Origin of the sequence: Metamycoplasma equirhinis (genome assembly GCF_006385185.1) — a bacterium.
In the GTDB taxonomy this organism is placed as follows: Bacteria; Bacillota_I; Bacilli_A; order Mycoplasmatales; family Metamycoplasmataceae; genus Metamycoplasma; species Metamycoplasma equirhinis.
In genome coordinates this window covers 1-104,714 of sequence record NZ_VFIX01000003.1, presented here as the reverse complement: position 1 = coordinate 104,714, position 104,714 = coordinate 1, and the positions used below count along the sequence as shown (strand labels likewise).

Here is a 104,714-nt window from a genome sequence, read left to right as displayed (position 1 = left end):
TTGCCTAGATTAAAAAGAGCAAATACAATTATTTCATTTCCAATAAATGTAATGCTAAAACAAGAATATATTGACCTAGAATTTTTCCTAAACAAAATCAATTCTATAAAATGACAAAATTTTATTGATGCTTATAAAGAATCAATAAAATTTTTAGATTCCAAAAAAAATATCGTGATGGCATATTTACTGTATAAATTATTAGAAATTGAAGGTATAAATCCTAACATTGAATTTGGCTGTATTGATTGCCGGAATAAAAATAATCTTGTTGATTTTAAATTTCATCAAGGTGGTTATTTATGCATAAATCATGCAAAAGAAAAGATAGAATTTTCAATTTTGCAATCATTATATTGAATCAATAAGGCTTTTGTTACATTTAGCGATAACACTAATAGTTATGATGCTCAAATTATTCGCAAAATGATAATTCAATATTTAAATGAAGTAATTTAATAAATATCTATAATATTAATATTATGAGAAAACTAACGATTAAGGAAACTCAATTTGCAATTGATAAATTAAAAACTATCTTTTCGTCAAAGTTAGCAAAAGAACTTAATTTAGTGAGAGTTAGTGCGCCCCTTTTTGTACAATCAACAAGTGGACTAAATGATTCACTAAATGGTGACGAACCTGTTAAATTTAAGGCTAATAATATTTCATCTGATCTCGAAATTGTCCATTCACTTGCAAAATGAAAAAGACACGCTCTCAAAAAATATAATTTCAATACTTATGAGGGCATTTATACTGATATGAATGCAATTCGAAAAGAAGAAACTATTGACCAATTTCATTCATTTTATGTTGATCAATGAGATTGAGAATTAATTATTAAAAAAAACGACCGCAATGTTGAATTTCTTAAAAGCATAGTTAGAAAAATATACAATTGTTTAATTGAAACTGAAAAAGAAATCAATCAAATATATCCTCAATTAAATAATAAACTAAATCAAGATATTCATTTTATATCATCAGAAGAATTATATAATTTGTATCCTAATATTTGTGCTGAAAAAAGAGAATATGAAGCGGTAAAAAAATGAGGTTCCGTTTTTATTATTAGCATCGGCAAAAAGTTAGCCGATGGCAAACCACATTCAAATCGTGCAAAGGATTATGATGATTGAAATCTAAATGGTGATCTCATTGTATATAATAAGATAACCGATTCGACATTAGAACTAAGCAGCATGGGAATAAGAGTAAATAAAGAAGTTCTAATTAAGCAATTTAATTTACCTGAGATTGATATTTTAAACATTAGTCCATATCATCAAAATATAATTTCAGAGTATTTACCACAAACTATTGGCGGCGGCATTGGTCAAAGCAGAATTGCAATGTTTTTACTAGAAAAAGAACATATCGGCGAAGTTCAAGTAAGTGTTTGAGATAACGAAAACGATAATTTTGCCGCTGAAAAGAAAATAAATTTGTTATAAGACGCTTAATTGCGTTTTTTTAAAAAATTTTCTTTTATTGGCTAAAATTATGTTGATATGTATTTTTAATAAATTGATATCAACTTAAACTTATTTAATAATTAATTCGCCATCAGGCCTAATTAATTCATAATAAAATTTTGGGATAAAAAATATTTATAAAAATATTTCTGTTAATCATTATTAAGTTTCATATCATATAGTAAAGTTTTGGTCTATATTACGTAGATATTTTTTACTATATTAACTATATTAATATAAAGGAAAATATGGCTTTTAAAATTGATTTGCATATTCATTCTATTGATTCTAATTCAACTGGAAGCAATGTTTCAAAAGAATCCGATAAAGATAAAATATTGATTTTGAAAAAAAACTATGTGAAAGTTGCTTGTTTTTCTGACCATCAAAAATTTTTCTATACCAATTATTTAGCTCGTCTTGAAATTATCAAGAAAAATAAGATACCTATTGTTTTATTACCCGGCCTTGAAGTCAATTTGAAAAGATTTGACAATAAAATTGGTCAAGCTGTTTTTGTTTTTTCTCCTGATTTTGATGGTCGCAAATTAGAGCAATTTACTATGGAACATTTTTTATATTCCAAAAAATTATATTCATATGGTGAAGCTGTGCAATTGTTTAAAAGGAATAATTTTGACTTTATGGTTTTTCCTCATGCAGGAAAAGGCGCAGACAATTTAGACATTGAGGATATCAAAGATTATCAAGTTGACGCTTTAGACGCAACGAATATTTCAAGTTCTAATATTAAGAAAATTCAAAAAGTTCGCAAATTACCCGTTGTATACTTTAGCGACACACATTCTTGAAAAAAGTATCCCGAAAATACTAGATTCTGTACGCATGTTGACATTGATTTTGAAACTATGAATTTTAATAGTTTAAAATCTGCCATAAATGAAAATAAATTAATAAAAGGGGAAATATGTTAAAAAAAATCACTTTCAAACAAAATGATGATAATGTTGATTTATTATTTGACAAAGTCAATATTATTGTCGGCGAAAAAGGCAGCGGAAAAAGCACACTACTAAAAATTATTGCGGAAGCAATATTAAATAAAACTGTTGTAAAAAATGGTGAAAAATGGCTTGATGAAAATGCAAATCTTAAACTTGACAGTGTTGAAATAGATAATGGTGTATTTTTAGCTAATGATTTTTCTAGTTTTTTTGAAAAAGAAAGCAAAGAAAGCAAAGAAAATGGCATTAAAAAACTTCAAGATAAATTGCCAGGGTTTATTGAACAAAATGACAGCAGAAAAACTGCACTAGAATCAACTAGCGAAGTGGAAAATCAAAAAGAAAAATGCGCAGAAAAATTTTTTAATGAAATTATTAATAATAAAGAAGATAAGTTTCTTGAACAATTTGAAGAACTAAAAGAATTGATGCGTAATTATCATAATAATAATGAAAAATCAATTTCGTTTCACTTAGCTTTTGATAGCGAAATTAAAAACTTGTTAAAACAAGGCGATAAAAACTCATTAAGTGCTATTAGCATAGATAATGACGTTTTAAAATCAAAGCTAAAATTACTTAAAAATAAATTAGATGAAAAAAGTGAAAGCATTAAAAGAATGAACGATGAAATTTTGTCAATTAAAAATGATTTAAATAATTTAGAAAATGACGAAATTAATGATTTATTTGAGGAAAGCGAAATTAAAAAAATAAATGATTTGACAAAACTGATTGCTGAAAATAATCTTGAATTAAGCGAAATTTATAATTCATTTTCTAGCAAAGCCAATAAATATTTGATATTTTTAAAAACATTTGAATATGCGTTTGAGCAGTCAATTAAAAGGGAACGTGAAAACAAAGATAAACAAACAAACAAAATAAATGACATCAACAAAATAAATGACTATTTCAAAAATATGGCAATTGTCATGACGAAAATTAGGGATAAATATGATGAAATCTCTAAAAATGAGATTTTTGTTGATTGAAATAAAAGCTTTGTAGACAAAAATAATAAAAATCTTGAATATCGGCTTGAAGCTTTTACATTAAGTGATGAAGATAAATCAGAGATATTAAAGAAGTATTTAAAATCATCAAATAAAGCGCAAACATTTATTGATTTGTTTTCGACAGATATTTTTTCAAAAAATTTTACGCAAGATATTAAAAAAATGATACTAAAACTAATTAAAAATAATATTTCTATATACGCTGGCAATAAAAAATATGTTGATTTATCAAACGGGGAACGAACTTTATTTGGAATAACTCATACAATTGAGTCATTAAAAGATGAGAAAAATTCGGAATACTTATTGCTAGATCAACTTGAAGACAATCTTGATAATCGAACAATTTACACAAAAATTGTTCCGTTGCTTAAAAAACAAATTGATAAAAATAGGCAGATATTTATTGTTACTCATAACCCTAATATTGGTATTTTACTTAACGGTTCAACTATTTCGACAGATATATTTAATGATGAGCTAGGTAAAAAATTTATTAAAAATCAAATTATTAAAAATAATGACACTATTGATACACCTGAATCATATTACCTTGAAGGCGGATTTAAAGCGTTAAAAGAAAGAGAAAAAATAATTGAAAATAAACTTAAGGAGGATAAAAAATAATGATTACAATTGATTTTTCAAAAACCTTAGATACTTCATATATTAAAATAAAGAATACTTTAGATAATAAAGGTAATTTTAATATTGATATCGATTTAAATAAAACTGAAGATTGAAACAAACAAAGCATCAATAAATTTTTACTAAAATTGCTAGCAACAGCCGAAGATAAAATTGAAGTCAATGTGACTGAAGTGGCTCAAGAGGAAGCTTTAACAAACGATTCACTAAAATTTATAATTAATCTATTTGAAATATTTGTGACTTCATATAATAATAATTAGTAATAATGACCCGCGCATCTTGCGCGGGTTTTTATTCAATGTTAATTGGCATATTGGAAAAAATTTAAGATTAAAAATTGATAGAATTATATAAATATGAAAAACATAATTGAAGTAAAAAATTTAATAAAACATTATAAAAATAAGTTGGCAGTGGATAACATTTCATTTGATGTAAAAAGCGGTGAAATATTTGCCTTTTTAGGACTAAATGGCGCTGGTAAATCTACAACGATAAATATATTATGCCAAGTGCTAGCTCGTGATTCAGGTCAGATTAGGATCTTTGAGAAAGATATTGATAAACACTCCATTGAAATAAAACGTAACATTGGCATTGTTTTTCAAGATTCAGTTTTAGATAAAAATTTAGATGTTAAATTCAATTTAAAATTTAAGGCGTCAATTTACGGCATGAACAAAAATCAAACTGTTGAAAGACTTGAATTTTTGGATAGCGTTTTGGATCTTAAAGATATTTTAAAGCGTAAATACAATAAACTATCAGGCGGACAAAAAAGAAGAGCCGATATTGCCTATGGTTTAATGAATAAACCCAAATTACTTTTCTTAGATGAACCAACATCCGGCTTAGATCCTATTAATCGTGAAAAAGTTTGAAATGCACTCAAAACTTTAATCAAAAAAGAAGACCTAACAATCTTTTTAACGACTCATTATATGGAGGAAGCAGAATTAGCAAATCACATTGCGATATTAGATAGTGGAAAAATTATTATTGAAGGCACAGTTAACGAATTGATATCTAAATATTCAAAAACGGTTTTAAAAATTTATGTTCCTTTTAGTGAGGAAAATACCAAAATTTTAGAGAAATATTTTGAAAGTCAAGTTGAATATAATAATTCTCATTATGCTATTAAATTAAATGATGTATCAAAAATAACAAATATGCCAGAAAAAATAAAAAATATTGCTAAAGATTTTGAGGTTATCAAAGGAAATATGAATGATGTATTTTTAAATGTATCGAAAGGAAAAGACCATAATGAAAAATTCATTTAAACAAAACCTAAGCCAACTTTTTCATTTAGTTAAGCGTAATTTTTTAGTTTTCGTAACAGATAAAGTTGCTTTTGGGTTTAGCTTTCTATCGCCGGCAATTGTTTTTTTATTATTTATTGTCTTTCTAGGTAAAACACAAGTTGATTCAATAATGAGCAATTTTAAGAATTTATCTGAGGAAAATTATTTAGCGATAAATAAAATTGTAACTTCTGTAATTACCAACTGAATGACATGCTCTGTGATGGCAACTTCTGTAATAACAGTTACACTGGGCGCGGCTTCAAAGATGGTCGATGATAAAATCCAAAAAACAGAGTATGTTTTAAATGCCTCACCAATTGAAGGTCATGTATTAATTGGAAGTTATGTAATTTCAACATCGTTTTCTGCTTTATTAGTTAATACAGTCATTTATTCATTGACATTTATATATTTAGCAATTACACATGCATTTTACATAACTATTAAAATGGCATTTTTTGGTTTATTAGTTATTTTAATATCGATCTTAGCGACCTCAACAATATTTTTATTGATTGTTAATTTTCTTTCAAAACCAACAGAAGTAGCAGTGTTCTCTTCATTAATTTCTGTTGTTGGTGGCTTTATGGTTGGTGGATACTTTCCAATTACAAAAATGCCTTTATTTTTACAAAGAATTTTAACTTTTGTTCCTGGATACTATTCGTTAGGATTATTTAGAAAAGTTTTTCTAAGCAATACTTATATTAAAATAGAAGAAACAATAAAGACATTGCCTAATTCAAATCAATACAATGGATTTTTAAGGGTAATAAATAGAGATTTTGGTCCTTCATTAGATTTTTGAGGTCACGAGCTAAAAGCTTGACACATGTTTTTGGCATTAATCTTAACCGCAATAACTTTCTTTTCAATATTTTTAATCATCAAACATTTTCAATTTAAAAAGAGAAGATTTTTTGCAAAACAAATTTAAAAATGCGAGATTATATAACCCGCATTTTTTTAATCATAATTAGCCAGAATTAAGGCTTCCTTTTCTAGATCCTCAACAATTTCAGGAATAAGTTTTGAATCGTTAATTTGAGCGCCTGAGGCTCTATGGTGTCCACCGCCACCCCACTTAACTGCTACATTTCTAACACAACAACCATTTGATCTAAATTCACAACGAATTTGTCCTGGTTTTTCTTCGGTGAAAAATACTCAAGCCTTATTATCATCTATAGATGAAAGTGTGAAAGGACGATTAGCAAGTAACGGATCATCAATGCCTAATTTTTTTTGATCTTCTAATGTAAAGAAAAATGAAACAACGCCATTTTTTATTTGCATATTTTGCTGAATAAAGGCATTTACTTTGATGTCCTTCAATGATTTTTTTGCCATTTCGGAATGAAGCAAATCTTTATTGGCGCCATTTTTTCAAAGTCAAGAAACTAAAAACATAGTCTTGTCATTTGTTAAATTTGTTGTCAATCGAACAGAGTCAGTATATATGCCTAAGTATAAATATGTAGCTGCAGTACTGTTTAATTTTCAATTTAAACCGTAAGCAAGTTCAGTGACTTGTTGCGCAGCGGCTGGTGCTTCAGATTCAACCCAACGCAATGAAGCATTTAAGTCATCTTCATTAGGATGGTGGTCGATTCTAATGACTTCATCAAAACAATTGTTATCTAATAGTTCTCGGCATTCAAGACGTTCTTTGTAATTTGCGTCAACAATAATCGCAAGCGAATCATCAATTTTTTGGGATGAATTTAAATTATCCATTGAAAAATCCAAGAAAGCATAGCAACCCTTTGAATCGCCAACTGTATAAACTTTCTTATTAGGAAAATTTTCCTTGATTAAATTTTTAAGACCAAATTGTGAACCTAAACAATCACCATCTGGTCTAATATGGTGAAAAATTATTATATTTTTGTGAGCTATTATTTTAGCTTCAATTTCTTTAAAAAGTGCATTTTTTTCAGCGGAAATATTAAACATGCTTAATAACCTCTGATTTTAAGTCTTCAATTAAATTAAACATTTCCTTTTTACTATAGCAAGTCGCTCCGGCAGCAACTTCATGACCCCCACCAGGTTTATATTTAGCGCAAATGTGATTAATTCAAATTTCATTGCTACGAACTCTAGCGCGAATTGTACCATCTGGCTGGTCAATGAATAAAACTCATATTTTGCAATCACCAATATTAGCTAAAATGCCGACATCACTAGCTTCAATAGGAGTTAATTTGAATTTCTTTTGAATTTTATTAGTTGCATGAAAATATAAAACTTTCCCTTCATTTTTGTAATTTAACATTACATATGCATTAAATCGTACCTTTTTTTCTTCGCGAATTGATAACGGAAAGTTAACATCTCAAACATGAAAATCATTATTTTTATGTAAATAACTAACAACATCAAAAGTACGTTTTTGAACATAGTCAAACATAAAACGTCCTGAGTCAGTGTTAATTGCAAGATATAAATATTTTGCAGCTTTTGTTGTTACTTCTCAATTTGATTTCATAGCAATATAAGCAATTTGTTCGCCTGCAGCAGCATATGTCGCATCTTCTCAAGTATAGTCATAATTAATATCTGGATCAACAGGGTGATGGTCGATTCTTAACATGTGAGTAAAATTTTTGTCTAAAATTAAATTAACAAATTGAATTCGATTTGATGAGTTAGCATCAACTACTACGCCAAGCGAATTTTTAAAATATTTTTTATCAACTTCTTCAAATTTATCAAATTCTCATTCTAAAAATGGAAATAAGCCAACATTATCACCGAACACAAAAACATGTTTCTTTGGATAATTTGTCTTTATCAATTCGCGCAAGCCAAATTGTGAACCTAAACAATCGCCATCTGGTCTAATGTGATGAAAAATGAAAATATTATCGTATTTTTCAATCGCTTCAAGCGCGGTTTTTCATGTATTTTTTGCCATATTATTCTCCTTAATTATTTTATTAAAAGCAATTTTCTTATACTTTTAATTATATAGAATTAATAAATTAATTCTTAAGAGATTTTCAATTATGAAGTCATGAAAAACAAATTGATTATTTTAAGATTTTAAATGAAGCTATTACTAGCGAAATAATTGAACCAAAACCAAGCAAAATTATTGCTGATAGTAAATAAAATTTTCTTAATTCTCTTTTATTGTTTATATTGGCGTATTTTATTCCATAAATAGAAATAGTAATGACCAATATGTTCGCCAACAAAAATATTGCTAGGCAAACAAAAATCATTGGACTGGATTTTAAAATAAAAACTAATGAATTGTAATTAAGCTTTGAAATTAATGAAATGCTTGCCGACAATAATGCGGTAAATGAAAATATATAAAAAACAATTGAAAGCATTGAATATAATGAGATATTGGTTTCATAAGTTAATTTACGTAATTTCATATTGCCTCTCTTTAATATTATTTATTTTATTACAAAATATAATTTAAAAATCCATTAATCACTATTAATTTTAATATTTGATATTTTAGAATAAAATATAAATAAATACACTAAGGAGAAAAATGAAATTAAAAGATAAAATTTCAATTTATTTTTTCAAAACCGAAAAAATTGCTAAAAGCAAAAAAATAAATGATATCGTTACTTTACAATTTTTTCAAAGACATAATAATGTAATGCTCTGTGGAATTAATGAAGTATTGGAACTTCTAGAAAAAAACACTAACATAGATAAATACAAAATTAGATACATTCCTGAAGGAAGCATAATTAATAATCGTGAGGTTGTGCTTGAATTGGAAGGACCTTATTTTGAATTTGGTAAATGAGAAGGTATTATTGACGGAATTTTAGCAAGACAAAGTTCTATTGCTACAAATTCGTATCGCATTATTTCTGTTGCCAATAATAAATTAGTTATTAGCATGGCCGATCGAGCTGATCACTACCGTAATCAAATTAATGATGCTTATGCAATAAATTTAGGTGGAATAAAGAATCATTCTACATTAGCTGCTTCAAATCATAATTTAGAGCATACCTATGGAAGTATGCCACATGCTTTAATTCAAATGTTTCATGGCGATGTGGTAGCTGCTTGTAAGGCATATCATAAAGCTTTTCCTAATGATAAACTTTATGCATTAGTTGATTTCCATAACGATGTAATCGCTGATTCACTAGCATGTCTCAAGGAATTTGGCAAAAATTTATATGGAGTTAGAATCGACACTTCAAAAGCTTTGATTGATAAAATGTTTACTGAGGGTGAAGCAGAATTTGGTGTTACTCCAACACAAGTGAAGCGATTAAGAGAAGCGCTTGATCAAAATGGCGGTAAGCATGTTAAAATAACCGTTTCTAGTGGGTTTAATGCTGAAAAAATCAAAGATTTTGAAGATGAAAAAGCGCCGGTTGATGCATACGGTGTGGGAGCTTCACTACTAAAAGTTTGAGTAAACTTTAGTGCTGATGCCACTAAATTAAATGGTGAAAAAATCGCTAAAGCAGGAAGATTTTATTTAACAAACCCAAATCTAATCGAATGGCGCAAGGAGAAAAAATAATGAATGAAAATAAAGCGAAAAAATATAATGCGAAAAACGTTATTATAAATTTGGTCGGTTTTTTAGCTGTTTTTGCTTTTTTAGGCATAGGTATAATTTTAATTTTATTAGGCGCACATGTTATCACTGATAAAATTAATAAAGGTGGTTCTATTGCCAGTTATTTTTTTGGAGTTGTATTCTTATTAATATTTATTTTTATTGTCGCCAAAGTAATTCAAATTTTACTGATGGAAAATAAGTATGAAAAACAAGCTATTGACACAGAAAAATTATTTGCTGATTATAAATTAAATGAAGATGAAAATAAAGTTCACATGTTATTTCAAAAGGAATATGAAAAATATGCTTTTCAAAGAGATACTTATTTCGGCTTTCTAGATTGATTTGAACGTAAAACTTTTAAACGCCAAAACATAAATATTTCTTCACCACAAATACGAGCTTTAATTGAAGGAATGATTATTGAAACTGTTAGAGAATATCAAATTTTTGACGTTTATTTAGCAATTGATTTTACCAAAAGTTCAAACCGAAAACTGATTTGAAAAGGCGATGTCAAAAAATATAAAATTTATTTTGAATACATTCGTGATATCTTACATTATGCAAATAAATATGTAAAGGAAAATTTTATTTTCAAGTCAAACCCTTTAAAACAAAGCAAATAAAAAACGCGTTATTATTCGCGTTTTTTTCAAGTCTTAATCTTCGTAACTTGGAATAATATGAACATGAGTTCTAAAAATCGACTGTCCAGAAGTTTCATTATTGTTAATTACAAGTTGAAAACCGCTAGCATTCAATTTTTCAGTTTCTTCAATTGCTAATTCTTTAGCTTTTACTATTAATTCGGCTAAATCATTATTTTCGATATCATATAAATTTCTTGAAAATGTTTTGGATACTACAAGAAAATGTCCTTTTTCGTCAGGATCAATATCTAGAAAAGCAATAAATTTATCATCCTCATAAATGATTGTTGCAGGAATTTCTCTATCAATAATACGTTGAAATGTATCTTTTTCCATAAATTATATTAGTCCCTCAATCTTTAAGGTATCAATTACCTCTTTTTTAGAATTAATTAAATCAATTTTGAAGCCCATCTCGGTAAAGTATTTAAAGGCTTCTTTAAATAGCACTGCTGAGTTAGCGATAATGATGTTATTTGCAATAACTCTTTGCTGTGTTGCTTCTTTTCATGGTGTGTCTTCAAATGAAAAGATTTTTCTTTCTTCTTCTTTGCCATCGACTGTCACTTTTCTATCTTTAGCAAGTGGAGCAACTTTAACTACATATTTAGCAGTTATTTTGCCATCTTTATACATATTGACTGAACTTTGATGTTTGTCTAAGTTATAAATAGCAGTTTCTGGCTCCGTTAGAGCTTCAAATTTCTTTGCATTTTTATCATATTTAATTTTTGCTTTGAAATCATAATTGATTCTTTTTTCTAATGATTCCACTGTTAAATCAAGTGGAACAGTTAGAAATTGACTATCAAAGGTAATTGAACCTTTTTGTTCAAGTAATAATTTGTATTTTATTGAGTCAACGGTAATTTCTTTTGTGAATAGTGATTTATTAGTTGTGTCTCTAGTGAATCCATCAATTTCAAAGTCTTCGTTGTCAAAAATATTTAATGTGTCTTTTGTGGCTTTTTCATTTAGTTTGACGGTTGGTTTAACAATAGGAGTTTTCTTTTCTTGGGCTAAAATTTTTGAAAACTTGAAATTGTCTTGCGAATAAACTTTGTTTGTTCTAGGATCAATAAATCCGTATATTACTGATTTTTGATTTAATAATGAATATAATGATGATGATAAGTCATCAGCATTAATTGAATTTTTTGCAAACCCTTTGTATGCACGCAAATTTTTAAAATCAAAATGCTCTGATTCACTTATAGAAATTAAATGGTCAAATTCAGAAGCAACGGGATTAAAGCCATATTTTTCCTCGCCAGAAGGTTGATATTTGGCTAAATTATTAAAATCTTCAAATGAAGAAACATTAGCTTTACTTCAACGCAAGTTCATATCACGAGTGTCTTCAAATTCTCATGACTGTATCATTGAATTTTCAATCAAATATTTAATTAAATATAATGAATCGTTTTTTAAATCTAGAGATTTATAAATATCTTTTTGTAAAGTAGGAGTATCTTTTTTATCAATTATTTCCTTTTGTGAAACTTGGTATTTATCATCGCCAGAAGCATTATTGGCTAATTTTTTAAATTCTTCACGATCTTTTAGTAAATACAATCTAGTCAAAAGCATTTTTTGAATTTGTAATCTAACACTTGTTGGTAGAACATTTGAATGTTTAATAACAAATTTCATTTCTTCTTCATTAGGTTTTTTGTAAGGCGATGGATTATATGATGTTGTATCTATCTCGGCACTTGTGAATGTTGCTTTAAGGTTTCAAAAGAATTGTGGATCTGCTTTAAGACTTGAAGAAGCAAAATAATCAAATGCTTCTTTTGTATCATCGTATATTTTATTTCCACTTTCAATCATCAATTTTAAAAATTTATCTTTCTTTTCTTCATCAGTAAATGTTTTGGCATCAAATTCTTTTGCATAAAATACAGATAGATAGGCACTTGTTAATTCGGTAAGTATTTTGTTTTTTGATAGGATATCTTTTAAAATTTTTGATTGATATCCAGCGTTATCAGTTTGATTTGATTTTTTATTGCATGAAGCAGCGATAACAGATACAATTGGTAAAGTGGCAATTGGCGCTAAAGTATACAAAATTTCTGATATTTTTTTCATGTCTTACTCCTTATATATTTTTAATGTAATCAACAAGTACTTCAAATAAATAACTTACTATTTCTTTATCATTATGTGGTTCAAGTGTAAATTTGTTAGTTGCAGAATCGTATTTGTAATCTGAGTATAATCCTGAATTAATTTGCGCAGAAACATACTCTTTAATTTTTGAAGCTTTGCCTTGAATTAATGAGAATTTAAGAGTTTCAGCAAGATTTTTTTCATATTTCGCCGCTAAAGCAATATCTGCATCATCAAAAGTTTTATTTTTATCTTCTAATGTCTTATATTCTTGCTTTTTAAGGTGGGTTTTAAATTCTTCATTTTTAAGTAAATCTTCAACCATATAATCTTTAGTTAAAATATCTGAAAAAATTTCAGAAAGATTAAATAATTGTGAAAGTAATGTACTATTGTATTTTGCTTTAGATTGAATTGCAAGATCATTTAAAATTAGTCTTTTTACTACATCTTCGCTTGATAATTCAAATAAGTTTTTAATTTGAATTCCTTTTGGCGTAACAAGAATTTTATTTTGTTTACTTTCGATAATTGTTGCAACACGATAATTTTTAGTTGAATCACCAAATACATCTCTAAATGTTAGCCCAAATGGATCATTAAAATCTTTGTCTGTTAAATCATTGATATATTTTTCAATAGCTGCATTATAACTTGCATATAAATCAGAATCAAAAGTTTTTTCTAATTCTGTTGAGCCCACATTTAAAATTTCCTTAAATTTTTTAGAAGCGCCATTTTTGTCTTTAAATTCGTTTTCTCCAAATAATGCAACTAATTTTGTTTTCAATTCAGAAAATAAATTATCTTTCTTTTCGAATTTAAAAATCTTTTTATCTCCTGCGCTTGTTGAAGATCCTAATAGCATTGAAACTAACGGAACAAATACATCAGTTTCCTTAGATTTAATTTGTGAAGTAATATTTTCAAAACCGTTTGATCCATATTTTCCAGCTAACTCAGCACTAGACGAAACATATTCAAGCATCGCTTTATTATTTTGTGCTTCAATTTCTTCTTTTTTAGTAATTTCCGATTTTTCTAGCAGAACTGATAATCCTTTAAATTCGGTTAACATATCAATCCCCAAGGCTAATTTAACTTTGTCGTTTTCTTGTGGGTATGCCGAAAATTTTAAAAGCTTAATAATTTCAGCTTTTGTTACTGTCCAAGGTTTTTTACTATCTTTTAAATCAGGGTGTGCTGCTAAATTAAATGTTGAAACGATAGCTTGTTTTCTTTTAATTCAAGGTGCAATATATCTGCTTGGATTTCTTAATTCTTTGATAAAAGTTTTTGAAACAAACATCGGAATTTTAACTTCGTCTTTTGGATTTGTTTTAATTTCAACATCGGTTTCTTTTGGCAAAACATAGTTTTCATTTTCCTTAGCAAACTCTAAAATGATTTTGTCACCTTTTTTAGCAACTTCTACTTTTTTACCTTTATATGTATAGTAAACATCTTTGTTAGCAATAATTCCGTTTTTTAATTCTGAGTAACTAAAATCAGTGTTTACTTCAGTATTAAATCTACGGAATGCTTCGTTATTTAATCTTGAAACTACTTTGTTTTCGATTGCTTCTTTTTTTGATTTGGCGTTACCGTATTCGCTTGAAGCCAATCTTTCTAAAAATTTTTCGTTTCATTTTTTTTCTAAGCCATATTGTTCTTGATATTTCTTTTCAAGGTCATTGATTTTCTTAGTTTCATCTTCTTTAATTTCGTCTACTGATGGAAGTGATAGTTTTCTTTCATCTTCCTTAGCTTTGTCTGCATTATAAACAGCTTCATATCATAAAGAAGCCTCATATTCTTTCTCGTAAAGAAACTTTGTTAAATGTTTAGCAACACCTTCAGCAATATTTTTACCTGGGCTGGCTTTTTCGGCTTGTTTTTTAATTTCACCTCAAGTATGTTTGTAGGTTTTTCCATTTGGATCAGTAAATGAAAAAATTGAATCGTTGTCTTGTAATAATGGTGTTGGTTTTGGCAAGGCTTTTTTAGCTTGAACTAAAGGAACTGCAATACCGGTTGCAACGGTAGCAGCTAATGTTGTAGCTCAAAAAGAGCCTCATAAAACTTTCTTACGTTTTGTTTTTTGTTCGGTTGTTTCGATTTTTGCATTCTTTTTAGACATAGTATTCCTTCTAATTAAATAAATATTATTTTACCATTTTTACTATTTTCTAACGATATTATTGAAACTATTAATCTATAATTAATAAATATGAACAACATCCAAAAAGAAAAAAACGAAATTTTGAGCGAATTTTGTAGCATTTGTGAAACAAATAAGATCTGATATAGTCTAGATGAAATTAGCCTTTTGTCATGTTATAGTAATGAAAATTGAGCGGAAAATATTGATTTTCACACCGTAATGATGACTTTTGATTCATATGAAAAATTAAAAGAATTGCTGCCAAATCGAATTTTAGATAATACCAATCATTCTGATTATTTTTCTTTGCAAAATAAATTTGTTTTAGATAACAAAAATATATATGCAAAACAAGCTTTTATTAACATTAATTTAATAATTCCAACTAAGGCAAAAAATATTAAAAAATATCTTAAATTTAGAAATAAAAGAAAAATTTCAATTAATCATTATGCTACAATGTCATCTTCAAATATTCCTAAAATAAATAATAAAATTTGACTGTCTAAATTTGCTAAAAAATTTACTAGATTATTAACATATAAAGATGTAGTTAATAGTTTATATTCCGATGAATATGAAGGTTTTTTAGTTACAAATTCAATTATTAATCATTTTTCATCTAAAAAGTGAATTTCAAATTTAAGTCTTAAATTGAATAATGAAATTTGTGCCGAAAGCCCATGTAAAGTTATCGCTGAAAGCGAAATATATTTGAAAAATTTATATGGTTCTAATTTTAAAAACAAAGAGCCAGAACAATTATTATATATTCATAGAAATTGTATCGATATTGATTTATTTAATGAAGAAAAAAAATAGATATTGGTTTTGCCAATATTTTTATTTTCTGATAAAAGATGACTAAGAATAATAAAAAAAATTAAGCTAAAAGCTTGATATGTTTGATTATTTTAGATATTAATTTCTTGAATTTTTTGCCGCTATATAACGATTTGTTGCACGTAATATAGTAATAATTGTAAAAGCAACAAAGTTTGAATATGCTAAAATCATGAACATAATATAAAATGTGAATTTAGCGATTGTTGCTCCGTTTGCGCGTTTTAATTGTGACGTATAACCGTCTGCTATACCAACGCATAATATTGCTGCAGTTATTAAAAAGCCATAGATAATATAGATTGATAATCTTCATTTTTTACTAATGTTTTTAATGTAATATACAATAGTAACAGCTCATGTATATATAACTGCGAAAAATCCAAATACTAGAAGTGCCAAACATCAATTTTCAGTTAACATGTTTTTCCTCTTTTCACTTAATTAATGATAAAAAATATTATAAAAAAATTAAAGAAAAATATCAACAAATTATGTTGATATTTCCTAATTACAAAACATTTAATTGATTTTCTTTATCGATTAACCATTTTCTTTCTTGTTTTTTAATTTCCTTAATATTACCCAATTCAAGATAAATAACTTTATCAGCCATAGCAGCAACATCAGGATCATGAGAAACAATAATAATTGTTGTTCCATATTTTTGGTTAATTTGTTGAAGAATTTTTAGCACTATTAATCCAGTTTTTTCATCTAAAGCACCTGTTGGTTCATCAGCAACAATTATTTCAGCATTTTTAGCAATTGCCCGCAAAATAGATACACGTTGTTGTTGACCACCAGACATTTGTGACGGATATTTATACATACATTCTTCCAAATCAAATTCTTTAAATAATTGCTTAATATTCAAATGTTTTGATTTATCTTTTTGCAAAAAAGCACCAGTTTCAACATTATCGTAGCTGTTCAAGTTTTGCAACAAATTATAGTTTTGGAAAATAAATGAAATATTTTCGCGTCTAAATAAAGTTTGCTTAGCATCGCTTAAATACGGCAAGTTTACATTATTAACAATCACCGAACCATTTGTGGGTCTATCTAGTGCACTAATAATATTTAATAATGTTGATTTTCCCGATCCTGATTTTCCATACAATATTGCAATTTCACCACGTTCAATTTGCAAATTAATGCCTTTTAAAACATCGGTTGCAACATTACCTGAAAGGTATGTTTTTTCAACATTTTCAACTTCAACTATGAAATTTTTGGCGTTTTTTTTATGAAAATTAGCATCCTTTTTTCGCGGCTTTTCATTGGCATTACGATATTTTTTTAGTGTTGCATTATCAAGAACTTTAACGGTGATGCCTTCATCACGAATTTCAAAAGGTTCCTTATGGGCATTAATATTAATTAAATTTAAATCTTGAATACTAGTTTCTTCAATATTTTTTTTATTAGTTTTCTTTTTTAAATTATTACCTTTTTTCATTATTTTCCTTTCAATGCATCCACTGCTTTAACTTTATTTAAACTCTTTCACGTTGCGATTGATGTTGCAATAAATACTGATAAACAAATAACAGCACTTAAAATAATTGTTGAACTATGCAATACTAATGGTAAAACAACTTGGCTCGTTGCCATCATAAAAGCATTAAATAAAACAATTAATGAAAGTGTAACCGGAATCATTATTAAACAAGCTAATAAAATTGCCGGTACGAAGTTAAAGAAGAATAAAAAGATTTTTTCTTTATTTGAATATCCTAAAACAGAAAATGTTGCAATTGCTCTTTGATTTGAGGCTATCATAATGTTTGTAATAGCGATTAGTATAATAATCGAAATCAATAGAGAAATTATTATGAAGGCAACCAAAATAATATTAACTGTTTGCGAAATTCCAGCAATAAAACCAGCTTCTATATCTTTACTATTAACATCAAAAGATGCACCATACATAATATTTTTGCCGTAAATTGCATTAGGTTGTGTACCGTAGAATTTAGTTAAAATTGCCCTCGCAGTAATCTTGTGTTTTTCAGGAAGTGATTCAAATTTTTTGCTAATGTAATCTGATAAATCACTATCGCTAACATTACCAAGAATTTTCTTTAATATATCTTTATAAACAAGCTTTTGGCTCAACTCTGGGTGTGCTTCGTTATAAGCATTTATATTATGCTCGAATACTGATATATATTTTAGTCCAGAATCTGAAATAAATATTCGTTTGAAAAAGTTTCAAACTTCATGATCTGTCATGCTTGCAATGTCAACGGAACTTAATGCACCTCAGAATCCTGTTGATGAATATGTTGTTAAAGTGTCTATTGTTTGAACAGGTGTTTTATCATTAGATAAAATACCATTAAATGCTTCATATTTATTATTAAATTCTTTTTGATATTTCTCTTTATTTTTCGGATCAAAATTAATTAAATTATTGAGTTCAAATTTACGCGAATTTCTTAGACGGTTTGTTAATGTATCATATCCTAAAATATGATCTAAAATGTCTTTTCTAGTTGTAAATTCGGTATTAATGTAAGTTTGTGAAATACCAATAACTTTAAATCTATATTTAGTCTTTGGCGCAATTTGTTGCAACGCTAAATGACTAAATCTGTCAACGTGATTTAATAGATTAACTTCAAATGTTGAATTAATTTTTAGCTTGTGTTTACGTGAAGCTACTTCATTTAAAATTATAGGAATATCTTCGTTTGAATCGAATTTATAATCATAATCATAAAGTTTATGTGTTAGATTTTCACCTTTTTCATTAGTTAATTTAATAAATTTGCTATCTTTACGATATCCGTAAATACGATTTTCTTTACCATTAATTAATGTTGAAGCATAAGTATATTTTTCGTTTGTTGCTTTGTTTCAAAATACACCGCCAAATGAAACAAAGAAATCATTAGCATCAATTTTCTTATATGCATTAATTAAGAAGTTACGATATTCTTCTCTAAAGCGAGAAGTTGAAACTTTTTTAGGTTTTAGATAAATTTGATTTTCGGCATCTCATTCTACATAATTAAATTTTTCAGTAATTTTTGAATCAGCCGAAGGTGAGGTTTCTCAATAAGGTGGAGCAATAAAATAGAAAAAGCTAGTTCTATTTGTTAAATCTTCGGGTTTTCCTTGTTTTAAATCACTAACAAATTTATCAATGTTTCTAACACAAATTATCTCTTCAATATCTGCGTTTGTTAAATCATAAAAATCATTAGTTTTCAACCTTGCGGTATTAATTAAATTTTGCGTATTTTGCATTTTTAGAGATACCCTTTTGAATATTTGTGCCACTCTTGCTCTTTGGGTTTCAGGCATGTTAGCATAGGTTATATCTCATGGGCTTAATTCAACTGATAGATCTAATAAAATATCCAATGATGATTTAGTTAAAACCGTTGGAGCATATGGTTTATTAACAGTATCTGTGTTAAATGACCCACCTGGACGTAAGAAGTTAGGGTTATCATAATCTAATTGACTACCGTTTGATGATGAATTACCTGCTAAATCATTTGGTACATATAATAGCGCCGGCAGGTCGCCCTTATCATAAGTAACATAAGGTCCACCTTCAGTTGTTGGGCTTTCTAAATCTAATTTAAATTTATATAGCCGGTCTTCATATGTTTTTGAAATAGTTTTGTTGAAAACATTTGCAGAAGATAAAAAGAACATAGAGATTAGTGACGTTGTCGAAAAAGCTAAAAATAGCGAAAACATTTTTCAAAAGTTATTCAAAGCAAGAGAAGCTATATATCTCAATTTGATTGGTAATTTTCTGAACATTGACGATATTTTTTGTGCAAAGTTACCAACTGCGACTTCAGTTAATCCGTTCATTAATTCAGTCGCTTTCTTTCTAACGGATATTTGTGTGATTATATATATTAATATCGAAACGAATAATAGTGGTATTACTATCGTGCCAAGCAACGAAAATATGTCAAAAGCGATAATATTACTTTCTAGTGTTCAATATGATGCCAAAATTCCCATTGCTTGTCTTTGCAATGAAAAGCCGACTATATAGCCAAAAATTCCTCCGACCGCAGCTGGAATTCAACCAAACGCACAGAATGAAAAGGCTATTTCACTTGTTTTGTATCCTTGAGCGCGTAATATACCAACAACTTTATTTCTAGCTTCTATGTAACGTTTAATTATAAAGTAAACAATGAATGCAACCAATAAAGTTAATATTGTTATTAATCAAACTGTTGCGTTTCGAATTGAAGCAACAATTGAACGAATTGTAACAATACGAATATATCTTTCTGGGTTAATACTATCTTGTTCATCTTTTAAAAATACTTTTTTAAATGTTCCTGGTGCTACTTTATCTATAACATCATTAATTTGCTTTTGTAATTCTTTAGGTGATTTTTCAGAAAGATATTTGCCTTTTTTATCAGTTGGTGATTTTATCAACGCATAACTTTTTAAAGCAAAAGTAGGATAGGCTGAATAAATTCGATCGAAACCTTTTGCATTAACAAAAACTATTGCTTGTGTATTCACATCAACTTGAATATTTTCTTCATTAACAACTGGATATAAATAATCGGCAGTATTTTCTATTCCAATAATTAGATATTCTTGGGTATTAATCTTTATTTTATATTTTTCATCTAATTTACTAATGAATAGTTGCATTTGATATGGATTACTTAAATATTCACTAATATCACCACGATATACTTCTTTTTTATTGGCATTTAAATATCCATAATTTACTTTAGCTAAATATGAACCAGAATCGCTATATGAAATAACATTTGAAACTACAATCGGTTCAATAACTTTTCTAAGCGCTTCTCTTAATGTGCTTGTAATATTAAGACCAAAAATTATCATATCTTTGCCGTCTTTGTTTTTTAGCACATTATTGAATAGATTATTAAATTGTGCTACATCCAGGCGAACAGCTGCGTCGCTTTTTGAGTCAACTTCTCTAATGTCACGTGTAAATACCTGCGTGATTGCAAGTATTTCATTTTTGATATCCTTTATATCTACGCCATATAAGTTGTTAAATATTTTGCTTACTACATAAGATAAGTTTCCGTTATTTGCATCAGGGCTTAGCATGTAATATGCAATTATTTGAGGAAAACTCATAAATGTAAAAGGATTAAGAATATTGCGAGGTACATTTAAAAGTGATAAATGTGATGCTAATGCACTAGCATCAATAGTTTGTTTATATATTAAATCAAATACATAATCAGAAGTAATTAGTGGATTTAATATTCCTTTTGAATTACTCTTAATAAACGATTCTAAAAATGTTCTTAACGAAGTGATGTAGCGTGTTGGCATTTGTTTTGAAGATGCAATATAGCCAAAGTTATACACTAATTCATTTGAATTTGATAAAAGTATATTTTTAATTCCGCTTATAGCTTTATCAGATATACCGGCAGCCTTAAGTTCATTAAAATATTGATTAAATTTATTTCCATTAATTAATTCAATTATTTTACGATTTGCTTTTGCAGCTTGAGTGTGGGCAAATGATGCCTTTAGCAACTGTTCACCATCTTTTTCTAAACCTATATTTTGGATTTGATTAATGACCTCATCATAATTTAGCATTGCTGCCGTAATTTCTGAATCTTGTCCTAATTCAAATAGTTTTATTAAAACAGTTCTAATTTGATCGTATGATAAATATTTGTTATATTTCTTTTCGATGTATTTTTCGCCAGTTTCTTTATTTAAAATAATTTCTTCTCTTACGTCGCCTAAGTGATTTAAGTGATACCCTAATTTAATCCATAAACTATATAAAACTAATTCATTGCGAATAATATCGTTGTTTGATTTTAGCATTGCTCCGGCTAAAACATTACCCATTCCTGCGTGAAGCAATTTTAGTAAGTCTTTATTTTTGGTTTCGTTTGTTGGGTTAAATAGTGCCGAAGAATATGCTAAATCACCATATGTCTCAGGCATAACATAATTGTTAGCAAAATTATAGTTGCCAGATTCTGAAGCATATTTTTTAATTATTAATTTTTCAACATATTCCTTGTATTGTAATAGTTTTGATTTTAATTTATTTAAATCATTAAAATCAAAGTTATCTGCTAAAACGTAATTTTTAACAAAATCATATTCATTTGAGGTTAGTGAAATATTTTGTTTGGTAGTAATCGCATTTTGCGTTTTCTTTAAAAGAATATTAATATCATCAATATTGTATGGATCAATTGATACATTAGTTTTTGAATTGTCTTTCTTTTGGATTTTTGGTAATGAAAATCCAGTTAAACCAAGCAAGTCAAAAATTGAAATTTTGTTATCGTCTTTTCATGGAATTGCAATGTTTAAACCAGGAATGATTTTACTAGTTGCTTTTGAAAGATTAAACATTTTAATAAATGCGTTTTGAATTTGATTGATTTTTCCTGCTGAATTTATTGAAGAAAGAAAAGCAGCTAAATAATCTGATTGATCTAAAACTTCAGTATTATAGTTTTTATAAATTTTTCCATTAGCTGTAATTGTACTTGTAACTTTTGTTATTAATTTAGAAATTGATTCATTGAAGTTTTCAAGACTCATATTGCTAATTAATTCAAATAAACCATCATTAATATTTTTATAAGGTGTATGTGCATCACCATTTAGCTTTTTAAATAAACTAGAAATTTTAGCCTTATCTTCATCACTCACTTTTTCACCGGCAAAATCTTTAGCGGCTAATCATTTTTTATAAATACTACTATTTTTATTTGGATCTAATATAGCTTGAAAATCGATTTGCTCAATTATTAATTTAAGAGCGTTTTTAAATTCATATTCATCAATTGATTGTAAAAACATTAGTGCTATTCTACTTGGTGAAAGTGACCAATATTCTTGATCTGTTGATGTAAATGGTTTATAGGGATGATTTCTATATCATTCTTGGGCAATAGTTGAAAATTTAATAAAATCAAATGAATTAACGATGCCTTTTAATGCGGCAAATATTTTTGATTTGTCTTTTATGAAATTTAATAAATCACTCATCGTCATTCGTAATTGTGGAATTATAAACATTGTGTTAAAGTTTAAAATACTTGAAAGTTGATTAATTTGTTCAACAAGATAAGCATCACGTTTTTCAACTGTTTCACCTGATGAAATGTATTGTTTTTCTAAATAATCAATAACACCATTTAATATATTTTTAATGAATGCATTGGTATTCATGTTTGTAAATTCTAAATTTTTATTATTGCTATGATCAATTGGCTCATTTAGATATTTCAACACATCGATAATAACTTTTGTTAATATTTCGTTATTAGTTTTAGCAACAGCTAATAAGGTATGAAAATCGTTTGATTCAATACTTTTACTTATTGCATCAAATAAACGATATCAATCATCTTTGCTAATTAATTTGCCAAAATCTGATTTCAAGATAATTGACCTAACACGTTGAATTAAACCTGTAATAGTTTTCTTTTGAATAATTTCTTGTGATAATTCACTAGAGATAGAGCCAAAACTAATTGGTAAACTAATTGAGTTTTTAAATATTGGATTAACCTGCGCTCAACCATTAGGCCCTATTTCGCCTCGAATAGTGTAATCTTGCAATATTAAATAATTGTAAAGTTCATCGAGCGTCATTGTTTCTTTATTATCAACAATAGCCTTATTTCAAACTTTTTCATTTGTAAAACCTTCAATTTGAGAGTGTTTTAATAAAATATATTTGCCAGGTTGAGGCATGGCGATGGCACCAATTATTTGCGCTCCATTTGGATTTTTTGGTTCGCTTTTAGCTGTAGTGATTACCAAAATTTTTCCATTAATTAAATATGGAATTTTGGTTTTTGGTAGAAAATCATAGTAATTAGTAAAGCGAATATCAGCATTAAAATAATTTACATCGGGTGTAAATGATTTAAAAATATTATCAATTAATGGTCTTGTATAAACCGAAGGTATTTTTTGTATATTAGGATCCCCAAGTTTAGGTTTTAAAATAAAGTTTTCAACGTTTTGATCTTGAATTGATTTATTTAAATAACCAGGGTTTAAAGTTTCATTATATAACTTTCCAACATTTTGTTCGATTCCTCAAATTTTTCTATCTTTATCGCCGGAGTTTACGAAGTGAAAGACATTTTTCTTTGAAGTTTCTTCATTAACTGTTTCAACGGTTAGAGTTTGTCTTAAACCAAGGTTTTCCTCGCCAACTAATTTTTTAAGATCATTAATTATTGCGGTTCTTGCATAATTAATTGAATTTGTCCGAATAAAATCTTGATGCAATTTTAATTTACTCAAATCGGAAATTTGCGCAAATTCATTATCAGTAATATCATCAGCACCGGTTCTTGAAAATTCAACTTGTTTAATGTTATTTTTATTATCGTGAGACAAGTTGCTTTTATCGTTCGGAATTTTTTTGTTTGCATTTCCGCCTGTTCAAGGATTTGAAAATGGAGTGATTGCATCTTGCTTTTCAATTGCTAAAATTTGGCTATGAACTTCTTGCTTTCCTTCGCCAATTTGGTATTTTGTTGTAACTGTTTTATTTCAATATGAAAAATATGAGATTTCTTTATATTTTTCTGGATTTGTTTGTTTTAAATGTGCAATAAACTTGTAATATGAACCTTTTCAATTAGATTTTTTTTCGTCTGCTATTTCATCTCAATTTAATATAAAACGATATCAATTATAAGTCGTTAAAATTTCAACTTTTCTAATTCAATCTTTAGGCAATTTATATGTTTTGTTTGCTTCAAATTCTACAAATTTAGGGGTTGAAACTTTAATTTGATTTGTGCTCAGATAATGTGTTAATTTAAAATTGTTTTCTAGTTTTGTAGTTGAGTCAATTTTTTCATTTGTTGTTTGATGTCCTGAAGCAAAATTAATATCTTTTGTGGCTGATGTCGAATTATAGTATCATTTGTTTCCGTTAGCATCTTTTTCAAAGCCGAGAATTTTTAAAACATCTTCAGCAGAAATAATGGCTAATTTGCCCGCTTGTTTTCATTGATTATAGTCAACATTTGAAAAAGAAGCTTCTTTAGTTTCTATATTTAAATAAAGTGGAGAACTTGCATAAACAAAATCTTTCTTGCCATTTATTAAAAGCCCATGTGAATCCCTTGGCGCAAAACCAATATTTAAAATGGTATTTAATGTAACGGTTTTTTTGAAAGTAAAACTATCACTAACATTAGCGGCTTTTTCCTCTGTTATTTGTTGAAATTTGTCACCAATTTTTTGATATAACTTAAAATGGCGATTGTTGCCAGAAAATTTAAAATCTCTAATATTTGCAAAATTAGGGTTTTCTTTCAACAATTCAAATTCAGCACTAGAAGTATTGTTGAATTTTTTTTCATAAAAAAAGTTCATAAAATCTTCGGTGCTAATATAGTAATTATCATCGCTAATATTTCAATTTTCAAATTTATTTTTTAATTTAATAAATTGTCGATCTTTTTCTAATAAGCTAAGTGAATATGAAATATCAGAACCATTTTTTGATGATTCAAATTTAATAGGCTCTTTTAATTCTTTTTGATTATCTTTATCAATTTGATTAAATCCTCCCTTAGGAACAATTCCTGAAGGATTTATATCTAAATCTGCAGTTAAATCATGTAATCTCGATACCTTATCATATGAGTTGATTGTTCTTGAATAAGTTGTTTTAACATCATTTAACAAAGTAAATAAAAAAGTAGTCAAAAATATTAATATGGTCAAACAAATTAAAGTAACTTTATTTTTAGCTAGAGATTTAAAAACTTCTTTAAATAATCTACGCATATTTGCTCCTTAGCCTTTATTATAAAATAATAAAATTATATACTTTTGTATATTTTTTATAATAAATGTATTTTAATATGGCTTTTTAGCAATAGAAAATGAAGCGTTTTCAAAATAAAATGCAAAAAAATTGAAAACTATTCCTATCTAATGAATTTAGTTTAATATTGTTAATTCGGTTTTATTTTTTCAAATTATCTTTTATTATTGTTGCTCATTTTCGTGGAATATCATGCGGCGTTTTTGATTTTTTTTGATAATAAACAAGAGTATTATTTATATTAAAAAAAACCGGTAAATTTACAATTTTAAAATCAATATTTAACTTATTTTTTATTCAATTTGCATTGTTAATTTCTTGATAATAATTTTGTGACTTCAAAAAGCAAAATGTTGCATTATTTTTTCCGAGTTTATGTGAAATTTCAATTAAATTTTTCAGTTCGCTAACTGCTCTAGCACTAATAAAATCAAATTTTTCAAATTCACTAGAATCTTCGGCGCGAATTTGCTTTACGATTATATTTTTTAAGTTTAAGTTTTGAATTACTTTATTTAAAAAATTAACACGTTTAGTCATTGGTTCATAAATTGTTAAATTAAAATTAGGATTAATAATAAAATAAGGCAAAATTGGAAAGCCGGCACCAGATCCTATATCTAAGATTTCGCTAGAACGGTTAAAATCAAAAATGGAATTTTGAATCTCCTTAAATATTAAAATTGATTCAATAATTCCTTCTTTTAAAAGATTTTCATTATAAAAACCTGTTAGATTATATTTTTGGTTTTCGGTTTCTATTAGTGAATAATATTTATAAATTTCTTCCTTATTTTTAGGTGTTAATTCATAAAAATATTCATCAAGAATGTTAAATGTTTCCTTGGCTATAAGCATCGTATATTTCCGCTATTGAACTATTATTGATATTCGCTTGTATAACAAGACCCAAAAATTTTGCCATTGATAATTCTTTAATTTTAGAAAATTTCGATAAATATGAGTGATCAATAGAATTTGTAATGATCACTTCATCAATAATTGGATTATTTTCAAACATTTCAAACCCTCTTGAAAATAGTCCGTGAGTTGCGGCAATGATAACTTTTTTAGCGCCTTGTTTTTTCAAAGTTTCAGCTGCATGGATTATTGTGCCACCGGTATCGATAATGTCATCATAAATTACAACATTTTTATTTTCGACATTGCCTAAAACACCCATAATTTCAGATACATTTGGTCCTGTTCTACGTTTATCGATAATCGCGATTTGCTCGTCGTTTTTTAGCAACTCTGAAAGTTGTCTAGCTCTAACTGCACCGCCGTGATCAGGTGAAACAATAACAAATTTATCAGTGCGATTTCTTAATTCATTAGAAAATATAAATTGACCCCTTAAATCATCAACCGGTATATCAAAAAAACCTTGAATTGAAGGATTATGTAAGTCGATAGTGATCACTTTATTAACCCCAGCAGTTTCTAATAAATCAGCAACTAATTTTGCAGTTATTGGTTGCCTGCCACTAGCTTTTCGATCTTGCCGTGCATAACCATAGTATGTCATTACACAAATTATTCTTTTAGCGCTTGCACGTTTTAACGAGTCAATAAATATTAATAAACTCATTAAATTGTCATTAACGGGTTTAGATGTATTGCAAATTACAAATACAGTTTTATTTCTAACCGTTGTATCAGAGTATACTAGGTTCTCACCATCAGCAAAAACAATTTTTTGTACTGGCAAAACATCTCTTTTCAAAAATTTTCCTATTTCAGCAGTTAATTTTTCGGAATTGTCCATTCCAAATATTACAATGTTATCTTGTTCTTTAGCCATTTAACCCTCTTTATCTTTAATTTTTAATTAATTATATATAGTTTAGTCTTTTTATGCTTAATTTAACACAAAAATTGATACTACTAAAAATTATTACCATAATTTAAAGTATTGAATTTACTTATTTGAAGAGTAAAAATTTTTTCTGTATCAGAAATCTAATCAAATTTTGCAAATTGAATAATTAAAAATGATCGCAAAGTATATATAACAAGTCACCTTTTTAATAAAGTGCAATAGCAAATTATGTTATTGATTAAATATAAACATTTAGATAAATCTAATTCAATCTCTTTTAAATCTAACAAATAATAATAATAATAATAATTCAAAAGATAATCCACAAACGTTTTTCATTTTTCGGCTTCTTTTTTTTCAAATATCAATCTTTTTAGTATTTTTGTTGTTACTTAAATAATTTATTAACAATTCAAAATGATCATACGACTTTTCATCAATATAATCTGGATTGTCTTTTAATATATTATTTAGCATATATGCTTTTATGTTTAAAGATAATGTGCTACAAGGGAACACTTTTGAATTTTCAATAAATTGCTTTTTTAATTTTGAAATTTTTTTGTTCTTAGGGCCTTTAAAAGAGTCTAAATAAACAGAAACAGCAAGAAAAAAATAAAAAAGAAAACTAGACATAATTTTTACCTCTAATATTTAAATTGATCATTTGCGTTATATAAAAAAAAGACTAATATTAAGTCTAATTTTCATAAATTTATAGTTCTTTGTTTTTTCTTTATAAAAATTGGTGGTACCGTTTCTTGTAAATCAATTTTGTAAGTTCTACTAAAAATATATAAATAAAAATAAATAATGCAAGTCACGCATAAAATAATGGTGGCAATGGTCTTAGTTGTAAGTAATTATTTATCTTGGGAACATATTGAATACTTGTAACAATAGCTGTTCCAGTTAATGTTGCGATAATAATTGCAGTAGATGCATTAGATTTAATAATTGGAATTTTATTTGTTCTTAAAAAATGAATTATTATTGTTTGTGTTCACATTGACACAACTAATCACCCTGTTCAAAACATTTGTTTAAATTCAATCTGAACCTGAACGTTCGCTTCTGTTATTTGTTTGTATTGCATTCCAAAAATTGATGGAATAAATACATAAAACAAAATCATAAATGTTAATATATCAACAACGGAACTAATTGGACCAAATCAAAGCATAAATTTAAAAATTGATTTGTGTTCTCATTTTCTTGGTTTTTGAATGAATTCTTTATCCACATTATCTCAGGGAATAGCACCACAACAAAAGTCATAAATTAAATTTAAAAACACAATTTGCACAGCTGCAAGCGGAACAAAAGGAAGTAAAATAGCAGCTAATAAAATACTAAATGTGTTTCCAAAATTTGATGAAACCGTCATTTTGACATATTTGTTAATATTTGCGTGAGTTTTACGGCCTTCAATAATACCAGTCGCTAAAACATTTAAATCTTTTTCAAGCAAAATAATGTTAGCTGATTCTTTTGCAATATCAACTGCTGTATCAACTGAAATTGAAACATCAGCCACCTTCATAGCAGGCGCATCATTTATTCCGTCGCCCATATACCCAACAACATGGCCATTTTTGCGCAAAGCCGTAATAATCTTAGCTTTTTGATCAGGACTTAATTTAGCGAATATTTGAGTTTTTTCAACTTCCTGAGCTAATTCTTCTTCGTTAAGTTTATCAATATCTTTGCCCAACAAAATACGATTATAAGTAATACCCACTTTAGCACAGACTGCACGCGTTACAAGTGGATTATCGCCGGTTAAGATTTTAACTTCAACACCTAAATTATGAAGTTTTTGAATAGCTAATTCAGCTGAATCCTTTGGAGGATCTAAAAATGTTAAATAGCCAATTAAAGTCATATTTTGTTCGTCATCAACAGAAATTTTTCCCACAGCATCGATAGACATTTTTCTTGATGCAATAGCAATAACTCTCATGCCTTCTTCACCAAATTCTTCAACTTTATTTAAAACTTTTCTAACGATCTTTCTATCTAATGGAATAACTTTACCATCTAAATAAATTTTGCTACAAATATTAACAATTTCTTCAACAGCGCCTTTAGTTATCAGTGTAGTTTTTTCTTTGGCTAAATGTTTAACTAAAACAGACATTCTTTTACGTTTAAAATCAAAAGGCACTTCATCTAGCTTTTCATAATGTAGTTCCAAATTATCTAGTGTTTTATCCTCATCAGCCAAATCTAATGTACGTTTAATTATTGACTTATCTAACAGGTTTTTGAGCCCAGTTTGATAATATGAATTCAAAAAAGCATATTTCAAAACATGTGAATCTTCTGTACCATTAACATCTAAGTGCCGTTCCAAAATAACTTCATCTTGCGTTAATGTTCCAGTTTTATCAGTGCACAAAATATCCATTGAGCCAAAATTTTGAATTGAATTTAAATTTTTTACAATCGTTTTAGCTTTTCCCATTGCTATTGAGCCCTTTGATAAACAAGCAGTAACAATCATTGGTAGCATTTCAGGAGTTAGTCCAACCGCTATTGACATTGCAAATAAAAGTGCTTCAACTCATGAGTTTTGTTTAGTTAAGCCTATTATCAAAAATACAATAGGGATTATAATAGCCATAATAACTGTCAACATTATTGAAACTTTTTTAATTCCTTTTTCAAAACTTGTGGGAACTTGTTTCTCATTTACTTTCGAAGCAACTTGTCCGATGTATGTATCATTTCCAGTTACAATCACAACTGCTTTGGCTGATCCTGAAATAATATTAGAACCCATAAATGCTAAATTATGATAATCGGTAATATTGTCGTATGTGCCATTTTCATTAATATTTGCATATTTTTCAATAGGTTCACTTTCACCTGTTAAAGATGATTGTGAAACAAATAAGTCCTTAGCATGCAAAATTCTAACGTCACCAGGAATGATGTCGCCTGCCGCTAAGTGAACTATATCACCAACAACAATTTCATCCATAGGAATTTCTTTTAAAATTCCATTTCTTTCAACTAAACAAGTGGTTTCAATAATTTCGATTAACTTATTAGCACTAGAGGCACTTTTTTGCTCTTGAACAAAATGAATAATGCTACTTAATAAAACCATTGTTAAAATTATTATCATGGTAGCATAATTAGCTTCGCCATATTTGGCAGAATTATGCAATGGTAAAATAACATCAATAATTAATGAAATTACTGACAGAACAATCAAGATAATATTAAATAGATTAAAAAACGATCTTACTAATCTTTTTCCAACATTGTCGGCACCTTTTTTGGATATCTTATTAATTCCATATTCTTGGCGATTTTCTTCAATAATATTAGTATTAGAAATTCCCCGACTTGTTGAATTGTAATTATTTAATACATCTAAGGCATTTGATTTAGCAGCTAATTCTAAACGCGATTTTATTATTTGTTTTTTACGTTCAATTTTGGTTAGTGATTGAGTTTCCTTTGTCATATTGCTCCCTTCATTTAAAATATAAGGAAAGCGAAATTAAAAGTAAGCATTAATATAGATAAATGCATTTATACAATAACTCCGCTCATGGCTTGATTTTTCCATATATCTATATTCCTTTCAACTTAATTTAATTAATGATTATTTTAACATATTTTTATTTACGTTAAAACGAATAGAAACTTAATTGTTGATATTGTGCTGAAAGTTTTATTTCTTAAAATAAAAAGAGCCATCATTAAAGGCCCTTATAAATTACAAAGTAAATAATTCTTTTTTTCGCTTTGCAGTTAAATTTTGCACACTATCACGGCAAATTATTTGTCCATCTTTTACAAAGATAAAATTATTAAAATATTTTTTTAATAATGTTAAATCATGAATATTTATAATAATTGTTTTATTGTATTTTTTATTTATTTGTTTCAAAATTTCCAGAACATCCATTGCAGTTTTAATGTCTAGATTAGAAGTAGGTTCATCAGCTAAAATTATTGATACTTCCTCTAGTAATAGTTTGGCTATTTCCACTCGTTGTTTTTGTCCACCACTTAATTCTGAAACTTTAGTGAATGCTTTTTCAAATAAATCTAATTCGCCTAAAATAGAGAAAACTTCTTTTCGCTGCGTTTTAGTTAAATGCTTAAATAAACTACACAATATATTTTTATATTTAGAATAAAAAAGCAATATGTTTTCATAAACATTTAAATCTTCAATTAAGTTGGGACTTTGACTTAGATAACCAATTGTTTTTAGGGTTCTCTTTCATTGCTTTTTTGAATAATCTAAAATGTTTTTTTCATTTACTAAAATTTGGCCCGTGACAATATCAAGTTGTCGCAAAATGCTATTAAAAATAGTAGTTTTGCCTGCTCCAGACAAACCTATTATTGCAATCATTTCGCCTTCTTCAATTGTTAAATTGGCATTCTTCAAAACTAATTCGTGTGAATTTTTATATTTAGCATTTACGTTTTCAAATTTTATTGCGTTCATATTAATCAAAATCAGGAGTTATATTTAAATGATTTAAGACTTCAATAAGTGTTTTTTTAATTTCGCCTGAATATTCGTCAAACATTTTTTGTTCATCTTCTTCTAAACGTATTTTTGGTAAATGTCTATAACCATTTTTGCCAATAATTACTGGCAAACCAAAATAAATTCCATAATGTTTGTATTCTTTTGGCAAGCGCACACCTAGTGAAAAAATTGATTGTCTATCATTTAAAATTGATTGAGTAACAATCGCTAAATTTTCGCCTATTCCAAAATTAGTAATCCCTTTACCTGAAATTATTTCAAATGCCTCATCTTTTACTTTTTGATTTAAATTATGAAGCCATTCAATTGTAATAGTATCGTTAGCAAGTCAATCCTTTAATGAACCAAGCCCTATTCTCATTTTCGAAAATGGAATTAAGCAACGCGCACCATGTTCGCCAATAACAAACCCTGTAATTGAACTAGCCTTAACTTTAATTTTTTCTGAGAGAAATTTTTTCATTCTGGCAGTTTCTAAAATTGTTCCAGAACTTATTACTTTAGTAGGATCAAATTTTGTAACTTGTTGGTAAACGCTGGTCATTATATCCACAGGATTCGAAGCAATTATTGTGATTCCTTTAAAACCAGATTTTTTAATTTTTTCACTAATTTCTTTAATAAGTTTTGCATTATCGGTTAACAATTCTAATCGATCTTTTAAAACCCCTTCTTTAGGTTTAATTGACGCAGTAATAACAATAATATCAGCATCGCTTAAGTCATTATATGTACCAGCTTTGAATGTTGAGCCATTAAAGATCATCGAACAAGCTGCGTCATTCAAGTCTTTTGCTTGAGCGTCGGCAAAATTAGTAAAAGCATCAATCAAAATGTAATCAGCCTCAATATTTTTATTTAATGAAGCATAAAGATAAGAACTTCCTACTGCTCCAACTCCAACTATACCTATTTTAGTCATTATTACCTCCAATTAATTCAGTAAGATTTTTTAATAAATTTGTGTTGTACGATTCAACACCTTGATTAATAAATGGGTTTACATCACGCAAGTAAGCTGACATTATTGAAGCGTGATGTATAAACGCAATAATTCATCCCAACGTTTCTTCATTTGAATCATCTGTTATTGTGATTTTAATATTTGGGATTTTATATGTTAAAACGTGATTTTCAATCATAGTTTTTATTGCGGCTTTTTCAATTGTATTGTATGTTAATTTGGCGTAACTATTTAAACCTTCATCATCATCTTCAAATGCTGAAATTTTATAATCAATGCGTGGTGTTTCAATAATAATTGTCGTATCAAACATCTTAAAAGGTGATGCTGTATTATTTTCCGAAAAAGACTTGTTGTCAGCCGGTTGTAAATTTGAAACAACATAAATTCCGCCGTTTGCTTTTAGTGTAGTTTCGCCCAAATACATTTGATATAGTCTTGCGAGTTTGAAATTGGCCGCTGAAAACACATTAAGATTTTCTAAATTGAAATTATTTTTTGAAAGAATGTATCGCGAGACTGCATATTGATATGCAGGATTTTTTTTCAACGGTGTTTTAGCATAATAATTGTTTGCCATAAGTGCGCCAGATAAATACTTTTCAATATCAATCCCGGCACAAGCCAAAGGAAATAAAATAGCTGCTGAATAATTCAAAAATTTTTCTGTTGAATTATCAAGTAAAACAAATTGACGATAATTATTTACTCTTGCCTCATTAAACAATTTTCCGTAATTATTATTTGTCGTAATAAAAATATATTTTTTCGCTGTTGCTTTGCCTAACAATTTATGCAATATTGCTTTTAATTCTCTAAAAATTAATAGAGTTTCAATTGACTCGCCGCTATGCGAAATAACATTTATTGCAAAATTTTTAGTTTCTAAAAACTTAGCTAAATGTGCTATTTCGCGACTATTTATGCATTCATTAACAAAAATTACCTTGACAGGGTGATTACTGCTGTAATATGCTCTTCCATAAAGATATTCAATTAAACTTTCCGCCTGCAAACAAATGTGTTGCGGTGCAATCGTGACAAGGAATTCAATATTTTCCGCTATTAATCAATCCTTTATTTTGCGAATGCTATTTATTTCCTTGTTCACGGTATTAGCATACACGTTTAAAAAACCTAAATTTTGATGTCCAATGGCATTTTTTGAACTAATTAGTTTTTGAATACGTAATACTTCTTCTTCATATTTATCAATTGTTCCTTCTTTTAACGCAAAAGAAGTATCTACAAAAATTCGATTACTATTTCCCATAATTTATTCCTTTGTTTGTAAAATCTAAAAGTGCATCAAATTTAGCCGTTTCTTTTTCTAATTTAAAAGTAAATGGATTTCGTAGTTCTTTAGGATGAATACGCTTAAATGATACGACTAATGCGCCGCCGCCCATCAATTCAATTATTTGTACTTCTTTTATTTGTCCATTTTTAAACATCAAATTTAGGTTGCCAACATAATAGTCGCTAACCTCATTAATGTTTAAAAAACATTTGACGTTATCTTTGGTTAACAAATTAATTGTATTTTTTCAAACCTTAATAACTTTTGCCTTAATTATTTTACCGACTTGATATTTCATAAATACCTCGTTTGCAAGCTTTTATACACTTAAATATTATAGTGAATATTGATAGTTTTAGTTTATAATTTATGGCATTAATATACTATGTTTATTAAAGTTAGTAATTTTACAATAGAATTTGCTTTAAACGCGCCTTGGAGAAAAAATGTCAAAACGAAAATTATTATATTTAACAACTACTGCCACCTTGGCTATTGCCTTATCTAGCCTAAGCGCAATGGCTTGCAAAAAGATGACAAATATATCTGTTAATAAGCCATGATTCACAGAAGAAAATGGTGAGTTTTTTAGTTTTGTTTTTAATGATTATAATAATAAAATTGCGGAGTTAATTAAGGAAATTAATGAAAAATTAACATTAACTAATGATGTTGAAAAGAAAAACGAATTAAAGAGTCAAATTAAACAATTAAATAATTCGTATAAAAAAAATATTGCGGTTAAATTTGAACCCGACAATGCTAATATCGGCAAAGAAATGTTAAAGGGAAATAGCGATTTTGGTGTTTTAACTACAACTTTATTTAATAGTCAAAATTATAAAAAAGATTTAACGCCAATTATTCAAACTTTAACCCGTGGCTTTAAATTCGATTTGAACAATTTTCAAGCGAAATATCAAGATGGAAAAAATGATCAATTAATTAATATTGCAAAAACTGCTGAGGCAGAGTTTTTGCAAAAACCATATAATTTATGAGAAAAAAATGAATATGGATGAAATGGTATCATTTACGAAAAATTTTATGCAAATAAAAATGAAAATGTTGATTATTATCGCGGATTAATTATGATTCAGGGAACTGATTTAGAACTAAAAGAAATTAAGAAAGCTTGAGAAAATAAAAATTGAAATAAATTTAGAGATTTTGGAATAATTATTGGAAACAAAGGTAGTGGTTCAAAATATATTGCCCAAGAAGCTTTATTTAAGAAACATTTTAACCTTGAAGGAAATAAATTCGAATCTTTTGATAAAGACAGATTAAAGCATGGCGAAAAATACATTTCCGGAAAAGCAAGAGATATTGCTAAGGGTGCTTATAAAAAATACCATATTGTTTTCGATGAATTAGGCTCTTTTGCTTATACATTTAATGAAAAACATGATAAGAAAACTAAATACTATACGCCAGAAGACACAAATGTTAAGATCAATTTTCTAACCGTTACAGAAGCAATTAAATATAATGTTTTTGTAACGTCTAATAAGACTTTTAACAAAACTCAAAGAGATTTATTAGCAAAAGCGTTTTTCGAAATTTGAAAAAATGGTAAAGATAGTTATGGCCCCTCAGTGGGTTTTAACGGATATAAAATAATTACAAATTTCGAAAAAGAAGTTATTGAGCCATATGAGAATTTATTTAAGATTTAATCTCTATGAATAATTTTTCAATTAAAGACAAATTTTTTAACGAAAGTGTTTCAACACAAAACATAAGACATAAAGGCCCAATTAATATTTATTGAAAAAGCATAATTGCAATTTTACTGATTGCATTTTTTGTTTTTTCTATCTATTATATTGATTTCGGTTTTTCAAACAATGGACTAAGGTTATTAGGCCAAAATTTAAAAAGTTTTTTTTCGCCTAGTTTACAGAGTCAAAAATATGGTACTAATCTTTTCACTACATCGTTAAAATTTTTATGAACTAGTATAAAAGTTGTATTTTTAGGTACCATATTTGGTTTAATTTTTTCATTACTAAGTTCATATCTTTCAAATTATAAAATGAACAAAAAATATGTGGCGATAGTAGCTAAAATATTTGTTATTTTTTTGCGTCTAGTTCCTGAACTATTTTTTATTTACTTATTTAAAATATCATTTGATAAAACGCTTGCAATTGCCGCTATTTTTAGTTGATTCACATGACTTTGATTACATGAATATTTTTCGCAAATAATAGAAAACTCCAATTTTACAATTTTCTATCATTTGCTAAAGGCGAAAACAACAAAATTAAAGGCGTTTTGAATCGAAATTTTACCTCAAATTAAGGCAAAAATAATTAATTATGTTTTATATGCCTTTGAGTCTAATTTACGCTGATCAGCTATATTATTTGAATTTGGATTTTTAGGAATAGGACTATTAATATATCCTAACGAAACTAATATTAATTACTCCGAACTCTTAATTCCACTATTAATATTGACAATTTTTATTTTTGTTTTAGAATTGATTAATTATGGAATTAAACAGATCTTTTTTATTTCTAAAACTAAGGAGCCTAATTTAAAAAAATACAATAAAAATTCAGCTTTTAAAAAAACTTTAGCCGTTTTGATTATTTTATTAATTATGATCTTGTTTGCTATAGGAATTTATTCCGTTTCTAAAGAAACAATTTATTTTGGCCAGGGATTTAGTTATATGCATGATTTTTTTGCTGCTAACTGAAAGGCAGTAAATTGAAGTTTTAGCAATGGCGTTGCGGAAATGATTTTGCAATTCGCTTGTTTACTTTATTTATCAATGGCTACATTGTATTTAATCGCTTATGCTAAATTATTTATTGCAAGCAAACAACTTTTCAAAAACAAAATAGTGGCAATAGGTAAATTTGAAAATTCATTAATTAGAGCAATTCCAACTGTTAGTATTTTTATATTAATATCAACATTATTTGTTAATTTTTATGCACCATTTGTAATCGCTTTTGCAATTCATGGTGCTAGTTCGCTTAGCAAAAATTTAGACTCTTCAATAAATAAAATTTCTCAAAATAAGGTAAATATATTAATAAATAAGGGTTATAATAAATTTGCAATTTTTAAAAATTTTATAATGCCAAGTATTAAAAGAGATTTAATTACATTTTTAGGTTTTGAACTCGAAAAATTGACTAGGAACTTTATTACTTATGGTCTTTATGGCGCTTCAAAATTAGGTGAAGCAACGCATCTAACTAGAGTCAAAGAAATTAGTGATATTGCTCCTTATCTATGAATTGGTTTTTTTATAATGGCGCTTATAAATTTAACAACTTATACTTTAAGATCAAATTTTATAAAAAAATATAAAGCCTCTTTATCCGCTTTATATCAAATTAAATTTGTTAAGCATTAAAACAATAAAAAAATTACGATGTTATATTTAGATTTTGCCAAGCTCAAATATTATTAATTTTGCAATTTACGTATGAACTATTTTTATTTCTATATGAAATGCTTCAAAAACTTTTTCAAATAAATAAATTAATTGTAACAATTTTTAGATTTTTATATTCATTAATTTTTTTGAGTAATGAATAATAATCAATATTAAATTTACGAAATGTAATGTTAATTTGATTTTCGCTAATTATCTCAACGCGACAATCATTTAAAAAGAATCTTGAAATTCCTTGTACCTTAATATTTATCTGTGGATCTAATTGTAAAATAAAATAAATCTAATTTATTGATTCGAATCATGTTGTTATCCATTCAAAATTGATTAAAACTTTGAATTAAATCAGCAAATTAATATTTTGGAATTATTTTTTTATTAAAACTAGAAAAAGATGCGTTTTATTACACGAAAAAAGCCCATTTTCGTGTTTTTTTATGCAAAAGTAAGGCGCTAGCTAACCATTTTCAAAAAAAAAAAAAAAAAACGCCTACAATGTAATGGTTTTTGTATGCTCGATCTAAAATTGAGCATCTTAAATAATTATTATTTAAGTATTAAGAGGTAATATGAATTCTAATAAGAAAAAAACTGCAATCATTGTCGGATCAGTAGCTACAGCTTTGCTTGCTTCTGCAGCAATCGCTACAGCGCTATATTTAAAAGGTAAAAATAAATTAGATAAACCTAAAGATAAAACAACGTTTATCGATTTTGGCATTTCAAAAGAAGATCAAAAAGAATTTGGCGCGCATGATGCTAAAGTTGAAGAAGAATTTAAAAAGATAAGAAAATATATCGAAAAAATTATTGAAAACCTAAATAAGGGAATTAATGAAGCTAAAAAAGATTTAAGCATCCAAGACTATAATGTTTTAATTAACTATTTAAAGGACGGAATTAAAATTGGTGAAGATGCTTTTCCAATTTTAGATAAAAGTATTAAGGCTTTGGCAGAGTATCTTGAAAAGCAAAAACTTCTTCAAGATGATAGAAAAAGACTAGCTGAAACAATTGAAAAAGCTAAAGAAGCAATCGCATCTGCACAATCTAAATTAGATGGACTTTTAAAAGATAAAAGTAAAGTTGAAAAACGTGCTGAAACAATTATTCGTCAAATTAAAGAAGCAATTGAACGTGCTGAAAAGGGAACAATAATTCCTGAATTTAAAGCTTCAATCAAAGAACTTGAAGAATTATCTGCTGCTGCTGAGGAAATTAAAACCAAGGCAAAAATTTTCGATTTAAATGACATTATCAATAAATTAGATGGTGCAATTAATGATGCAAAGGCTGAAATTCAAATTCTAAAAGATAAAATTAGTAAGCAAGATGAAGCTGCGCAAAAAGAAGCAATTAAAAAATTTGCTGAAGAATTAAAAGATAAAGTTGATAAAGCAATTAAAAAAGGCGAAGATGCTCAAACTGTTGAAGAACTAGAAGAAGCCAAAAAGCAAATTGACACATTAAAAGATGTTGCCAGTGAAGCTGCTAAAGAAGCTAATAAATTAAATGAACCTGAAGCTAAAGCAAAAATTGAATCGCAAATCCAACGTTTAGAAGAAGAATCTAAAAAACTTAATAAGCGTATTGAAGAAAAGAAAGCAAAAGATTCAGAATTAAAAAATGAACTAAAAGAATTGCTTGAAGAACTTAAAAAAGCTGGCGAAGATGCTCAAAATGCTCAAAGTTTAAATGATTTAAACAAAGCAATCGCAGAATTAGAAGCAAAAATATCAAAAGGCCAAGATTTACAGCCAAAATTAAATCAAGCCAAATTAACTGATGAAGCAGATACACTAAAAAAAGCACTTGAAAAAGCTGCCGAAATTTTAACTGATGCTAAAAACCGAAAAGACGCTGAAAATACTAGAATAAGCGAGATAAAAACTAAGTTAAATAATCAAAAACAAGATCTAGAATCAAAAACTAATAATATCAAAACAAAAGAATCAATTACCGACCTAGAAAATGCATTAAGTGAATTAACTAAAGCAATTAATGATGGCGAATCACTTAATAATGAAGTTAAAGATGATAAATCAAAAGATTCATTTAAAGATGAGTATAACGCCTTTGCTAAAACACTAGAAGACGCTAAAAATCAAGCGCAAAGTTCACAACAAAAATTAGATGCTTTAAAACAAGCAAAAAATGAACTTGATAAAAAAGTTGCTGATGCGATATCAAATGCTAATGAAGCAATCAAAGAAGCAAATCAAAATAAAAATAGTGAAGATAAAGATAAATTATCTTCTGTTTTAGAACAAATTTCTAAAGCCAAATCTGAATTAGAAAAAGCAAAACAAGATTCTGAAACTGCAAATGATGCTGAAAATAAAAAGAAATGTGAAGATAAATTAGCTGAATTAGAAACTGCTAAAGCTGAAATAGAAGCGCAAAAAACAAAAGTTGAAAACAAAGAAAAAGAAATTGCTAAAACAAAAGAAGAAATTAAGAAACAAATTGAAGATTTAAATGAAAAAATTGGTAAAGTTGATGAAGCTATTAAAGATAAAAATAAAAACAATATTGATTTAACTAAAAAGGAATTAGATAAAGAAATCCAAAAAGCTGAAGAATTACTAGAAAAAATAAAAGATGAAGGAAAACTAGAATCGGAAAAAATAGATTTAAATTCAAAAATAACTGATGCTAAAAATAAATCAAAAGCAGCTGAAGAAGCTCTAAAAAATATTAATAAAGCTGAAGATGATGCTAAAAAAGCAGTTGAGGAAGCTAAACAAAAACTAAATAAAGCAATTGGTGATGCTAAAAATGTTGATCCTAACAAATTAGATGATTTAAAAGAAAAGCAAAAACAATTAGATGAAGCAATTGAAAAAGGAAATAAAGCTAATAAGCAAGCAGATGATGCTGGCGTGAGTGACCAAACTCTAAAAGATAAGCTAGCGGAAGCACAAACTGAAAAGCAAAAACTTGAAGAAAAAATCAAAAAAGCTGAAGCTGACAATATTAATCAAATTAAGCAAAAAATTGCGAATGTTATTAGCGTTCTAGACACCGCAATTAATAAAGTGGATGAAACTACTCAAATTGCAAATAAACATGATTTAGAAAAAACAGAAGAAGCGATAACCACAATTACTAATGCATTAAAATCCGCAACTGATGTAAAAACAGAAACTGAAGGAAATAAAGACAAATATCAAGGCGAATTTAATAATTTGGTTTCAAAAATTACAGAAGCAGAAGAAAAACAAAATGCAATCTTAAAACAAAAACAAGATATTGAAGCTGAACGTAAAGCAGCAGATCAAGAATATGAAACATTAAAACAAGATGTTGATGCAAACATTTTGTTATTTGATAATAATACAGATAAATTAGACAAAGTTACTGAAGCTATTGGAAAATTAGAAGAAAATTTAAATTCAGCAAATGCGCTTTTAGCTAAAACTAAAGATATTAAATATACCGCTTTACAAACTACCGTTGAAGCGCTGATAACCAAAATTAATGAAAAATTAGTTGCTGCAAGAGCTAAAAAACAAGATTTAGAAAATGCGCAAGAAGCAGAAAAACAAAGAATTAAAAAGCTCAAGGAAGATCTAAATAAAGCAAAACAAGACTTGCAAGATAAATCTAGCGCTTTAAATAACGCGCAAGGATTAGATAAAAAAACTGAGGCGTTAAAAGATTTAAATGATGCTATTACTGAAGCCGATAAATTAATTAGCCAAGTTACTGAGAAAGATAAGTTAACTAATGCGAAAACTGAATGAGAAGATTTTAATTCAAAATTAACTGAAGCTAAACAACTTTCAAGAGACAAGCAAGACGAAATTAATGCTAAAAAGCAAGATTTAGATAATAAAATTAATGCTATTAAACGAAAAGTTGAAACAGAATCAGAAACTGCAGATATCGCTATAAAAGAAAAAGATAAAACCAAATTAGAAGCTTCAAAAGATAAATTAGAAACTTTAGTTAATGATTTAAAAGAGCTTCAAAAAGAAACTGAACAAGAAAAATATTCTGCTGGCACAAATCAAGTTACTGATGAATTGGCAAAAGTTAATGAGCAATTAAAAAATGTTACTGATGAATTAAATTCAGAAACAGATCGTATCAAAAAAGTTAAAGAAGCGCTTGAAAAAGCAACTAATGACCTTAAGCACGCTAAACAAGAAGCTACAAATAATAAAGATAATGTTGACAAATTAGAAAAGGCGTTGCAAGATCTGCAAACTCAATATGGCCTTGCTAATAATACCTACATAGAACACAATAAACCTGAAAATACAAAAATACCTGAATTGCAAAAAGCATTACATGATTTAAAAGTAGAACTAGACACATATCAAGCATTTAAAAAAGACTTAGAAGATAAAAATAATGAAACTAAGAAAAAATTAGAAAAAGAATTGGAAAACGCCAAAGAGAAAGCTGATAAAGCAATAAATGAAGCTGATGCAGCAGGCAATGATAAACAAAAATTGGATGATGCTAAGAAAAAATTGGATGATTCTAAAGAAGAATTGGATAAAATTGCTGAAGATGCCGGTAAAAATGGCTATGATAGAGCTAAAAAAGATGCAGAAGAAAAATCTAAGGAAATCGATAAAAAATTAAAAGATATAATTTCTAAATTAAATGATAAAACTTCTGAAGAATTAGACAAATTGATTAATGAATTAACTCAAAACAACGATAGCGTTAAAGCGTTGGATGGAGTAGATGAATTAAATGATAAATTATCACCATTTGAAAAATTAATCAATGATACAAGAACAAGTTATACCAATTTAAACACACAAGAAAATAGAAATAATAACGATATAAATCAAAAATTGAATAAATTAAATGATTTATTAAATGAATCCACTCAAACTTACAATGCAAAAAATGCAGATTTAAGTAGTAAAAAAACTGCAACTGAAGAAAAATACAATGAAGCCAACAATATTGCATCGCCTTTATTAACTCAATCTGAAAATTTGAACGGCAAATCTGTTGGAGATTTAACAAAATTAATTACCGACCTAGAAGATGCTAAAACCAAGGCAACTGAAGCTAAAAATTTAGCAACCACGAATAAATATAGTAAATACGTAACTGAATCTGACAAATTAATTAATAAAATTAACGAAGCTATTGAAAAAGTAACATCTGCAAAAAATAATCTTGAAGGCGAAAATAAACAAGCTGAAAAATTAATTGAAGAGATTGAAGAAAAAATAAAAAACATTGGCGACAAAAAGGCATTAATTACAACTGATAAAAAAGAAAAAATTGATGAGCTAGAAACATTAATTAGTGATTTAAATAATGCTAATAGTGATGGAATCACTTTCCACAATGAGAAAAATAAATTTGAAAACCCATTAGCAAAACGGCCAGATGTTAGCGGCAAATTAAAAGAATTGAAAGATTTAACTGATGGAACAACTACTGAATTAAATCAATTGAGACAAAAACTTTCAGAAAATAAAAAAGCTGTTGAAGATGCGTTCAATGCAGCGAAAAATAAAGAAACAGAAAAAAGAAACTCTATTGATAAAGCAAAAGTCGATAAAAAAATTCCTAGTTTAGAACAAGCGCTAAACGATCTAAGAGAAATTAAAGAATTAGCAGATAAAGCAAAAGAACTTGAATCGCAAAAGGGATATGCTGCTAAAAAGGGCGATATTGATGCTATTGCCAACAAAATTGATACTGAGATTCAAGAATTTGAAGAATTGCTAAAACAAGCAAAACAAACTGAACGAGAAAGAATTCAAGAGCTTGTTAAAAAAATTCAGGATCAAATCACAAATTTAAATAATGTTGAAAATGCTACAAAAGGTCAATTTTCAACTTCTGGCGCTCTAAAAAATCAAATTGAAAAACTTGAAAAAGAATTAGTAAAAGCTAATGAGTTGAAAGATAAAGTGCAAATTGAAACTGATGGCAATTTAATAGAACCCAAAAAGAATTTAAGCGAAGCTATAGCTAATGCTAATGCTACTTTAGAATTAGCTAAAGAAAAAGCAAACGCTATTGAAAAAATTGAGAAATTAAGCGATTTAAAAGTTGAAGAAAAAACTCAATTCATAAATGAAGTTAACAAAGCTGAAAACAAGCAAAAAATTGATGAAATTGTTGCTAAGGCTGAAGCTAAAAACTCACAAAACAAATCAACGAACATTCAAAAACTAAAAACCGAAATTGAAAAACATATTGAAGAATTAAACAACAAATCAAAAGAATTAGAAGATGGCGTTGGCAAATTGCCATTGCAAGACTTATCTTCTCTATTAGATCAAATTGCTTCTAAAATAGAAAACGCTCAAAAATTTTATAATTCAAATAAAGATAAATATAACGAATTATCACAAGATTTTAAAGGTCTAAAAAATAGCATTGATAATGCTAATAACGTATATAAAAAAGTAAAATCACACGTTGAATCAGGGAAACAATCAATTGATATTGATTTAGCAAGACTGGCAGACGAATTGGGAAAACTGACTCCAAAAATTATTGATACGGCTACATTAGTTGAAATAAGTGATTTGATTAGTAAATTAGAACAATTAGAATCAAAAGTTGATGAATTAATGGGAAGATGTAACACTGCTAACTATAAAACAAGTGAAGCAAACAAATTGAAAAATGATGTTTTAGCGGCTAAAGAAAAAGCTAAAACAATAAAAGAAAATTTAGAAACCTACAATTCAATCAAACAACAAATCAATAATTTAACCAATATTAGCAATAAAGAAAAAGCTAAAAAATTGCAAGAATTAGAAGCTAATAAAACAAATAAAAATAAAATGAATCAAATTCTTAATGAAGCAAAAGAATTGGATGCAAAATATAAAAAATTCCGTGAAGAATTTGACAATATTAAAACTGAAATTCCTAAATTGGCAAATGATTTTGATAATCAAAAACAATATCAAGAAAAACAAATTTCTAATATTACTTCTGATAAAGATAAAATCAATAAATCATCAGGAAATTCTAGTTTAAAAGTTAGTGAAATTCAAAATAGCAATACAAAATTAATTCAAGATAAAACTAAACTTGAACAAACGCTTCAAAACAATCAAATTGATTTTGAAAATGATGAAATTGCTAATATAGAAAATAAATTAAAAGAAATTAGCAAAGAATATGAAAAAGAGAAACAAACTCTTTTAGATTACAAACTGAAATCATTAGTAAATGATGCATATTACTACTATCATATATTTGCTGCAGATGAAAGTAAATTTAGTATTTTAAATAAAGAATATGAATTAACAGGAAATACTGGTTTTTATGTAAAAAGAACCAAATTATATAGCGAAGCTAACGATATTTTATTCAATAAAATTTATTCCTTAAAATACGATAATAGCTCAAATTTTGAAGAAAATGAAAATAACTTTAATACTTATAAATCAAAAATTGATGAAATTAAAAACTATTATGATTCTCCTTACAAAAAACAAGTTGAATATATTGAATCACTTCAAAAATTAGTAAAAGAAAAAGAAGAGTTATTGTCTAACAATTTTTCTGATTCAAAATATCAAAATATTAAAGATAAATATATTCAATTAATCAAAGAATTATTTGATAAACCTTTTGTTAATAATATAAATGATTATCAAAACATTTGAGATAAACACTTAAAAGAAGACTATGAAGCAATAGTTAACAAAATACTTAATCAAATTGATTTAATTAAGTATGCCGAACACATTGTTTTTGATTATAATGGAACTAATAAAAGCCAAACTTTTGCAAGTAATGTAACTTCTAATTTGTTAAAGCCTAGACATTTATCTAATAATCATTTTGATAATTCAAAATATGACATAAAAATAAATAGAATAATACCTAATGATAAAGATGGTTTTTTACATGTAGAATATGAATTATCACTAAAATCACAACCCGGTATTTCCATTTCAGCTCAAGATAGAAGTGGCGCAGGATATAGGACTGTGATTAGAGATTCGGCACTAATTAATAGTAGTTTTCAATATCAAATAAAAGAAAACAATTTTTATAAAGATGTATTTGACTATGATTGACTATCGCTTAAAATAAATTCAGGCGATAAATTAGCTAATTTCCAAAATATCTGTAACTTTAAATTCAAAGCCAATGAAGGACATAAGGGCGAACGAATAACAATTAATAGCGTTACTCACTCCTCAAATAAATTAAAAATTGTATTCCACTATGAAATTACATATAATAACGGAACAGGTAATGTTACTGATCGATTTACTTTCTATGAATGAGAATTTGATTTCACAGCGTTAATGGAGAAAAATAAAACTAATGCGGTAAAGAAAATTCATAATGAATCAAGATTTTTATATAAAAATTCTAATTCTCAGATTCAAAGTTTAGCTAGTGCAATTTGAAAAAATCGTGATAACGAAAAAGGAAACATAACCGTAAAAAACGATAAATTACATTCGGTTGGAAATTCTAAATTCGCACTAAAATATGAAATTCAAGATGCAAATGATATTACTGGTAAGTTGTTAATACGTGTAAGATATTACTACAATAATGTTGAAATTCAAGACACTGGTAATTTAAGCTTAATTGAGGGAAATTGTTTAACTGGCCCTGAATGATTTAAAACTCATTATAAACTGGATTTTACGCAAGAAGATTTTATTAACAATATGATTAAATATGATACTAAATATAGCACCACTCTTTTTAGTGGTCACTTAAATATAAATAAATTTAAGCAAGCTAAAAGTTGAAATGACGATGATTTGTTTTGATATTTTTTCCAAGACAAATTTACATATCATAGAAATGAAGTTCGTAAATTTGCACGCAATTTAATCGGCGGTGACGGCCCTAATACAGAATTTGCTTTAAATAAAGCTAATTTAAGAATGGATAAAAATTTAAATACTCATAATGTAATAATCGAATGATCAAGTATTTGAAATGTAAAAGCATATTTTTACGATTCTATTATGAACTCGCATATGATGGAACAAACTTTTGAAATTAAATCTAATTTGGTTGATATTGGACCAATTGTGCAAACAATGTTAATAACACGAATAATTTATTCTAATGATTCCTTTGGAGATGTATATTCCTTATGCCAACTTGTTAGAGATGCATCTAAAAAGAAACCTAATGGTGCTCCAACCGGAATTGTAAAACTACAAGATTTAGTTAACAATCTTTTCCTAAATAAATATAGTAGATTCCCAAATGATTACACTAAAGTGTGACAAAATGCATGAAATAATAGGGATGAGATACAAAACGACTATAAAATGGTTATAGATGAATATAAACAAATTCGTGATTATAGTGGCACAGGTCGATGAGGATCTGATGAGACTTTTGAAAAGTCAATTCACAAATTTTTCGATGAAGATGTATATTATCCAATAAAATAACTAATTAAATATTTTTATTATTTATAACATTAAATTGATGTAAAGTACAATTGTTACTTTGCATTTTATTTTTAAAAAATGACTTTACTTTTTTAAATAAAAAACACCTAATGGTGTTTTTAGGTCAATTACTTGAAATGGTACGCCCTAGAGGATTCGAACCTCTGACCCAATGGTTAAAAGCCATTTGCTCTACCTTCTGAGCTAAGGGCGCATCTGGTGCCCAGAACTGGACTTGAACCAGCACGGCCATTACAGCCAACGGATTTTAAGTCCGTAGCGTCTACCATTCCGCCACCTGGGCAGGTGGTTTCAAATGCTTTATTATTATATTATTATTTTTAAATAAAAAGACAAAAAAATTGCGTTTTTTTACGCAATTAGAAATTTTGAATAAAATGCAAATTAATTTTAGAACCCGATTATTGAATTTCTTTGATATTTAAATCTTTAATTAGCAATTCTCTTAGATAACTAACTTGAATATTGTTTAATTTAAGGTTGTTTATCTCAAATGGGTCAATTGCTGAATCTAGACAAAAGCATTCAATTTCAAGCAATCGCTTTTTGCCATGTAATTTGGAAAATTTGACAATAAGATCCTGATAAGCGAATTCTTGCTTAATAATTTTGGATTTAATGATTGTTTTTATTAATCTATTTTTATTACTTTTAAAGTCATTAATTATATTTAAATTATTCGCATATGATGATTTATTACTTATATGAACAATATAATCAATTGTAGCCTCATTTTGATTGTCTTTAATTAGCGATAAAATTTCTTTACCTTTATCATAAAAAACTCATGATATTGCATAAGCCAAATTTCCTATCGCAGAAATAGCAGTAGTAATAAAACTATATTTTCCTATTATGTTATTAGTAATAATGACATTTTGAAGAGCCAGAGTAGTAAAAATAATTGAAATTAGTAAGTCGAAAATTAAAATTGAGAGGCCGATGTAAACTAATTTTCTGTCATCTAGAATTTTAATAACATTTTTGGGAAACTTTATTTTTCTTTCGTTAATTGCGAATAAAGTCTCATTAGCATATTTTTGTTTATAATGTGGAAAAATTAATATCAATATTATAAATATGATTGTTAAAAAATTAATATAGGTGCACACAAGCAAACCTAATATGTCATTATTTGTCATTTATACCTTCTTTATGTATTGAAAATTCTATAGCTATTAAATAACGAAGATAATTAATGTGTCGTATATCCAAATCATATATAGTTATTATTGATCAAAGCTTCATGCTATTGAAGTGTATTAGTAAAAGATAATCTAATTTATCTTCACTATAAAATTTTAAAATTTTATTGGGTTTATATCTTCTATATCCTAGATATAAATCAAAATTAGATTTACCTTCACTATAAAATCATTTATTTATTTCATCGATAATTTCTTTATCGCTAATTAAAAATTCAAGTTCTTTAATATCTCTAAAAAGAGAATTCATATGTTGATTCTTGAGTAATAAATTTATTTTTATCAATTTTTTTCAGCGTCCGCGAACATTAAAACATAAAATAAAGCTAAATACTGGCGAAATTAAAAACACTAAAACCAATATTGACAAAATACCAGCATATATAATTGAGCAAATAAATAATACGATTTCAATTATTGAAAAAATTATTGATAGATCAGCTATAGCATAAAACGTTTTTAGTTTCTTAAACATTGATGCATCAACATAGAATTTTAATTTATTAATATTTTTTAAAATCTTTAGATAACCAAAATGTAACGTATAGATATACAAAAAAATAAAATTCACGCAAGCCACTATGAATATCGCAATAATTAGTGCAAGATTTATATCTAAGTTTATTAAATTAATGTTCTTCATGTTTATTTACCCAAGATTGTCTAATTTAGATTTATTAGGCAAAGTTCTAATATATCATTCATTTAATTTGGGATTAAAGATTTTTAAAAGTCCCAATAAATTTAATTCGTATTGAGGTTTCGATAATAGTTTATCAAGTGCGAATAGTTCTCCAGTTTTTCTATTTTTAAAGATTATATTTTTTCCGCCTTTTCCTTTATAGGCATCCGATAGTGTGGAGATAAAAAAATTTGGATAATTTTTAACCGAATGCTTTAAAAATTCAAATAAATGCCTTTCTATTAAATCCAATTTTTCTGTATTAATATTTTCAAAAAATTGGTCAATGCTTTTTAAATGTTGCTCAAAGTATTTTTCCTTTTTTGCCTCTCCATATATATTTGGATCAGTTATTATCATATCTGCCTTTCGTTATTTTTCTGTTAATATAATTATACTTTTTTGATTACAATAGTTTTTTAAAACAAAATAGTTATAGCAATAAAACGATGTAATTAAATTACAAAGATTATAATTTTAATAGTAAGGAAATTTATGTCTTTAAAAAATAAAAAAGTAATTTTAACAATAATTGATGGGCTAGGACTAAGAAAAGAAAAGCAAGGCAATGCCTACGCACAAGCATTTCACCCTATTTTTGATTATTTATTTGCTATGTGTCCTAATTCAGTTTTGCAAGCCTCAGGCGAATTTGTTGGTTTGCCAAGCGGACAAATTGGGAATTCTGAAGTTGGACATTTAAATATCGGAGCAGGAAGAATTGTTTATACCGGTCTTTCTTTAATAAATCAAGCTATTAAAGAAAACAAATTTAAAGATAATACAGTGTTAAATAAAATTATTGATGAAACAATTAAAAGTAATAAAACTCTACATTTAATGGGTTTATTAAGCGATGGCGGTGTGCATTCATTGGATAATCATTTATTTGAAATTATGAAATTAGCACATAAAAAACAATTAAAAAAAGTCTCAATTCATGTTTTTGGCGATGGTAGAGATGTTAAACCTCAATCAATTAAAAATTCGTTATGTGAATTAAAAAAATTGTCAGCAAAATTTGGCTATCCTATTTCTAGTATTTCGGGACGCTTTTATGCTATGGATCGTGATCAAATATTTGAACGTAATGAATTAGCATTGCGAGCAATTTTAGGCGAATCAGATAATCAATTTAAAAATATTGACGAATACATAAACGAACAATATCAAAAACAGATTTATGATGAATTTTTTGTTCCTGCACAAGCTAAAAATGGAATATTTTTAAAAGAAGATGATAACGTTATTTTCTTTAATTTTCGCCCTGATCGCGCTAGACAATTAAGCCATTTGCTTGTCAAAAGTAATTTATATAATTACAAGCCGATTCATGAAATTAGAATTAATTTGTTTGCTTCGCTAATGAAATATGAAGGCATTAACTCGTTAGTTGCGTTTGAAGAAATGAAAGTACCTAGCCCCTTGGGCGAAGTTATAGCCAATAATAACTTAAAACAATTGCGTCTTGCTGAAACGCAAAAATATGCTCATGTAACATTTTTTATGGATGGTGGTAAAGACATTTTATATCCTAACGAAAATCGAATTTTAGTAAATAGTATTAAAGCACAATCTTTTGCAGATTGCCCTCAAATGTCGGCTAAAGAAATTACTGACGAATTATTAAATAATATTGAAAATTATGATTTCATAATTATGAACTATGCTAATCCAGATATGGTGGGGCACACCGGAAATTTAAAGGCTACAATTAAGGCAATAGAATTTTTGGATGAACAATTTGAAAGAATTTTAAATTACGTTAATGAAAATAAAGACCAAGTGACATGATTTATTACCGCAGATCATGGAAATGCGGAAATAACTGAAGACCAAAATAATCAACCCGCCACAAAGCACACAACAAGCCCTGTTATGTTTATTACTACAGATAAATCAATAGAATTAAAAAGTGGTTCGCTTTGCGATGTTGCACCTAGTATATTAGATTATTTGAATATCGCTAAACCTAAAGAAATGGGCGGAACTAGTTTAATTAAAAAGTTTAAATAAAAATTCATACCTAAATATGAATTAAAAGTCTTGCAAGCAAACCAATAAATTATTTAACATGAGTGTTTTCTTATAAATAAAATAATAACTCACGCAAATAATATCTTAAATAAGATAAATTTTCTAAATCTGTTTCTAAATCATTAATTTTTAAGTACTTGGGGGTCAACAAACAAAAGATAATCCAAAGAAAAAGCATTGAATTTCTTTTTCTTGTAGCAAAAATTTTTAATTTTTTCTAAATTTAAACTCTTAACAGATTTACCGTTTCAGTCTAAAAATTTTAAATAAATTTCTTTTTCTATTGCAATCAAAAAATTTTTATATTTTTCTTCATTTATTATTTTGTTTTCGAAAAAGAAAATTTGATTACAAGAATCTAGCCTAGATAAACGATATGAAGTATCGTGATATTTTAATAAGTTTATATTTTTGAGAAATAAAATAAGAAACGGAGAACAAAAAATAAAATTCAATAACCCAATTATTCTTCTCAAAAAATAAGGCATCTCGTTTATTTCTAAAAAAATTCAAAGTAATGCAAGTGTGATTGAAATAATCATGCTAGGAATAAACAAAATTAATAAGTAACAAGCATTTTTGTAAAATACTTTTTTGATGAATGATTTATCTATTTTCAGTGATTCCTTTTCAATTAATTTAATTGCCAATAACGAACTAAGCATTTTTTGCTTAAAAATTTTATAGTAAAAAATAATTGAAATTAAATTAGAAATTAAACTACCGAAAATTGTAATAACTATTAAAACACTAACCTTCATATCCATCTTCTCCTTTTTTAACACATTCAAGTAATTTATAGTATAGTAAGCTTAGTTGTTCTCTATCTAATACAGTTTTATTTAATTCAAAAACTAATGGTTTTGAAAACATTAAATTATTAATATAATTAATTTTTTCTTGATTAGTTTTAATTTTCAAAAAAATTTTTTGCATTTTTTGATAGGTAGGAAAATTGCTGAATCAAACATAGCGTGTGTCTCAGCGTTTGCAAATTCTAGCTTCGTTACTAGTAAAATAAGAAAAAATAACTTCATATTTTTGATTGATTAGATTTAATTTATCAATAGATAAATAGTATTCTTCTCAACAATTATTGTTTTTACATTCTAAATTGTATCTTTTATATTGTTTAGTTATTTTAAAATATCAAGATACTAAGTATATTAGTTCAAGAAGAATAATAATAGTAAAAAAAGTTAAATATAAAAGCAATACAATTTTTATATTTTGATTTTCTGGTCCTTTTATTATTATAAATATCATATTTGAAAGTGCTAAAACTAATGATATAATATCAAAAATAATAATAATTTTGGAGCGTGTAAAATATCCTTGCAAACTGATATTCATATGCTTTTTGTTTTCTAACAAAAACTCAAGGGTATCATTAATAAAATAGTTATATCTAATTTTTTTGATTGATAAAATAAAAGTCAATAAAAATAGTATTAGAGTGCTTAACTGCGTAAATATAATAACAAACATATTATCCTAAGTTATCTTCTAAAAATTTATTTGCATTTACATTATAACATGTCTATAAATTAACATTTTTATTATTATTGTATAGAATTTACTTTAAAATACAACAGCGCGTGTTTAACAAAAGCTCTGTTGTATTATTTATATGAATTAATTAAAATCTTAATGATAAACAGCTTAATCCGCCATCTAGTTTTTTATATTCTGAAGTATCGCAGGTAATAACTCTATATATTCCTAAATCCTTAACTGCTTTTAAAACGTTAGGGTATCCTTCTGGCACAATAACTGTTTCATTTACCCAAATACAGTTAGCTGCATATCCTTCGCTTTTATCAACAATAATTTGATTAAAATCTTTAAATGTTGGATAGTGTAAAAATTCACCAGAAATTAATAAATTGTTGTGTTCTAGATAATTAACTCCAGTTTTTAAGTGTAACATTTCTGTCATTGGCACAGGGATACATTTTTTACCAACTTTTGATAGAATGTTGTGAAATTGACGAATTCCTTCACGGTTTGTTCTATCTGACATACCTACATAGTATGTATCACCAACCATCATAACATCGCCACCGTCAAGCGTTCCTGGTGATTCGATTTTAAATAAGTGATTTTTATCAAAGAATTTTTCTAGATATGGCAACATTTCATGTTTTTCGCCATTACGTGATGCTGCACCAGGGTTTGATAGGATAGCAATTTCTCCGGTTACAATAACAGCCGTGTCTTCGACAAAGCACGAGTCTGGGAATTGTTCGTTTTTAGGGCAAACAGTAACATTGACTCCGCAGCTCTTTAAAGCTTCAATATATTTTTGATGTTGCACTAATGCTAAATCGTAAATTGGTTTTCCTAATTCAGGTGCCGATGTAATTCCATCGACCATTGAGGCAGCTGGTACTTTTACAATTACGTTTTTAAATTTATCTTTCATTTGAGTCATATTTTTATATTAGTAGCACTCCTTATGTTTTTTATGGATTCAATTATGAGATCCACACTTTAATTGTAAGATAAAGAATAGGCGTTTTTAAAAAAATCATATGCAAATAATTAAAGTTTTAAAAGCCTTTAAAATAAGGTAAAAGATTATGTTAATTTAAGTGGTTTTGTAGGTTCATTAGCGTTTATTAAAACGCATAATATAGTATAATTTTATGGTATAAAAATATTTTTTCGGAGGAATAATATGAAAACAAGAATAGCAATTAACGGTTTCGGAAGAATTGGCCGTTTAGTTTTTAGGGCCGTTTTTAATGACCCAGAAATTGAAGTTGTCGGAATAAACGATTTAACTGACGCTAAAACTTTAGCTCATTTATTAAAATATGATACTGCACATGGCGTGTTTGCTCATGAGATTAAAAATACTGAAAATTCTATAATTATTGATGGCAAAGAATTTCCTATTTTTAGTGAAAAAGATCCTGCACAATTGCCATGGAAAAAATTAGGAGTTGATGTTGTTGTTGAAGGAACCGGAAGATTTTTAACAATTGAAGCAGCGCAACTACATATTGATGCTGGCGCTAAAAAAGTTTTAATCACCGCGCCATCTAAAAGTGCAGATGTAAAAACAATTGTATATTCGGTTAATGAGGGAACTTTAACGAAAGATGACACAATTGTTTCGGGTGCTTCATGTACAACTAATTGTTTAGCTCCTGTTTTAAATGTTTTAGAAAATAATTTTGGTGTTGTTAAAGGATATATGACAACAATTCACTCATATACAGCAGACCAAAGATTGCAAGATGCACCGCATAGCGATTTAAGAAGAGCTAGAGCGGCTGCCTCAAATATGATTCCTACTACAACTGGAGCAGCTAAATCTATTGGCAAGGTTATTCCAGCACTAAAAGGTAAGATGAATGGAATAGCTTTACGTGTACCAACAATTACTGGTTCAATAATCGACGTAACTTTGGAGCTTAAAAAAGATACAACAGTTGAAGAAATAAACAAAGCAATGAAATCCGCTACATCAGATTCTTTGATTTATACCGAAGATCCAATCGTTTCTAGCGATATTATTGGTTCAACGGCTGGTTCAATTTTTGATGCTCAACTAACACAAGTTTTGGAAGTTGATGGCAAAAAACTTTACAAAATATATGCGTGATATGATAATGAATCTTCATTTGTAAATCAATATATAAGAACATTAAAATATTTAGCTAAATTAAAATAAAAAAGAAAAAATGCTAACACTAAAATCAATAAATATATTAAACTTAGTGAGATTGTTACTACGAATTTGAGTGAAAATTCAAATAACATCGAACAAAGTAAATATTTAAAATTGATAACTAATTTTGTAAGCGAGAAGAATGACCTAATAAGTTGAAAATTTGGCATTTATTTTTCAAAATCGCCAATGTCTAGATAATTAAAAACTGCTTTTCGCGTATGTTTTATAAGGCGAAGCAGTTTTTACAATTAATTATTTTAAATAAAAAATCACAAGATTTGGATTCATCTTGTGATTTTGCATTGACTATCAATCTTTAAAATTTGATGTTATATTAATTAAAGATTTCGTCATAAATTTCATCGTAATATTTAACTGGTATAAATGTAACTTCCTTTTTTACTTCTTGTGGAACATCATTTAAGTTTTTAAAATTATCATGTGGAATAAATATTTTTTTAATTCCGAATTGAGTAGCAGCTAGTGATTTTTCTTTTAATCCACCTATTGGTAATACTTTACCACGTAATGTTATTTCGCCTGTCATACCTATATTAGCAGGAACAGGGCGTTTACTTAATGCACTAATAATTGAAGTAGTAAATGTTACTCCGGCACTAGGACCATCTTTTGGTATTGCTCCGGCTGGAACGTGAATATGAATCGAATTATTATCAAAATCAAAATCAATTCCAAATTTTTTAGCATTCGATCTTACATAAGCCAAAGCTATTTGAGCTGATTCTTTCATTACATCTTTTAATTGCCCTGTTAGTCTCAATCCTTCTTTTCCAGGGAAGGTTGTTACTTCAATAGCCAAAGTTGATCCACCAAAACTTGTATATGCAAGTCCATTAACAACTCCTACTTGAGCCTTATTTTCATTTTCATCATCTTCAAATTTAACTGGACCTAAAAATTCAATAACAACATCTTTAGTAACAACAAAACTATCTTTAATCTTCTTATCAAGTATTCTAACAACTATTTTTCTAGCAATACTATCTAAAATACGTTTTAACTCTCTAACTCCGCTTTCTCTTGTATAGAAACGTACTATAAATTTTAAAACTTCATCAGAAATTTGAATTTGTTTTTCTGTTAAAGCATTTTGAGAGTAAATTTTAGGCATTAAATGTGATTTTGCAATTTCAACTTTTTCTTTTGTTGTATAAGTTGAAAGTTCAAGTAATTCCACACGGTCAATTAATGCTGCAGGAATTGAATCATAATAGTTAGCAGTAGCAATGAATAATACTTTCGATAAATCGTATTCTAAGTCTAAGTAATGATCTTGAAAGTTTGCGTTTTGTTCTGGATCTAAAACTTCAAGCATAGCACTTGTAGGATCACCGCGAAAATCAGAAGACATCTTATCAATTTCATCTAATAAGATAACAGGGTTTGATACACCTGCTTTTTTAATTGCTGAAATTATCTTTCCTGGCATTGCACCAACATATGTTCTTCTATGACCTCTGATTTCACTTTCGTCTTTTACACCGCCTAGTGAAACTTTAATGAATTTTCGGTTTAGTGATTCTGCTATTGATTTAGCTAGTGTTGTTTTACCTGTTCCTGGGGGACCTATTAATGTTAAAATAGGAATATTATTAACTGGTTTATTTGACGTTGAACCTGCTTTAGTAACAAATAAATTTGAATCAATGAATTTATTTTCCTCGCCTTTAATAGAAACATATTCTGAACTTTCATTTTTAGATTTAGTATGAGTTAAAACAGAAATAAACTCTAAAATTCTTTCTTTTGCTTTTTCAAGTCCATAATGATTTTTATCCAATATTTCTCTAACCGAATTAATATCAATTAATTCTTTGCTTACTTTTCTTCAAGGCAAAGCCAAAATTAATTCTATATATGTTTTAGAAATGTTGGCTTCAGGGCTTGATTGCATCATAGAAGACATACGTGTTTGTTCAGCTCTTAGGGCTTGAAGAACATAGTCGGGGTATTGTCTTTTTAAATCTTCATTTTTTTCAATATCATCAGCTGATTTACCACCATCATCTTCTTTTAGCATTTTGCGAATTTGGCGTAATTTTTCGCGTAGATAGAAATCTCTTTGTTGTTCTTCCATATCTTCATGCAAGTTATTTGAAATTTCTTTATCAAATTCAACGAATTTAGCTTTATTAGTTAGTTTTTTAATGATTTCATCATATCTTGTCGATAAATCACTGTAATTAAGTAAATTTAAAATTTCATCTTTAGTAAATAATTTGCGAAGCGAACTTATTAATTCTCAGGATTCCCTTGAATATTTGTCAGTCGAATCTAGATTCTTGTTTTCCAATAAGTTTTTATGAATGTTTCTGAATACAACATCATCGCCAGGCCCATCAATACCATAGTTCGGCACATTACTCAATTCTTTTAATTTATCACCAATTACTAATCTTTTCTTTTCAAACTCTAATGCGCCTTTATTTTCCAAAGTTTCTTCTTGACACTCAACAAGTTTTATCTCTTCATCACCACGTTTTGAAGTTTTTATATCTAAAATCTTGCAACGGTTTGCAGCTTTAACTTCAATTGTGTAAACACCATTTTTATTATCTAATGTGTGAATATAAACTAAAACACCAAATTCCTCTAAATCTTTAAGTGAAGGATTTGTAATTGTTTTATTGCTTGGCTTTAAAAATGTTGCCAAAAATGTTGAGTCATATTTATCGATTGCTAAATTTAAAGAATTTATCGAATTTTGTTTTCCAATTTTAATGGTTTCCAAATTCTTACTATAAGGAATAATAATTTGGTTTTTTATTGCTATAAATGGTATTTTCATGTTTTTTCCTTTCGCATTATGTAATAATGCTTTTTTTATAAGTTGTTAGCTAATTTTTTTACATAATAATATATGTTTTTATGCGTTAACAGACGAATTTGGGAATAAAAAGCGAAATTTATTTGCTTATTACTACTAATGCGGGTTTTATTGTACGTTCGTGTAATTTATACCCAATATTTTTTACTTCTAAGATTGTTTCTTTTTCGTAATCAGAAGCAATCATCTCATAAATTTGATGAATATTAGCATCAAATTTATCGCCGATTTTTGGAATGATTTTAGTTACGCCAAAAGACTGTAAAATTGATTCAACTTGTGAATATAGCATCTCAAAACCTTTTGTGAAATTTTGCACTATTTGATTATCAATTTTTTGTGCAGCTTGAATTGCTAAATCAAAATTATTTAATGGCAGCAATATATCTTCTAAAAAAGATTGCAATGCAAATTTTTTAATTTCGCTAATTTGAGTTTGTATGTGCTCGTCATTTTTTTGTTTATGTTCATTGATTTGCTCTTGAGCTTTTTTTTGTAATTCAAATACTTGAGATTTGAATTCGTTTTCTTTTTGCAAACTTGTTTTTTCTTGTGATTCTAATTTACTAATTAACTCAAACATATTAGTTTGTGCTTCAAATAATTTATTTTGCAAATCTAAATTTTTTTGCATTATTTCATGATATCTAACTGGCGTTTTGTTATGTTTAATTAATTTTAAGTGAATCTTAGCATTTTCGCCTTTATAGAAAATTTCGCGATTGTTGTCAATTTTTCCTTTTGTTAGTGCTAAAAAAGCTTCATTGGAAAAATTTGTTATACCAATAAAACCACTATGAGTTTGCAATTCTTTACTTTGTTTTTTACTTTTATCTAAAATCGCAAATTCTACATAATCAAATTTTTTAATTTCGTTATTCATTTTGATTTCCTTTCTCAACATCAGATTTAATCATTTTTTCTAAAATTTCCAGTGCCTCAAATGATTCTTTAAAATCTAAATTTTTGGGACCAACAATACTTATTTCTTTAATATTCTTGCTATTAACAAAATCAATCTTTTTAGAAATTATGTTTAAATTAGGTCTTGAAACATCAAGCTTAATATTTTTTTCGTCATCTAAATTATTTTCTAAAGCTTCTCAAACTGAATGATGTTCTATCAAGTCAAATAATTTAGCGATTTCTTCACGAGAAATACTTTCTGAAAGAATTATTGCATTAGTGTTAAAAGCCTTATTTTCAATTTTTTCCTTAAAGCAAAAAATATTCTTAATAAAATTTTGCATTATAACTTCATAATTTTTAACTTGTTCACTAAAAATAGGTTCAAGTGCGACAACTTTATTAGCTAATTCAATTAATGGAGTATCAATAAGCCTTTCCTTAAATAAACGTACTGCGACACGCAAATCATTTAACTCAACACCTTTTTCAAAGTTAAAAATTTTGTTTTGCACATTTCCACTACTCGTTACTAGTACAACAACTGCCGACGATTTATTTAATGGCGTTAATTGTATGCTTTTTAGTGTTTCTGAAAAATTATTAGTTGTTGCCACAACAGCAAATCCCGCCATTTGACTTACGATATTAGCAGCCTCATCTAACGTTGCATCAATATTGATTCTTCTTTTTGCTAATAAATCTTCTAATTTGCTATTGAAATAATGCATCGGATTATAAATTAGATATTTGGCATAATACGATAAGCCTTTAGTTGAAGGAATGCGCCCACCTGAAATATGTGGTTTTTCCAAAAAATTCATTTTTTCAAGCTCTGCCATAATATTTCTGATTGTTGCAGACGAACAATTTAATTTGCACTTTTCAACTAAATACTTTGATCCCACTGGTTCGCCGGTTTCGATATATTGATCCACTATTAGTTTTAAATAATGTTCTAATTTAGTATTTAATTTTTTTGGTTTTGAATTTTCCATATTTTACCTTAGCACTATTTTAGCACTTTAATGACTTAATTGCTAAAAATAAAGAAAAATAGACGCTTCTATGAGCATCTATAAGTCAGTTTCCTGAAATGGCGCGCCCGGCAGGAGTCGAACCCGCAACCTTTTGGGCCGTAACCAAACACTCTGTCCAATTGAGCTACGGGCGCATTTGGAGCCACCAACCGGATTCGAACCGGTAATCAAGGTGTTGCAGACCTATGCCTTGGCCGTTTGGCTATGGTGGCACATGGCCATAATTGCAATTATTATTATAATATAAAAAGAATTTTTGTTAATAAAAAGAATTAAAAAACGCAATTGAAATAACTCAATGTTTTCAATATAAATTAAGCAATAAAATTGAGTAAAAATAAAGAAAGAAAAAGCGTAGAGGGTACGCTTTATACTATATTTTCTTGGAAATATACATTTATTATAATACTAATTAAAATCGCATTGATAAAATCATTAAAAAAATTACTTAATTTCAATGAATTTTAATATTTTTAAAGCGAAAATCAAAGAAAAAATCAATAAATTCAATATTTCTCTATTTATTTGCAATGTGTTTAATTGTCAAACGATTAATTAAATTCTTAAACAAATTTTCTATTCTTTTTATTCCGATAGTATTAGCGTTTTTGTGATGGAAAATAATATTGATTGAATCGTTTGTGATATCTATTAATGAACTGATAAAAGTATGTCTGCGTTCATCTTCTCTTTTCATTAAAATATCAATCAATAAATTGATATATCATTCAGGTTTACTAAATACGCTAAAACGATCAATGAATAAATAGTCAACTTGAACTAATAAATTTGATAAATTATTTTGACCTTCAGGATTTGAAAGTAACTGATAGTAATGATTAAAAAGTGAGCTTTCGTCTAGTAATGCAACTGTTTTATTTTTGTTAGTAGCAAAAATGACAGCTAAATATTGAAAAATTGCTTTTGCGCTTTTAAAGTTACTATCTACTAAAAATAGCCCTTTACTATAGTTTTTATTTTCGGTATCAGTAATTTTTTTAATATCTGCATAAATAAGTGGACTAAAATGACGCAGTGCGTTATTGGCATCTTGCATGATTTTTTTAGGCTTGCTTTTATCGGGAATTCTAAAATACGCCTCCAGATCGGCATCTAAAGGAGTAATACTTGTCAATAAAAAATTATTTAGCATTTTTTGCTTAACAAAACTTTTTCCGTTAGTAAAATCAAGCACTAGATTTCCATATTGGTCTAAATATATTTTTCAACGTGGTTCTTCGTTTTTATCTTCAACATAATCATAGTATTTTTGTAGCAAATTCATATTTTTATTAATTTGCATTTCGTTTAACTTCAATTTGCTTAATAATTGAATAACTAGAGGATGAGATAAAATTTTGACTTTTTCTTTTTCGGGATCAAAGTCTTTTAAAGTATCCGATAAAAAGCCACTAAAAATGTCTTTATCTAACAAAATTCCTCCTTATAAAATATTAATATAAATTAATTTTCTCATTCTTCTTCATTTGAAATTTCAAGAATATCAGATTCAGAATATTTTCTTGCCTCATTTAGATCTTGAAATTTATGGTGATTAGTTTTTGACATATAAGATGTTTTTAATTCCAAATCAATTTTTTGGGCGTTAAATAAGTTTCTTTTAGCATAATCATTAGCAATTGTTTCGATATATTTACAAACAATTGCATTATTAATTCTTATTGAATAATATATAAATGAATTAATTGATGCGCTATCAAATTTCAACTGTTTTAAACGATTGATCATCAAAATTTGCGTAGGACTTAATTCCAGTTCGGTGAAAGCAACGATAAACTCTTCTGGTGTAACAATATCTTTTAACAATTCAAAGTCATGAATTGTAAAAGAAATATTGCATTTTGGTTTATCTTTAAAATCAATTGCTTTAATATCGAAAACATCAAACGATTTTTTTGATACTTCCTTCATTTTTGTTTTATCAAAACAAATCTCAGCCTTTTTTGCCATAATTTCTAAAAATTTCTTCTCCCCTATTTTGTTTTTACTTAAACAAGATAAAAACTCGTTTTTAATAAATTGATTTGCACTTAAAGGTTTTAATAACTCCAATAGCAAACTACCGTCACTAATTTGATATGTTTTTAGCAAACCTACACCTTCTAATTTTTCTTTGCATGAAGCTAACAAATTTTCATCTAAGAGCAAAAATTCAAAAGTTTCACAAAAATCATGACGCTGGTTTTTAGCATATAAATTATGTAAATCAAGTAAGTGTTCATATAATAAAATAGCATTATTACCAATTATAGGGCCGTAAAATAAACGCAAGTTCTGAAGGTCATTTGAATTTATGCTAGTTGAATTTTCAATATAAAATCCGTTATTCATATTCCCTCCTTTTGCGTTTTTAAGTACTATTATTCTATATGGCAAAAGATATATAAAAATACTTTTTATTTTACTTTTCTAACGTTTGTTAATTACTTTAGTCGCTTATAAACATAGACATTTTTTGTATTATTCATAAAATAAGAGTAATTTAAAAATAAAACATAATTATTAACAATTTTAGTCGTTAATTTATGTCATTTATTGTTAGTATTTTTTAATTATATAGTTAGCATAAAAATGAAAAAAATCACTTTTTTTCGCTAATTTTTTTGTTTAATTATTTTTGACATTCAAAACCATTATAATTACAATATGAAGTTAATTAATTTACATCTAAATACTACGTATTCTTTTCTAGAAAGTTGCATTCAAGTATCGGAATTTATAGATATTTTAATTAAAAATGAACAAAAATACTTTGCTGTAACTGAGCACAGCAATTTTTTTAGTATGGGCGAAATTCTAAAAATATCAAAACAAAAAAATTTAAGACCAATTTTTGGACTTGATGCTAATGTTAAAATTGATGATAATTTATATCGTTTTATAGTTTTTGCTAGAAATCATCAAGATTTTTCGCTGCTAAAGCGACTTTCATGCAAACTACTATCCGAAAAATTTATCTTAATCGAAGATATAAACACGTTTGGAAATCTAATTTGAATTGATCACCCTCTATTTGGATACTATAAAAAAACACATAAATTTATTAACAAAAATAATTATTATTTCGGGATCTTGCCAACTGATATCGAAAACAATGAATTACTAAAATCTCATTTTGAAAGATGCTTATTAATTAACCATAATGCAATTTTGAATTTTGACGATAATAAAATCATTAACGTTTTAAATTCAATGAATAAAGATAATGAATTTCGCGAAATATACGATGAATATTTACCTTCAATTTCAAATAATGATAAATTGATCATTCAAACTAATGAATTTGCTAAATCATTATATTTTGATTTTCCCGAATTTGGATTTGCATTGCCTAAATTTCAAAATGTGGCAAATATTGATTCATCTAAATATCTTAGAAAATTAATATCCGAAAATTTTTTAAAAAAGATTGCGCCAGAAAAAAGATCTGATTTATACATTAAAAGGCTAAATCATGAATTTTCGATTATTAAAAAATTAAACTTTGAAGATTATTTTTTAATAATCGCTGATTGAGTGAAATGAGCAAAAGATAACGATATAGCAATTGGCCCAGGCAGAGGTAGCGCGTGTGGATCATTAATTAGCTTTTTAATTGGCATTACTAATGTGAATCCTATGGAATATGGATTAATTTTTGAGAGATTTTTAAATCCTGAAAGAATATCAATGCCAGATATTGATATTGATGTACAAGATGATAGGCGTAACGAAGTTATACAGTATTTGAATAATAAATATGGTAATGAAAATTCAGCTAATATTGTAACTTTTGCTTCGCTTGGAAAAAAATCCGCTCTACGTGATGTATTAAGAGTATACGAAATTAAACCTAAAGATATTGATAACATTTCCAAATTAATCTCAAGCACTGATAGTGATATTTTAGAAGAATTTAAATCAAATAAGAAATTTGCGTTTGAATTGTCAAAAGTTAGCGCTGATATTGAAGTTATTAAGAATATTTTAAACATTACACAAAGAATTTCGGGATATTATAGACAAACCGGAACGCACGCGGCAGGATTAGTTCTAAGTGAAAAGCCAATCATTGAATTTGCTCCGATTTTGAAAATTGAAAATGGAATGCATCAAACACAAATAAGTATGGAATACTTAGAGGACTTTGGTTTAATAAAGATGGATATTTTGGGTTTAAAAACTTTATCAACCATTAAAGAAATTCTAAATCTAATCAAAAAAACAAAAAACATTAATATTGATTTAAATAACATCTCATTAAATGATAAAAAAACTTTTGAAATTTTATCGCAAGCAAACACAATTGGCATTTTTCAGGTTGAAAGTCCAATAATGATGCGAGCATTAGCTAAAATTGGTGTAAGCAATTTTAACGATATTGTTGCTATCATTTCGCTAAATAGACCAGGTCCGATGATAAATATTCCGAGTTACGCTAAACGTAAAGCAGGCTATGAAGAAATCCCTAAAATTAGTGTAGAATATGACAAAATTGTTAAAGATACATACGGAATAATCATTTATCAGGAACAAATTATGCAAATTGCACAAGTTGTCGCAAATATGACATTTACAGAAGCTGACATGTTTCGAAGGATCATTTCTAAAAAGAAAATTAATGAAATGGAAAATAGTAAATCGTTATTCATTAAAAAATCGGTCGCTAACGGTTATGAATTAGAAATAGCATCCAAAATTTTTGATAGTATTGAAAAATTTGCTGACTATGGTTTTAATAAATCTCACGCTGTTTCATATGCAATTTTGACGTATCAAATGGCTTATTTAAAAGGACATTATCCACTTGAATTTTATGCTGCTTGTATTTCTTCAGCACATGGTGCGCATGACACTATATCAAAATATGTTAATGAAGCCAAAAAGATGAGTATTAAAGTTATTTCGCCAGATATTATGATATCTGAGGAAAACGCCATAATAAAAGATAATGCTATTATTTTACCCTTAAACATGGTAAAAGGCGTTGGTCCCGAAATTGTAAGAAGCATTGTCGCAAATCGTAATGCAAATAATGGATATATTAATTTTTTACATATGTTACTATGTTTGAATAATGTAAAATCAGTGGGAATGGCCGCAATTAAAACTTTAATTGAAGCAAGTGCGATGCGTAATTTTGGATATAATCAAGCTACACTTTTAAACGAAATTGAGCATGATAATGATGACACATTACTCTTCGTAAAATATAATAAAAATAAGCCTGCGTCGGAATTAATAGATACTATAAATAAATATAAACCAAATAAAATTATTGAGCAGAATCAAAAATTGGAACAAGAAAACGAAGAAAACTTGTTAGGCCAAAATTACAATTTAATAAGGAAATATAATTTTGAGACGCAAGGGAACCGTTTAGCAGATTTGCATATTGGCAATGAATATGTTTTAACCGTATTATGCACAAGTATAAAATATGCAACTGCTAAAACAGGTAAGCAATATATATTGTTAAAATTACAAGATAGTTCACAAAATGTCTTCGGTTATATTTGAAACGCAAATGAAACTATATTTAATGAGTGAAAAGAACTTAAAGATAAACCGGTTGAAGTAAAGGTTATTAAAAAAACTGGAGATAATTTAACTATTAAAGAATGAAAGAGAAAATAATGAATGAAAGAGAAATTTTACTTGTTATAGATGGAACATACCTTGCATATCGTTCATATTATGCAACAGCATATAAAAGTGAAAAAATTTTGCAAGCAAATGATGGATTTGAAACTAATGCAATAGTAGCGTTTTTTAATACTTTGCTTTTGTTACTAAAAGATTACAAACCAAATTACATATACGTTGCATTTGACTCACATATTAAAACCTTTAGGCATGAAATTTTCGATGGATACAAAGCTGGCAGACAAAAAGCGCCACGTGAATTTTATCTACAACTTGATTTAATTCAAAAATTACTTTCGGCGCTAAACATTCAAAATCAATATTGTGATGGATATGAAGCTGATGATATTGTTGCTAAAGCAAAAATTAATTATACTAATGTAAATGTTTTAATTTTTTCAGCTGACCAAGATTTAAATCAATTAATTGATAAGCGAACAGCAATCATTAAAAAAATTAATGGTGAAATGAAATTAATAACTGATTTTAATTTTAATGAATACTATGATTTCAATCCTGATCAAGTTATTGACTATAAAGCTCTTGTTGGGGATAATAGCGATAATTTTAAGGGTGTTCCAGGAATTGGGCCAAAATATGCGACAAACCTACTAAGCGAATATTACACATTAGAAAATATATATGAAAATCTAGAATTAATTAAACCAACCATTGCTAAAAAATTAAGCGAATATAAACAAAATGCAATGCGAGATAAATATATTGCGACTTTGTGTACTGAATTTGATTTAAAAATGCCAACTTTAAACAGACTTTCAGTGTCGCAAATCAATCTTTCTGATAATGCAGAAAATATTTTGAATGAATATCAACTATTTTATTTAAGACATAAAATTGAACAATCAATTAAAAAAGCCCGCTAGTGAGGCTTTTGTTTTATTATTTTGCATTATTTATTTGTTTTAATGCCGGTAAAAGACTATTTTGAAGTACATCTCTTAAAATAGGATTATAAATTGTTATGCAATTAGTAATAGGCCATAGAATTTCATGTAGCAATTTATATAATGGTTCTTTATCCTCTTTTTTTAGATTATTATCAGCAATAAATTTATCTAGTTTATTGTATAAATCATTTCCAGATTCGTTAATATATCCTTGTGATTTATAGAATTTTTCAACATTGAATAATGGTGTTCAGCCATTGGTTAATAAATTGACTTTCCCTGGCCCTACACCGTTATAATCTGGCTGAACTTCTTGAGTTTGTCCATGAATCAAATATTGTCAATTTAAATGTTTATAGTATTCCAGTATATGCTCAAGTGTTGCAATACCCAACTTTTTAATTTCAAATGTTTTTTTATCATTGTTCAATAAAGAATTATCTTTAAATTCTTCAAATCTAATGTCAACTAATTTTTTAAAAGTTTCTGTTGAGTTAGAAATTTCATTAAATATTTTTGTAGCTCAAACTCCCACTGTGGTAGATAAGATTCAATCGCGACCCAAATTAATATCATAAGTTATGCCACTTTGGGTTTTGTGGCCCTTTGCACATTGCAATAATATGCTTAAATATTCTTCTGAGGTGCTTGAGATTAATTTATTTAATTCGGAATACAATTTTTTTAGTTCTTCTCTTTCTCCATATCCCAAAGATAAAACTTTAACTGTTTTTGTTGCGCTTAATATGAAACCATTTGCTAAATCTAAAAATGATTTTTCAAATCCTGCTTTTGTTGCTTCAATTAATTCTTTTTTCTTACCAACTAGTTCTTGGTCGATTTTCGCATTAGCTTTAGAAATGGCGTCACTTTTAGAGTCGGCGTATTCTTTTGAAGCTAAAAAGTCTTTTTTAATTTCTTCAATATATTTTTTTCCATCAAATTTAGAAAAGCCAGAAACAATTAATTCGCGTTCCGTAGATTCTACATGTGAGAAACCTTTTTTGCTTGATTTCAATTTGAAGGTTAAAGTAAGTTCGCCTTTTTCAGTGTTAAATTTTTTATTGGTTGTATAAAATACTGCATCTTGAGATTTACTAATTAAAAGCTGTGAATCTCTAATTTCTTCGGGATCCAAAAATTTTTGATTTTCGCCAATATACTTGATTTCTATTTTTTTAAGTTCCTCATTTAATCTATTCTTTTCGATTTCAGATTCTTTCGAAATTTTTTCTAATTGCGACTTAGTTGCAAAGCCTGAAACCGTAAATGTTGCTTCTTTTGAAACATCTTCAAAAGTCATTGTTACTTTAATTTTAACACTTCCATTTTCAGCGTCAATTGAAAGAAGAGTCTTTTGAATTATAAGATCCTTAGGACTAAAGATAAGATCGGGGGCAAACAATTTATCTTCCTTTATATAACGGTCAATAAATTTTTCTTTATCATCAATTTTTGAAATATCGTAATTTTCTAATTCGCTTTTTCTACGATTATTAATATTTAATTTATATTGGCTTAAAAAGTTTTCTAGATTCTTTTTTATTCCAAAATTTAAAACTGAAATTTCTATTTTTCTAGTTTTAGAAACAATTGTTTTATTTGCTTTCGACATTAAATGAAATTCAATAACTAGTTTGTCTTTCACATATTTACTAAAAAAGTTAACTGATTTTATTACAACATCTACATTAGCTTTTGAAATTATTTCTCAAATTCCTAAAATTTTTGCTAATTCTTCATTATTTTTAAAGTATGTTTCTAATTCACCGTATTTATGCACATTTGTTGGTAAATAGTTTGCATTTTCGCCAATTTTAAGTGATTCAAATATTGTATTAACACGCTTTTGTTCGTCTAGCATAAAGCTAAATTTTTGTTTACCTTTCACTTGTATGTCAGAAAAACCTTCTTTTTCAGATTTTAATAAAAAGTTAATTGTTATTTCGCCTGTTTCTTTATTATTTTCAAGCGATTCGACAATTAGTGCAATATGCAATACTTCGCTATCATATTTAGAGTTGAATTTAAAATCTTCGGCTTCAATTTCTGAAGATGAAAATTTATCTTTATCTTTTACTGAAACTAGCAAATCGCCGTGTGCTACTAATAAATTTAATTTCTTAAGTTCCTCGTTTTTGTCAAACTCGTTTTTCGTTAAAAATCCTTGAATTTCTATTGATATTTCATTTGAAGAAATAACATTTAAATGAAATTTTTCAGATTTTGTTTGGACTTTAAATGTAATGGTTAGCTTACCGGTTTCTGTATTAGGCAATAATTGTAGATTAACTAATTCATATTTATTATCTTTTAAAGACAAAGTAAAGTTTTCTGAGGTAATTTTATCAGGAGAAAGTTCTTCCTTTTTTAAACCATCTTTTAATTTGAATTCATATTCAATTTCTTTTTTAGTAATAGCCTCGTCTAATTTCTTTTGGGCTTCTAATAAATCATCGGTTTTTTCTTTTGATTGTGATTGTTCAGTTGTTAAAAAACCAATTATTTCGACAGTTATAGAATTAGATTTAACGTCTTTTAATTCTGGGTTTTCTGAAGATATTGAAAATGTTACTTTTAACTTACCGTTTTGATCATTAGCTTCTAACTTTTCAATATTTATAATATGGTCGGCAATTTTTTCGAAATTGTTGGGGGTAATTTTAGAAGCTAAAAGTGATAGAGGATTTACATTTAATAGTTCGTTAAGATTTATTGATTTAATTTTTTCATTTAATTTTCTAGTTGCCTCTTTTTTTGCTAAATCTAATTTGGTAACAAAATTAGAAAAAGTTTGGCTTTCTTTTTTAGATTCAACTTGTGTATTTTTGTTTTTAATTCAATAAATAACTTCTAAAATTCCTTTTTCGTCATTTGCTTTTTTTTCATTTAATAATTCATATTTTGAGTTGTCGTATGTAAAAGTGAAAAATTTGTTTATTTTTGCATATTCTGATGGAAGATATTTTGATTTTTGTGATTCAGCGATTGTTAAATTTACAGTTTCCAAATCCTTATTTGCTAAATCTTTTAAGGTTTTAAAGCCTTCAATTTTTTGTTTTAGATGTTTAGATTGAATTCATTCATTTAATTCTTCGTTTTTGGTTTCTAAATAATATTCAATAACTAGTGAGCCAGCTTTATCGTCAACTTCAATTGGTGAAATATTATCTTTATTTTTAGATACAAATCTTACAAAAATATTTTCTGGCAAATCTTTCTTTGTAATCAAATCTGTTAATGTAATTTCGGAAGCTAGTTTTTCTTTTTTATTAATTGTTGGATTTAAAAATATTTCTACCTTATTCAACTGCGAATTTAAATTATTGATAGTACGAGCAATAATTTTTTCTCTCGTATCACGGCAAGATACAAGTGAAGTAGCGCCTATTAAGGGGGCTGAAATTAATGTTAATGTTATGATACTCTTTTTTAATTTTGTCATGTTTTTTCCTTAAATAAAAAATGGCATTAATAGAAATTAATACCATTAGTGTTAAAAAATTAGTTTTTTAAAGTTTCAATAACTGAAGGAAGTTTTATCAATGAATCTTTAAATAAAGCTATTGATTTGTTAAGTCCTTCTGTTAATGTGTCGTAATATGGTTTAATAACTTTTTTAATTTTATCAAGTTCGCCATCTTTTAATTGAACGCCATTCAATACTGCTACTGCATCTGATTTAGCTTTTGTTAAAATTGATACTAATGATTCAAATGTTTTTGTATATCCTTCTGATTCAACTTTACTAAAATCAAATTTGTTTAATTCATCAGCGATTTTGTCAAATGCACCAGGTTGTTCTTTTGTTCCTTCAAAATATGCTGCAACCTTTTCGATTACCTCATTAATTGATTCAATGTCTTTTGTTTCAGGATCTGATTTTAATACATCAAATGTTCTTCTTGCATATGGAGCAACTTTAGCGCCTGCTTCTTTTATAAAATTAACTAAGCCTTCTTTTTCATCTTTAACAATTTTTTCTAAATTTTCTTTTGATAAATATTTTTTAACAAAGCTAGTTCCATCAGTGATCTTTTCTTTGCCTTCTTTAAATTGGGCAACTGCTTTTTCAAGAATTGCAACAAGAACACCATTTAATTTTTCTAAACCTTCACGGTAAATTGTTGTAACTTTCACAACTTCGGATTCTTTAAGAATTGACTTGTATTGTGCTTGAACTTTTTTGATAACTTCAGTAGCATCTTTTGAGATGGTTTCTGATAATTCTTTAGTTTTTTCATCAAATTTGGTCTTAACACTTGAATCAGTAATATTAGCTGATAATCCAACGTATGATTCTTTAATTTTTGATTCAATTGATTTGTTTTCTTTTGATGGGGTTTGTCTAATACCATAAGCAACACCAACACCAACACCTATGCAAACAGGAATTGATAGAGTCGCTATAGCAATAGCAATTTTTGATTTATTTGTCATATTGTTCTCCAAATATATTTTTAATTTATAAATTAATTTTTTTATTTATCAATATTTTTATTAATAAGAATATATTTTATTGAATATTAAAATAAAAAACGATTTTTTAATTTTCAAAATGCGTTTTTTACATAAAATTATTCTGTTTTAGCAAAATTATTTGTAATTTTTTTGATTGTTTTTGCAATTCCGCCCCTTTTATAATTTTTTCCAACAATAGTTGCTTGTTTTTTAATATTAGTAGGTGAGTTTTTCATTGCTATAAAAGCGCCAAGATATTCTTTTGTAACAATATCATTTCCAGAGTCGCCAAAATGAACAGTTTGCTTAGGATCAATGTTTAATAATTTGCAAACGTATTCATCAGCAATGCCTTTTGTTGCATTCATATCATTTATTTCAATGGTTCAACCGCGAGAAACAATGTGAAATTTCAAATTGAAAAATTCTTTTTCTAGTTTATCTTTTAATTTTCTCATTCCGCCAGGAGTTTTACCGAATGTTAAAATTTTTGTAACAGAAGTAATTTGTGGAATTTCATCATATGTGTGAGAATTTAATTTCTTTATTCATGGTCTGCAAATTGATAAACGTTTTGTAGTTCCAAAAATATCGGATGAGCTATTAAAAATAAAAAATAATTTTTCTCTTTTTAGAATTTCAATAATCTTTAAAACTAGGTCTTTTTTGATTTGATTTTTTATTAAAATATTATTTTTGTTGTCGACAATAAGACCTCCATTTTGACATATTACATATGGTGAATTTATTTTATTAGCAAGCTCTAAAACAAAGTCGGAATTTGTTCTTCCTGTCGAAAGAATAACTGGTATATTTTGATCATTTAAATTTTTAGCAATTTCGATATTTTCTGCACTTATTTTTTCAGGTGATTTTGGTTTATCTAGATAGGTTCCATCCATATCCAAAAAATACGCTTTGGGTTTAAAATCTAACATTTTTATTCCTTATTTTATGAAATTTAAAATATTAAAAAAGTGGAAACCACTTTATTTAAATAATTTTTTTAATTCATCTGCTGGTAAATAGCCAGTTGTTTTTTGAACAAATTGTCCATTTTGATAAATGAATAATGAAGGGATCGAACTAACACCCATTTCGTGAGCAAATTCACGGTTTTGATCAACGTCAAAATCGAAAACATTAATATCATTGCTATTTTCACTAATTTGTTTTAATTCTGGACCAATCATTTGGCATGGTGGACATCATGTTGCTCTAAAAGCAACAATTGCTTTGCCTTTTAAGTGTTCATTATTTAATTCACTTTTTAATAGTTTTTTATACATAGGTTTTCCTTTCGTTAATATGCCTTAGCAAATAAAACATATCGATTTGTTTTTTTACCAGTATAAAAGCATACATTATTTTTAGGAGTTATTGGCAATATAAATGGAATACACCTAGTCGAAGCCCCTGTTAATTCTTTAATTTTTACCTCGTCGGTTGCATCGCCATCAAATGCTGCTAACACCCATTTGCCATTTTCGATTGCTGTTTTAAAATCATTAAAATTGTTTACATTAACTATATTGTTTACTAATCTTTGTTGAGCCGAAGCTAATAAATTGCTTTGAATATCCTTTAGAATATTTTTAGCAGCTGTTTTGACTTCCGAAATTGGAACGTAAAATTTTTCAAGTGTGTCGCGGCGAACAAACAATGTTCGATTTTCCAATAAATCTCTTGGTCCAATTTCAATTCTCAATGGTGTGCCGTGAATTTCTGAATTTGCTGCCTTAAATCCTGCGCCTTTATCAGAATTATCAATTTGTACATTAAAATTAGCTTTTTCTAATACACTTTTTATATTCAATGCTAATTCATGAACTTTTGGTTCCTTGGACGCGAACATCTCAATAATGTCGATTTGAATTGGCGCAATTTTTGGAGGAATAATTATTCCTCTATCATCGCCATGAGTCATAATTAACGCTCCCAATAATCTAGTTGAAACACCTCAACTAGTGCCATATGCATTTTCTAGTTTGTTTTCTTTGTTCTTAAATGAAATATCAAATGGAATTGTAAAGTTTTGACCCAAATAATGACTTGTTCCGGCTTGCAAAGCCTTACCATCTTTCATCATTGCTTCGATTGTAAAAGTGAAGTCGGCACCAGAGAATTTTTCATGTTCGGTTTTTTGGCCATCAATAACGGGAATAGCTAAATAATCCGAAACAAATTTTTTATATATATTTAGCATTTTTGTAGTTAATTTTTGCGCTTCTTTTGGGCAAGAATGCATCGTATGCCCTTCTTGTCATAAGAATTCACGAGTTCTTAAAAATGGATTTGTAGTTTTTTCTCATCTTAAAACATTTACTCATTGATTATAAATTAGAGGCAAATCGTTATAGGAGTTAATTTCATTTTTAAAAAAATCACCAAATAATGTTTCGCTTGTTGGACGAATAAAATATTTTTCAGCTAATTTTTTACCGCCGACTTCGGTTACAGTTGCCAGCTCTGGATTAAAACCTTCAAGGTGTTCTTTTTCCTTTGTTAGTAAACTTTCAGGAATTAAAAGTGGTAAATAAACATTTTGCACTCCAACCTTTTTAAATTCTTTATCCAAATGTAATCGAATATTATCTCAAATACCAAACGATAATGGTTTAAAAATTATTGAACCTTTTGTTGCCCCATATGCCATTAGATCACCGTTTTTAATGACATCGGTATACCATTTTGCAAAATCTTCTGATTGTGGAGTTATTTTCTCAATTTTTTTCATGTACTATATTTTATATGTTTTTGCATTTTTCTCGGTTTAATAAAACCAAAAAATTTTAATTTAAATTATCAAAAATGTCATCTCCGGTTCGGCATAGTGGAACTTCAAAATTTCGCGCAATAATATTACCAGCCGTTCCAAGCCCATTTAAAATTCCTAAGGCTTTAGGTTTTTTAAATGATTTCGAAAATACAGTAAATGGTAATGCTTCACGAGTATGATCTGTTCCCATAGTAGGATCGTTACCATGATCTGAAGTCATTATTAGCAAATCATCTGTTTTTAGCGTGTTAATTAGTTTTGTTAATTTGATATCAAATCTCGAAATGTTTTCACTATATCCTACCGGATCTTCACGATGTCCATAGTGACTATCAAATTGCACTAAATTAACAAATACAAGTTGATTTTTTGAATTTGTTGAAGCGATATCAATTGCCACATCCATATTCTCATCATCAGAAGCAGGGCCATAAACCTTTGAAATTCCTACACCAGCAAAAATATCATTTATTTTTCCAACACCAATAACTTCAATTCCCTTAGCAACCAAATCTTCCAAAATGATATGACCTGTTGGCTTATTCGCAAAGTCGTGACGATTAAATGTTCTTGTAAATTTGCCATTTTCATAAACAAAGGGGCGCGAAATTACTCTTGCTACATTTCATTCAGGTTTTGATGAGCAAATTTTTCTTGCTCGTTTGGCGTATTCAGTTAATTTTTCTACACCTAAAGTCTTTTCATCGCCAATTATTTGTAAAGTAGAATCTGGCGAGGTGTAAATTATCATATCTCCTTTTTCAATATGTTGCTTGCCTAATTCTTCAAGAATAACAGTTCCCGAAGCAGCTCTATTGCCAATAATTTTTCTTCCATCAAAAGCTTTAGATAATTCCGCCACTAAATCATCAGGAAATCCTTTTTCGATAAATTGTGGGTTTGGAATCTCAGTATAAATTCCCATCATTTCTCAATGTCCAGTTAATGTATCTTTACCGTTTGATATTTCATGAATTTTTCCAACGTAGGCTAATGGACTTTTATTTCTAGCAACATGTCCCGAAATTTTTGCAACTTCGGTAATTCCTAGTTTCTTTCAAGTTGGAATCTCCAGCGGAAGTGCCTCTGAAGCATGCAACATACTATTTGCGCCGTCATCATTAAATTCACTTTGACGAGGCTCAGGACCTATCCCCAATCCATCAGTAACTATAAAAAATATTCTATTGAATTTTGCCATATTAGACTCCTTAAAATTTGTCTTTATATAAAATATAAATATTGAATATATCTAATATTATTTTACTCTAATTTGCTGTGAGATTTAAAATAAGCAGTTAGCAAAATTTTTTGATCGATTATGAGTGACTTTTGATAATAAAATTGCTTTGTCTTTTTTGTAACTACATTAAATAGTTATCTTAATGATGTAAAATTAAGATATATTCTTACTTATATGAGGTAAACAATGAAATTTAATGAATTAAAAACTAAAATAGTAGCTACTTTAGGACCTTCTTCAGAAGACTACGAAATAATAAAAGCATTAATCGAATCAGGTGTTACAACAGTTAGGGCTAACTTTTCGCACGGTGGGCCTAATGATCACAAGCATAAATTTGATATTACCAGAAAAATATCAAATGAATTAAATGTACCAATATCACTAATGATTGATACAAAAGGACCTGAAATTCGTGTTGGAAAAATGAAAGACGATTGCTGTTTAATTGAATCAAACAAAATATTGACAATAAAAACCGATGAAATGTCATATAAAAATTTGATTGGTGACGCAAATTCACTTGCTGTTTCATACCGTATGGATAAAGACGTAAAAATTGGAACAAAAATTTTGTTAGACGATGGTAAATTAATAACAGTCGTCAAAGAAATTAAACCAATGGAAATTATTGTACAAACGCTTAATTCACATAATTTAAAAACAAACAAGCGAATTAACATTCCAGGAATTGAATTTTCACTTCCATTTTTAAGTGAAAAAGATATAAATGATATTAAATGAGGGGCACATTACGGTGTTGACTATATTGCAGCATCTTTTGTTAATTCAGCTAAAAATGTTAATGAAATAAGAAAAATTTTAGACGAAAATAACGGACAAAACATACAAATTATTTCTAAAATTGAATCTGTTTCGGGAATTAAAAATATTGATGAAATAATTGAAGCGAGTGACGGAATAATGATCGCAAGGGGTGACTTAGGGCTTGAAATTCCATACTATGATGTACCTTATTATGAAAAAAGAATTATAAAAAAGTGTCGTTTAGCTGGAAAACAAGTTATTGTTGCAACACAAATGCTTGATTCAATGGAACATTCACCGTTGCCAACTCGGGCAGAAGTATCAGATGTATACTTCGCAGTGGAATTAGGCGCTGACGCAACAATGCTATCGGGTGAATCAGCTAGCGGAAAATATCCAATTGAAGCTGTAAGAGTAATGGCAAATATTGCAAAGCGTGCTGAGATTGAATATTATACCGATCCTTTCTATTCACATCAAATTGAAAAAGTTGCCGCTAAGCCAACATCAAGAATGTTGATCGCATATGAAGTAGCTAAAATCTTAGAAAAAGGTGAATATAAATATGCTGTTGTATTGAGTCATACAGGTAAATTGTTAAAAGAAATTTCAAAATATCGTCCAAACTCATTTATAGTTGGCGTCGTAAGTAATAATTCATTGATCAAACGTTTTGGTATAACATCCGGAATTTTTTGTGAATATAATTCTGAAGAAGTACGTGCTAAGATTAAAAATAATCATGATTTAGCAGGCGAAATTTTAGAAAAATACTCGATTAAAAAAGGCGACAAATTTATTGTTGTTGATAGTTTAAATATTACTATTCACGAATACTAATAAACAATTAGATGTCTTGAATATAAATAAGACATCTTTTTTTATTTCGAAAAATAAAATCTGGTTTTTTGTGGCAATAATAAGCAATTAAAAATGCCACATTAATCTATAGTTACAGAAAATCGATTTAAAAAAATGCTAACACTTTCAAATCAAGTGTAAGCATGATTCAGTTATTTAATTATTTCTTTGCCCATGTATGGGATCAATACCTTAGGAACGGAAATGGTTCCATCTGGATTTTGATAATTTTCTAAAATAGCAGCTACTACTCTATCAATAGCTAAACCCGATCCGTTTATTGTATAAACATATTTGGTTTTTCCGTTTTCATCACGGTGTCTAATTTTTGCTCGGCGTGCTTGAAAATCATTATAAATGGAAATTGAACTTGTTTCACGATATTTTTGTTCCGAAGGAATTCAAAGTTCCAAATCAATAGTTTTAGCTGAACCAAATCCCATGTCGCCAGTTGAAAGCAATAATTCGCGATATGGTATTTCAAGTAATTCCAAAATATTTTTTGCATCATTAACTGTTTTTTGTCACTCGTCTAAAGCTGATTCTTCATTTACGAATTTCACTAATTCAACTTTGTGAAATTCGTGTTGTCTTATTAAGCCTTTAGTATCCTTCCCACCACTTCCTGCTTCAGATCTAAAACATTTAGTATATGCGACATATTTAATTGGATTTGTAACGTCAATAATTTCGTCATAGTGATAATTTGTAACGGGAACCTCCGCTGTAGGGATTAATCACAAATCTTCGTTAGCTAATTTAAATAAATCTTCGCTAAATTTAGGTAATTGTCCCGTTCCATATAACATATTTGAATTAACTAAATGCGCAGGCAGAATTTCTTTGTAACCATTTTTAATATGAGTATCCAACATAAAGTTTTCTAACGCCCTTATTAATTTAGCTCCATCATTTTTATATAAAACGAATCTTGTTTTAGCCAATTTAACTGATCTAACAAAATCAACTATATCCAATTGTGATGCAATATCATAATGGGCTTTAACTCCTTTAACTAACCCTCTCCCTAATTTGGGATGTTCGGCAATACACACATTATCGCTATCATCTTTACCGACCGGAACATCTTCATAAGGAATGTTAGGAATTTGCAACATAAGCGTTTCAACGCGCTCAATTAATCTATTAGTTTCTTTTTCTTTGTCATCAATTTGTGTTTTGATGATATTTACTTTATCTAATAAATCATTTGCATTTTGTTTATTGCGTTTTCTAATTCCTATTTCTTGACTTAAAGAATTTCTTTTCGCTTGTAATTTTTCTAATTCATGAATATTAGCGTTTTTTTGTTCGCCAATTGAAAACATTTCGTCTAATATAGCGATATTGAAGTTACGTGTTGCTAGTTTTTTTCTTACTTCATTTTTGTTATTTAATATATATTTTAAATCTAACATTTTAATTCCTTTGTGATTAAAAAATAGTTGGCGTATATTTATATGTATATTTTATTCTTTTATTTTTAAAAGTGCTAAAAAACACAAGTCATAGCGCAATGTTTAATTTAGGTGTTTTATGCTAAAATTTAATATTATGGCAAATAGTACATCTTTAATACAAGGTTATTTCACAAAAATTATGTGAACCTCAAAAGATTCTGCGGTTGTTATCGCAATTTTTAAGATTACGAAAAATGATGCCGTTAATGAAGCTAAGGTAAATAAATTCAATTCAATTTCAGTTACCTTAAAAAATAACATTTTTAATGATAAAAAAATTACTTTAGAAACAAATCTATATCAAATTGAGGTTTCACTAAATAAATTTTCAAAATATCCAAACAGTTATATTCTCGAATCAATAGACGAAATTATAGATGATGAAAATTACAAGAAAAATTACATTGTTAAATTTTTAAAAAGTACGCACTTTCGCGGAATTGGTGAAGAAAAAGCTTGAGCAATTGTTAATGATTTAGGTATTAATGCACTTTCAGAAATTGTCAATCGCAATGATATTGATTTTAAAAAATATAAGCTGAGTGAAACAACCTGAAATGAAACAAGAAAATATTTGCTAGAAAATCCACAAATTGTCGAAGACCAAATTTTGTTTTTAGAATTAAATTTAAGTCCTTCGCTTTATCAAATCATTTTGAAAAAAAACGGTACTTTTAGCGAATTTTTGGCTCAATATCAAACTAATTTTTATTTATTCTATTTAGATAACCAAGATATAAAATTAGAAGATGTTGATAAATTACATTTGCATTTTAATAAAGTTACTCACCCCTTCGCAATAGCCACGCACATTTTCCGTGCCTTAAATGCATATTTTTTTGATTCGGGAAATACACGAATTGAAGAAAAAATCATTTATGAAACTTTAATAGAATCATCTAATCAAGATATTGTTTTACCTCGTAATTTAGAAACCTTTATAAACAGCATTAATTTACTAATCGAAAGCGGTCATTTTATAAAAATGGAATATGTTGATGGCACATATTTAACCACTAAGAATATTTATGAAATGGAAACATACATTATTGAACGATTAAAATTAATTCAAAATGGTCAAAATGCCTTTAAAATTGATTTTACCCCGAAATCCAAATATCATAATTTACAACTTGAAGCTATCAGCGCTGCATTAAATGAGAAGCTAGTATTTATAACAGGTAGTCCTGGAACAGGAAAAACGCTTATCACAAACGAAATAATTAATAATTTATTATCTAAATATGACTCTGATGATTTAGCAATAGTAACTCCAACAGGTAGAGCAACAATTAATATTAACAGCCAACAAAATGAAATAAAGGCTGTAACTATCCACAGTTTTCTTGAATGAGATATTGACAATAATCGTTTTAACGTTAATGAAAGATTTCCGAAAAGCGTTGAATGTTTGATTATTGATGAATTTTCAATGGTAAGTCTTGATTTATTTTATTCACTACTTAAAGGGATAAATAAAAAATATTTAAAACGTATCGTTTTAGTTGGCGATAAAGATCAACTGCCAGCAATAGGTCCAGGTTATTTAATTAATGATTTTATTGAAAACAATATCTTTAAAACAATATTTTTGACCAAAATATATCGTCAATCGGAAAACTTTGACATTATAACCGATGCGTTAGACATTAATGCTGGAAAAATGCCAAAATTCGCAGGAAAAAATTCACATTTTATCAATGTAAAGCGTGCCGACCTTAAAGAAACACTTATCGAAAAAATTGAGGATCTAATTGAAAGTGGATATAGTAAAAAAGATATTGCTGTTTTGAGTCCTATTTACAATTACGCAAGTGGAATTGATGAGATTAACGCTGCCTTAAATACTTATTTTAGAAGTAAAGAAAAAACCGAAACAATAAAATATCGTGAGCGCACTTTTGCCATTGACGATAAAATAATTAATTTAACTAATGATCCTAAAATAAAAGTATTTAACGGCGAAATCGGATACATCTCACAATTCACGACAGAACAAAAGAAAAATAGTTTAGATAAAACTTTAACTCACATACATGTTGACTTTGAAAACGGCGAGAAGTCAGTATGCTACAGCCGTTCTGATTTTTTAGTAAATACTTATCCTGCATACTGTACAAGCGTTCATAAATATCAAGGAAGTGAATGTAAAGTTGTAATTGTATTGCTATTTTCAGAAGCAAAGCGCTTGCTTAGCAAAAAATTGATTTACACAGCAATTACAAGAGCAAAACAGTTTAGTGTTATTTTAGGTGAAGAAGATGCATTAATCATGGGTATAAAAAACGATAATGATTCAAATCGAATCACAAACATATCAAAATTATGAAATGAGGCTAATAAATAATGAAACTAATTGTAGGATTGGGAAATCCAGGAATTGAATACGAAAAAACTAGACACAATGTCGGGTTTATGGTAATTGATCAAGTTGCATCAAAAATGCAAATTCAGCTCAATGAAAAGAAATTTAATGGTTTATTTTTTAAGGATCAAGAAGTAATTATTGCGAAACCAATGACATATATGAATAAAAGCGGAGATTTTGTTAGAGCCATTAAAGATTATTACAATATCTCGCTTAATGATATTTTAATTGTTTATGATGATTTAGACTTACCATTGGGAAAAGCCTCAATCAAACAAAAAGGTTCATCTGGTGGCCATAACGGAATGAAAGATATAATCGAAAAACTTGGCAGTGATGAAATTAAAAGAATTAAAATTGGCATAGGCCGTGAGCAAAATGTCATTGATTATGTGCTTGGCAAATTTAGTTTTTCGGATTTTCAAATTGTTTCAAAGTTAATTGAAAGTGCAACAGAAGCTATAATTACATTCATTAGCAATGATATTCGCTTTGTTTTAAATAAATTTACCGGAAAAATTTATGAATAATGAATTTGAAGAACTTATAGATGTTTTTAAAAAACATTCAATTGATATTGAACAAAAAATACTAATCGGTGTTAGTGGCGGACCCGACTCGATGTGACTTTTAAATTTAATGAAAGCCAAAAACATTGTAGTTGCACATGTCAATTACAATAAACGAATTGACTCTAACTATGACCAAGCTTTGGTAAAAAATTTTTGTTTAGAAAATAATATTCCTTGCGAGATTCTAAATTTACATAGTGATTACCAAATTGGTAATTTTCAATCAATTGCACGTGATGAACGTTATGAATTCTATAGTGAAATATATAAAAAATACAATTGCACATTGTTACTATTAGCTCATCAAAAGGATGATTTTTTAGAAACCGCGCTCATGCAACAAAGATCGAATCGAACACCATTTTTATATGGAATAAAAATTGACGGAAATCTACTTTCAATGAATATTTTCAGGCCAATGCTCTATTTATGATGAAAAAAGGAAATTATTGATTTATGTAATAAAAATTCGCTTTTGTTTGCCACAGATTCAACAAACGAAATGCCGATATATACGCGCAATAAAATACGATTAGAATTAAACACTATTACAATTGCAGAAAAACAAAAAAAATTTACTGAATTTATAGATTTGAATAATGAAAATGATAATTTTGTTTTTTTAGTAGAAAAATTTTATGATGAATGAGAAAAAAACAATTTTGATTGTGATATGTTTAAAAAATTAGTCAGCCGCGACATGCAACAATCAATTGTTTTCTTGCTAATAACTAAAAATTATAAAAATATTAATTTAACATCAAAAAAACTTTTTTCAATTGTTGATTTCGTTTGCTCAAAAAATCGCACGGCAATTTATAAACTTAACAGCACAAACAAATTGTTTAAGAGAAAAAATAAATTGTTTTTTTCGAGTTTTTCGCCAATAGTTTAAAAATTTTCAATTTTCTTTATAATTAATTAAATAAAAACCTATAGAAAGGATAAAAATGAACGAAAACAAACCTAATAAAACTCGCAAATTTGGTTTAAAATGAGTTTTCATTATTTTTATTAGTGCTGTCGTTTTAGTAGTATCTGCGCTAATAATCAACCGAATAATTAGAGAAAATTTAGTAAATTATCAAGGTATAGATTTTCTTGAAAAAATTGTTAAAGAAACATCAAAAAATACCAGCGATAATTTATACATTTCTAGGTGAGTAGAAAATTATTACGCTGACACATGAACCATAAGAATCAATGGCAGTGAGGCACAATTAAAAGTTTTATTGAATAATGAGTTTTTTAAAGGAACAAAATATACATTCACAACTATAGTGAGTGGTATTACCGCACGAGAAATGCCAAATGCTGTAAAAGAATGAGCAGTAGGAACTTCTTTTATAGACGCAGTAAATAAATGTTTGGCATACAAAGATGGTAGCGGTTTATTGCAAAAAGGAATATATTCCGCAACAAGACAAGCAGGTCCTAGTGTATTTAATCAATACATTATGCCAGCAATTTGAGTTTTATTTTTCGGAATAATTATTATTACTACTATAGCATCATTTTTTGGTGGTTTTGGTAGAGGAATTGCCGGATCTTATAATTCTAAATCTGTTGCACAAAGAGTATTTACTAACAAAAAATTTAGCGACATAGCGGGTAATGAAGAAGTTAAAGAAGAAGTTATGGAATTAGTGGATTATTTAAAAAATCCTAAAAAATATTCTGCTGCTGGAGCTAGAATTCCAAAAGGTATTTTATTGGGCGGCCCTCCAGGAACCGGTAAAACTTTAATTGCTAAAGCTACAGCTGGCGAAGCAAATGTACCATTTTTCTTTATTTCAGCATCTAACTTTGTTGAAATGTTTGTAGGGCTTGGTGCAAAAAGAGTTAGAGATATGTTTGAAGATGCTAGAAAAAATGCACCTGCAATAATTTTCATAGATGAATTAGACGCTGTTGGTAGATCGCGTGGCGCTGGTATTGGTGGAGGAAACGACGAACGCGAACAAACTCTTAACCAATTGCTAGTTGAAATGGATGGGATTCAAGAAAATAGTGGAATTTTAATCATGGCAGCTACAAACAGAACCGATGTTTTAGACCCTGCTTTACTAAGACCGGGTCGTTTCGATAGAACAATAACAGTGGCATTACCAGATATTAAAGAAAGGGAAGCTATTTTAAAATTACATGCACGTGGCAAAAGAATTGATAATTCTGTGAACTTTGCGCATGTTGCGCGTAGAACTCCTGGTTTTTCAGGGGCACAATTAGAAAATGTTATTAATGAAGCTGCTTTATTAAGTGTTAGAGAAAAAAATGAAATTATATCAATAGCGCATATTGATGAAGCAATTGATAGAGTAATGGCAGGACCGGCTAAAAAATCAAGAACTATTTCGCAAAAGGAAAATATTGCAGTAGCTTATCACGAAGCTGGACATGCTGTTGTAGGTTTAAAAATTAAGGGCGGAAATAAAGTTCAAAAAATCACCATTATTCCAAGAGGAAAAGCTGGCGGTTACAATCTAATGATGCCCGAAGAAGAAAAATATAATCATTCAAAAACTGAATTAATCGCAATAATTACATCATTCATGGGCGGCCGTGTTGCTGAAGCAATAATTTATGGTAAAGATAATGTATCAACTGGCGCAAGCGATGATATAGCTAAAGCAACAAGCATTGCAAGAAAGATGGTAACTGAATGAGGTTTATCTGATTTAGGGCCTATTAAATATGAAGAAGATAGTTCAAATCCTTTCTTGGGAAGAGACTATATGAAAAATGCTTCATTTTCAAACAAGGTTGGCCAAGAAATTGATGACGAAATTAGAAAAATTATTTTAACCGCAGAAAAAAATGCACATAAAATTATTTCGGAAAATCGTGAACTTCTAGAGTTAATTAAAGATGCTTTAATTATTAATGAAACAATTGTGGCTGAGGAAATTGAATATATCGAAAAAAATATGAAATTGCCTCCTGCAATCAATAAGACAAAGGAAAGTTTACATAGCGAATACTCGCAAAGCGATTTTGATACCTTATTCAATGAAGTTTCTGGAAAGAAAAATATTGAAGAAGATAAATATAAAACCGATCTAGACAACGAACTAGAAAAACATAATATAAATAAAAAAGAAGATAAAAATTCTCCTAAGGAAGAAAACTAAATCTTCTTTTTTTATATGTCGCCAGATTCTATTAACATTTTTGTTAATCCATCAATTAGTTTTTTTGAAAATATTCCATTTTTTGTTTTATGTTGCTCTTGTAAAAAATCAAGTTCATCATAAATCTTGTAAATTAATTTTAATGAATAATTATATTTCACAATTGATTCTTTAAAATCCTGTCAATCAATAACATTAAAGTCTTTATCAACATAACTTTTAATGTCAATATCAAAGTCAATATATTTAATTATTCCATCTTCTATAAAAAATGGACTAGCCAAATTGATATAAATATAATTATCTTTGCGTTTGTTTAATGTGATGCTAGCATTATAGAATTTGTTTTTTGCAAAAAAGAAAAGTATTGGGTCAGATACTACTCAATTGATATTATCTTCCATAACTTTACTTTTAATTAATAAAACAACCACAAAATCATCAAAATTTGCTACTATTTTAGCGCCTTCGTATTGTCGATATAATGAACCATCGTATTTAAAGGCTTGAATTGTTGTAATTTCGCCCATTTCAAATAGTTTGCGATGGTTTTTTTGAATTTTACTACTATAATCAGGCTCATTAAAAAGATCCTGAAAACTAGTAATTGTTTTTTCCTCATTCATGATTAAAATTCCATTTATAGATAGTTTTTTGATTAAAGTTCTAATTAAAATATTAATAATTAAATAATGTGAAAGTAATAAATTACCTATTAATATAATAGCAAATATTATAAAAATCCTGAACCGAAGTTACTAAATTGTGAAATTCTTACAATAATTTATTAGCATTTGGAAAAATATATATCATTTATTACATGAGATTAAGATTTAATAAAAACGCTGAAGGAATGATTAATGCAAGTCGATTTGCTATTACATCATTTCCATATGAACTTAATGAAAATACTGTATTAGAAATCGGTATGGGCAAAGGCAAAATGCTTGCGGAACTCGCTAAAAATAATTCCAATAAAGTCTTTATCGGCATGGAAAAATATTCAACCCCTGCCCTAAGTGCATTACGTAAAATTGAAAAAGAATCTTTAAATAATATGTATATTTTAATAGGCGATGCAAATTTGTTGGATAAATATTTCATCGGAAAAACTAGCACAATTTGACTAACTTTTTCCGATCCTTGACCTAAAAAAAGACATTTTAAACGCCGGTTAGTTTATAGATATTTTTTAAGAAAATATGAAGACATATTGGCCACTAACGGGATTGTATATTTTAAGTCAGATAATGATGATTTATATGAATTTGCTTTAGAAGAATTGGCTTATATAAAGGCAAATATCATTTATAAAACAACTGATTTACATAATTGTAATTTTGAAATTGAAAATCATTTTACTGATTATGAAACAAAATTTTTTGAACAAAAAAAGAACATCAATTTTATTGCCTTTAACTTTCAAAATAAAAAAGGAAAATAACTAATAAAATTTATTTTGTCTTAGTCGTTAATGAATAACTATGATTAGACAATATTAATACACAATATTTGGTATAATAATATTACATATTATTAAGTTCTATTACTAACATGGAGAGAATTATGAAAAATTCTGATGAAGAAGAAAAGAAATTGCTTGAAGAAGACTTTCAAGAGCAAGATGATGATAGCAAATATTATGATTTTGATGATACTATCAAAAAGGTTTTCGATGATGAAAAAGCGCCGGTTATAGAAGATGATGATGAGGAAGATATTCCGCAAAATAAAGAAGGATATAAAGTTACACCACAGTTGCTTGAAAATGAACAAAATGGTTTGAAACCCGCTAATTTAGCAACCGTAATGAAATCTTCGTTTATTGAATATGCAATGAGTGTTATTGTTGCTCGTGCTTTACCAGATGCTCGTGATGGGTTAAAACCTGTTCATAGAAGAATTTTATATGGTATGAGCGAATTGGGAATGTTTTATACAGCCCCTCATAAAAAATCTGCTCGTATCGTTGGGGACGTTTTAGGTAAGTATCACCCACACGGCGATTCTTCAGTTTACGAAGCTATGGTTAGAATGGCGCAAGATTTTTCATTACGTTATCCTTTAATTGATGGTCATGGTAACTTTGGTTCAATTGACGGTGACGAAGCTGCAGCTATGCGTTATACCGAAGCTAGAATGAGTAAAATTGCTGGAACAATGGTTGATAGTATTAAGAAAAATACTGTTGACTTTATTGATAACTATGATGGGACTGAAAAAGAGCCTGTAGTTTTACCCGCTCGCTTTCCTAATCTATTAGTTTCTGGCACGAGTGGTATTGCTGTCGGTATGGCAACTAATATTCCACCGCACAATCTAAACGAAGTTATTGACGCTGTTTGTTTACTTGCTAAAAACCCAAATGTAACTATTGAACAATTAATGGAACATGTTTTGGCACCCGATTTTCCAACTGGCGGAATTATTTTTAATAAGCAAGGTTTGATTGATGCGTATAATACAGGTCGTGGTTCAATTACAATTCGTGCTAAAGCTAATATACAAGAACTTAATAATGGTAAAAGTAAAATAATTTTTACTGAAATCCCTTATGAAATTAAAAAGACCGAAATCATGGAAAAAATCGGTGAATTAATTAAAGACAAAAAAATTGAGGGAATTGCAGACTTTAGAGACGAATCTAATCGTGATGGCATTAGAGTAGTTATTGATGTCAAAAAAACTTTTGTACCTGAAGTTATATTAAACAAGTTATATAAATTAACAAGATTGCAAAGTAATTTTTCATTTAATATGATTGCTTTGGTAAATAATGAACCTAGATTATTGAATTTAAAAGAATGTTTGGAAGTTTATTTAAAACACCAAATTGATGTTACTACAAGAAGACTAAATTTTGATTTAGAAAAAGATCTAGCACGTGCACATATCTTAGAAGGATTAAAAATTTGTGTTGAAAATATTGATCGGGTAATCGAAATAATTAAACATTCAAAGACAGATAGCGAAGCACAAGAAACATTAGCTAAAGAATTTAGTCTTACTGAAATTCAAACTAAGGCTATTGTTGACATGAAACTTGGTAGATTAACTGGTCTTGCAATTGAGAAAATGAACGAAGAACTTTCTTTAGTTCATGATCGAATTGCTGAATATAGAAAAATTTTAGCAAGCCATGAATTATTAATTGAATTAATTGTTTTTGAATTACAAGAAATTAAAAACCTATATGGCGATAAACGTAGAAGTGAAATTAAATGAGATGAATTAAGCAATATTGATAATGAAGACTTAATTCCTCAGAAAGATATTATTGTCACTGTTTCAGCAAATAACTACGTTAAACGTTTAGATATTGATGAATATCGTGAACAAAAACGTGGAGGTGTTGGCGTAACAACTGCCAAGACCTACCAAGATGATGATATTCGTGGTATTTTATCGGCTGGCACTCACACCGACTTACTAATTTTTACAAACAAGGCTAAGGTTTATAAAATAAGAGGGCATGAAGTTCCTATCGGCACAAAACAATCAAAAGGAATCCCTATTGTTAACATCATTTCTGCAATCGAAAAGGATGAAAAGATTGTTAAAATTCTTGCGATAAAAGAATACTTAGAAAATGAATATTTACTAACTGTTTCAAAGTTTGGAACAGTTAAAAAAACTAATATTTTTGAATATCAAAGAATAAATCGAAACGGGAAGATCGCTTTAACGCTTAAAGATGAGGATGAATTAATTGATGCTTTAGTTGTAAACAAACAAGAAGAAATATTTATTGCGGCTTCAAATAGTAGAATGAATAGATTTGATGGCGAACAATTGCGTCCACTAAGTAGAACTGCGTGTGGTGTACAAGGAATTAGACTCGAAAATGGTGAACGCGTTGTTTCAATTTCATCGTCTGAAGAAGGTAAGTACATTTTTTGCATGGGCACAGACGGTTTTGGAAAACTTACATTAGTTGAAAACTTTAGAAAAACCAATCGTGCAGCAAAAGGTGTTATTGCACTAAATCAAGATAAAGCTGGGGATTTAATTTATGCAGCTTGTGTTCATGGTGTGGAAGATTTAATTATAATGACCAGCGACGGTATTGCAATAAGATTTTCTTTAAAAGATGTTTCCGTAACAGGCAGAAACACTAAAGGAGTTAAATTAGTTAATTTAAAGGGCAGAAATACAAAGATTGTCGGCGTGGCAAAAATCTTAGATCAGAGTGAAATTTGTACAGATAGAGAATTAACTGAAAGCGAAACTATTGAAATAACTACAGAATTTGAAAATAATTTATAAATTTATTTATAATTTATTGCGTATGTATTTAAAACGATACGAAATATTTTTAAATATTTGTAATTGAATATATATGTAGTTGCACGGGCACCGTTTTTGGTGTCCTTTTATTTTTAAATAAGGAATTGAATATGAAAAAGAAAAGAAATATATTTTTATTGTTAGGTTCTATTTCAACATTGGCTTTGCCAATATTTATGGCTACAAAATGCGGCAATAAAGACAAACCCAATGAAAACAAAAAACAAGAAGAACCTAAAAAACCTGAAGATAGCAAAGAAGAAAATAACTTAGCAGACGAATGAGGAAATCAAATTTCACCGGCTAGTTTTTCTAGAGACTTAGAAAATGAAGATTTTTTCAACGAAGTAATCAAGAATGTTAAAGACTATAAATTTCTTTATGAGTACAATAACAAAGCTATAGTTGCATTTAAAAAAGATGAGGCTATTAATTGAAAAGTTGCAAAACAAAGAACTTTGTGAAAATTAAACTCTGAAAGGGATAAGATATATCAATTAATTAATGCTAAAGAACCACTTCAAAAGGGCAAAAACAAATTTTCGTCGATACTAGACCTTGAAACAAAGGAAGAATCTGGCAATATATCTATAAAAGTTACATTTAAAACGGGAATATTTAATAAAGACAAATTAATAATTTCAAAGGAAACTTTTGAATTAAATATTGATACAGTTTATGGCGAAGAAGGGTTGAAAGTTGAAGAAGCAGCTAAAATCACAACCTTTTCATATCCTAATATTTCTGATGTTTTTGTAAAAGATGCTGATATCGAAAAAATTGTGAAAAATATTCCTGAAGGATATGAATTAAGTTACTATAAGCCAGCAATAAATGTGGAGACAAACGATATTACTATAATCTATAAATTAAAAAGCAAAACAACTGGTGTAACCAACTTGCGTAATAAATTTTATGTTATTAAAGGTTGAAAAAAGACACAAGAAATGATAAATAGCGAAAAAGAAGCTATCGACAAAATTAATTCATTATTGTTAAATTGCAAAGTTTTATATTTAAATGAAAAAGCATATCAATCTGTACATAAAAATCACTTACTAAATATTAATAATTCGCCAAATTTTGTAGTTAATACAATAAACGGTGCCGATATTTCTGAATACCAATATGAATTAAGTGATTTAAAAGTAGAAAGCAATAAAGTTACTGTTAAATTGACTCTTAAATATGCCGCCAATATAGATATTGCTTCATCAAAGGAAATTGTGGTTTCAAATGAATATAGCAAAGGCATGAATCCTCACATATTAACTGAAGAAAAACAAAAAGAATATTTAAAACAAGAATTAGAAAAAGCGATTCTTTATCCTTACTATTCAAAGGATGAATCATATATCAAAAAAGAAAAAAATAAGTATCTAACAAATAAATCTTATTGAATTGAAAATAAAAATTATGACTTAAATTATTCTTTTGGTAGCGTGAAAAAAGATAATAATGATTTTAGCATTGAGGTAACTGCAAGCTTTAATGAATGAACAGAAAGTCCAAAAGTAAGCAAAACGATGACTATTAGCTTTGATAAATTAGGAATTAATATTTTAAATGATATTAGAGTTAAAAAAGGTCTACAACCTCTTGAGGATCAATTTGCACCAAATGCGACATTAGAAGATGAAATTGAATACGAAAAAATAGATTTAATTGATTATAAGCCTACACCAAGCGATGAGTATGGTTCAAATCTTATTTATAAAAAATTTCTTGATTCTATCGCTAAAAGTAAACTAAAATTTATTAGCAAAAAAATTGAAGAATTAATAATTAAAGAAGGGGCTAATTTCCTTAAAGCACAACACATTAATGTTGATAAAGAAACAGGCAAAAATAAAAGTGAAGTGTTTATTTTTGCATATAGTAAACACATGATGGATTCACAAAATGTTTTAATTATTTCTGATCCTATTATTGAAAACAACAAAGTTAAATCAATCAAACTATCATTAAACTCACTTGCTAATACCATTGCAAAAGATTACACTTCATTAGTATCAAAACGCGTAGAAATTGATAATTCTGGTTATTCAGCACAAGAGTTGAGAATAGAAGCGTTTAGAAATGCCTACGGAAAATCTATTAAGGTTACCAAAAAGATTAATGAGCCTAAAACAAATGATGATTTTGATATTAAAATAGAAAACGAAAAATTACAGGCAAAAATTTTAAGTTTTACTAAAAAAACTAAAGGTTTTTCGGTAAAAATCGAAGTTATATTCAATAATGAAAAATACGAATATAGCGTTTCTGTAAAATAAATCAAAAAGCCGAACTGGCTTTTTTGTTTTTTTAAAATGTGTGAATTTTATTAGAGTGGAAATGTATTTTTTGTCTAATCAATAAAAGTATTGGATATATAGAAAAAATAACTATTGAATAAATTGGAATCTCAAGTAAGCTTTTGAAAATAATTGGAATCATGAAAATGGGGAAATATGTTCCATAATCTCAATTTGCTGCTCGAAAGCGATTTCGATAATTAATATATGCAAATGGACCTCATAATCATCTAGAGATAATCAAAACTAAAAATACTAAAATTAATATTGAAAACAACAATGAAACATTTGCCTTCACTTTTACTTTTTTTGTCGTTACATTTATTATTGAGAAAATAAGTGAAGAAATTCAAATAAATACTATGCCGATTATTCCAATTGTCATAGCTGTTTTTCATGGAATTATTTTTTTGGTTTTTAGGGCATGTTCGTTAATTGGAAGTTTATGTCCATAAACAATTAAAATAACTGTGAATATGATTGTTACAATCGTTAAAATTATGTATCCTACTATTCAATTTCAATTATTTCTTTTTAAAATTAATTGAATAAAAAATCCGCTAATAAATGAAATTAAAACTGGGATAATTGCATATTCAATCATTCAGGTACCTATCCCATGAATAATTTGACTAATGGTATCGCATAATACACCTAAAAAGGCACCCTTAAATGGACCGAGAGCTAAGCCAAAAACGATAAATATTGCATATGTTATGCCGATTTTAAAAGTTCCGGCAAAGACATATCTCTCAAACACTGAGGCAAGGACATAAATCGCAAGCAAAACACCAAACAATGCAATATCGTAAATTGTAAAACGATATGATTTGGTTTTGATTTTTCTACGTATATTTTGAAAAAAAGATATCAAATTATTGCCTCCTGTTGTTCTATAAATTATACAGTAGTTGGGTTATAAAGTAAAATAAAAATCCCGCCATTAGTAACGAGACTTATATTAGTTTTATAATGTTTATAATGCTAATTCGGTTAAAGTTTTAACCATGGCAAACATTGGTTTTTCATCAATATCATTTGTTCCAGCAACATCTAAATGAATATATTCAACTTCCTTAGTAAATTCTTTTAAAAACATTGCTGCGGAACATGATCCGGCATTTCCTGTAAAATCTGTGTTTTTTAGATCGGCAACAATTGAGCCTTTCATAAATTCTTCATATTCACTATCAAATGGCATTCTTCAAATTAATTCATGTTGTTTTTTAGCTGCCGATGATAGCTCATTTCAAGCTTTATCAGTAGTTGCTCACACGCCAGTGTATGTATCTCCTAACGCTGAGACCATTGCGCCAGTTAATGTTGCAACATCAACTAATCTAGTAGCCTTAAGAACATCAGCACCATAAAATAGTCCATCAGCCATAACAAGTCTACCTTCAGCATCTGTATTATTAATTTCAACGGTTTTGCCACTCATAGATGTTCAAACTGAATCAGGCAATGAAGCGTCGCCGTTTACTCTATTGTCAGTTATACACATTATTGCTGATACATTTTTCTTTGGACACAATTGTGCAATAGCTTTAAGTGCTGCAGCAACAATGGCAGAACCAGACATATCATATTTCATTCCTAACATGTAACGTCCGGTTTTAATGTTATAACCACCTGAATCAAAGGTTATACCTTTACCAATATACACGGTTTTTTCTTTCGAATTTGGATCTCCAACATATTCAATAATAACCACTCTTGGTTCATATACCGAGCCTCTATTAACTGATAAAAGCAAGCCCATATTTAGTTTTTCAATTTCTTTTTTACCTAAAACTTTTACTGATAAATTTTTATATTGTCTAAAATCTTGAGCAACAATTTCTGCTAATTGTTCAGAATTTAGTTCGTTTGGTGGGGTTACACCCAAATTTCTTGCTCAATTTTGTGCATCAATTAGTATTTTAGCTTTTTCAAATGCATCAAGGCTTTGTTTTGAAGGTTGTTCAATAAATAAATCCAACGTATTTTTGTTTGTTTTTTTAGTAAATGTTTTTTTGTTATATAGCTTTGCTACTGAAAAATTAATTCCCTTGGTAAAAGCATCAATAATGTCTTCAATTTCCAATTGATCTTTTATAACAAAAGAAGACAAATCAATTTGGTAATCACGAGCGGCTTCTTCGCCCAATAAAACAGCTAAATCATAAATTGTTTGGTAGTTTGCGTCTTTTCTTTCGCCTAAAAACACATAAGCGACGTTTTTTGATAAAAATTCTGTAATTACGTTTTCTTTTTCAATAAGGTTTTCAATAACAGAATCATTTTTATAAATTCCTTTTAATAGAACTGAATTGTTGCGCTTGGTTGATAATTTTTTTATTAATTCCATTATTTTTCTCCTATTTTTGACCTTCTGCTAATTCGATAAGCGTTGATATCAATACACCAAGTCCTATTCCCTTATTATCTGCTGTTCCAGCAACATCACAATGAATATAATCAATTCCATTTGTAAATTCCTTTAAAAACATTGCAGCGGTATTGCAATCTGATTTTTCGTTGTTATTGTAATTATTTAAATCGGCCACTTTTGAATTTTTATTTGGTTTATGAAAATCTTCATGCATTGGCATTCTTCAAACTTTCTCATGAGCGATTTTTGCAGCTTCACTAAATTCTGATCATCTTTGACATGAAGTTGAGTAAATTCCAGAATAAGTTTTTCCTAAAGCACGTAACATTGTGCCAGTTAATGTTGCAACATCAACTAATAAAGACGCATTTAATGTTTTTGCGCCATAGAAAAGGCCGTCAGCCAATACTAATCTACCTTCAGCATCGGTATCTGTAATTTCCACTGTTTTACCACTCATTGATTTTACAACTGATTCAGGAACTGTTGCATGTGTATCAATAGCATTGTCAGTTAACATCATAATTGCCGAAACGTTTGCTTTGATTTTTAATTCAGCAATAGCTTTAACTGCATATGCACAAATTACGGATCCTGACATATCAAACTTCATGTCTTCCATATGATAGCCTTTAGTGTTGTATCCTCCTGTGTCAAAAGTAATACCTTTTCCCACATAAACAAACTTTTCTTTGCTTGAAGGATTACCAATGTATTCAATAACTACTACTCTAGGTTGGTATGAACTACCGGCATTAACTGCCAACATTAAACCCATACCTAATTTTTCAATTTCAGATTTTCCTAAAGCCTTAATTGATAAATTTTCAATTCCGGTAAAATCCTTTTTTACATTGGTTGCTATATATTCACTTGTAGCAACATTAGGTGGTGTAGTTTGTAAATTTCTTGCTTTTGAAATAGCATCGGAAATTAAAATTAATCTTTTAACAAATTTTGAAAACAACTTATCTTCATAGAATAAAGAAATTTGAATTTCATTTTCTTTTTGGTTTTGTTTTACATTATATAATTTAGCATCATGGAATGCAATGCGCATCACAAATGCTCTAAAAATTTCTTCAATAGTTAAAAAATTTAAACTTTCAAATGAAGCGATATCAATTTGATAGTTTCTTCTTTTAGAAAGAATAATTGCATCTACAACCTTCAAAAAGTCGTAGTAATTTTGAATATCTTTTGATATGAAAACATATGCTGTGTTTTCGTCAAAATCTTCAGTAATATAATTTGCTTTTTGTGCAACATATTTTGGAAAACTTGTTCCTTCGTATGCTGCCTTTAATAACATAGATTTATTACGTTTTGTTTCGTAATCTGAAATCATATTTTCCTTTCTGAAATTATTTTTACTATTAATATTTAATAGTATGTTTTAATTATAAACCAATATTTTTTTTAGTCATATAAAAGCAAATTATTAATAAATAAAAACTAAAACATCTTTTATTTAGTGCTTCAGTCAATTACTTTCTTATTCTGTTTTTTTAATTCAGAATTGATTTTTTCAAAAACTTTGGAACCTTTAAATCCATTAAAATAACTCAATGGTGATGGATGAGATGTTTGAATTATTATTTGCTTTCGTAAATCAAGTTTTTGCGCATATTTTTTTGCATAATTGCCCAATAGCAAGTAAATAACATTTGTATATAATTCATTAATTTGGTTTAGAAAATTATATGTAAATATTTCTCAACCTATATTTTGATGAGCAAGTGTTTTTCCAACTTCATTAGTTAATATTGTGTTTAATAGCAAAACCCCCTGATTTTTTCAATAATCTAAGTTATTTGTTTGAAAAATACAATTAGGATATGATTGTTGGATTTCAGCAAAAATATTTTTTAAGGAAGCTGGCGTTTTTTCTTCATTAGAAGAGAAACATAACCCGTCTGCCACATTTACACCGGGATAAGGATCTTGGCCGATAATTATAACTTTCAAATTATCAAAATCAAAATTGTGCATTGCAAAAAATATGCGGTCTTTTTTGGGTGTAATATTTGTAGCTCTTTTTAGATAATTTGCCAAATTGAAAAAATATGGTTTTTGTTTTTCAAAATTTAGGAATTTTTCAAAATTAAATTTCATGTTTTACTCGCTTTTTGCCTTCAAATTGATATTCAATTAAATACAATTTTCCGTCGGCAAAATTTAATGAAATTGGAGTTGAAATTTTCATATTAGTAGCTCTAAAAATTTTTAATCTTTTCTCGTTGTATAAAATAAATGCGCCGGGTTGATCATTGAAAGCTCTAATCTTGGATAAAGCTTCTTTTTTTGTTAAAGAGAAAAACAGTTCTGCTTCATCGTTCAATATTTTAGGTGCCAACATTACTTTTGATTCGTCTTGCTTAATACGAACAAAATCGCCAACAAATATTTGCTTAATTCATTTGCAAATATTATCTGCACCTGTTTTTGCTAATCTATCAAAAATTTCAAGAGCCGTATCGTTTTCATTGATATTTATTTCCGTTTTAAATAACATATCACCGGCGTCCATTTTGCTTGTCATTTCAATTAATGTTAAACCTGTTTTTATGTCATTATTTAATAAAGCATATTGAATAGGTGCGGCGCCACGATATTTTTCTAGTAAACTACCATGAACATTTAGTGGTAAAATTTTAGGTAATTTTAGTATTGAAGAAGGTATAAATTGCCCAAACGAAGCTGTTATGAAAAAATCAAATTCCTTTTTTGCTAGTTCATCATAAATTTCGCTGATTTTTAAGGGTTGAAAAATTTCAATATTATATTTTTGAGCCAAGTTAAAAACTTCTGTTGTTAATATATTTTTATTTCGGTCCATTTTTCTATTTGGTTGGCTAATTAGAGATAGAACTTCAAAATCACTATCTTTAATTATTGCCTCAAAAATTTCTGCTGAAAATTTTCCCGTTCCCGCTAATATAACACGAATTTTTTTGTTCATATTTTAATTATACTTTTTCAACTATATATTTAATTTGTTTTCTTTACCAGAAATTAATCTAATATAGTTAGGTATATGCTTTAAAATAATAATAGCGGCACAAAATATTAAAATAATCGCATGAACGGGATATGGTGTGTTAGTTTGCATAAATGCAAGATGTGACTCCAAATAAATTCTTGGTATCAGTCCTAAAAAGGGAATTACTAAACACGAAATAGCGGAAGCCAGTGAAATATATTTAGTTATTAACGTGATTGCAATATATAACATTGCAAATAATGTAAATAGCATGAAATCAAAGGCAAATATCATTCCAATAAAAGAAGCTACCCCTTTGCCACCTTTAAATTTAAAATATATAGGATATATATGTCCTAATAAAATTCCTAAACCCGCAATTATCGGTAGAATATATTCGTTTTTAGTAAAATGTTTCACCAAAAAGATCGATAAAATTGTTAATAAACTTTTAAAAAAATCAAACAAGAAAACTAAAGTTGCCAATTTGAATCCATAGTTTCTTAAAACGTTTGTGGCTCCAGCATTTTTAGAACCTATTTCTCGAATGTCTTTACCTTTAAATTTGCTTAAAATTATGCCTATATTTATTGAGCCAATAAAATAAGCAAGTGTAGCAATAATTAAATTAATTCAAATATATTCCCATTTAAACATAACAAAATAATACATTAATTTTTAACAAAAATTTTTTGTTTGTGTCTAGAAATAAAGATAATATTAAAAATAAAAAACAAAGCATGAATTATTACTTTGTTTCCTTTTGAATTTCTAAAATGATTTTGTTACTTACTATTATTTGCGTTCCTTGCAACAAATCGTATTCAAATGATATTTCTTTGGCTCCGATACTAACATTTTTTAAAAACGCATCAACCAGAAATTTCATATTATTTTCAAAAATCATTTCGTTATGTGTAAATTTATTTCTTTTAAGATAAATTTTTTGTACGCTATAACTTAAATATATTTCATCAGCCGAGATTTTAAGTTCGCAAGCAAATTTTTTCTCATCGATAAAGCTGATTATTATAAATTTTTCTTCTTGCCTTTCACTATATGAAACAAAATTGGTTTCATAACTAGTTTGCTCATCGGTTGAATGAATATTTGAAATTAATTTGTATTTTATAAGCATGATTTTATTCTTTTTAGAACAATTTCTTCACCGAATAAGAATATTGCTTTTGCTAATTCTGGACCATGTTCTTCAAAAGTTGTTGCAATTCTTATTGGCATAAATAAATCTTTACCTTTAACATTGCAAATTTCTTTTGTACGATTGATTGTTTGTTGAATGTTTTCAACGGTGAAACTAGTTTCTAAAAGTAAACTATAAAATGTTTTTAATATTTCATTAGATTCGTAAGGAATATTTAATTTTTGTTTAGGATTTAAATAGAAATTTAAGTTATCCTTTAGTTCACTTATAGTAGTACATGATTGTTTATAGGTATCAACAAAAAGTTCGTTTCAAATTTTGTCTTTTGGCGAGCCAATTAACGCAATTAATTCTTGATTTGACATTGCTTTCATGTATTGTTTTGAAAATCATTCCATTTTCACAATATCAAATTTTGATGGGCTCTTGCTTAATCTTGAAGGATCAAATTTTTCGATTATTTCTTGATGCGACATCACTTCAGATTTATCTGCCGATGTTCAACCAAGAAGCACTAAAAAGTTAAAAATGGCATCAGGACGGTATCCTTCATTTTTATAGTCCTCAATAAATTGCTTTAGAGATTTATCACGTTTAGATAATTTTTTACCTTCCATATTTGTGATAATCGTCAAATGACCAAATCTCGGTGTTTCTCAACCAAATGCATCATAAATTGCTAATTGTTTCGGTGTATTAGTAATATGCTCTTCGCCACGCAAAACGTGGGAAATTTCCATTTGATGATCATCAACAACAACGGCAAAATTATATGTAGGATATCCATCACTTTTTAAAATAACAAAATCACCAATTTCATCGCTATTAACAGCTATTTCGCCTCTAACTAAGTCATCTCATTTATATATAACGTTTTTAGGTAAACGTAATCTTACTGAATACTCGTGCGCAGCATCACGGCGATTTTTCTCTTCTTCTGATATTTTAAGTCAATTTGCATCATAACGAAATGAGGCTACATTTGCTGCTTCTGATTCTGCGTGTTGTTTTGCAAGTTCTTCAGAACTATCATACGCTTTATATGCATGTCCATTTGCAATTAATTGTTCTACAAATTTATGATAAACATCCAGTTTTTCGCTTTGTCTATATTTTCCATATTTGTTATTTGGATTTAAAGGACTTTCGTCAGGAATAATTCCTAATCAAGCCAAATTATCTAGTTGGCTAGCTTCTCCACCTTCCACATTTCTAGCAACATCAGTATCTTCTAACCGAAAAATGAATTTGCCGTTAAAGTGCTTTGCAAATAAGTAATTAAATAATGCTGTTCTGGCACCGCCAATGTGTAGATATCCAGTTGGGCTCGGTGCATATCTTGTACGTATTGTTTTCATGTATACCTTCTTATTTTAATTAATCTTTAGTCTTCAGAAAAAAGAACAACAATCGGATCAGTTACATCCTTTCAAAACTTATTTTTTCCGGGCAAAATTCCTGGAAAAAACGGCCATGGTGCCTCTTCTAATATATCCCCATTAACTTCAGGGTTACCGCTTTTTGTTAGAAAATGACTAACTGTTTTGTCAATTTGCGCTGCTTCTTTGAAATTTGGAGCTGCTTCATTAAGTTTTAAAACCCAGTAGCATACAACAAACAAAGCACGAGGATTGTCTTTATATTTTTTATATCTAGGTTTAGATGCTGCATATGAAAAGTTTTCTGCAAATTCCTTTCATGTAAATGAGAAAATGCGATAGTCATATTTTTCGTTAATATTTTCAATATTCAAAAATTGAAAAATTTCCTTAAAAATTGGTTTATAGCCTTCTTTTATTGTTTCGTCATTTATCTTTTTGATCGAATTTCCGTGCTCGTCTTTTTGAAATATATAATATCTCGGATCTTCCTCAGCCCTAGGATTTGATACTGCATGATTAGCATAATTAAATTCTTTTGCCGAGCCTACAACATGATAACCTTTTGTTTTGTAAAGGTTTTGTGCATTTTCAGTAAAAGTAATTTCCGGTCTTATATTACATGCTGCTGATAAAGTTGGAGTTAAAGCAATAGGCATAATAAAGCCCACGGTAAATAATAATTTTTTTATCATAAATTTTCGATTACTCATAATTAAAAATTATACATAATTTTACTAAATCGCCTTTAATGAATTATATGAATTACTTTTTTAGTAAATTAGCAAGTATTTTCATTTAAAAAACTCATCATTATTATTAGATATTTTGATAAATTATAGTTGTTGACTTTGCCTGATTGCAACAAATTTGCTTAATTTTAAAAGTTTTATTTTGAATTATTAGTTTACTATTTGAACAATATAAGATAAGTTAAAGCGATTCTTATTTTAAATGCGCAAAATTGCTTTGCAAGAAAAAAATAAAACCAGCACCTTTTACAGTGCTAGCTTTTTTATTAATAGAAATTACTTACGAGCTTCAGCATATGTTGCTAAAACTAAATCATTTAATTCAGCAGCTTCTTTAACTAAAGAAATTCTGCATGGACATCAGTCTGCTCTTTCGCATTCACAAATTTGATTAGATAAGATTCTATCGTATTTAACTTTGTTTCTTTGAGCAATACATTTTTCAATTGGTGTTGATAGGAACATAACAATTGAATATACAACAAATAGTAATGAAGTTGATGCGTATCCGATTAATGGGTTACGTAGTTCAGCTTTTCCAGCAGCGTCTGCTGAAATGTATTTTACAAGTGTCATTCCAACTGAAATAAATGGATCGATTGCTAGGAAGAACATTACTAATAGAACCATAATAACTGATGTGTAACCAGCTCAAATTGTGTGTTTGTTTTCTTTAACAGCGATGAAGTGTTCTTTTCTATTTTTGATTGCACCAACGATTGCTAGAGCAATGAATGCAAATGCAAATACTGCCATTCAGTTAGCCATTAGGTCTGAGAATGTTAGCAATTCGTCAATTTTGAATCCGTACATTGGATCGTATCCACCACCGATGTATGCGTATGCACCAACAGCGGTTAATACAACCATAAATGGTAATGAAATTAAGAATGAGAATGCTGCTCCAACAACAGGCAATGATGAATTTTTCATGTATCTGTATGCTCTTGCAGGAATTAAAATTTCTCCTTCTTTAATTAGGTCTTCAACGAATCTTGTTGCTCACATTGTAAAGGCATTTAAAATACCAATAACTCCGATGGCAATCATAACGTTAATTAGACCAAACATTCAACCAATTTTGATTCCTTTAAATAGATCAATAAATCCATAGAAGCCACCAGTTTTAGCACCTAGAGTCATTGAAACTGCAATTATCATGTAAATAATTGTCATTGATAAAAGACCAATTACTAATGCTGCAGGAGTTTTTTCTGGGTTTTTCATTTCTGATTGAATTCCAGCACTTACGTAGAATCCGTCAAATGCGAAGAAAATTCCACCTAATGATGCAAATACTGCTAAGAATGGTGTTAAACCTAAAAAGCTTGTAGATTTTGTATTAAATAGATTTTCTGCTTTGATAGGGGTTCAGAATTCTGAAGTATTTTTAGTTTGTGCTGCAAAATAAAAACCGAACCCAACAATAAGTACCAATGGAATAAATTTAACAGAAGTAACTATTCAGTTTTGAATATTTCCAGCACGGCTGCTTAAACCAGCTGATAAAAACATTCAAATTGTTAGAGCTAAACCAATAGCAAAATAAATTCATGGGGCTTTTGTTGAACCACCAAAATCTATGTTATATCCAAATCCGTCAAAACCATCTTGGAATTGAACAATAACATAGTAAGGCATAAAGAAGTATGTAAATGGTAAATATAAGTAGGTCATAAAGAATTTATTTGCTTTATAAATTCGCAATGTGTTAAATGCTTTAGATCAACCAATCATACCTAAATTGTCATTACGTCCTGATGCAACTTCAACTAATGCTAATGCCATTGTAATAACAGCAAAACCAGCGATTAGTCAAACTGCAAGAGCTCAAGCAATGTTGCCAGCAGAGTTTTCTAGAACTGTTTTAGATCTTAGAAAAACACCAACACCAATAGAGCCACCTAGTACAACAAGAATAGCTGAAAAGAAGCCAATCTTTTTCTTAGGACTTGAAGTAACAACTAATTGTTCTTCGGCCATATTAATTTCCTTTCTTGTAATAATATAAATAAAATTCGAACTTTAGATACACCAACAATTAGTAAAAAATATGTCCCTCTAAGATGTATCCGTTAATATTATATAATATTGTTAAAATAATAAATTCAATAACACGCTTAAAGAAAGGCAAAATAATGAATAAAATTCTTTTTGTAGTTGATATGGTTAAAGGTTTTTGCAATTTTGGTAATCTTGCAAGCAAAAAAATTGCGAGCATTATCCCAAATATAGCAAACCACTGTAAAAAAAATAAAGATATTGACAATATATTTTTGTGTGATGCACACTCTGAAAATGACATTGAAATGAATGCCTATCCTATACATTGCTTAAAAGATTCAAACGAATCAGAAATTGTTGATGAGTTAAAAAGTTTCTGTCAAAAGCGAGTAGACAAAAACACAACAAATTCTTTTTTTGCTATTGATAAAAAATGCCTTCAAAAATATGACGAATTTGAAATCGTAGGATGTTGCAGCGATATTTGCATTTTGCAATTTGCTTTATCTCTAAAAACATACTTAAACTCAATAAATCAAAATAAAGATGTGGTTGTATATAAAGACATGATAGCTACTTTTGATTTACCAAATCACGATTCGACACAATATCATGATTTTGCAATAAAATTAATGCAGCAAGCCGGAATAAAAATAATCTAATTCTGCAATATATTTAGTTAATCTTAATGAGTTTCTAACTAAAATTTAATTTTCTTTAGTTGGCTTGCTTAAAAAGTATTGTAAACAAACGAAACAATTTTCATTATCGAAATGCCTGAAAGTAATTTCGCCATTTTTTCGCTTTTTTATTAGTTATCACAAAAAATTAAATAAAAATTAAAATATGTGAATGGAAAGACAATTAAATGAGAAAGATTGTGGATTATATATCATCCAAGCCTTTATAAATCAATTTTACAAAGTCAAATGTGATATTAATTATTTGAAATCTATAGCAATATATGAAAAAAGCGGTATATCGTTATTTGATTTAAAAAAATTGGCAACAAATTGTCAACTAGAAATGGAAATACTTGAAGGAGATTTTGAATCTTTTCTTAACTTGAAATTAAATGCCCCAATTGTCACTTTAATTAAAGAAGAAAATGCAACAAATTTGCATTATGTCATAATTGAAGAAAAAACAAGCGACAAAATCTTAATTAATGATCCTGCTAGAAATTGTTATTGGGTTTCCCTAGATCAATTTAGAAAAAAATTTTGTTCAGTAATTATTACAGTTTTGCCTTCTGCAGATTCAAAAAAGATTACCTTTCCAAAATCTAGTGATAAATTAAAAATTAAGCAAAACCTTTTTTGATATTTGGTTATTGTTTCTTTTGCTTTAGTAGTTAATATAATGGGACTTGCTTCAAATTTTTACTCAAAATTTATTTTCGACGCAATTTTTTCACTTCAAGAAAAAAATCGCTTAATTATTCTATTGATTGTTTTCTCTTGATTTGCAACTATAAAAATACTAGCTTCTTGGCTTCAACAAAAAATTAATCACAAATTAGTGAATTCAAATAGAATTAAAATTACGAATTTATTTAGAGAAAGATTTATAAACGGAAAACAATTACAAATTAACAAAATAAGCAAATCTGAATATATACAGACTTTTTTAACTATTGAACAAATCGCACAATATAAAACAGGTTTTTTTACTTTTTGGTTTGCTAATATTATTTCTTTTCTATCTTCATTGATTATTTTGTTTTTGATTAATAAACTAGCAATGCTATTTGTAATTTCATCATCATTAATATTATTGTTGTTTGCTATTTGAACTAACAGCAAAATTAAAAATAAATACATTAAAATAATCTCAAATGAATTAAATCTATTTGAAGAATTTGACCTTATTTTTTCAAATTGACTATTTAGAATGAAAAGTCAAGACGAAGGTAATTTAAAAAATAAATTTGAGGCGATTTTAATGAAAAATATTAAGCTAAAAACTTCATTAAACGATCTAAATATTTTTAAAAATTCAATAATGAACGGATTCTTTACAGTTCTACAAATACTCTCATTATTTTTTGGTGCGGTTTTGTTTATAAACAAACAAATTACAATTGGCAATTTAATGTTGCTTGGATCAACGATTGCATTGATTAATTCGCCGCTTTTAAATTTAGTTGACATAATTGGACTATATAAAATAAATTTGGCTAATATTAGACGATTAAATTTTATCCTTAATCTAGAACCATATAAGCATTTAGATAGCAAAATCGATAAGATAAATAAAGTTAGATTTGAAAATGTTGACTTTGGTTATTCTTCTGAATTGATTTTAAAAAATCTATCTCTTTCCATAACAGATAATATTCATATTTTTGGAAAAAATGGAAGCGGAAAAAGTACAATCTTAAAACTAATATATGGTTTGTTTGAGGCTAGCGGTGGAACAGTATTTTTTAACGAAATAGATATACAAAAAATTAGCTTAAAATGATTACATGAAAAAATGGTTTTTATCGATAATAACACCTATTTTAAAAATGGTAGTATATTAAATTTCATAACCATGGAAAACAATAATTCCTTAGCCGTTTTTATGCAAAACTATAAATTGTTTGAGTTAAATAGTTTATTTAATTATTTTGGCCTTAATTTAAGCGATAATATTGAGCAAAATGGCGAAAATTTATCTTCCGGTCAAAAGCAATTTTTAATGCTTATGCAACTTTTTAACAATAAATATGATTTGATTTTATTAGATGAATGTTTCGAAAATATTTCTCTTGAAATTCTACCCGAATTAACCAAACGAATTTGTGGTTATCAATCGCAGGCAATTTTCATCGAAATTAGTCATAGTAATCGCTTTGTCTGTGAACATTCAAATAACTTTTTTGTTTTTTAATATAAAAAACATTTTGGTAAATTATTCAACTTTAAAAATTATTATTTTATAATTTACGATATGAATAAAATTGCCTTTAAAAATAAGAGTTTTTTTCGTTTTGAATTTATGAATGATTTTTTAGATATTTTGCAAGTAGCAAAGGAAGAATTTTCGGCAAAAAAAGATCTAAATGTTGATGTTCTTTTTGTTTCTGCATCAAAAATGAAAAAACTTAATTTTGTTTATCGAAATAAAAATTATGTAACTGATATTTTAAGTTTTCCGCTTGATTCAAATGAAGAGTTAGAATTTTTAGATCAAATTGAACTCGGACAAATTATTATTTCACCTTGAAAGATTAAAAAACAAGCTAAAGAATATAACCATAGTCTAAGGCGCGAATTTTGCTATATTTTTGCACACGGAATTGCCCATCTCTTCGGCTTCGATTATATTTTAGAAAGTGAAGCAAAAATTATGAATCAGCATGTTGATAATATTATGAAAAAATTAAACATTACAAGGGAAGAAAACTAATCATGATAAAACAAATTTGTACTGTTGCCTTAATTGGCAGACCAAATGTTGGCAAAAGCACAATTTTAAATAATATTTTAGATTTTAATTTAGCTATTGTTACTAATCAAGCACAAACGACTAGAGATCAAATACGAGGAATTTATAACGATGAAAAATATCAAATAATTTTTGTTGATACTCCTGGAATTCATAAAGCGGAATATTTGATTTCTGAAAAATTAAATGAAAAATCATATAGTGCCTTGCAAGAAGTTGATTTAGTCTTATTTGTTTGTCCTGCTGATCAAGAAATTGGCAAAGGCGATCAATACATTATTAAGAGAATCAACGATTTAAATATTCAAAATAAAATAGCTGTCATTTCCAAAATTGATTTAATAGATGACCGTAGCGAATTAAATAAAAAAGCAAAAAAATTAAAAGAAATTGGTTTTAAGAGAATTTTGGGTGTTG

Annotated in this window: 75 protein-coding genes and 4 tRNA genes; 29 read left to right on the top strand and 50 right to left on the bottom strand. The window is 27.8% G+C overall.

The window, feature by feature from the left end; translation table 4 throughout:
* The 7 genes from FJM08_RS07665 to FJM08_RS07645 form a co-directional block, all read left to right on the top strand.
* Nucleotides 1-459, top strand: a 459-nt coding sequence (locus FJM08_RS07665) for a hypothetical protein (RefSeq protein ID WP_170177180.1), incomplete at its 5' end; no start/stop codon positions are given.
* A 23-nt stretch (nt 460-482) separates the two neighbouring features.
* A complete protein-coding gene (asnA, locus tag FJM08_RS01485; protein ID WP_140031445.1) occupies nt 483-1,457 on the top strand; it encodes an aspartate--ammonia ligase in 975 nt (324 codons plus the stop codon).
* Nucleotides 1,458-1,726: 269 nt separating this feature from the next.
* The gene (locus FJM08_RS01480; protein WP_140031444.1) at nt 1,727-2,413 is read left to right on the top strand and encodes a PHP domain-containing protein; all 687 of its coding nucleotides are present in this window, start codon (nt 1,727-1,729) and stop codon (nt 2,411-2,413) included.
* Entirely contained in the window at nt 2,407-4,089 is a 1,683-nt protein-coding gene (locus FJM08_RS07660) for an AAA family ATPase (protein ID WP_140031443.1), read from the top strand. Before FJM08_RS01480 ends, FJM08_RS07660 begins: the two co-directional genes overlap by 7 nt.
* Nucleotides 4,089-4,373, top strand: a complete 285-nt coding sequence (locus FJM08_RS07655; protein ID WP_140031442.1) for a hypothetical protein — start codon at nt 4,089-4,091, stop codon at nt 4,371-4,373. Before FJM08_RS07660 ends, FJM08_RS07655 begins: the two co-directional genes overlap by 1 nt.
* 96 nt (nt 4,374-4,469) lie before the next feature.
* Complete coding sequence (locus FJM08_RS07650) at nt 4,470-5,399, top strand: ABC transporter ATP-binding protein (RefSeq protein ID WP_140031441.1); 930 nt, start codon at nt 4,470-4,472, stop codon at nt 5,397-5,399.
* Nucleotides 5,383-6,360: an ABC transporter permease gene (locus FJM08_RS07645; protein ID WP_170177179.1), complete on the top strand. Its 978-nt coding sequence runs from the start codon at nt 5,383-5,385 to the stop codon at nt 6,358-6,360. Before FJM08_RS07650 ends, FJM08_RS07645 begins: the two co-directional genes overlap by 17 nt.
* A gap of 29 nt (nt 6,361-6,389) precedes the next feature.
* Here FJM08_RS07645 and nrnA (FJM08_RS07640) read toward each other — a convergent pair whose 3' ends face one another.
* The 3 genes from nrnA (FJM08_RS07640) to FJM08_RS01445 form a co-directional block, all read right to left on the bottom strand.
* A complete protein-coding gene (gene nrnA / locus FJM08_RS07640) occupies nt 6,390-7,379 on the bottom strand; it encodes a bifunctional oligoribonuclease/PAP phosphatase NrnA (RefSeq protein ID WP_140031439.1) in 990 nt (329 codons plus the stop codon).
* Nucleotides 7,372-8,343, bottom strand: a complete 972-nt coding sequence (gene nrnA / locus FJM08_RS07635) for a bifunctional oligoribonuclease/PAP phosphatase NrnA (protein WP_140031438.1) — start codon at nt 8,341-8,343, stop codon at nt 7,372-7,374. Before nrnA (FJM08_RS07635) ends, nrnA (FJM08_RS07640) begins: the two co-directional genes overlap by 8 nt.
* A 115-nt stretch (nt 8,344-8,458) precedes the next feature.
* Nucleotides 8,459-8,815, bottom strand: a complete 357-nt coding sequence (locus FJM08_RS01445; RefSeq protein WP_140031437.1) for a hypothetical protein — start codon at nt 8,813-8,815, stop codon at nt 8,459-8,461.
* A gap of 122 nt (nt 8,816-8,937) precedes the next feature.
* Here FJM08_RS01445 and FJM08_RS07630 point away from each other — a divergent pair, with 122 nt between their 5' ends.
* Entirely contained in the window at nt 8,938-9,942 is a 1,005-nt protein-coding gene (locus FJM08_RS07630; RefSeq protein ID WP_140031436.1) for a nicotinate phosphoribosyltransferase, read from the top strand.
* Complete coding sequence (locus tag FJM08_RS07625) at nt 9,942-10,613, top strand: hypothetical protein (protein ID WP_140031435.1); 672 nt, start codon at nt 9,942-9,944, stop codon at nt 10,611-10,613. Before FJM08_RS07630 ends, FJM08_RS07625 begins: the two co-directional genes overlap by 1 nt.
* A gap of 33 nt (nt 10,614-10,646) precedes the next feature.
* On the opposite strand, the gene hinT is transcribed toward FJM08_RS07625, so the two are convergent.
* From hinT to FJM08_RS07615, 3 genes are read right to left on the bottom strand one after another with little or no spacing between them, the layout of a single operon-like run.
* Entirely contained in the window at nt 10,647-10,973 is a 327-nt protein-coding gene (hinT, locus tag FJM08_RS01430) for a histidine triad protein HinT (RefSeq protein WP_140031434.1), read from the bottom strand.
* Between the two features lie 3 nt (nt 10,974-10,976).
* Complete coding sequence (locus FJM08_RS07620) at nt 10,977-12,731, bottom strand: HinT-interacting membrane complex lipoprotein P60 (RefSeq protein ID WP_140031433.1); 1,755 nt, start codon at nt 12,729-12,731, stop codon at nt 10,977-10,979.
* A gap of 10 nt (nt 12,732-12,741) precedes the next feature.
* A complete protein-coding gene (locus FJM08_RS07615) occupies nt 12,742-14,892 on the bottom strand; it encodes a HinT-interacting membrane complex protein P80 (protein WP_140031432.1) in 2,151 nt (716 codons plus the stop codon).
* A gap of 90 nt (nt 14,893-14,982) precedes the next feature.
* On the opposite strand from FJM08_RS07615, the gene FJM08_RS07610 reads away from it, so the two are divergent.
* Nucleotides 14,983-15,738 carry a hypothetical protein gene (locus FJM08_RS07610; protein WP_140031431.1) on the top strand — a complete coding sequence of 252 codons (756 nt, stop codon included), beginning with the start codon at nt 14,983-14,985 and terminating at the stop codon, nt 15,736-15,738.
* Between the two features lie 99 nt (nt 15,739-15,837).
* On the opposite strand, the gene FJM08_RS07605 is transcribed toward FJM08_RS07610, so the two are convergent.
* The 11 genes from FJM08_RS07605 to FJM08_RS01360 all read right to left on the bottom strand — a co-directional run bounded on the left by FJM08_RS07605 (nt 15,838) and on the right by FJM08_RS01360 (nt 34,500).
* Nucleotides 15,838-16,182 (bottom strand): hypothetical protein, encoded by a 345-nt coding sequence (locus FJM08_RS07605; RefSeq protein ID WP_140031430.1) that lies wholly within the window; start codon nt 16,180-16,182, stop codon nt 15,838-15,840.
* Nucleotides 16,183-16,270: 88 nt separating this feature from the next.
* A complete protein-coding gene (locus tag FJM08_RS01405) occupies nt 16,271-17,221 on the bottom strand; it encodes an ABC transporter ATP-binding protein (RefSeq protein ID WP_140031429.1) in 951 nt (316 codons plus the stop codon).
* A complete protein-coding gene (locus FJM08_RS07600) occupies nt 17,221-25,551 on the bottom strand; it encodes an ABC transporter permease (protein ID WP_140031428.1) in 8,331 nt (2,776 codons plus the stop codon). Before FJM08_RS07600 ends, FJM08_RS01405 begins: the two co-directional genes overlap by 1 nt.
* Nucleotides 25,552-25,732: 181 nt before the next feature.
* Nucleotides 25,733-26,449 carry a 16S rRNA (guanine(527)-N(7))-methyltransferase RsmG gene (gene rsmG, locus FJM08_RS01395; protein ID WP_140031427.1) on the bottom strand — a complete coding sequence of 239 codons (717 nt, stop codon included), beginning with the start codon at nt 26,447-26,449 and terminating at the stop codon, nt 25,733-25,735.
* Nucleotides 26,424-27,395 carry a ribose-phosphate pyrophosphokinase gene (locus FJM08_RS01390; RefSeq protein ID WP_140031426.1) on the bottom strand — a complete coding sequence of 324 codons (972 nt, stop codon included), beginning with the start codon at nt 27,393-27,395 and terminating at the stop codon, nt 26,424-26,426. The genes rsmG and FJM08_RS01390 overlap by 26 nt, the downstream gene beginning before the upstream one ends.
* A 270-nt stretch (nt 27,396-27,665) precedes the next feature.
* A complete protein-coding gene (locus tag FJM08_RS01385) occupies nt 27,666-28,049 on the bottom strand; it encodes a hypothetical protein (RefSeq protein WP_140031425.1) in 384 nt (127 codons plus the stop codon).
* 100 nt (nt 28,050-28,149) lie between these two features.
* Entirely contained in the window at nt 28,150-30,891 is a 2,742-nt protein-coding gene (mgtA, locus tag FJM08_RS07595; protein ID WP_140031424.1) for a magnesium-translocating P-type ATPase, read from the bottom strand.
* A gap of 255 nt (nt 30,892-31,146) precedes the next feature.
* Entirely contained in the window at nt 31,147-31,890 is a 744-nt protein-coding gene (locus tag FJM08_RS01375; RefSeq protein WP_140031423.1) for a phosphonate ABC transporter ATP-binding protein, read from the bottom strand.
* Nucleotide 31,891: 1 nt separating this feature from the next.
* Complete coding sequence (locus FJM08_RS07590) at nt 31,892-32,860, bottom strand: lactate/malate family dehydrogenase (protein WP_140031422.1); 969 nt, start codon at nt 32,858-32,860, stop codon at nt 31,892-31,894.
* On the bottom strand, nt 32,853-34,175 hold the full coding sequence (locus FJM08_RS01365; protein ID WP_140031421.1) for a glucose-6-phosphate isomerase: 1,323 nt from the start codon (nt 34,173-34,175) through the stop codon (nt 32,853-32,855). Before FJM08_RS01365 ends, FJM08_RS07590 begins: the two co-directional genes overlap by 8 nt.
* A complete protein-coding gene (locus tag FJM08_RS01360) occupies nt 34,165-34,500 on the bottom strand; it encodes a S1 domain-containing protein (RefSeq protein WP_140031420.1) in 336 nt (111 codons plus the stop codon). Before FJM08_RS01360 ends, FJM08_RS01365 begins: the two co-directional genes overlap by 11 nt.
* 148 nt (nt 34,501-34,648) lie before the next feature.
* Here FJM08_RS01360 and cypl point away from each other — a divergent pair, with 148 nt between their 5' ends.
* From cypl to FJM08_RS07580, 3 genes are all read left to right on the top strand, one after another.
* A complete protein-coding gene (gene cypl, locus FJM08_RS01355) occupies nt 34,649-35,881 on the top strand; it encodes an ABC transporter thiamine pyrophosphate-binding lipoprotein p37/Cypl (RefSeq protein WP_140031419.1) in 1,233 nt (410 codons plus the stop codon).
* Between the two features lie 5 nt (nt 35,882-35,886).
* On the top strand, nt 35,887-37,581 hold the full coding sequence (locus FJM08_RS07585) for a PhnE/PtxC family ABC transporter permease (protein WP_140031418.1): 1,695 nt from the start codon (nt 35,887-35,889) through the stop codon (nt 37,579-37,581).
* 611 nt (nt 37,582-38,192) lie between these two features.
* On the top strand, nt 38,193-47,006 hold the full coding sequence (locus tag FJM08_RS07580) for a hypothetical protein (protein WP_140031417.1): 8,814 nt from the start codon (nt 38,193-38,195) through the stop codon (nt 47,004-47,006).
* A gap of 138 nt (nt 47,007-47,144) precedes the next feature.
* Here the strand turns inward: FJM08_RS07580 and FJM08_RS01340 are convergent.
* The 5 genes from FJM08_RS01340 to FJM08_RS01320 form a co-directional block, all read right to left on the bottom strand.
* Nucleotides 47,145-47,220 (bottom strand) — tRNA-Lys (locus FJM08_RS01340).
* Nucleotides 47,221-47,223: 3 nt separating this feature from the next.
* Nucleotides 47,224-47,310 (bottom strand) — tRNA-Leu (locus FJM08_RS01335).
* A 118-nt stretch (nt 47,311-47,428) separates the two neighbouring features.
* Nucleotides 47,429-48,169, bottom strand: a complete 741-nt coding sequence (locus tag FJM08_RS07575) for a hypothetical protein (RefSeq protein WP_140031416.1) — start codon at nt 48,167-48,169, stop codon at nt 47,429-47,431.
* A complete protein-coding gene (locus tag FJM08_RS07570) occupies nt 48,159-48,875 on the bottom strand; it encodes a hypothetical protein (RefSeq protein WP_140031415.1) in 717 nt (238 codons plus the stop codon). Before FJM08_RS07570 ends, FJM08_RS07575 begins: the two co-directional genes overlap by 11 nt.
* Before the next feature lie 6 nt (nt 48,876-48,881).
* Nucleotides 48,882-49,274 carry a hypothetical protein gene (locus tag FJM08_RS01320; RefSeq protein ID WP_140031414.1) on the bottom strand — a complete coding sequence of 131 codons (393 nt, stop codon included), beginning with the start codon at nt 49,272-49,274 and terminating at the stop codon, nt 48,882-48,884.
* A gap of 135 nt (nt 49,275-49,409) precedes the next feature.
* Here FJM08_RS01320 and gpmI point away from each other — a divergent pair, with 135 nt between their 5' ends.
* Nucleotides 49,410-50,930, top strand: coding sequence for a 2,3-bisphosphoglycerate-independent phosphoglycerate mutase (gene gpmI, locus FJM08_RS01315; RefSeq protein WP_140031413.1), 1,521 nt, complete (start codon nt 49,410-49,412; stop codon nt 50,928-50,930).
* Between the two features lie 143 nt (nt 50,931-51,073).
* Here the strand turns inward: gpmI and FJM08_RS07565 are convergent, their stop codons facing one another.
* From FJM08_RS07565 to FJM08_RS01300, 3 genes are all read right to left on the bottom strand, one after another.
* Nucleotides 51,074-51,712 (bottom strand): hypothetical protein, encoded by a 639-nt coding sequence (locus FJM08_RS07565; protein WP_140031412.1) that lies wholly within the window; start codon nt 51,710-51,712, stop codon nt 51,074-51,076.
* Nucleotides 51,702-52,439 (bottom strand): hypothetical protein, encoded by a 738-nt coding sequence (locus FJM08_RS07560; RefSeq protein WP_140031411.1) that lies wholly within the window; start codon nt 52,437-52,439, stop codon nt 51,702-51,704. The genes FJM08_RS07565 and FJM08_RS07560 overlap by 11 nt, the downstream gene beginning before the upstream one ends.
* A gap of 151 nt (nt 52,440-52,590) precedes the next feature.
* Nucleotides 52,591-53,376 carry a dimethylarginine dimethylaminohydrolase family protein gene (locus FJM08_RS01300; protein ID WP_241863792.1) on the bottom strand — a complete coding sequence of 262 codons (786 nt, stop codon included), beginning with the start codon at nt 53,374-53,376 and terminating at the stop codon, nt 52,591-52,593.
* A 255-nt stretch (nt 53,377-53,631) separates the two neighbouring features.
* Between FJM08_RS01300 and gap the strand changes: the two genes are divergently transcribed.
* Nucleotides 53,632-54,633, top strand: coding sequence for a type I glyceraldehyde-3-phosphate dehydrogenase (gene gap, locus FJM08_RS01295; RefSeq protein WP_140031409.1), 1,002 nt, complete (start codon nt 53,632-53,634; stop codon nt 54,631-54,633).
* Between the two features lie 334 nt (nt 54,634-54,967).
* Here the strand turns inward: gap and lon are convergent, their stop codons facing one another.
* The 7 genes from lon to FJM08_RS01260 form a co-directional block, all read right to left on the bottom strand.
* A complete protein-coding gene (lon, locus tag FJM08_RS07555) occupies nt 54,968-57,442 on the bottom strand; it encodes an endopeptidase La (protein ID WP_140031408.1) in 2,475 nt (824 codons plus the stop codon).
* Between the two features lie 118 nt (nt 57,443-57,560).
* Nucleotides 57,561-58,364, bottom strand: coding sequence for a nucleotide exchange factor GrpE (locus tag FJM08_RS01285; protein ID WP_140031407.1), 804 nt, complete (start codon nt 58,362-58,364; stop codon nt 57,561-57,563).
* Nucleotides 58,357-59,385 (bottom strand): heat-inducible transcriptional repressor HrcA, encoded by a 1,029-nt coding sequence (hrcA, locus tag FJM08_RS01280; protein ID WP_140031406.1) that lies wholly within the window; start codon nt 59,383-59,385, stop codon nt 58,357-58,359. The genes FJM08_RS01285 and hrcA overlap by 8 nt, the downstream gene beginning before the upstream one ends.
* 99 nt (nt 59,386-59,484) lie before the next feature.
* Nucleotides 59,485-59,561 (bottom strand) — tRNA-Arg (locus FJM08_RS01275).
* A gap of 3 nt (nt 59,562-59,564) precedes the next feature.
* Nucleotides 59,565-59,639, bottom strand: a tRNA-Cys gene (locus tag FJM08_RS01270).
* Between the two features lie 305 nt (nt 59,640-59,944).
* A complete protein-coding gene (locus tag FJM08_RS07550) occupies nt 59,945-60,862 on the bottom strand; it encodes a hypothetical protein (RefSeq protein WP_140031405.1) in 918 nt (305 codons plus the stop codon).
* 29 nt (nt 60,863-60,891) lie between these two features.
* The gene (locus FJM08_RS01260; RefSeq protein WP_140031404.1) at nt 60,892-61,779 is read right to left on the bottom strand and encodes a DnaD domain protein; all 888 of its coding nucleotides are present in this window, start codon (nt 61,777-61,779) and stop codon (nt 60,892-60,894) included.
* Between the two features lie 315 nt (nt 61,780-62,094).
* Between FJM08_RS01260 and dnaE the strand changes: the two genes are divergently transcribed.
* Nucleotides 62,095-65,064: a DNA polymerase III subunit alpha gene (gene dnaE, locus FJM08_RS01255; RefSeq protein WP_140031403.1), complete on the top strand. Its 2,970-nt coding sequence runs from the start codon at nt 62,095-62,097 to the stop codon at nt 65,062-65,064.
* Complete coding sequence (locus FJM08_RS01250) at nt 65,064-65,957, top strand: 5'-3' exonuclease (protein WP_211331332.1); 894 nt, start codon at nt 65,064-65,066, stop codon at nt 65,955-65,957. Before dnaE ends, FJM08_RS01250 begins: the two co-directional genes overlap by 1 nt.
* A 16-nt stretch (nt 65,958-65,973) precedes the next feature.
* Here FJM08_RS01250 and FJM08_RS07545 read toward each other — a convergent pair whose 3' ends face one another.
* The 6 genes from FJM08_RS07545 to FJM08_RS07530 all read right to left on the bottom strand — a co-directional run bounded on the left by FJM08_RS07545 (nt 65,974) and on the right by FJM08_RS07530 (nt 74,422).
* Nucleotides 65,974-69,426: a lipoprotein 17-related variable surface protein gene (locus FJM08_RS07545; RefSeq protein ID WP_140031402.1), complete on the bottom strand. Its 3,453-nt coding sequence runs from the start codon at nt 69,424-69,426 to the stop codon at nt 65,974-65,976.
* Between the two features lie 59 nt (nt 69,427-69,485).
* Nucleotides 69,486-70,421, bottom strand: coding sequence for a hypothetical protein (locus FJM08_RS01240; RefSeq protein ID WP_140031401.1), 936 nt, complete (start codon nt 70,419-70,421; stop codon nt 69,486-69,488).
* A 137-nt stretch (nt 70,422-70,558) separates the two neighbouring features.
* Entirely contained in the window at nt 70,559-71,380 is an 822-nt protein-coding gene (locus tag FJM08_RS07540) for a Cof-type HAD-IIB family hydrolase (protein WP_140031400.1), read from the bottom strand.
* Between the two features lie 51 nt (nt 71,381-71,431).
* On the bottom strand, nt 71,432-71,731 hold the full coding sequence (locus FJM08_RS01230; RefSeq protein WP_140031399.1) for a thioredoxin family protein: 300 nt from the start codon (nt 71,729-71,731) through the stop codon (nt 71,432-71,434).
* Nucleotides 71,732-71,745: 14 nt separating this feature from the next.
* Nucleotides 71,746-73,179 carry a proline--tRNA ligase gene (proS, locus tag FJM08_RS07535; protein ID WP_140031398.1) on the bottom strand — a complete coding sequence of 478 codons (1,434 nt, stop codon included), beginning with the start codon at nt 73,177-73,179 and terminating at the stop codon, nt 71,746-71,748.
* A gap of 55 nt (nt 73,180-73,234) precedes the next feature.
* A complete protein-coding gene (locus FJM08_RS07530) occupies nt 73,235-74,422 on the bottom strand; it encodes a phosphopentomutase (RefSeq protein WP_140031397.1) in 1,188 nt (395 codons plus the stop codon).
* A 228-nt stretch (nt 74,423-74,650) separates the two neighbouring features.
* Between FJM08_RS07530 and pyk the strand changes: the two genes are divergently transcribed.
* Entirely contained in the window at nt 74,651-76,072 is a 1,422-nt protein-coding gene (gene pyk, locus FJM08_RS01215; RefSeq protein WP_140031396.1) for a pyruvate kinase, read from the top strand.
* A 173-nt stretch (nt 76,073-76,245) separates the two neighbouring features.
* On the opposite strand, the gene serS is transcribed toward pyk, so the two are convergent.
* Complete coding sequence (serS, locus tag FJM08_RS07525; RefSeq protein ID WP_140031395.1) at nt 76,246-77,511, bottom strand: serine--tRNA ligase; 1,266 nt, start codon at nt 77,509-77,511, stop codon at nt 76,246-76,248.
* 136 nt (nt 77,512-77,647) lie between these two features.
* On the opposite strand from serS, the gene FJM08_RS07520 reads away from it, so the two are divergent.
* The 4 genes from FJM08_RS07520 to ftsH are packed head-to-tail and all read left to right on the top strand — an operon-like array spanning nt 77,648 to nt 83,624.
* The gene (locus FJM08_RS07520; RefSeq protein ID WP_140031447.1) at nt 77,648-79,900 is read left to right on the top strand and encodes an ATP-dependent DNA helicase; all 2,253 of its coding nucleotides are present in this window, start codon (nt 77,648-77,650) and stop codon (nt 79,898-79,900) included.
* On the top strand, nt 79,900-80,451 hold the full coding sequence (gene pth, locus FJM08_RS01200; RefSeq protein ID WP_140031394.1) for an aminoacyl-tRNA hydrolase: 552 nt from the start codon (nt 79,900-79,902) through the stop codon (nt 80,449-80,451). Before FJM08_RS07520 ends, pth begins: the two co-directional genes overlap by 1 nt.
* Nucleotides 80,444-81,388 carry a tRNA lysidine(34) synthetase TilS gene (gene tilS / locus FJM08_RS07515; protein WP_140031393.1) on the top strand — a complete coding sequence of 315 codons (945 nt, stop codon included), beginning with the start codon at nt 80,444-80,446 and terminating at the stop codon, nt 81,386-81,388. The genes pth and tilS overlap by 8 nt, the downstream gene beginning before the upstream one ends.
* 55 nt (nt 81,389-81,443) lie before the next feature.
* Entirely contained in the window at nt 81,444-83,624 is a 2,181-nt protein-coding gene (gene ftsH, locus FJM08_RS01190) for an ATP-dependent zinc metalloprotease FtsH (protein WP_140031392.1), read from the top strand.
* Nucleotides 83,625-83,635: 11 nt separating this feature from the next.
* Here the strand turns inward: ftsH and FJM08_RS07510 are convergent, their stop codons facing one another.
* Nucleotides 83,636-84,250, bottom strand: coding sequence for a DUF402 domain-containing protein (locus tag FJM08_RS07510; protein ID WP_286241544.1), 615 nt, complete (start codon nt 84,248-84,250; stop codon nt 83,636-83,638).
* Nucleotides 84,251-84,444: 194 nt separating this feature from the next.
* Between FJM08_RS07510 and trmB the strand changes: the two genes are divergently transcribed.
* The 3 genes from trmB (at nt 84,445) to FJM08_RS07500 (ending at nt 90,187) form a co-directional block, all read left to right on the top strand.
* On the top strand, nt 84,445-85,068 hold the full coding sequence (gene trmB, locus FJM08_RS01180; protein WP_140031391.1) for a tRNA (guanosine(46)-N7)-methyltransferase TrmB: 624 nt from the start codon (nt 84,445-84,447) through the stop codon (nt 85,066-85,068).
* Nucleotides 85,069-85,190: 122 nt separating this feature from the next.
* Entirely contained in the window at nt 85,191-87,890 is a 2,700-nt protein-coding gene (gyrA, locus tag FJM08_RS07505; protein WP_140031390.1) for a DNA gyrase subunit A, read from the top strand.
* A 131-nt stretch (nt 87,891-88,021) separates the two neighbouring features.
* The gene (locus FJM08_RS07500; protein WP_140031389.1) at nt 88,022-90,187 is read left to right on the top strand and encodes a hypothetical protein; all 2,166 of its coding nucleotides are present in this window, start codon (nt 88,022-88,024) and stop codon (nt 90,185-90,187) included.
* A gap of 31 nt (nt 90,188-90,218) precedes the next feature.
* On the opposite strand, the gene FJM08_RS07495 is transcribed toward FJM08_RS07500, so the two are convergent.
* The 10 genes from FJM08_RS07495 to FJM08_RS07470 all read right to left on the bottom strand — a co-directional run bounded on the left by FJM08_RS07495 (nt 90,219) and on the right by FJM08_RS07470 (nt 100,841).
* On the bottom strand, nt 90,219-91,082 hold the full coding sequence (locus FJM08_RS07495; RefSeq protein ID WP_140031388.1) for an ECF transporter S component: 864 nt from the start codon (nt 91,080-91,082) through the stop codon (nt 90,219-90,221).
* Between the two features lie 102 nt (nt 91,083-91,184).
* Nucleotides 91,185-92,558 (bottom strand): M17 family metallopeptidase, encoded by a 1,374-nt coding sequence (locus FJM08_RS01160; RefSeq protein WP_140031387.1) that lies wholly within the window; start codon nt 92,556-92,558, stop codon nt 91,185-91,187.
* A gap of 10 nt (nt 92,559-92,568) precedes the next feature.
* Nucleotides 92,569-93,930 carry a M17 family metallopeptidase gene (locus FJM08_RS01155; protein WP_140031386.1) on the bottom strand — a complete coding sequence of 454 codons (1,362 nt, stop codon included), beginning with the start codon at nt 93,928-93,930 and terminating at the stop codon, nt 92,569-92,571.
* A gap of 119 nt (nt 93,931-94,049) precedes the next feature.
* Entirely contained in the window at nt 94,050-94,697 is a 648-nt protein-coding gene (locus FJM08_RS07490) for a uracil-DNA glycosylase (protein ID WP_140031385.1), read from the bottom strand.
* Nucleotides 94,687-95,544: a methionyl-tRNA formyltransferase gene (gene fmt / locus FJM08_RS07485; RefSeq protein ID WP_140031384.1), complete on the bottom strand. Its 858-nt coding sequence runs from the start codon at nt 95,542-95,544 to the stop codon at nt 94,687-94,689. The genes FJM08_RS07490 and fmt overlap by 11 nt, the downstream gene beginning before the upstream one ends.
* A gap of 21 nt (nt 95,545-95,565) precedes the next feature.
* The gene (gene plsY, locus FJM08_RS01140) at nt 95,566-96,222 is read right to left on the bottom strand and encodes a glycerol-3-phosphate 1-O-acyltransferase PlsY (protein WP_140031383.1); all 657 of its coding nucleotides are present in this window, start codon (nt 96,220-96,222) and stop codon (nt 95,566-95,568) included.
* Nucleotides 96,223-96,313: 91 nt separating this feature from the next.
* Nucleotides 96,314-96,703 carry a hypothetical protein gene (locus FJM08_RS01135; protein ID WP_140031382.1) on the bottom strand — a complete coding sequence of 130 codons (390 nt, stop codon included), beginning with the start codon at nt 96,701-96,703 and terminating at the stop codon, nt 96,314-96,316.
* Entirely contained in the window at nt 96,694-98,085 is a 1,392-nt protein-coding gene (gltX, locus tag FJM08_RS07480) for a glutamate--tRNA ligase (protein ID WP_140031381.1), read from the bottom strand. Before gltX ends, FJM08_RS01135 begins: the two co-directional genes overlap by 10 nt.
* Before the next feature lie 26 nt (nt 98,086-98,111).
* Nucleotides 98,112-98,801 (bottom strand): hypothetical protein, encoded by a 690-nt coding sequence (locus FJM08_RS07475; RefSeq protein WP_140031380.1) that lies wholly within the window; start codon nt 98,799-98,801, stop codon nt 98,112-98,114.
* Nucleotides 98,802-99,134: 333 nt separating this feature from the next.
* The gene (locus FJM08_RS07470) at nt 99,135-100,841 is read right to left on the bottom strand and encodes an APC family permease (RefSeq protein WP_140031379.1); all 1,707 of its coding nucleotides are present in this window, start codon (nt 100,839-100,841) and stop codon (nt 99,135-99,137) included.
* A gap of 155 nt (nt 100,842-100,996) precedes the next feature.
* On the opposite strand from FJM08_RS07470, the gene FJM08_RS01115 reads away from it, so the two are divergent.
* The 4 genes from FJM08_RS01115 to era form a co-directional block, all read left to right on the top strand.
* Nucleotides 100,997-101,524 carry a cysteine hydrolase family protein gene (locus tag FJM08_RS01115; RefSeq protein WP_140031378.1) on the top strand — a complete coding sequence of 176 codons (528 nt, stop codon included), beginning with the start codon at nt 100,997-100,999 and terminating at the stop codon, nt 101,522-101,524.
* 190 nt (nt 101,525-101,714) lie between these two features.
* A complete protein-coding gene (locus FJM08_RS07465; RefSeq protein ID WP_170177178.1) occupies nt 101,715-103,739 on the top strand; it encodes an Mbov_0121 family peptidase domain-containing ABC transporter in 2,025 nt (674 codons plus the stop codon).
* A 60-nt stretch (nt 103,740-103,799) separates the two neighbouring features.
* Nucleotides 103,800-104,258: an rRNA maturation RNase YbeY gene (gene ybeY, locus FJM08_RS01105; RefSeq protein ID WP_140031376.1), complete on the top strand. Its 459-nt coding sequence runs from the start codon at nt 103,800-103,802 to the stop codon at nt 104,256-104,258.
* 2 nt (nt 104,259-104,260) lie between these two features.
* Nucleotides 104,261-104,714: GTPase Era (gene era / locus FJM08_RS01100; RefSeq protein WP_241863747.1), on the top strand; the 454-nt coding region annotated here is incomplete at its 3' end.